Consider the following 111,871-nt stretch of genomic DNA (forward strand, 5'->3'; position numbering starts at 1 on the left):
CAGATGTATACGCCGAGCACGCCGCCTCTGGGATCGTCGGCGAAGGGGAGATGCCCGTCGCCATAGACATTGTTGGAGACCGCGAGTGCCGGTGTCTCGAGCCGGCGGATCTCGCCGTCGATGTCGATCTCCACCTCCACCATCGGTAGGCTGCGCAGTGTCGCCATGATCGCACGGGTGGAGGCGAACATCTTTCCGAGCCGCGAGCCGTAGGCGATGCTGTCTCGCATCCGAACCATCCGCGCGTGCATGCCGACGGCGAACTGGTGAACGAAGGGCTTGCCGTTGACGGTCGCGACGTCGACCTCGGTGATCGCGCCGCCGGCCAGCGCAACCACTGCCGCCTCGATCGCCAGCGGGATCTGCAGGGTCCGGGCAAACAGGTTCATCGTCCCCGCCGGCAGGATCGCGAGCGCCATGGGGTGGTTCATCAAAGCCGCTGCCGCTGCCGAGACCGTGCCATCGCCCCCTCCCACCAGCAGCACGTCGAGATCGCTGCGGTCGGCGGCGCGTTTGATCGCCTTCACGATCTCACTGCCCCGTACGCACTCGATGTCGACGTCGTGCCCGTGCAGTCGGAATTCATCGGCAATCAGTTCGGAGAAGCGATCGAGATCCGTCGTCTTCAGCGTACCGCCCTCGCGGTTCAGAATGGTATGGATCTTCATCATTTCCTCTGCCGCAAGGCTCAGCCTGCCGCAAGTTACGTCAGAATAGGGCCGGAGCCCATCGCGAGCGCTGTAGAGCAGGGGATTGTGGCCGGTCAAACATCTCTGGTGGTTCTGGAAACGACCGGATTTGACGACGGATCGTCGCACAGCAAGCAACACGGCGACACGCCCATCAACGGGCTTCAGGTCCAAGTTGCTGATTGAGAACGCGGTTTAGCAATTTTCTGATGACGCATCGCGGTATCGGCGGTCGTTCTCCGGGTTCTGCAAAGCGCTCCTGCCTCCAAACGCCGGTGAAGAAAAGCGTCGCGGCCGGGCTCAAGGGCGGAACCTTGGGGACCGCGAAGGGATTGTCTCACTGTGTAGCTGCTGACGGGATCGGCTTTGTGCCTGACACCTCCGCAGCATTTCCGACGACTCTTTCGACGAGGAAACCCGCCATGATGATCCGCAAACTTCTCACCACGACAGCTCTTGCCAGCGTTATCGCCTCCGCGGCGTTCGCCCAGGCGACGACGCCGGCTGCAGAGACCCCCGCTGCGACGACGGCGGCTCCCGCCACCGACACGATGGCTCCCGCGGCAACCGATGCGGCGCCTGCCGCTGATACTGCTGCTACGGGCGGCAGCATCGCCTACATGCAGTCCCTGAGCACCGGCGAGCATCTCGCAAGCGTGCTGACCGGCGCAGACGTATACCAGAACGACTCCGCCGACGCCGAGTCCGCCGGCAAGATCGACAACTTTCTCGTCAGCAACGATGGCAAGATTGTCGCGGCGATCATCGATACCGCTGGCCTTGACGACGACAAGTCTGTCGCGGTGCCGATCGACAAGCTGACCTGGAAGATGGCCGAGAACGGCGACGAGCCCCGCGCAATCCTTGCCGCCTCGCGCGACGAACTGGTTGCGGCACCTGTTTTCACGGCACTGACTGCCGCTGAGGCCGCGGCAACGGCGCCGGCCGCCGGTACGGGTGCTGCCACGGGCGCCCCCGCGGCGACCACGACCGCTCCTGCCATGGGAACCGACACCGCGGCGATGGCTCCCGCTGCCGGCACGGACGCAGCAACGACTGCGCCGATGGCCACCGCGGACGCGACACAGTCGTCGGCCATGGGCGACGGCACCTATGCCGCGACGGTTGGAAACGACCAGTTCCTCTCCGAAGATCTGATCGGCGAGAATGTCTATTCGGGTGCCGGCGATGACGCCGACTCGATCGGTTCGGTGAACGACCTGGTCATGGCCGACAACGGCGACATCAAGGGCGTCGTCGTGGGTGTCGGCGGCTTCCTCGGGATCGGCGAAAAGAACGTCGGCGTACCTTTCGCCAATCTGCAGCTGACCAAGGTCGATGGTGACGAGACCCGGGCGATCGTTGAATCCACCAAGGATCAGCTGACAGCAGCTCCGAGCTTCAACGCGGATGCCGCCGAAGTCGCCGGCAATGCCGGCGCCACGGCCGACACCACTACGACGGCTGCCAATACGGGTGCGGCGGGCACCGCAACCGGAATGGCTGCCGACACCGCTGCCGCCCCGGCGGCATCCGATACCGCTGCCAACACGGCAACAGGTTCGGCGATGACCCCTGCCGCTCCGGCGACCAACATGGCTGCGACCGGCACCGCGCCGGCCACCGATACCACCGCATCGACTGGTGGCGCATCGGACCGCTCGGCCATGACCCCGGTGACAGGACCAGAGCTGACCGCCGAGTCGCTTGTCGGAACGACCGTCTACGGCCCGAACGATGAGAGCATTGGTGAAGTCGGTGACATCGCCCTGAGCGCGGCCGGCACCGTTGACGCCATCATCGTCGATGTCGGCGGTTTCCTCGGCATCGGCCAGAAGCCGGTCGCCGTTGCCATGGACAACCTTCAGTTCATGAAGGACAGCGGTGGCTCGATGTATCTCTACACGCAGTTCACCCAGGACGAGCTGACGAGCGCACCGGAGTACAACAGCTCGACCTACGCTGAGAACCGTGACCAGATGCGCATCGGCGCGGGCGGCCAGATCCCGCAGGAAACCGGCGCGTCGACCGACATGCCGGCACCGGCGACGGGGACTGATGCGATGACCCCGAACGCTGCCGGAACGACCCCGGCGCCTGCGCAGTAACAAGCGCTGATCAGATGATGAGAGGGCTCGCCATACGGCGGGCCCTTTTTTATGGCCGGTACTTTCCCGACAGCTGTTCACGACGCGGTGCGCCTGCGACATGATGACCTTACGCAGATTTCATCTGGAAATTTCGCGCGGCTCGGTATGCTCTCTGGGAGCGGCCAGCCCTTCATCCGGCGTTCATGCCATTTAAGCTATGGAACCGCATGCATATCGTGAAGCAGATCCTCATCACTCTCGTCGTTCTGCTCGTAGGCGGGGCATTGTGGCTGCGCTTCGACAGCCGCGCCGGCGACTATCTGGCCAGTCTCGACCTTCCCGGCCCGGTCACCTCTGTCGTGGCGCTTCTGACACCGGAGCCGGCAGGCAAGGTCGCCGCCCCCACCGGCCTGGACAGCCGCGCGGGCAGCGGCCGGAATCCCGGCGGTCGGAGCGGCGCGGGGCGCCCGACGATCGTCGTCGCCGACCAGGTCGGGACATCGATGACGCGAAACCGCATGCGCGCCATCGGCACCGGTGAGGCGCAACGCTCGGTGACCGTCTATCCCGACGTGACGGGCATCATCCGCACGGTTCCGTTCAAATCAGGTGATGCCGTCGCGGTCGGCGACGTGCTCGCCAATCTCGAAGACGAAAACGAGCAAGTCGCGGTCGAACGCGCGAAAATCGCAATCGACGCCAGCGAAGCGAAGATCGAGCGCGTCAACCGGTTGCAGGCCTCCCGCGCCATTACGGCCGTGGAAGTCACCGACGCCATTCGCGAGCTCGACAACGCCAAGCTCGACCTGCGGGCCGCGGAGGTTGCGCTCGCCAAGCGCCGGATCGTCGCACCGATCGCGGGCCGCGTCGGCATTGTCAGTGTGGACACGGGGGACCTCGTCAACAATCAGACGATCATCACGACCATCGACGATCGCAGCGAGATCAAGGTGATCTTCTATACGCCGGAGAGCTTCGTGCAGGATCTGCAGATCGGCGCGACCATCGAGGCGGTCAGCACGGCACGGCCCGAAAAAGTCCATACCGGTGTCATCACCGCCATCGACAGCCGCCTCGACGAGGCAAGCCGCACGCTCCGCACCGAGGCGACGATTGCCAACCAGCAAGACGAGCTGCGTCCCGGCATGTCCTTTGCGATGACGCTGGAGCTCGACGGCCAGCGCCTGCTCTCCGTCGATCCCCTGTCGGTGCAATGGGAACGCAGTGGACCAATTGTCTGGACCATCACCGGCGATACCGTGGCGAAGACCCCGGTCCGCATCATCGAGCGCAATATCGACCGCGTCCTTGTCGCTTCCGAGCAGTTGAAAGAAGGCGACACGGTCGTCGTCGAGGGAATCCAGGCTTTGCGCGAGGGCGGCAAGGTCGAGATCCAGAACAATCAGGGGCCGCCGACGGAACCGTTAGCCAAAGGCCCTGCCCTCGGCCCCTCTGCCCAAGCACAGTTTCCGCGTCCTCCGGTCGCCGGAGAGGCAGGCATTTCCATCGCCTCCCCCGCCGACGCCGCCGTCCGTCGGTCTTCGACCACGACGGGATCCGTCCAATGAGCGAGGTGGCCGCCAAGCCCGACGGACTGACGGCGCTTACCAGTCTGTTCATCCGCCGGCCGGTTCTGACCATCGTCCTCAATCTGCTTATCGTCGTTGCGGGTCTCGCCTCGCTCGGTGCCGTCGAGATCCGCGAACTGCCGAATGTCGATCGGCCGGTCATCACCGTCTCCGTCGACTTCGAAGGCGCCTCGCCCGAAACCGTCGACCGGCAGATCACCAGCGCCGTCGAGAGTGCCGTCTCGCGCGTCTCCGGCATCGCCTCGGTGTCGTCGAGCTCGCGCTTCGGCTCCAGCCGCGTCACCATCGAGTTCACCGACTCGACCGATCTCAACGTCGCCGCGAGCGATGTGCGCGACGCCATGAGCCGCATTGCCGGCCAGCTTCCCGAGGAGGTCGATGAACCCCGCATCGTCAAGGCAGATGCCGATGCCGAGGCGATCATGCGCCTGGCCGTCATTGCGCCGACGATGAAGATCGAGGATCTGACGACCCTGGTCGAGGATCGGATTTCCGATCAGCTGGCCGCCGTCGAGGGTGTCGCTGACCTCCAGCTCTATGGCGAGCGCGAGCGTCTGGTCTATGTCGACATCGAGCCGGACCGGCTGGCGACCCGGGGCCTCACCATCGCCGACGTCGCCACGGCCCTGGCGAACGTCTCGCTCGACGTTCCGGCCGGCTCGCTCGCTTCGCCGACGCAGGACCTGATCGTACGGGCCGACGCCAATGTGACCACGCCCGCCGAATTCGAGAACATCGCGCTGAACGAGCGGACGCGCCTGCGCGACGTCGCCAGCGTCCGCTTCGGTCCGGACGAGGCGGCATCCCAGCAGCGCATCAATGGCGAGACCGGGATCGGCCTCGGCATCATCCGCCAGGCTGGATCGAGCACGCTCGACATCTCCGCCAATGTCCACGCCATGGTGGACCGGCTGAACGGGACGCTTCCCCAAGGCGTCTCGATCCGCGTGACCAGCGACAACGCCGTCTTCATCGCCGGCGCGATCCACGAGGTCGAAATCGCCCTGTTCTTCGCCGTCATCATCGTGGTCGCGGTGATCTTCCTGTTTCTGCTGAATGTCCGGGCGACGATCATCCCGACATTGACGATGCCGGTGGCGCTGATCGGCACCATCACCTTCATCTATCTCGTCGGCTTCTCGATCAACATCCTGACGCTCCTGGCGCTGGTTCTGGCGACGGGCATGGTGGTCGACGACGCGATCATCGTCCTCGAGAACATCGTCCGCCGCCGCGACATGGGGGCCCGGCCCGCCGCCGCGGCCGTACTCGGCACGCGCCAGGTCTTCTTTGCGGTGATCTCGACGACGGCGACGCTCGCCGCGGTGTTCATTCCGATCTCCTTCCTGCCTGGCGCCGCCGGCGGCCTGTTCCGCGAGTTCGGCTTCGTCCTCGCCGTCGCCGTCGTGATCTCCTCCTTCATCGCGCTGACGCTGTGCCCCATGCTCGCCGCCAACCTGTTGAAGGCGCACGAGGACGAGCGCGCGCCCGGCTGGTTCACGCGGTCGGTCCAGGGGCTCGGCACCGGACTCGCGAAAATCTATGCCGTCGGCCTGAGGGCCTGCCTCGCCTTCCCGCTCCTCGTCGTCACCGCCTCGGTCCTCTTCTGCTTTGCCGCCTTCCTCACCTACAAGACGCTGCCGCAGGAGCTGACGCCGAGCGAGGACCGCGGACTGGTCCTCATGCGCGTCACCGCCCCGCAAGGCGCCAGTCTCGACTACACCGCGGCCCAGATGAGGCGCATCGAGTCGATCGTCCTGCCCTATGTCGAGAGCGGCGAGGCGACGAACATCTTTGCGACGACCGGTCGCGGCGCGGCCAATTCCGCCTTCCTGGTGATGACGCTTGCCAAGTGGGAAAACCGCGAGCGGACGCAGCAGCAGATCGTTGCGGAGGTGAACGCCGCGGTGCGCAACGTGCCGGGCGTGCGCGCCTTCGCGATCCAGCCGAATTCGCTCGGCATCCGCGGCGGCGGCCAGGGACTGCGCTTCGCCGTGGCCGGGCAGAACTACGACGAGATCACCGACGCGGCGACGAAACTGCAGGAGGCCATGGCCGCCGACGGTCGCTGGGGGCGCACGCAGCTGGCGGCGGAAGCGACGCAGCCGCAGGTCTCGGTTCTCATCGACCGCGCCCGGGCCTCCGATCTCGGCATCGACATCGACGGTCTTGCCGCCGCCATGCAGTCGCTGCTCGACGGCCGCGAGATTACCAATACCTATATCGAGGACAAGCAGATCCCGGTCCGCATGGTGGCGACGAGCGACCCCATCAACGATCCGGGCGACCTGCGCAACGTCTTCCTGAAGGCGCAGGACGGCCGTCTCGTCCCGATGTCGACGGTGGCGACGACCGAGGAGCGCCCGATCGCGCCGACGCTCGACCGCGAAAACCGCTCGCGCGCCGTCTCGCTGTCCGCCGAACTCTCCGAGGACTACGCCCTGCAGCGCGCCTGGGCCGAGCTGCAGCCCCTGGCCGCTAACATCCTCCCCGAAGGCATGCGCCTCGTGCCGCTGGCCGAGGCGGCGACGCTGCAGGAAACGTCCGGCGGGCTTGCCATCGTCTTCGGCTTTGCCATCGTCGTCATCGTGCTCGTTTTGGCCGCGCAGTTCGAGAGCTTCGTCTCGGCGCTGATCATCATCGCGACGGTGCCGCTGGGCGTTGCCTGCGCTGTGTTCTCGCTCGCCTTCTTCGGGCTCAGCCTGAACCTCTACAGCCAGATCGGGCTGGTGCTCCTCGTCGGCATCATGGCCAAGAACGGCATTCTCGTCGTGGAATTCGCCAACCAGCTGCGCGAGGAAGGCCAGTCCCTGCGCGAGGCCATCGAGAACGCCGCGCTGATCCGCCTGAGGCCGGTCATGATGACGATGGTCGCGACCGTGGTCGGCGGCGTGCCGCTGGTTCTCGCCGCCGGCGCCGGGGCCGAGGCGCGCGTCGCGCTCGGCTACGTCATCGTCGGCGGCCTCGGTATTGCGACATTCGCGACGCTCTTCGTCACGCCCGTCGCCTATCTCATCCTCGGCCGCTTCGCCCCGCCCGTCGCCGACCGCACGGCGCAGCTCAACCGCGACATCGCCCATGCCGAGGAACTGGGCGCGCCGGAGCCGGCGTGAGGAAGCGGTCGCGCGCGAAAGGGCCGCCGAGAGAGCCGTTGCCCGCCGAAGCGGTTCGCCGGCAGTGATCGCAGCGGAGTGATTTCGCTGCGCAGCAAAATGCGCTAGAGCCTCACCATGGCCCTACCTCCTCTGCTCCACCTCGACGGCATCAAGCTGACCTTCGGCGGCACGCCGCTTCTCCAAGGCGTCGAACTCTCCGTCCTTCCCGGCGACCGCATCGCGCTCGTCGGGCGCAACGGCTCCGGCAAGTCGACGCTCCTGAAGATCGCCGCCGGTATCGTCGAGCCCGATTCCGGCGAGGTCTTCCGCAAGCCCGGCGCGACGATCCGCTATCTGGCGCAGGAGCCCGATTTCGGCGATGCGCCGAGCGTCGAGGCCTATGTCGCCGCGGGCCTCGGCCCGGCCGACGATCCCTACCGCGTCACCCGCTGCATCGACGCGCTCGGCCTCGACCCGAATGCGCGCCCCTCCGACCTCTCCGGCGGCGAGGCGCGCCGCGCCGCGCTCGCCCGCGTGCTGGCGCCAGAGCCCGACATCATCCTGCTCGACGAGCCGACGAACCATCTGGATCTGCCAACCATCGAATGGCTGGAAGACGAGGTTCGCTCGTTGCGCAGCGCCATCGTCGTCATCAGCCATGACCGCCGCTTCCTGGAAAAGACCACGGCGGCGACCGTCTGGATCGACCGCGGCGGCGCGCGCCGCATCAACGAGGGGTTCGGCGCCTTCGAGGCCTGGCGCGACAAGACGCTGGAAGAGGAAGAGCGCGACCTGCAGAAGCTCGACCGCAAGATCGTGCGCGAGGAGCACTGGCTGCGCTATGGCGTCACCGCCCGCCGCACGCGCAACCAGCGCCGGCTCGAAGCCCTCCACACCATGCGCTCCGACCGCAAGAACACCCGACGCGCCGTCGGCATGATCGACATGACCGCCGGCGAGACGCGCGAGAGCGGCAAGCTCGTCATCGAGGCCGAGCACATCGCCAAGGCCTATGGCGAGCGCGTCCTCGTCGAGGACTTTTCCATGCGCATCCTCAGGGGCGACCGCGTCGGCTTCGTCGGCCCGAACGGCGCGGGCAAGACGACGCTCCTGAAAATGCTGATCGGCGAGACGCAGCCCGATTCCGGCAAGGTCCGCCTCGGCACCAATCTCGACCTCGCCTTCCTCGACCAGAAGCGCGCCAGCCTGAAAGACGAGCAGTCGGTCTCCGAAGCCCTCACCGACGGGCGCGGCGACCAGGTCATCGTCAATGGCGAGGCCCGCCACGTCGCCGGCTACCTCAAGGACTTCCTGTTCCAGCCCGAGCAGATCCGCACCCCCGTCGGCAACCTCTCCGGCGGCGAGCGCGCCCGGTTGCTGCTGGCCAAAACCATGGCGACGCCGGCAAATTTCCTCGTCCTGGACGAGCCGACGAACGATCTCGACATGGAGACGCTCGACCTCCTGCAGGAGCTCATCGCCAACTATCCCGGCACCGTCCTCCTCGTCAGCCATGACCGCGACTTTCTCGACCGCACGGTGACGAGCGTCGTCACGCCCAATGCCAACGGCCAATGGACCGAATATGCCGGCGGCTACTCCGACATGCTGATCCAGCGCCGCACCGACGCCAAATCCGCCCGCGGCACGCTCGGCTCCGAACGCCAGGCCGGCAAGCCCGCCAAGGGCGGCCGCAACCACGACCTCACCGGCGCCTCGAAGATGGCGATGACGGCCAAGCCTGTGGCCACCGGCGTCGCAAAGCTCTCCTTCAAGCAGAAATTCGCGCTGGAAAGCCTGCCGAAAACAATCGCCACCTTGGAGAAGGAGATCGCCGCGCTCGAGACCGAAATGGCCGACCCGCTGCTGTTTTCGAAGAACCCCTCGCGGTTCTCCAAGCTCGCCGACAAGCTGGACGCCAAGCGCGGCGAGCTGGCGAAGGCGGAGAACGAGTGGCTGGAGCTGGAGGTGTTGAAGGCGGAGATGGAGACGTAGCTTTGACATGCACTCGTAGGCGATACCTGCACAAGTGGCTTTTCCTCAGCGAAGCCATTTTTGCCGCCAGTGCGAGTCAAAGCATGCGCGGCTAGGCCCTCTTACTACTTGAAGTTGCCGATCAATAGTGTAGAAAACATACATCCGGCTAAAGCAGCCAGTCGGCGTGATTGAATTGTAATTTCGAACGAGGCACGAGGTAAGGCAGCTTGTTCAAACCTTTGGATCACGAAAAACATGACGCTCGACGTTAGAGGAAGCATCAAGAATACCAAGCTTAGCTTGAATCAATATGTTGTTTTTGAAGAACTCATTTCCAATGCGATTGATGCTCACCTGATCCGACGAGCGCTTGATTCGTCTGCTCCGAGTATGTGCGTCACAATCGAAGTCGAGTTCCAGCCGGCTGACATACTTGGCGACCGCGAAATTATGAGCGTGTCATGCACTGATAATGGGTGCGGCCTAGGGGGCGAGCAACTCAGGTAGTGTCCGCGCTCGTGGTGGAAATTCCGACATTGAAAGGTGTGGCTGAGGCGGTCACCGGATAGGGCGGCTAAGGTGGAGTTGCGAGACTTCAACCTGACCGGAGAACCCGATGACCGAGGACAGACTACCGCTTGCCGAGCTTTTTGCGAAAGCCGGGGACGGCGATTTCCTGAGAACGATAGCCGAGAGCGTGATGCAGCTCCTTATGGAGGTCGACGTTGAAGGCATGATCGGCGCCGGGCGCCACGAACGGACGCAGGAACGGGCGACTTATCGCAATGGCTACCGCGACCGCTCGCTCGACACGCGGCTCGGCTCGTTGCAGCTTCGGATACCCAAGCTTCGGCAGGGCAGCTACTTCCCGCCGTTCCTGGAGCCGAGAAAGCTCTCGGAGAAGGCCTTGGTTGCCGTCATTCAGGAAGCTTGGATCAGCGGCGTTTCCACCCGGCGGGTCGACGATCTGGTACAGGCCATGGGGCTGTCGGGGATCGGCAAGAGCACCGTATCGAAGCTGTGCAAAGACATCGACGAACGCGTCGGCGGCTTCCTCGACCGTCCTCTCACTGGCGACTGGCCCTACCTCTGGCTGGATGCGACCTACCTGAAGCAGCGCGAGGGTGGACGCATCGTTTCGGTCGCCGCCATAATCGCCGTGGCCGTGAACACGGACGGCAAGCGCGAGATCGTCGGCCTTCACATCGGCCCCTCGTAATTACCCACCCCCGCATTCCGTAGAATGTCAGGCGCCTACCGTCTCGAGAATTGTGTTGAAGACGTTGCCCCCTTGGCGCAGCCGGGCGGTATCGACGACGGTTCGGATGTCAGCTTCGCCTTCGGCGGCCCACATGGATCGATAGCCGTTGGTGACCTTGCGCTGGATCACGGCCGGTCGCAGGGCGCGCTCGCAGCCGTTGTTGGTGGCCTCGACCATCCCGGTCCAGAGAGTGAAGGTCAGGAGCTGGTCGCGCGCTCGCCTGAACTTGTGCTGGACCACTCGAGCGAAAGGGCAGGAGGTCGGTGCGGCGAGGATCTCGGAAAGACTTCGCTCCAGTGCACGGCGCTTGGCGACGATGGTCGATGCGGCGAAGGTCGTGATGCCGCTGGCCAAAGCGAAAGCCTTGGACAGCCAGATCCGCAGCCGCGACGGCAGCAGATCCTCGCCCGCCTGTTCGGCGTAGGCGACGTCGCGGGCCAGATGAGCCAGACAGGTCTGATGGGCGTCGGCATGTCCCTGCTGGGCAGAGTAGCGATCGGAACACCAGACCTTTGGCCGGTGCCCGTCCATCAGGGTCCTGACCACGATGGCACCACGGGTCGGAGCGGCACGATGGACGACTGCGTCATCGCAGCGAAACACCCATTGGAAGGCGTTGCTGCCTTCGATGCGAACGCCGGTCTCGTCCGAGGCCACCACCTTGGAGCGGCGCAGGGCGGCAATGGCGAGATCGCGGTCGGCGACGAAGGTGCCCTGCGCCCGGCGCAGCATGTTCATCAGCCCGCCCTGGCTGATCTGCAAGCCGAAGAGATCGGCCAGAGCTTTCTGAAGCCGTTCATAGGACAGGGCCTGGAAGGTCTTAAGATAGGTCGCCACCGCATGCAGCCGCGGCCCGAACGGCGTCCCCCTTGCCGCATCGGGCAATCCCGCTGAGACAAGCGTGCCGCAGGAAGGACAACAAACCGAAAGCCGGCGATGACGCGTCACGAACGGCTTGATCTCCGGCAGATCGACCGTCTCGTACGTGCCGCCGATCTCCGCGGGAAGGCTATCGGCCAGGGCTGCCTGGCAGCAGGAGCATTGCTCGGGACGGTGATCGACGAGCCGATCGAAATCCTCACCCATCGCTCGGCTGTGGCCTTCGTGACCGGGCTTGGCGCCGCCAGGTCTTGCCTGCTCACGGCGCTCCTTGCGGTCACTAGACGGAGGCTTCGAGGATGTGCGTGACGTCTTCTCCGGACGCTGAATCTTCAGCACCAGATCGATCAACTCTTCCTTCGTCAGACGCTGCAAATCACCGCGATCCATCCGTCCATGGATTCAGGGAATTCGGCCCGTGACAAGGGGGTGGGTAATTACGGCCCCTCGGAAGCGGAGACGTTTTGGTCGAGCTTCCTCAAGAGCCTCGTGCGCCGCGGCCTGTCCGGCGTGAAGCTCGTGATCTCGGATGCTCACGAAGGGCTGAAAGCCGCCATTCGCCGGGTGTTCAGCGCCTCCTGGCAGCGCTGCCGGGTGCATTGGATGCGCAACGCCCTGTCGTATGTCCCGAAGGCGCAGCAGAGCATGGCGGCGGCCGCGCTGCGCCAAGCCTTCGCCCAGCCCGATCGTGCTAGCGCCAGCCAGGCGCTGCGCCACGTCGCCGACCAGCTTCGGGGAAAGTGTCCAAAGCTCGGGGCCTTCATCGACAACAGCGAGACCGACGTGCTGGCGCACATGGATTTTCCCAGTCAGCACCGGACCCGGATCCATTCGACGAATTCCCTGGAGCGCCTGAACAAGGAGGTGAAGCGGCGTGCCGACGTCGTCGGAATCTTCCCGAACGAGGGATCCATCATCCGGCTCATCGGCGCCGTCCTTCTCGAGGCCAACGACGAATGGCAGATCCAGAACCGCTACATGCAGACCGAACCCATGGCCGACCTCATGGCCATGGGCAACACTGCAAAACCCGAACAGATTTCCACCGAAGTCGCCTGAAACGGAGCCGCTTCAGCTACACTCAATTTCCACCACGTTGACGGACACGACCGCAACTCAAGGCATTTCTGACCAAGGATACATCCTACAAGGACGACCTTTCGATTCCGGGGATCAGCAAATGCAAGGGTGCCGGACGCATCCAGTTTTTTCATCATTTCGCATCGATGACGATTGCTAGTACGTACCAAGACGGCGGAATCCCGTTCAAACGCGAACTGCATTACTCCGAGCCGCAAAAGCAGATTGAAGAAGACGACTTCAGCATCGTTCCTGGCGACATAGCTGATATCGGCACCATCATCCAGCTTTATGGATTCAAGGAAGCTGTTCGCCTTAGAATATCGCACGGAAACTCCCTAAGTAGCTTGTTCTCCGCTTCTATACTAAAAAGGCAAATGCTTGTAGCTTTTTTACAACGGCTTGTCGGCCTCGGTGAGCAGCTAGATGACTTCGAAAGTAATTACCCACCCCCTTGTCACGGGCCGAATTCCCTGAATCCATGGACGGATGGATCGCGGTGATTTGCAGCGTCTGACGAAGGAAGAGTTGATCGATCTGGTGCTGAAGATTCAGCGTCCGGAGAAGACGTCACGCACATCCTCGAAGCCTCCGTCTAGTGACCGCAAGGAGCGCCGTGAGCAGGCAAGACCTGGCGGCGCCAAGCCCGGTCACGAAGGCCACAGCCGAGCGATGGGTGAGGATTTCGATCGGCTCGTCGATCACCGTCCCGAGCAATGCTCCTGCTGCCAGGCAGCCCTGGCCGATAGCCTTCCCGCGGAGATCGGCGGCACGTACGAGACGGTCGATCTGCCGGAGATCAAGCCGTTCGTGACGCGTCATCGCCGGCTTTCGGTTTGTTGTCCTTCCTGCGGCACGCTTGTCTCAGCGGGATTGCCCGATGCGGCAAGGGGGACGCCGTTCGGGCCGCGGCTGCATGCGGTGGCGACCTATCTTAAGACCTTCCAGGCCCTGTCCTATGAACGGCTTCAGAAAGCTCTGGCCGATCTCTTCGGCTTGCAGATCAGCCAGGGCGGGCTGATGAACATGCTGCGCCGGGCGCAGGGCACCTTCGTCGCCGACCGCGATCTCGCCATTGCCGCCCTGCGCCGCTCCAAGGTGGTGGCCTCGGACGAGACCGGCGTTCGCATCGAAGGCAGCAACGCCTTCCAATGGGTGTTTCGCTGCGATGACGCAGTCGTCCATCGTGCCGCTCCGACCCGTGGTGCCATCGTGGTCAGGACCCTGATGGACGGGCACCGGCCAAAGGTCTGGTGTTCCGATCGCTACTCTGCCCAGCAGGGACATGCCGACGCCCATCAGACCTGTCTGGCTCATCTGGCCCGCGACGTCGCCTACGCCGAACAGGCGGGCGAGGATCTGCTGCCGTCGCGGCTGCGGATCTGGCTGTCCAAGGCTTTCGCTTTGGCCAGCGGCATCACGACCTTCGCCGCATCGACCATCGTCGCCAAGCGCCGTGCACTGGAGCGAAGTCTTTCCGAGATCCTCGCCGCACCGACCTCCTGCCCTTTCGCTCGAGTGGTCCAGCACAAGTTCAGGCGAGCGCGCGACCAGCTCCTGACCTTCACTCTCTGGACCGGGATGGTCGAGGCCACCAACAACGGCTGCGAGCGCGCCCTGCGACCGGCCGTGATCCAGCGCAAGGTCACCAACGGCTATCGATCCATGTGGGCCGCCGAAGGCGAAGCTGACATCCGAACCGTCGTCGATACCGCCCGGCTGCGCCAAGGGGGCAACGTCTTCAACACAATTCTCGAGACGGTAGGCGCCTGACATTCTACGGAATGCGGGGGTGGGTAATTACCTTCGAAATCCGCTTTAGAACGAGGCACTGGAATGAAGACAAGGCTCAGAGGGTCGTGTCCGTCAACGTGGTGGAAATTGAGTGTAGCTGAAGCGGCTCCGTTTCAGGCGACTTCGGTGGAAATCTGTTCGGGTTTTGCAGTGTTGCCCATGGCCATGAGGTCGGCCATGGGTTCGGTCTGCATGTAGCGGTTCTGGATCTGCCATTCGTCGTTGGCCTCGAGAAGGACGGCGCCGATGAGCCGGATGATGGATCCCTCGTTCGGGAAGATTCCGACGACGTCGGCACGCCGCTTCACCTCCTTGTTCAGGCGCTCCAGGGAATTCGTCGAATGGATCCGGGTCCGGTGCTGACTGGGAAAATCCATGTGCGCCAGCACGTCGGTCTCGCTGTTGTCGATGAAGGCCCCGAGCTTTGGACACTTTCCCCGAAGCTGGTCGGCGACGTGGCGCAGCGCCTGGCTGGCGCTAGCACGATCGGGCTGGGCGAAGGCTTGGCGCAGCGCGGCCGCCGCCATGCTCTGCTGCGCCTTCGGGACATACGACAGGGCGTTGCGCATCCAATGCACCCGGCAGCGCTGCCAGGAGGCGCTGAACACCCGGCGAATGGCGGCTTTCAGCCCTTCGTGAGCATCCGAGATCACGAGCTTCACGCCGGACAGGCCGCGGCGCACGAGGCTCTTGAGGAAGCTCGACCAAAACGTCTCCGCTTCCGAGGGGCCGATGTGAAGGCCGACGATCTCGCGCTTGCCGTCCGTGTTCACGGCCACGGCGATTATGGCGGCGACCGAAACGATGCGTCCACCCTCGCGCTGCTTCAGGTAGGTCGCATCCAGCCAGAGGTAGGGCCAGTCGCCAGTGAGAGGACGGTCGAGGAAGCCGCCGACGCGTTCGTCGATGTCTTTGCACAGCTTCGATACGGTGCTCTTGCCGATCCCCGACAGCCCCATGGCCTGTACCAGATCGTCGACCCGCCGGGTGGAAACGCCGCTGATCCAAGCTTCCTGAATGACGGCAACCAAGGCCTTCTCCGAGAGCTTTCTCGGCTCCAGGAACGGCGGGAAGTAGCTGCCCTGCCGAAGCTTGGGTATCCGAAGCTGCAACGAGCCGAGCCGCGTGTCGAGCGAGCGGTCGCGGTAGCCATTGCGATAAGTCGCCCGTTCCTGCGTCCGTTCGTGGCGCCCGGCGCCGATCATGCCTTCAACGTCGACCTCCATAAGGAGCTGCATCACGCTCTCGGCTATCGTTCTCAGGAAATCGCCGTCCCCGGCTTTCGCAAAAAGCTCGGCAAGCGGTAGTCTGTCCTCGGTCATCGGGTTCTCCGGTCAGGTTGAAGTCTCGCAACTCCACCTTAGCCGCCCTATCCGGTGACCGCCTCAGCCACACCTTTCAATGTCGGAATTTCCACCACGAGCGCGGACACTACCGCTCAGAGCGAAGTGCTGCGACAAAGCGACTTACCGGCAGTAAGCGCTGATCTTCCTATCGACATCGAAGAACGCGACCCAAGAACGGGCGCGGGCCTCGGCACATGGCAAAGATTTACTCTGTCGCACTATAAACTTGATGCTGAACAATATGATCTTCCAAGAAACGCAATTGCCTTCTGCGCCAAGTCAACGCCCGTAAAAGACATTACAGGACACTACCTTCGAACGCGTGCGGAGCAAAACAACCCAGTTCGCGGCTTCCATCACATCGTGCTTATCGAGGCCGATTATTTGGATGCACGCGTTAACGAGCAGCGCGACGATTTCCCAACGATCCCGTATGAGATTCCGAGCGGCGACCTTTTTTCTTCCGAAACGCTTTCTTATGCAGATATTCATGAGGCGCTCGACCAGGTTATTGATAAGCTCGTCGCGCCCGCTGACTGGAAGAAAGACCAGGTGCTAGACGAGGCAACCAACCAATTCGGCATCAGTGAAGCGATGCTTCAAGACACCAAGACCCGCATTGTTTATGGCGACTCGGCGCAATCGGTTGCAGAACGTGTGTTGACAAAATACCAGCTGGCCGCCATCGACGAGACTGCAGCAATTTTCAACCTCAAGGAAGAGATTATTACAGCAGAGCCGGATTCCGACGAATTCAGGAATAAAATCAACGAACTCTCATGGAAATATACCTCGTCTTTAAAAAACATTGATATGGCAAATCTGTCACAACTTGCGGTAAGACGCGCGGCGATTGTGGATATTCTAGCTCTTGCCTGTGGAAAGAAATTGGCAATGCAGGATTCATCAAATGGCACCCGCCGCAAGGACGAGCAAATAATTCACAGTATCTTCTTCCCAATGCGAAAAGATAGCACTGAATCAAAAGATCATGACATTTGGCTCCTAAGCGAAGAGTATCAATATTACGACTATATAGCCTCGGACATGCCTCTAGCAAATATCAAATGGAATGATGATACAAATGTCTTTCAAAATGATATTGATTGCCTACTTGAAAAAGTTCTCCATAAACGAAATGCAGAAAACGGCGGGAAACGCCCCGATATAGCGATCTTTAGCAAAGAGGGCTCTGCCATCATAGTAGAGTTTAAGGCTCCAGGCATCTCAACAGATGAACACATCGGCGATCTATCGGAGATGCGCAGTTGCTCGCAGCAAAATCTGGCGGAAAACTTAATAAATTTTACGGATATCTTATCGGTGACAGTATAAATACGCTACGACTAAGCGGCACATGGACACCTTTTCCAACGGGAAAAGGTTGGTTTCAGTCAAGCGAATTAAAGGATCCAGAGACTCGGCTGTCGCTCGGCGAAACATACTTTGAGATTCTGCATTTCAGCGATGTGATCGATCGCGCAAAAAAGCGCATAGGGGTATATCAAGAGAAACTGAAGATGGACTTTCGACGCAATAACTAAATTGCGACCTTAGCTATCGGGTGCGAACAGCGCGCCTGTTCCAGGTTGAGGCCAGCAAAAATACGATCTCAGGTCGGCACCTCCCAGTCCGGCGTCTCTACCGAGAGAGCATCCCCCCTCCCCCACCCTTGACGCACCGCACAAAACCCCGCATATGAGCCCTCGCAACGCCGTGACGCGCTGCGCTCCCTTCTTCCCGTGCTTTCTCCCGAAAACCCGCTGGAATGTTAGACGAGCGCCTTCGGACTTGGATCCGATCACGGCCCGTGCCGACCTGGTCCGCAAGCGCGAAGACCGTCGGCCGTTTCGCAGGGCTCCCATGCCCGCCATCATTCAAAGGCATTCCTTGACCCATACCAGTTTCTCGACGCTCGGCCTGTCCGACGTCCTTCTCACCGCGCTTGCGCGTGCCGAAATCACCACGCCGACCCCGATCCAGGCGCAGGCCATTCCCGTCGTCCTCGAAGGCAAGGACGTCCTCGCCATCGCCCAGACCGGCACCGGCAAGACCGCCGCCTTCGCCCTCCCCGTCATCGACGCGCTTTTGAAGAGCGGCCGCCGCGCGCAGCCGAAAACGCCCGTCGCCGTCTTCCTCGCGCCGACCCGCGAGCTCGCCTCGCAGATCGCCGACAGCGTCAAGAACCTCCTCGCCGGCACGCCGCTGCGCCAGCACGTGATTTTTGGCGGCGTCTCCGCCCGGCCGCAGATCGAGGCCATGCGCCGCGGCGTCGACATCGTCATCGCCACGCCCGGCCGTCTGCTCGACCTCGTCGACCAGCAGGCGCTGTCGCTGGGCTCGGTCGAGCACATCGTCCTCGACGAGGCCGACCGCATGCTCGACATGGGCTTCGTGCGCGACGTCATGCGCATCGTGAAGTCGCTGCCGACCAAGCGCCAGTCGCTCCTGTTCTCGGCGACCATGCCGCAGAACGTCGAGGCGCTCGCCGCCAAGATCCTGAAGAACCCGGTTCGCGTCGAAGTGACGCCCGAGATCGTCACCGTCGAGAAGATCGACCAGAGCGCCTATCTCGTGCCGCAGAAGGCCAAGAAGCACTGGCTGGTGAAGCACCTCGCCAACCCGGCGCTCGACAAGGTCGTCGTCTTCACCCGCACCAAGCACGGCGCCAACCGTCTGTCGGAGGACCTGATCAAGGCCGGCATCGATTCCGCCGCGATCCACGGCAACAAGAGCCAGGCCGCCCGCCAGAAGGCGCTCGCCGCCTTCCATGCCGGCGAGACCCGGGTGCTCGTCGCCACCGACATCGTCGCCCGCGGCATCCACGTCAACGACATCAGCCATGTCGTGAACTTCGACCTGCCGGAAGAGCCGGAGAGCTACGTCCACCGCATCGGCCGCACCGCGCGCGCCGGCAAGTCGGGCTTTGCGATCGCGCTCGTCGATCCGTCCGAGCGGGCAAAGCTGCGCTCGATCGAAAAGCTTACGGGCCAGCGCTTCGACCTCAAGGAATCCGAGTTCGCCGGCGCCGAGCTCGCCGCCATGGAAGAGGAACGCGCCCGTCCGCCGCGCCAGATGCAGGGACGCCCGTCCGGCAAGCCCGGCGGCCAGAACCGCTCGGGCGGCCGTCCCGGCGGCAATGGCGGCGCGGCCAATCGCTCGGCCAAGCCCGAAGGCGCGCGCAACTCGCACCGCGGCGGCGGCCGCACCACCCCGCGCGCCGTCGCCTGATCGGCGCCGGCTGGCATCGCCGCAAGGCGGCTGCAGCCTATAGAACGAGACAACGGCCGGGGATCTCCCGGCCGTAGTCGTTTGTGCGATCGGCTTCCGGTTGAAGCGTAGCGCCCTCGCCTCCATATCCCGTTGGGGGATAAGACGTTCCCCTCGTGAACCAGGAGCCATGGCGCGATGCCCGAGACGATCAAGATCGACATCCCGCACAAGCTGACGCGCGAGGCTGCGCGTGCCCGGATCGAGACGAGTTTCTCGAAACTCCGCGATCAGGCGCTGGGCGGCATGGTGAAGTTCGAGGACGTCTGGACCGGCGACCGGCTCAATTTCCGGGCGAAGATGCTCGGGCAGACCGTCGTCGGGCGGCTCGACGTGCTGGATGACAGCGTGCATGTCGAGATGGACCTGCCGACGATTCTCGCGGCCATCGCCGGCAAGATCAAGGGCCATATCGCCAAGGGCGGCCAGGTTCTTCTGGAAAAGAAGTAGCCGCGCCTTCCAGCGAGCCGCGCCCCTGCCGGAGTTTGCGACTTATTGGGCGACGCTGCGCAGCGTCGCTTCCGAGGCGACCACCGTCCCGCCGGTCTCGGTCGTATCGATCTTGATGATGTCGCCAAGCCCCGGAACGCGGGAGCCGACCTTCACGCGCACGAGTTCCTCGGCCGTGGCCAGGATCGCCTCGTTGTCGAACACCATCACGATCTGGTAGTCGGCCGCGACCGGTGGTCTGACCCGCACGATCTTCGGCGCCGGCATCGCGTCCTTGCCGGCCTCGATGATGGTGCCGGTGGTCATCGGGTCGATGTTCGTCGGGCGCATCGTGGACAGGATGCGCTGGCTGAAATAGTCGGGGTCGCTGAGCGAGATCGAATAGGCCGAGACGAAGAAGCCGAGCGAGGCCACGCATAGGCTTGCGCTGAGAACCCGGTCGAGGGTGAACTCCCCGAAGACGCGGTGAAGGCGTCCGGACGAGACGGGAGTGGACGCAGAACGGGGTGCGGTCGGCATGACGGATCCAGCGCGTGTGAGACGCCCCCACTGTGTCGGCCGCAGCTTAAGGGTTCCTTCCGCGCCGCCGCGGCCGGCCGGTGTTTTGGTCCGCACGGTAAGCAAACGGTAAAGCCGGGCGGGCTGGGTTAACGATCTTGCCAAGATTGCCAGGCTACCGGATGCGTCCGGCACCGCTTCGGGGCATGATACGCCAGGCGAATCCGTGTTCGCCTGCCGCATCGCCGCAGCCGGGGGACGTATCCATGACAAGGGAAAACAGACGGGAAGCCAGTCGGCTCCGCAGCCGCCTTCGTCCGGGAAAGCTCCTGAGTCCCACGGGCCGCTACCTCGCGGATTGCGCCATCATCGACCGCAGCAAGGCGGGCGCCCGGGTCCGGCTCTTCGAGGCCGCAGAGTTGTCGCCGGCGATGACGCTGTTCGACGAGAGCGAGACCGTGCAGTGGGACGTGCGGATGATCTGGTCGGCCGAGGGCCAGGCGGGTTTGCGCTTCACGTCGGATGCCCAGGCGGTCGGCCCGGCCGATGCCGAGCGGATCGCGGGTCGATACTACGCCCTCAACGACTGATCGGCGCGCGCGCCATTCTCTGCGCCGGACCGATACGGCCCTCCTGCGACCCCGTCAGAAGACGCCGAGGAGACCGGCCGGTTGCGAGAAGAGACCGAGATAGGGCGAGCCTGCAGTCAGGTCGGCGTTGTTGAGGTCGTACAGGGCGGCGAAGCGCGCGATGAACTTGTCGAGCTTCTTGGGATCCTGCAGATCCTTCACGTCGAGCTTCTTCTCGATGATCGCCACCTGCTTGTCGACGTCGAGCGATGAGAGCTCGCTCGGAAGGCCGAGCGCGGTCTTCACGACTTCGAGGATGGCGGAATCGGCTAGAAGCTTCAGCGGCGTCGTCAGCGTCGGCGCCTGACGCAGGAAATACAACGCCAGCCGGGCGCCCTCGCTCGTCTCCCCCGCCTTCTGCTCCATGGTCGTGAGAAGGTACTTGTTCTCCGTCGACAGGCGAAGCGCCGGCTGCTGGATGCTGTCGCTGCCGCGCGTGACCAGACCATCGGTGTCGAAGTTGAAGGACTGGGCGAAGTCGACGTAGCGGCTGTCGTTGAACGCGTTGGCGTAGCTCTTGGGATCGCCGAGATCGCTTGTCAGGAGCTTGCGCAACTGGTCGGCGCTCAGCTTTTCCTTCTCCAGGCCGAACGCCTTCAGGGAAAAGTCGATGATGGTGTCGCTTGCCAGTACATCGTCGAGCTTGTGCGCATCGCCGATCGCCGTGATGTATTTCTTCGTTTCCTCGGTGATGAGCGACTTCCTCGCATCCGTCAGATCGGCACCGAAGCTTGCCTTGTAGGCCGTTCCCACCCTCGTGATGCGGTCATCGGACTGCACCTGCCGCTGCGTCGCGGCCTTGCCGTCCGCGCCAAAGTTGAAGGCCGCCGCCAAGGTTTCGTAACGCTTGTCGCCAAGCTTGTTGACGTAGCTCTCGGGGTCCGAGACGTCGCTTTGCAAAACCCGCCTGATCTTCGTCAGGCTGGCCGTTGCCGGATCGATGTCGAAAGCCTTGAGGACATAGTCGAGGGCGTCGCGGCCGAAGACGGCACTCTTGGCCAGGAGGTCACCGACCGACATGATGTTGACGGCAAGGAAGGTGAAGGTCTCGGTCTTGGACGCGTCCTTGGCGAGCGCGGCCGTCTGGTAGCTGTCGTGATATTTCGCGGTCACGGCTTCGCCCGAGGGCTGAGCAAGCGCATTGCCGCCCGAGGGCACGGTGCCCTGGGGAGTAAAGGTGAAGGCGGCGTTCAGCGCGACGAGCTTCTCCTTGTAGTCCACCTGGGCCGGCGTGGCCGTTGAAGCCTTGGCGAGGACGCTGTTGGGATCCGCCGGGTCGCTTGTCAGGATACTCGCGATATAGGCGGCGGAAGTCGTCGAATCCAGCCGGAAAGCGGTGACGAGATAGCTCGCTATGCGGGGATCGCCCGTCAGGTCGCCAACGGCGGTTGCCGTCGCCGCCTTGGCAAGAAAGTACTTTGTTTCCCTTGCCGCCGACTGCGAACTTGCCAGGTTGTCGCGCGCGACGTTGAAGTCGTAGACGAGGCGCTCGGCCTTTTCCGCTGTCATGGCGGGGGCGCCGGCCGTGACGGAACCGTCGCTGGCAAAGTTCATCTTGTCGGCGAGAGCGAAGAACTTGTCGTCGCTGCTGCTCGCCGCGTCGTCGCTGGTTGCGCCGGTGAGGACGCCGCGCACGTAGGATTTGGAGATCAGGGCCGGATCGGCACCGATGGAGAGCATTGCGACTTCGAACAAAGTGGAGTCGTTCAGGAACGCGTCAACCGAGCCGATGGTGGCGATCTTGCTTTCGAAATAGTCCGTCTTCAGTGCCAGCGCCGCACCTTGGCGGACACGGTGCTCCGAATAGGCCTCGACCATGGCCTCCTTTTGACCAGTGCTCTGCACGGTCGCGACGGCAGCCGTCTTGTTGAAGTTGAAGGCCTCGGCGAAAAGACGGTAGCGCGAGTCCGACAGGGCGTTGGCGAAGGACGTGGAATCGGAAAGGTCGCTCTCGACCACCTTGCGGATGAAGGCCTTCGACCCCGCCTGGTCTTCCAGTCCGTAGGCCTTGAGCGCGTAGTTGTAGAGGCGAGTGTCGCTCATGAACTCGTCGACAGTTTTTACCTGGCCGATCTTCTCGTCGTAATACTTCGTATCGTTGGCCACCTGGGTGTCGGCCTGGACGCGCTGCAGCGATTTCGTCAGGTCGCTCGCGTAGAGCCGATAATTCAGGAGCGTCGAAAGCATTGCTCGGGCCTGTCTCTGCTGGCGGGTGGGCACATCCGCGGATGTCCCCGCAATTGCTTTCGTTTTACCGAAATAGGGTTACGCAGTCCTGAACGGGGGCATGGCGGAAGCTATTTCGCCGCGGCTGGGGGCAGTTTCTTCAGGCCTTCGCCGCCGACCTCGTTCTTCGGCAGGAAGTCGAACTGCTGGATCAGCACCTCGTCGACGATCTTCTGCTTGTAGCGCGCATTGACCGCGTCCCGCACGGAGGCCGTCAAGGCAGCCAGATCGAACTGCTCGGCCTTCTCGAAGTCGAACTGCGAGGTCGAATAGACGGCGCGAAAGGCCTCGTCCATGATGAAGGGATCGGGCGGGACCGCGAGCTTGGCCGCGGCTTCCCCGTCTATCGTGTAGACGAAGGCGGCCAGGACATAGCCGCGGATCGCATTCTTGGCGATGATCGGGACGGTGATGGTCTCGGTCTTGCGATAGTCGAGCCCGGCAAAATAGGTGGGCTCGGCCTTGGGCTCCGGTCCGGCCGGCGCGCTCATCGACGCGGCCACGTAGCTCGACCCGAGCGTGGCGATGACGACCCAGACCCCGATGGCGATGATCTTGATCATCTTTCGCGCTTCACGCCGGTGACCGCCGAACCGTAGGTGCCATCGGACTCCGCGTCCGAAATGGCCCTGGCGATCAGCCGGGTGATCTCGCCAGCGGCCTCCATGTGAAGCCACAGGACGTGCCGGTTATCGTCGAGGCGCTCTCTCAGACCGTTGAGGCGAACCTTCAGATTGGGCGTGACGGCGGCCGGGTCGAGCCCGCGCGAGATGCGCGAGAGCTCCAGCAGGCACTGGTTCTTGCGGTTGCTGGTTTCGGTGACGTTGAAGGTACGACCTTCGCGCAGGGCGAGCGTTTCGCCCGCGAGGACGGATTCGAGACGATTGATGGCCTGGGTGAGAACCGCTTCCACGATGATCTTCCTATCTTGCCCGGGTCACCGGGGCTGTTGCCTGCGTCATTTCAAGCCGAGGCCCTTGAGGGCCGCGGCGCCAGTCGCCATCGTCCCGGCACGGGCCAGCTTTTCCTGTCCGTCCGTGACGTCCTTGGCCTTGGTGCCGTGCTTGTCGATCATGTCGGCGATGCCGATGCCGCCGTCCTTGGCCATTTCGTCGCCGATGCGCTCGGCCAACATGGACTTCCAGATCTTGCCGGCCGTACCGGTGCCGAAATATTCGCTTTCTTCCTGCGGCAGCATGCTTTCAACGAAGCTGCGCAGGACGAAGCTTTCGAATTGCTGCGAAGGTGGCATGACGCCGCTGCGCGACCCGCGATAGACTTTCGAGATTGACGGCTCGTGCGGGGCCGCCGCGGCGCCGGTCGTCGCGGCGGAAGCGACGGCATCGTCGAAACGCTTGGTTGCTTCAGTGGCGACGGCCCGCGCCGCGGGCTTGGGGGCCTCGGTGGGGGGTGTCGGTCTGATCGCAGACAGCGGTGTCAAGTTTGTCATTCTGCATGATGTCCCTGGCCTCCCGCGCGCCCGTTGCGGCGTCGCGGTGGTCCACACTCTGCTTCTAGCGAGCCCAACTTATTCGAAGCTTGCGTTGGCGGCGGTGAGGTAATCCTGCAGCGCCAGATCGAGGTTGGCCCGCTCGCTGACTTGGTCGGCAAGACCGCGCGCATCGTCGCAGGCACGCTGCAGCCGCTTCTCGACGCCCTGTGCCTCGCGCAGGCTCAGTTCCGCCTCCACCTGGACGCGGCGGTTGGAAGCGATCTTGACCTCGTTGCGGCGCAGGGTCGTTGCTTTCGCCTCGAGGAAAAGGCCCTGAAGCAGCGACTGGTCGCCAAGGCTCTGGAGGATTTCGACGCTGTGCGCCGCAAGCGCGATCTCCTCGCGCTTCATCTCGGCCAGTCGCCACTCCTCCACCTGCCGCTTCCGCGTCTGGACCGATCGCAGCCGTTCGAGCCTTCCGGCACGGGCTTCCTCGCCGCTCATCCGTTCAGGATCCATTGCTGGAAGCCAACGAGGAAGATGGTGAGGTAATCGCCGATCGAATAGGCGAGCAGGACGAGCCCGCCGGCGATGACGAAGGGCAGCGAGATGAAGTAGATTGGAATCTGCGGCGTCATCTTGTTGGCAAGACCGATGGCGAAGTTGACGATGACGCCGTAGATCACGAAGGGGCTGGCGATCCTCAGGCAGAGCATGAATGTCTCGTCGAGATTATCGGTCAGGGCGACGAGCCCCGCGCGCGCGGTAAAGCCGAGCGACACCGGCATGGCCGTGTAGGACGCAACCAGCGCCTTCAGGATTTCGACATGCAGGTTGAGCGAGAAGATCAGCACCGTCGCCGTCATGGTGATCAGCGAAACCAGCGCAGGCGCAGGCTCCGCTTCGTCGAGCGCCACGCCGATCGCCGCGCCCATGCCAACGGCGTTTGCGACAAAGTTGGCGGAGAACTGCAGCGCGATCATGAAGACGCGGCCGAGAAGGCCGATCAGCATGCCGTTCAGGATTTCGGTGACGATGATCTCGAGCCGGACATCGTCGCCCGCCTCCCGCATCAGCGGCAGGAGCCCGGGAAGGATTCCGGGCGAGACCGCCAGGGCAATGGAGAAGGCGACGAACAGGCGGATCTGCGCGGGGATGCGGACATTGGAATAGCCCGGCAGCAGCATCAGGCAGCTGCCGATCCGGCAGAAGATCACAAACAGCGAAAGGATCGTCGCCGTCATCTCCTCGTTCATGCGATCGATCCGAGCGCCTTGATGTCGATGCCGCGCGCGATCTCGAGATGCGACAGGACCGGAAGGTTGACGAAGATGCGCTCGATCATCATGCGCACATAGGGTCGTGCGTCCGGAGCCGCGACGAGGACGAAGTTCTCGCCCTGGTCGGTCTTTTCGCGAATGACCTTCGTCGCCTCGGCGGCGAACTGTTCGACGAGGCGCGGATCGATGTCGAACTCGATCACGTCGCCCTTGGCGTCACGCTTCAATGCCTGGTGGAAGACGAGGTCCCAGCGATTGCCGAGGCGAAGGACGGCGAGTTGGCCCTTGTGCAGGAGGTCGCCGCAGATCTGTTGCGCCATTCGTGTGCGCACATGCTCGACGATCTTCTCCGAGCGCCGGACATGCGGCGCGATCTCGGCCACCGCCTCGAGAATGAGGGTCAGGTTACGGATGGAGACGCGCTCGGCAAGGAGCAGTTTCAACACCGCCTGCAGGCCGCTGAACGACATGTGCGCCGGGACGATTTCGTCGATCAGCCGCTTGTACTCAGGCTCCAGCCGGTCGATCAGCGTGCGCGTATCCTTGTAGGAGAGGAGATGCGCCAGATTGTTGCGGATGACCTCGGACAGATGCGTGAGAACGATCGACAGCGTGTCCACCGGCTCGAATCCGGCCCGGCGGGCCGCCGAGGCGAAGGTGTCGGAAATCCAGGCGGCCTTCAGGCCGAAGGCCGGCTCGCGCGTCAGGTCGTGCGGGATGTCGGGCACCGGCGAATCGCCGAGGACGATCAGGAGGTCGCCGAGCCTCAGCGCCTGGGTGGCGACGGTCGTGCCGTGCACCTTGATCTCGTAGGACTTGGAATCGACCGACAGGTCATCGCTGAGCTTGATCTCCGGCACCACGAAGCCGAAGCGCGAGGCGAAGCGGCGGCGCATCTTCTGCACGCGGTTGGCCAGTTCGTCGCGCGAGAAGGCGAGGTGCGCGGCCATCTGCTTGCCGAGCACCAGCTCGACCTCCACGATGCGCAGCGATTCCTTCACCGACTGGCGCTCGACCTCGACCGCCTGCTCCTCGGCCTGCTGTTTCTCGACCGCGACGAGGCGCTCGGCAGCAGCGCGGTTGCGCGGGACGGTGTAGGCGACGAGACCGAGGATGACGGAGACGACGAAGAACGGAAGGAACGGCAGGCCCGGCAGAATAGCCAGAACGCCCATCATCGCCGAGGCGACCATCATGGCGCGCGGATAGTAGCCGAGCTGGGTGATGATCCCCATTTCCACGGCGCCGCGCGTGCCGCCCTTGGAGACGAGAAGACCGGCGGCCAGCGAAACGATGAGCGCGGGGATCTGCGTGACGAGACCGTCGCCGACCGACAGCTTGGTGTAGATGTCGGCCGCCTCGCCGGCATCCATGCCGTGGCGGGTGATGCCGATGATGATGCCGCCGAAGATGTTGACCGCGGTGATGATGAGGCCGGCGATCGCGTCGCCGCGCACGAATTTCGAGGCACCGTCCATCGACCCGAAGAAGGAGCTTTCTTCCTCGAGCTCGCGGCGGCGGATCTGGGCCTGGCGCTCGTCGATGAGGCCGGCGGAGAGATCGGCGTCGATCGCCATCTGCTTGCCGGGGATCGCGTCGAGGGTGAAGCGCGCGCCGACTTCGGCGATACGCGTCGCACCCTTGGTGATGACGAGAAAGTTGACCGTGAGGAGGATGGCGAAGACGACGAGGCCGATGACGAAGTCGCCGCCCATGACGAACTGCGAGAAGCCGCCGATGACGTAGCCGGCGGCGTTGTGGCCCTGGTCGCCTTCGGAGAGGATGACGCGGGTCGTGGCGACGTTCAGCGACAGGCGCAGCATCGTCACGAGCAGCAGCAGCGTCGGGAAGGAGGAGAAGTCGAGCGGCTTCTCGATCCACAGCGCGACCATCAGGATCAGGATCGACAGCGCGATCGAGATGACGAGGCCCATGTCGATCAGGAAGGCGGGGATCGGAACAAAGAGCACCGCCATGATGAAGACGATGGCCAGCGCGAAACCGATATCGCGGCGGCTCTTGGCCTTGATCGGCGGGCTGAGCCTCAGTGGTTCGGCTAGCGACATCGAGCGTTCCCCCGGGCGTCATGCCCTGTGACCTGCCGGAAGCGCGGTCGTTTGGACCGTGCCGGCACTCGCCATTCCCGGGCCGAGCGTGGCCGGGATGGCAATGGGGCGCATGGCACCACCATCACGGACCGTTCTGCGGCCTCGAGCTTGAGCCGGGCTGGAAAGGTTTCGTCAATCTTTGGAAAAAAGCCGCCGTCGGTCAGACGCCGGGCGCGGCGCCATAGGTGATGGTGACGGCAACCGTGTCGGAATAGGAGCCGGGCCTCACCGCCTGGCGCGGCACGCGACCGTACACGGGCAGCGTCTGTCTCGTTCCCGCGCCGGTTCCCGGCAGCTGCGTTTCGAGCGAGCTTCCCCAGGGCTGGCTGCGCGCGGCATCGAGATAGAGCCCGTATGTCGCCACATCGCTGCCCGATCGGAGGATCCGCTGCTCGGGATCGTTACCGCCGCCAAGGCCCGGCCCGAGCGTTACGAAATAGCCGGCATCGGGCGTGCAGGTGACGTCGATGGCGCCTTCGGCGTCGATATCGCGGTCGATGATGCCGTGCTGGCCGAAGTCGATGTCGGTGGTCTCGACCATGCAGTTGGCCGACACCGTCGCCGCCACGGCGAAAGCTGTCTGGCCGGATCCGGCGCCGCCGGGCGCGGCGCAGTCGAGAGCGCCTTCGGCAAAACCGAAGGAGGCATCTGTGCCCGCGAAGGAACTGGCATAGCTGCCGACTGCCGCCGTCGACTGGCTGCCGAACACCCGTGCGTAGACGTCGATCGACGTCGACGCCGTCTCCCCGGACACGGGCACCACGACACGGCGCGGCGGGCCGATACCGCGGGCATCGTCGCCGCCCCACGGCACGCTCCGGTTTGCGTCCTGGTAGAGCTGGAAACCGAGGGTCCGGTTGCCCGACACCATTTTTCGCTGCCCGCCCTCGGATCCGCCGCTACCCGCGCCGAAATGGATGCAGACGACGACCTCGGACGCTCCCGCGGAAACCTGGTCGCAGTCGACATGAACGCTCGCAGCAGAATCGACCGGAGCGGCGTAGAGGCTGTCGACCGAGCCGAAGTCGATGTCGCCGATACCGACCGTGCAGGATGCCGCTTGCGCCGTCGCGATTGCCGACAGGCCAAAAAGGACGAATGCCATGATTCTCAGCACAGATACCCCTCCCCCCGCGGCCTACGCCGCGGGTCATAGGCGATTGTGCTGGCGCGGCGCTGCATCAGCCGACGTTTCGGCAGACCGCGTCGGGAATGGCGACCTGCGCACCGTCTTCGCTGCGATAGGCGAAGCTGGCAACGCAGTTGCCGCCATCCGGCAGATCGATGAGGACATCGTTGGTCGCCGCGAGTCCATCGACATAGGCCTGCCCGTCATAGCCGATGGTGAAGGCCTCGCCATCGGCGCCGAGCCGCCCGGACGCGCCGAGCGGCAGTGCTTGTCCTTTCTCGTCGCGAAAGCTGACAAGCGCGGCGCTTCCCTTGCCTGCGGCATCGAAAGCGACGACCAGGCCGGATCGATCGGCCGGGACGACGATCTGGCGCGTGGTGTTCAAGGCGGTGTCCAGCGGAAGATCGGCCGGCTCGATCGAGATGCGATTCTTCTCGTAGGCGCGCAGATGCGGCAGGACCAGTTTTCCCCGTGCGTTCGTGCGGCCGACCGGGCGGTTCTCCTGCGCGACCGCGACATCGGCGACACCGACATCGACGATGGCGAAGGCATCCTCGACCGGCCGGGTGAAGAACACGTCACCGCCGGCGGCGATCAAGGCACCGTCCATCTGGGCGGTTGCCCGGAAGCGGTCGCCCGACTGCCCGACGCCGCCGGCGAAATCGGCAAAGCTGGTGTGATACCTGCCGGTCGCGGAGCGCGACGACGTCTCGCCCTCCGCGTCGCGGAGGGTCCAGCTGTAGTCGCCCGCCGCCCGCCCGCCGCGCCGCGACAGCGAGGCGCTCGCCACCGGACCGTCGCCGAAATCGTGCACCGACAGCGAACTCGAATAACTCCCTCCAAGCGGCAGGGTCAGGCCCGCACTGACGCCGAAGGCCCGGGTCTCGAGATCGGCATAGCCCGAGAGATAAAATGCCCCCGTCTTGCGGATGTTGCGGCTGTAGGACAGGCCGACGACGCTCTCGGACGGCGCGTCGACCCGTTCGACCTGCGTGAAGCTCAGACTGACTGACGAGGGATCGAAGGCCAGGGGAAGGGACACGGCGACCTGGTGGATAGCGGCAGCGGGTCCGCGCGAGACGAGATGAAGGCCGTTGTCGTCGCGCAGCGCCGCGGCGTCGATGATTGAGGCGATGTCCTGGTAGTGGTCGAAACTGCGCTGAATGCGCCCGGTGATGTTGGCCGCGCCGATCTTTGTATCGCCTGTGACAGTCAGTTGCGCGCCGGTGCCGAACGCGTCGGACCGGCTCGCAGATGCCGAGGCCGACACCGTCCCAAAGTTGCCGACGGCAAGAACCGCACCAAGGCCGCCATTGGCGATGTCGGCTCCTCCCTCCGCATGGCCCTCTACCGTCAACCAGCGGCTGAATCCATAGCGCACCGACGCCGAGCCCATCGGCCGGGGATCGTAGCTGTTCGACCTCGCGCCAAAGAACTGCCGACCGAAGCCGAGTTCGGCAGAATAATCGTAGAGTCCGGCCGCCAGCAGTTTCGGCGAGGAGAAGAAGGAGGTCTCGCTGACGCTCTCCTTGCCGGCGGCATCGCGCACGACGACCCGGGCCGTACCGGCGCCGGTCACGACCGGCAGGTTCGTCAGGGCGAAGGGTCCGGCGGCGACTTCCTTGCTGAAGCGTCGTGTGCCGTTCAGATAGACGTCGACCGTCGACGGCACGGCGGCACTGCCGGAGATCTCGGGAATCGGAAGGGTGACGAGGTCCGAGCGCAGCGAAAAGTTGCGCTGGATCTGAACGCCGGCCAGCCGTGTCGGGCGGGTCCAGTCGAGCCCGCCGGTGATGAGGTCGCCGACTCGCAGCGTCCGCATAGATTGCGGGTCGGAATAGGTCCAGTTGGTCTCGAGCCGCTTCGTCTCGTAGAGACCCTCGGCGTCCGTGCTCGCGACGAAGGTCTGCGCGACGACGCCGTAGGGGGAAAACATCCGACCCTCGAAGCTCCCCGACGCCCCGTTGAAGCTTGCGACGTCGCGCAAGCGGGCGCTGGGGGATGCGGCAAACAGGCTATAGTTGAGAAGTGCGCCATAGCTCGATTGCGGCTGAACAGCCGGGTCGTCCTTGGCGCCGAGAGCGCTGCGGGCACCCTGGAGATCGATCGGGGCAGCGACCCGCTGGTCGTCGCCAGCCGTGAAGTCGATGCTCTGAGTGGCCTCTTGATAGCCATAGCCCACGCCCGGAAGGCGATCGACCGCGATCCGACCGTCCGGCAGCCGCGCTGCCTCGGCGGGCAGAATGCCGACACTGCGCAATTCCTCAGCGTCCGCGATCAGGACGCCACCCGTCTGCTCGAAGGCGGCGACGAGCCCCGTGGGCGCGCCGTTCACCGACACGTCCAGAAACAGCGCCCGCGTATCTGGAGCCGCAGAACTTGCCGCCGTGACGTCAGCAGTCTGCGCACTCAGCGGCGTCGGCTGAGACATGCAGAAGGTGACGACGAGCGTGAGAAGCGACCGGTAAAGGCTACTGCTCACCCTCGAAACGAACCGGGATGGAGTGCCTGACCAGGACATTGATCGTTCCTGCCTTGCGGCGGTTGGGATCTGGAAGCTCGTCGACCAGCAAGCGGTAGCGTTCCTCGGTTCCGACCGGCGTCTTGGTGATCCGAACGATGCGCACGAGGTTCTCGCCACCGGGCGAAAGGGTGGTGATGGGCGGACTGGCGACGACGTCCCTCGTCGGCTCCAGCCACTCCTCGCCGGCGACGGTCTTGGAACGGAACACCCGCACCTGAACGCCGAGCGGCCGCTTGTCGTTGTTCCAGACCCGGATCGTCGACGTCGCAGTGCCGGGGTTGATGGTCAGACCGACGGGCGAGACGCGCAGCGAGGACGCCTGCGTCGAGCCGGCCGCCATGAGAAGGGACAGGAAGGCGATCGTTAAATGTCGCATGGTCCTCTTTCAGGTGAAACGTGGGGCCGCATCGCGGCGCGTTAGTAGGTCAGCGTGACCGTGACCGTGTCGGTATAGGAGCCGGCGGCCGCATTCTGCGGCGGCACCCGGCCGTAGATGGTGATGTTCTGGGCTGCGCCCGAGGCGGTCCCGGTCAGTTCTTCGCCGCCGGTGCTGCCGAAGACGTCGGCGTATCCTGAATCCTTGTAGATGCCGTAGGTCGCCGTGTCCGAGCCGCTCGTCATGACCCGCACGCCGGTGGTGGCACCCGTGCCGGCGCCGGCGTCCATCGAGATCGTATATCCGGTGCCGGCACTGCACTGGATATCGAGCGTCGTTGTCACGTCGATATTGGCCGTGATCAGACCGGTCGACCCGAAGTCCAGGGGATTTGCCGTCAGCGTGCATTCCGACGTGACCGTCATGGTTACGCCGAGATCGTCGGTGGCCGTCGCGGCAAGCGCGTTACCGGCGAAAAGCGACGAGGCGGCGGCAACCGCGAACGCGGTTCTTCTGAAGTTTTCCATTTCTACACCCAACTTAGCAACCATACCGGGCGGTCGAAGTATATTGTAGTAAGCTTCCCTTACCGGCACTATTACTTCCGCCCTATCGCCACTAAGAAGCCGCAATCAAAATAAAAACAGTTGAATTTATATGGTAAAGAATATCTTAATTGGCGTTCGGCCTGCGATGGCGTCGCGGCGATCGTTAAGGATCGGCAGGCGGGCGGGACGGGACGAATCCCCTCGAGAGGGCGGCTTGCGCCGGGGCAAGCGGGCACCCGCCATGCTTAGGCTCGCCCTTCTGGGCCGGGAGCGGATGCCCGGGGCTTTCATCCAAAGGCCCGGTCGTTCCGCAGTGGATCTTGGCGGCAACGGTGAGCCGGAGCCCGTGACGGTTCTTAACGGCGGCGGCGCCGGCACTCGAAAAGTGATACTGCGTCGGTAAGGACTCTCTTCAGCATGAACGCAAAAGCCTCGCCTCGATCCCGGCGGATCGAAGCGAGGCGGAGACGTAGCTGCGCGGTCGAGGGCGGTGGCGTCAGTATCCGTGCTCGATGCGGGCGAAGCTTTCCTGCGTGAAAGCGTAGACCTGCGCGCCGGTAAACGACGCGGTGAAGGCGATGATGACGAAGATGGCAAGGATCTTCGGCACGAAGGTGAGCGTCACCTCCTGAATCTGCGTCAGCGCCTGGAACAGGGCGATGAGGATGCCGACGACCATGGCGCCGCCAACGGCGGGGCCGGAGGCGATCACCACGGTCCAGATCGCCGATTGCACGATATCGATGGCGTCGGCTTCGTTCATCGCCGCTACTCGATCGTGATGCCGGCGCCGAGCGCCAGCTTGACGCCGCTCGCCAGTGTCGCGACGGCGCCGGTATCGGTGACGTTGACCGACTTCACGATGCCGCTGACCGTGCCGTCGGCCGAGGTGACGGTATGCCCGATCGCGGCATTGGCCTGCGTCAGGGCCGACAGGGTGATCATCGACTCAAGCTTCTGATTGGTCTTGATGCCCTGCTCCACATTGGAGAAGGACGCGAGCTGGCCCAGCTGCTCGGTCGGATCGGTGGGGTTCAGCGGGTCCTGGTTCTGCATCTGTGCGACGAGGAGCTGCAGGAAATTGTCGTAGTCGAGACTGGCCTGTTTGGCATCGGTCTTGATCGTGCTGGTGGTCGCTGTGGTGGCGGTCGTGCTGCTCAGGCTGTCGACGGTGCTCATGAGGATGCTCCTACGGCGACGGGAATACGGGCGTTCCGGAAGGTCGGCTGTGGCCGGCCGGAAATGATCGAATCCTCGATCGGGATGATTGCGCGCAGGCATTTCAGCGCGTCGAACGGACGGTCGCGCTCGACCAGTTCGACCGCGTCCATGATGCCCGTCCGGATGTCTGCATTGGAGAAGGCGGCCAGAAGCAGAGGATAGGTCCTGACAAAAGCGTCGCGGGCAGCCTCGGCATCGGCCGGTTCGATCAGCATCATCTGGACGAGAAAGTAGAGCTGACGCAGCGGCGTGGTGGCGTCGGCGGCCTGAATGACGTGGCTTTCCAGGAGAAAGGTCACATCGTTAAGAAGTTCGAGGGAGGTCTTGCGATCGACGCGCATCACCGCACCGTTGACGAAGATCCGCTCGCCGGCCCTCAGGGATAGTTTCAACGTTGCCATCGCCTATTCCAATCCGTCCCGGATCATCGTCGTGACGTCGATAATCCCCTGAAAACTCTGCGTCTTTCCGATCCGGACGGCGTCGGTCTCGCGCATGACCCAGAGACCGATGGAAATCAGACCGGCGCGCAGGTTCTCCGGCAGAGCGTTCTCGGGGCTGGCGAGATCTTCCACCAGGATCGACCAGAGCGTGCGCGTCACATAGATCGCTTCGATCGCCTGGGGCGAACGGGGTCCATGCAGCTCGGCGCGGGCAAGGATCTCGAGCGTATGTTCGAGGGCCTGCTTCTCCCGCTCGCGCGCCGAGGCACCACTGTCCTGGCTGATCTCTGCGTAGGAAAATTGGTACATTCGCCGTTCCTTTAAATCGACCGGCCCATGGGACCGTCCGCCATGCTGGCCGAGTGAGATCAGATGTAATCGAGGATGCTGAGGCCCTGGATCTTGCCGGTGACGCTGTAGGCCGCCTGCAGCTGCGTCGACAGCGCGTTGACGCGAAGGCTGACTTCCGTGATGTCGACCTCCTCCAGGCTGGAGACAGTCGCCGCCATGATGTCCTGCTGGCGCTGCAGTTCCGCATTCGCGCCGTCGATGCGCTTCAGCTTCATGCCGACATCGGCACGCAGCGTCGTAATCTGGTCGCCGCCACCCTTCAGCAGCGACGTCGCCTTGTCCGTCACCGCCTTGCGCGCATCGGTGTTGAGAGTGCCGATGTCGAGCGAGGCGAGCATGCTGTAGGCCTGGGCGATATCGCTGAAGGCACTGTTGTTGGCGCTGAGCGAAGAGGTGATCGTTTCCGTCTTGCTGATCCGTGAGGCGATCGTGCCACTCGAAGCTTGCGTCCAGTTGGTGGCCTGGAAATTGTCGCTGAATTTATGGGTGACCGAGGGGGGGCCGGCCTCGACATAGCCCGCACCGAGATACTGGGTCATGGCGTCGGCCGAGATGTCGGCGACCACATTGGTTCCGTTGGTGGCGGCAAGAACGAAATCGGCGAAATTCGTGCGGATGGCCGTGTCCCGCGCGGTGACTGCCGTCGCCGTTGTCGTGACCGGTGCGATGTCGGAGTTGTCGCCTCCGAAGAGGTACTGCCCGCTGCCGGTGGCGTTCAGCGCGCCGGTCAATGTCTGAAGACCCGATTTCGCCTGGTTGACGAGCGTGTCTAAGTTCGTCGCGACGCTGACGCCGATCAGATTGTTGCCGAGCGACTCCGCCCCTTCCGAAATCGTCGCCAGCGACGCGTCGATGTTCTGCAGGCGCGTCTCGACGAGGCCGTTCGAGATCTGCTGCTCCTTGAAGCTGTTTTCCTGCGCCCGGGCGCTGACGGCGCTGCCGGTGAGACGGCCGAGCGTCTTGCCAATGTCGAGATGCCGCCCGGAGTTCAGCTCCTGCGTCGCCTCGTTGACCTGGCTTTGCAAGCGCTGCAGCGAGACCCGTGTGCTGGTATTGAAGGATAGCGTGGAAATGCTCATGCGTCTTGTCCCGTCAGATGCTGTTGAGAAGCGTCTTCAACATTTCGTCGATGGTGGAGATCAGCTTGGACGCAGCCTGGAAGGAACGCTCGAGTTCCAGCATCCGGGTCAGTTGCTCGTCCATGTTGATGCCGGTCTCGTTCGACAAAGTCGCCTGGGTCTGGTCGAGCACGGTCTGCTTGTAGTCGGTCTCCGACAGCGCGTTCTGCCGCGTCGCCTGGAGCCAGCTGATCGACGATGCCGCGTAGTCGGCAATGCTGGCGCTCGGATCGGCGCCGCTGGTCGCCGAAAAGCTGCGGGTGCCGTCGAGGGCCTCGCTGAGCTGGTTGAGCCGCGTGGTATAGCCGCCGACATTCCCCGAATTATACTTGGCGTTGACGCCGTCGCGGATGAGGGTCGGATCGGCGGAGACGCCGGCAGCAAGCTGCAGCTGGGCGGCAAGGCCGGTGATCGGCGTGCTGCTGGCGCCTGCGGTGAGGCCGCCGGTGTAGAGAGACGGATCGGCGGGCTGCGCCGAGACGGCGGTCACGCTGATGTTGATCAGCGGGTCGACTGCCGTCAACGTCAGCGGCGGCGCGTTGGCAGCGGTGACCTTGCCGGTGCCGAGGGCTGCGCCACCTGCCGCCGGCACCGCACTGTCCATGGCGGACTGGAGGACGGCCGCGTAGGCCGCCGCGTCGGCGGGCGCCCCGGCAAAGGTATGGGTCGCCGAATAGACCGTGCCGTCATAGGTGAAGGTGAAGGACAGCTTGTCGCCGGCCGCGATCGTACCGGCGTCGAACGTGCCGACGGCGATAGAGTTGGCCGCGGGCGTCGCGGTCGCCAGTCCGCCGTCGAGCCTGCCGACAGAGCTCACGATATTCGAGAGGCTGATGCCGAGGGCGCCGCTCGTCTCGGAGGACAGGCTGAAGGCGCCATTGGCGTTGCCGACGGTCACGACCGCCCCGGTTGGCAGGGACGCATTGCCGTTGACGGTCTTGGCGCCGTTGACCGCAGCCTGCAGCTTTGCCTGGAAGTCCGCCGCACTCGTCGGCGCGGTGGCCAGGTCGACCGTCGCGCGATAGGTCTTGTCGCCATAGACGAAGTCGAAGGTCATCGTGTCGCCGCTGGCGATGGAACCCTGCACATAGGTCCCGATCTGAGCGCTCGCCGGTGCGGAAATGCCTGCCGCGCTGAAGATGCCGGTCGCGATGTCGCCGCCCGGCACTTCCTTGAAGGCGTCGATCAGGCCCCGTGCCATCTCGTCGAGCTGGGTCTGGTAGGTCACCATCAGGTCGTCGCGCAGCGACACCAGACCCGAGACGATGCCCCCCTTGATCGGCATGAAGGCGTTCGAGCCGGTGACGGCGGTCCCGTCGATGCGGAAGGCGTTGCCCTCGGCCACGGTCGCGTTCAGTCCGCCCGTCGGCGAATACTCGACCTTGCGCGCCGTCGTCTCGAACATCGTCACGCCGGAGTCGGTGAAGATGACGAGGTCGTTGTTGCCGCGCGTCAGCGTCGTCACGCCGACATAGGCGGACAGTTCGACCACGGCCTGGTCGCGGGCGTCGTTGAGATCGGTGATGTCGGAGCCGGAGCGGGTGCCGGCGACGATGCGGGTGTTGAGATCCTGGATGGTGGCGAGGATCTTCGTCATGTCGGCGGCGGCATTGACGAGCTCGGCGTCGGCGTCGCGTCGGACCGACTGCACCGTCGCGGACGACTGGTTGATGGTCGTCACGAGGTCGCTCGCGGCGGTCGCTGCGTTGCGGGCCAGTTCGTAATTGTTGGGCGAGGCGGCCAGCGTGCTCAGCGCATCGTGCATCGCCGACACCATGGCGGCGGGCGAGCGGCCAAGCGTGGTGTCGCCGAGGGCCTCGCTGATGCGGGTCAGCCCGTTGGAAATGACATTGCCCTTGCCGACGGCCGAGTTGGCCTCGAGCATGTTGCTGTAGAGCACGGCGTTGGACGACTGGGTGATCGAGGTGACCTGCACCTGCCCGAGCGTGCCGGTGACGACATGGGCGTATTTCTTCGTCGCGCCGACGGTGTTCACATTGGCGATGTTGCGCGCAATGATCGAGGTCTGTGTCTGCGTCGCGGTCAGCGAAGACTTGGCCGTATCGAGCGCGGTGGATAGCGACATGACGAAATTCTCGCGAGACTGAGGGAGAGGCGTCACGCCGGGCGGGCTTCGCCCGGCGTGACGGATCGGGTCCGAAACCCTGTCGATGCGGCGGACACCGAAAGCGATGCCGGCCGCGAGGAAGCGTCAGCGCTTCAGGTTGACGAGGACGTCCATGATTTCCGAGCCGGTCTGGAACACCTTGGAATTGGCGGTGTAGCTGCGCTGGGCTGCGATCATGGTGGTCAGCTCGTTGGCGAGATCGACGGTGGACTCCTCGAGGGCGCCCGCCGTCAGGTTGCCAAAACCGGCCGAGCCGCCGAAGCCCATCAGCACCGTGCCGGACTCGACACCGGCGCTGTAGACGTTGCCGGCCAGAGCGGTCATCGAATCCGGGCTGTTGACCAGGGCCAGCGGAATCTTGAACAGGTCGCGCGCCGTGCCGGAGGCAAAGGTCGCCGTGATCGTGCCGTCGGCGCCGATCTTGATCTTGCTGATGACCTCGGCCGGGTTGCCGTCGACGGCCGCCGCCAGCGGCTGGGTGTTGCCGGTGTATTGTGTGGTGTCGCCGAGATCGAGGGCGAAGTTGGTCGAGCCGCCGATGCTGGAGAGATCGATGTTCACCAGCCCGGTCGTGCCGCCGGTCGAGTTGGTGCCGCCGGTGATCGACGAAAGCGTGAAAGTGGTCGGGTCGAAATTCAGCGTTGCCGTGGACAGGGGGGCGGAGCCGGCGGCGCCGTAGGGAAACGGGGAATCGGCGGTGCCGGTCGTCGCCAAGCGGCTGTCGAAGACAGACATCTCCCAGGTCTCGTCGTCCTTCTTGGTGTAGTAGATGTCGAGCTTCACCGCTTCGCCGGAATTGTTGTAGACGGTCACCGAAATGGCTGTCGAATAGGCGTCGTCGGGCAGTGTGGTGTTCTGCGAGGGCAACGCGTGACCGCTGACGGCGGTGAAGTCCACGAGGCCATACCCCGCAGGTTGCGCCGTGACGGTCAGAGCAACCTGGCTTGCCGTGCCGGCATTCGTCGTGTTGGACGTCAGGACGAGCTTGCCGCCGACGAGGGACGCGACATCGGGGAGCGTGGCCGGCAGGCCTCCCGCCACCTGACCCGCGCGGACCTGGGTGTTGATGGCATCGACGACCTCCTGGTTCGTCATCCCGCCGGCGGGAGCCGTGATCGTGACTGGATAGGCGGCGGCGTCGACCGTTACGCTGAGCGTGAGGGCCTCGCCCGCTGCGAGGGCGTTGAGGTTCGTCGTCTGGCTGCTCGTCGCGACCGACTGCAACTTGCTCTTGTCGAGCGGCACCGTCAGAACGCCCTTGGTCGTCGGGTTGGCACTGAGGAGGGAAGTCTTGAGGTTGACCTCCTCGAGGCCGGCAAATCCGTTCAGGACCGCGTCCGTGCCGGTGGCCGTCACCGGATAGCCCATCAGCGTGTAACCCGCGGCGTTGACGAGACTGCCGTCGGCCTGCTGCGTGAAGGAGCCGGCGCGCGTCAGAAAGGCGCCGCCATTGCCGTCACCGACCGCCAGGAAGCCCTGGCCATCCACGGCCAGATCGATCTTCTTGGCGCTGTTGTCGTTGCCGGTGAAGCTGAGGCCGCCCTGCTGGCTGATCAGCTGGCGGACATTTGCCTCGACCGCGCCGGAATTGTAGCCCGCAGCGTTCGACGGCAGGATCAGCGAGGAGAATTCCGTCTGCGACTGCTTATAGCCGGTGGTGTCGGAGTTTGCGATATTCTCAGCCACCGCGCTCAGGCGGGTCGCCTGAGCATTCATTCCAGACACGCTCGTGCGCATTATGCCGCCGATGCTCATCAATTCACCTTCCGTCGTGGTTTTCCTGCCCTTCTGTAGCTGAGCTAGCTTGTGCGAGGCTGCCAGATCCGCCGCGGCGGCCAGTCCATGTAAGATGAATTCAAGCAGCCGAAACCAGAAATGCCCGCCCTGCAGAGCAGGCCGGGCATTTTTGGTTTACTTGCCGATATTTATACTTCGTTAACCGTCTCGGGTTCAGACCCCGATGCCGTAGCCGAGGTAGCGCATCGACGAGACCGGGTCGTAGCCGAGGCGCATCTTCAGCTTCTTGCGCAGCTTGGAGATGTGGCTTTCGATGACGTTCTCTTCGACGTTCTCGTCGAAGATGCCGTAGATCGCGCTGAACAGCTGCTGCTTGGAGACCCGGCGTCCGCGGTTGGCCGCCAGATATTCCAGGATCCGGCGCTCTCGGCGCGGCAGGATCATCGTGGCGCCGGCAACTTCCGGATCGCGGCCGTCGGAGAAGACGCAGATCTCGTCGACGACGGTGCGGGCCTTGTCGGACCCGACGTCGCGGCGGCGGATGGCGCCGACGCGGGCCAGGATTTCCTTGACGTGTACCGGCTTGGCGACGACGTCGTCGATCCCGGCTGCAAAGAGGTCCAGCGTCGAGTTCAGTGCCTTGGTCTCGGCCAGAGCGATCAGCGGTGCGTTCGAGCGGCTGCGGACGAGGCGGGTAAAGGCGCCTCTTTCCGGAAAGTCGCCGAGCAGAAAGGCCTCGACGGCGGAGATGTCGGTGTCTGGTGCGGTCTCGACCCACTCGCGAAATTCCGAGACCTGGAAGCCGGCTGCCGAGACGCCTTCCGTGCCGAAAAGCGACTGGTATCCGTTCGTGACGAGCTCACGGCTATCAACAACTACGATCATCACATCCACCTGTTTGGCCGGTTTCTCTGGATGTATTGATAGCGAGTTAAGCCTCGCACGAGCTATCCTGAAATCTCATGACAAGGTTAACAAAGCCTTGCTGACGGCGCCATAATTTACAGGGTTAACAACAGGTTGTCGCCATTTGCGATAGTTTCGGAAAAGTTTCGGCACCACGTCCGAAGCGCTACACGGGGCGTTGGAGGGCCTTGTCAACACTCCGTCCCCCTAAAACTGAACCGGCCGCCGCGTGCCTCTCCTAGAAGAAGCACCCGGCGGCCGATGGTCGAAGTCGGGGGGAACCCGGTCGCTGCTGCCGCCTCCCGACGGGCGGAAGGCAAGGCCGGAGCGATCAGAGATAGGTGGAGGCGGCCTTCAAGGAAGCGCTGGCCCGGTCCGCGGCGGACTGGCGACGCGCATTCTGGCGATCGTCGCCGTTCCCGCTGTTGTCTCGTCCGCCGCCGGAGTGGGCAGAAGCCCCGTCATCCGCCTGCGATCCCGCGTCGGAGCCTGTCCGCGAGCCGTTCTGGGCCGATGCTTCGGTCGGAGCAGTTCGCGCCTGGGTGGCACCGACATCGCGGCTGACGATGGTGATCGAGGTATCGTCGAGCGAGAAGCCCGCGTGCTGGAGGAGCTTGCGCAGCCCTTCGCGGTCCTCGGCAAGAACCTTCGCCGTGCCGGCCTCCGTTGCGGCGATCTCGAGCGTCAACTGGCCCTCGACGAGGCGCATGGTCACGTCGAGCCGTCCCAGCTCTTCCGGCTGTAGCTGGATCGTCAGCGTCTTCAGGGCGGCGCCGCCGGCAGTCAGCCTGACATAGGCGTTGCCTGGCGCAGCATCGGGCGCCCGCGCGCTGGTGAGACCCGAGCCGAGGGCATCGATGACGCGGCTGGCGACCTGTCCGGTCATGGACGGGAAGAACAGCGCCGCAGGCGCGCCCTCGTCGGCCTTTCCGGAAGGAGCCGATATCGTTCCCCGCGCGATGTTCTCATTCACACCACGGGCCTGGCCGTCCGCGCGAGCGGAGAACTGCGCGCCTCGGTCGCGTCTGGTGTCTTCGTCGACGGAAGCCGCGTCCGATCCGCGAGGATCGCCGAGCCGGGCCAGCGCTTCCTCGAAGCTCAGCCGCGGCTGGTCGGCATCGGCAGGCTCGACACCGTCGGTCCGTGCCGCGCCGGCGGCGGCGGCCAGCTGCCGTGCATCCTTGATCTGTCCATCGATGGCGGCACGCATCTGGAGCACGGCAGGCGCATCGGTACGCGGAGCGACGTTTCGTACAGGCGCGTCCGATGCGATCGGCAGCTTGGAGACAGCAGACGCAGCCGTGCCGGCATCCGGGACGGGCAAACGCCGGCTCTTGGCATCTGCATCGATCCTTGTCTCTGCGGCGACCGCCGCGGGAGTTTCTCCCTCGACGAGCACAAAAGCGTCCGAGCGCGGTTCGAAATGGGTCTCCATATGCACGACTTCGAGTGACACCTTGCCCCGGGCCTTGTCCGCGACATCCGCAACGTTGCCGGCGAGTTCAAAGCCGTCGACGCCGGGCGTGACGACGGCCGGCCGTGCCTGCGAGGCGACAGAATCCGACGAAGCGGCGCCGTCGCTGGACGCAGATGCAATGGATTCGGCGGTGGTCGGCGACGCCGCCGCGGAGAAGTCGCCGCCGAGAAGACGGCCGAGGGCGTCGATGGTCGTGAGACGATCACTCTCGGCGTCGGCACTGTCTGCGGCGACGTCTTGACGGGCGCTCTCCCCGCGGGCATCGGCGGCAGCGGCAGGCGCTGCCTTTTCCATCACCGCCTTCGTCTGATGCTGGGCCGCGGAACGGGCGATCTTACCGTTCGTATCGGCGTCTGCCGCCTTGTCGTCGGCGGACTGACCGGCGGCGCGCTCCTCGTTCAGGAAGTTCTTCCTGGTCGACGTCTCCTTCGCGACGTCGCGAACGGCTTTGTCAAACAGGCGACTGTATTCCCCGTCGGAACTGCCGACGCTGGCGGCGGGTCCGGACTCGATGAAGGACGGGGGACTGGCAGAAATTCTCACTGTTGGGCCTTTCCGAGGTCTTGGTTGACCACGTCGAGTAGTTGCTGTGCGCGGTCGAAGACCGGCGAGGTCTCGGCATATTGGCTGGCGGTTTCGCCAGGCTGATCTGCCGCGGCCATCATGGGTTGCGTATCGATTCCACCGAGGACCGAGGTCGCCGCATCGAGCAGCTTGACGTCTTCCGGATGCAGGAGCGAGCGATCGATGCCGGCAAGCCCCGCGGCGATCTCGGTGGACGAAGCCTTGCCGATCGTCGCGGCGACGGAATACAGGGTCGCCCGCTGCCTGTCGGGCTCCGGGATGTCGGATGTCGACAAAACTGCAGCGACGGCGCCGGCGGCAAATTCGAGATTTCCCTCCACCAGAGCCCGGCGGCTGACCGTGAGGAAGATCGCGCGCTTGTTCGCGTCGGGAAGACGGTTCGTCACGTCCACCATGGTGGCGAGGACGGCGGCGGCGTCGGTCTTGCCGCGATTGGCGAAGACGGCCGCAAACCGTGCCTCGAAGTTCTGCGAATAGGACGAGGAGGAAAAGCGATCGAAATACTGCCGGGCCAGGCGATCAGCCGCCGCATGGTCGCCGAGTTCATCGACGAGGAGGACTTCCATCCGCAAGGCCGCCTCCTCGATCAGGCCGCCCGGCGCAAGCAGCCGGGCACGGTCGAGATGCCCGATCGCCTCCTTGGGCTTGTCGAGCTGCTGCAACTGTCCGAGCACAAGATTGAGGTGAGCCTCGAGGCCCGGTTCCATGCCAGCGAAGTCCAGTGCCGACAGGATCGTCTCGGCGCCGGAGAGATCGTTCTCGACATAGGCCAGTGCGCCCTTGAAGAGATTCTCCTGCGCGGGATCGAGGACACCGCGCGCCATCAGCCGCCGCAGGATTTCCGGCGGTCCGCCGCTGAGGACGAACAGGACGGCGGCGCGAACATTGCGCCCGTCCTTCCAGATCTCGGCATCGGCCTCGGCCAGCGTCGGCCCGAAGCGTCTGAGCAGCATCGCCTGCACCTGGATCGCCCTGCCGTTGCCGCGGGCGATCTGATCCTGCAGGAACTGGACGGTCCGGATGATGTCGAACGGCATCGGCGAGCGGGCCGTCGGCCATGCCTTGGCCGGATTCTCTCCCTCGCCCTGCTCCGCCGACGGTGTTTCCTCGGCAGCGGCGGAGGGGGTGCCCTGCTCCGACGCCATCATGTCGGGGGGGATCAGCGAGGGCGGCAGGGCACCGTGAAGATTGATCGGTTCGCCGGGAATCGGCTGCAACAGAGGGGCCCCCTTGGCCGTCCCGTGGCCGACGCCGGGCGCGATCTGACCGGTCGTGATCGGGTCGATCGCCACACTGCCCGCATCGCTGATCCGCCCGGTTCCCAGGCGATAGGCCGGAGCGATGTCGGAGGAAAGATCGGACCCGGCCAGCACCTCCGTCAGGAAGCGCTGCTCGGCAGATTCCTGCGCGCGCACGCCAGGGCAGCCCTGGCCAAGGGCCAGCGCAGACGCGGTCAGCAATAACAATCGCCTCATGTAGTGGGCTCTTTGAGAAGGATCTCGATACGCCGGTTCTGGGCGCTTTCCGGATTGGCCGCATCCTTGGGGTCGCGGTCGGCGACGCCCTCGATGCTGGTTACCCGTGTTTCCGAAAGACCGCCGCGCACCAGCATGTAGTAGGCGAACTGCGCGCGGGCTGACGAAAGGCGCCAGTTGTCGTACTCGACACCCGCATAGGGACGGGAATCAGTATGCCCCCGAATCGAAACCACGCCCTTGCGCTCCGACAGGATCTTGGCGACCGACTCGACGAGTTTCAGAGCGTCCGGCGTCGGCTTGGCCGAGCCGACCTCAAACATGCCGGAAGTCAGGCTGTCGGCGAGCGAGATCTTGACGCCGTCCTTGCCGACCGTGACCTCGACACCCGGGCCATCCGAAGGTCCCAGCGACTCCTCGATCTCGGCCTTCAGCTTCTCGGCTTCCGAGAGAACCGCCTCGGCTGGCTTTTCCGGAGTCGCGGCAGGGCTCGCAGGCTTCTCTTCGGCGGGCTTGGTCACCTCGACCACCGTCTTGTTGGTGGTCTCGGCCACCGTTGTCGTGGGCGGGAGCGGCTCGGGCACCTTGAATTCCTGCGGCGCCATTGCGGTGTCCTTGGCGGCCTTTTCGTCGATATTGGGCGAAAGCTGCCAGGAGGAGGGATCGAAGGGATCGCGATAGGCCTCGCCGCCGTTCAGTCCGGGAAGACCCGAACCGTCCGGTACGCCCGAGACGCCATCCTGGACGCCAGGGCCGCCTTCCGCCGCGATTTCCGCCAGCACCGCGAAGGGATCGCGGAACAGGGCCTGTTCCTGCCCTCCCGTCGCGCTGCCGCTCATCGGTTTCTCATCGGGATTGCCGCCGTCCTCCACTTCCCCCTTCGAATCGACCGAGACTGGCTTGGTCGGCGTGTTCTCGCCATTGCTGAGGCCAAGGGTCTCCGGCACCGAGCTGTTCAGCTTGATCGGGTTGAAGTATTGCGCGATCTGCTTCTTGGTCGCGTCGTCCGAGGCATTGGTCAGCCAGAGCACGAGGAACAGCGCCATCAGCGCTGTCATGAAATCGGCGAAGGCGATCTTCCAGGCGCCGCCATGGTGCGCCTCCTCCTGGTTGCCGCCCCGCTTGACGACGATGATCTGGTTGACGACCGGTGCGGCCGCGCTGGTCTGGCTCACGAGAGCGCCTCTTCGAGCGCCAGCCGCCAGGACGAGAGACGGGTCTCGATCACGGTGTTGTCGGCGGCGATGCGGATGTCGGCCTGGGTATCATCGGGCTCGAAGGACAAGAGCTTGGCGTGGTCGCCGAGCCGGCCCTCCAGCATCTCGAGAAGGTCGGCGGGCCCGCTGGCGGCAATCTTGTAGGCCATGCCGTCGAGAGCGATGGTCTTGACCGCCCCGACGAGGTCGTCGAGCGTCTGCCGGCGCCGCGCGTCGAGCGCCAACGGCCGCAGCACGCTGTTGAGGCTGAGCTTGATCGTCTCCTCGAGGATCGCGACCTGCAGGATCAGGAGATCGGCCAGCCGATCGGACTGTTCCTGCGTCCACTCTGCCCGCGTGCTGACCAAAGCGACGCCATGGTCGTTGGCGATCTCCTGGCGGATCGCCTCGATGCGCTCCTCCGACTGTGCCGCCATCTCCTTGCGGGCCTCCTCGCGGCCGGCTTCGGTGCCGGCCTCGCGGGCCGCGGCGACGGCCTTCGTGAGCGCTACGGCCTGGGCCTCGCGCTCGGCCTGCCAGCGGGCCCTTTCGGCTTCGACTTCACGCAGCGAAATGCGGGGCTCGGCGGACGGCTGCAGACCCTGACCGTTTGCCGTCTGAAGGGCTGCCGCCAGCGGCCGCACCGAAGCCTTGGGCGGCAGGACGGTGAGCCCCTCGGGCTTGCGCCTGATCGGGGTGGCCGGCTTGCGCACGGCGACCTTCTGGAACGGGGTGAACTCTTCGTTGCCGGATTCGGCGAAGTATTGGGCGAGAGGAATCATGTCTTATGCCGCCTCTTTCTGGTGGATCCAGTGTTTCAGGATCGACGCTGCCTGCGCTTCGTCGAATTCGATGAGCTTCTCGAGGCGGGACTGCGGCGAGTTCGCCTGGCTGCGGGTCAGGTCTTCGAGAAGGCCAGCATCCATGCCGTCATTGCCGAAGAGGTTGCCGGCCATCTCGTTGCCCAGCATGCCGTTCATCTCGCCGCCGAACTCGCCCGCCATGCCGGCATTCTCGAGCTCGATGGCGCTGCCGTCGGCAGCATTGTTCGGGGCGGCGAGAGCCCGGATGGCCGGTTTCAGCCCGAACCAGATGAGCAGCACCGCGACCACGAGCACGGTCAGCGCGTTGATCAGCGTTCCAGACTGGCGCATGAACATCTCGCCAAGTCCGGCGGACTCGACCGGCGCCAGTTCCTCGCCGTTGGAGACGAATTCGAGGGCCGTGACTTCCAACTGGTCGCCGCGGGTCTCGCTGTAGCCGGCGGCGGATGCCACCAGCAGCTTGATCTTGGCCAGGGCCTCGTCGATCTGCACCGGCGTCGCATCGGTGCCGAGGGTTTCGAGCAGACGCTTGCGGTTGATCACGACGGCGACGCTGAGACGCTTGACGTCGTAGCCTTCGCTGACCGTCTGCGTGGTGGTCTCGTTGATCTCGTAGTTGGTCAGTTCCTCGCGGCGCTCCTTGGCCTCGGAGGACTCGTTGCCGGCCGTTTCGGCATTGGCCTCCTCGGGCAGGTTCTGCTCGACTCCGACCGCTGCGTTGGCGGCCTTGTCGGAGCTCTGGCCGGTCTCCTTGACGGTACGGACCGAGCGCTCGACCCGGCCTTCCGGATCGAAGATGCGGGCGCTGGTGTTTTTGCGATCGGTGTCGAGTCTTGCGGTGACGCTTGCCTGGAAATTGCCGATGCCGAGATAGGGAGCGAGGGTCTGCCGGATCGAAGCCTCGACGCTGCGCGAGACCGTGCCCTCGATACCGATCAGCTTGGACGGTGCCGCCGAGACCGAATCGTCGCCCGACGCAAGAAGCGATCCGTCGGTGTCGAGCACGGTGACCTCGTCGACGCTCATGCCGGGAATGGATGAGGCGACGAGATGGCGGATCGCCTGGGCGGAGCCGAAACCTTCCGGATTTTCCGTGCGAATCACGACGCTGGCCGAGGGCTTCTGCGTCTCGCGGCGGAAAGTGCCGGGCTCGGGCATGACGATATGGACACGTGCCGCGCGGACGTTCTTGAGGGTCTGGATGGTGCGGGCGAGTTCACCCTCCATGGCCCGGACCCGCGTCACCTCCTGCATGAAGGATGTCAGGCCCATCGAGCCGAGCGCATCGAACAGCTCGTAGCCGGCATTCTCGGAGCGCGGCAGGCCCTTTTCCGCCAGCAGCATCCGGGCGTTGGCGGTTTGCGAGAAGGGCGTCATGACCGTGTCGCCGGCCGAATTGATGTCGAAGGCGATGCCGGCCTCGGTCAGGGCGGAGCCGATTCGCGTCACGTCCTGCCGGTCGAGACCCGTGTACAGTGTCTCCATGTCGGGACGGCTGAGATAGAAGGCCCCAAGGCCGACGACGGCAACGACCAGAAAGCCGATAATTGCCATCATGCCGAGTTTTCGTGCGCCGAGCGCACTCAGATTGTCGAGGACCTGTTGGGCTTGGACGCCGCCGATCATAGCCATAAGCCGCCTGTCTTCCTGCACGGTTTGCACTGCGGGCAAAATGACGGTCGAAGCTTGTGCGGACGTGATGGGATTTAAGCGGCGGTTAACTCCTCAGTCGGACTGACGATTTGTCTGAAACATAGGCAGGCGGCGATCGCCGTTGCATCAACGCTTTCCGGGCCGGGCAAGGCGCAGTTTCGGCGCCCTCGTCAAGGACGGCGACCGGCCTCAGGCGGGACGGAGACGCCCGACCGCCGACCGACCCTGCCGCCATTGTTGCATCGCGGCGGGCGCATGGCCGCAAACGAAGACGCCCCCCAGGGCCCAAAAGGGTCCGGGAGGCGCAAAGGACACAGCCGTGCGGTGGGTTAGTTCAGAAAGACACCACCTGGAGTGTTGTTAGGTTCCGTACGGCCTACTGGAAAAGGCTGAGAACGCTCTGTGTCGACGAGTTCGCGATCGACAGCGCCTGGATGCCGAGCTGCTGCTTGGTCTGAAGAGCCTGGAGTCGGGTGGACTCCTCGCTCAGATCGGCGTCGATGAGGTCGCTGACGCCCTTGTCGATGGTGTCGATCAGGTTGGTGACGTACTCGGTCTGAAGGTCGATACGCGAGGAAACCGCACCGAGCGTGGCGGCGGCCGAAGTCACTTTCGTCGTCGCATCACTCACGGCATTGAGGTACCGGGCGAGTTCAACGTCCGTTGCCGAAGACACGTCGATGTCGAGGATGCTGACGCCAGCGTTCGGGGCAACCGAGCTGATGTTGATCGACGACTCGGCGCCGAGAACGGTGCTGGTGAACTCGATGGCGCCGCCATTGACAGTCGCCGTCACATCACCGAGGCCGGCATTCTCGAAGGCCTTGTTGAGGACGGTGGCATATTCGCCAACGGTGGTGATCTTGCCTTCCGAGGCCGCTCCGAGAGCCGAGAGGACCGTCGCGCGGTCGATCGTTACGGTCTTGGAAGCGGCACCGTTGAGTTCGACCTGCAGGCCGATCGAGTCGTTTTCATCGAGAACGATCGTGGTGCCGACGCCATAAACCGCCATGGTGGAGACTGCGGCAACGGCGGTGCCGAAGGTCGACGTGTCGCCGTCAGTGACGCCCGCCAGGGTAGCAGCGACAGCTCCGGTCCCGGTGAAGACCGCCGCGGTGATGTTGACCGTCGAAGCAGTTCCCGTCGTCGAGCTGACGATCTGGAGCGTACCCGTGCCGTCGTCGGAAGCAGTACCCGCGCCGCCGATCCGCTGGTTGATCTGGACGACCAATTCGTCGAGCGTGTCGAAAGTGGTCGAGTCCGTCAGCGTGAAGCCGAACGAAGCGCCGTCGATCGTAATCGCCATGGCCAAGGTTTCGGCCGACTGATCTTCACCGCCACCCGAGCCGGCGGTATAGACGAATGGTGCTGCCGCGACGGACGCACCGGACGTTGCAGTGCCAACTGCCGCAGCGGTCATGGCCTCGAGGCCACCGACCAGCGCATTGCCGGACTTGCCGGCGTCGAGGATGGCTTCGCCCGAACCGCTCGCGTCGATCAGCGCGAAGGTGCTGGTGTCGATGTCGATGGTGTTGATGCTGAAATTGCCGGCGGCATCGCGCTGGAACGAAGAGACGACGGTCTTGGCGGCGTTGTAGCTGGCCGTACCGGAATTGACCGACAGCCAGTTTTCATTCGAGAAGGTGGAAGAAGTGGCAATGGACTTCAGCTGATTCTGAAGTTCCTTGATTTCCGACTGAATGGCAGCGCGATCGACGCCGTCCTGGCTGGCGGCAGTCAGCTTCGACTTGATCTCGTCGAGAACTTCCTTGGTCTTGTTCAGGCCCTGATAGGCGACGTCGACCGTGGCGGCGCCGAGGTTCAGCGCGTCCTTGACGGTCGAGAGCGACTTGTTGTCGGACTGGAGCGTGGTCGAGATCGACCAATACGCGGCGTTGTCCTTGGCCGAGCCGATCTTCAGGCCGGTGGCGACGCGGTTCTGCGTGGTCTCGAGCGCCGCGTTCGTCTGCTGCAGGGTGCGCAGAGCGGTCGTGGCGGAAGCGTTGAAATTGATGGAGGTCATGGAATTGTGTCCCGTATAACGAAGGGGGACAGGCTGGATCTCTGCCAGCATAGCGGCTCGGCGTCATGCCTATGGTCGGTGCTCTCAGGCTGTCGACCAATCCGCTATGACCTCAAACTAGGCGCCATGGCTTAATGCGGCGTAAAATTCAAAGCCAATAAACCACCGCGTCACCGCCCCAACTCGATCAGTGAGCTATCGATGGAAACGAGGTTAAGGAAGGCTTTCATGCCCGTGGAGCGGGACTCGGCCAGCCACTGGCTGATGATGGAGGCAGGGCCGGCGGTCATGTCTCGGCGAGCGGCATGGCGGCAAAGGCGCGAGGCGTTTCCACGGCGCGGACGATACTTGTCGCCTGGGCATTTGCGGCCATTGCGGAGCACGGACCCCGGCAAGCGCGGGGTCAGAAAGCCTGACGGGGAAGAGCCTCGTCAGACGGCGCCCAGGACGCATCCGATGCGTGAGGTCCTGCGCGCGAACGCCTTATCGCCACAGGATGGGGGAGCGACGAGGACGAGCGCGCCGAAAGGGCGCGCCCGGCGGATCACGGGGTGGCGACTGCCGGCCGGGCGGTCGGGCGGTGCGACGGGGGCCCACCCTTCCGCCGACCGCTCAGAAGAAGGATCGCACCAGCGATCCCGTCAGCATGTTCCAGCCGTCGATGAGGACAAAGAACAGGATCTTGAAGGGCAGCGAGATGATCGTCGGTGGCAGCATCATCATGCCCATCGACATGGTCAACGTCGCCACGATCAGGTCGATGACGAGGAAGGGCAGGACGATCAGGAAGCCGATCTCGAAGCCGCGGCGCAGTTCGGAGATCATGAAGGCGGGGACGAGGATGCGCAGGTCGACGATCTCACCCTCCCCTGCCCCCTGGTCGCCGCCCGGCAAGGGCGCGGGTTCCACACGGTCGCGGCTGGTCGCATCGCTGATGCCACTGAACAGCTGCAGGTCCTTCGGCCGCACCTGTGTCAGCATGAAGTCGCGAAACGGGTCGGAAATCTTGGTGAAGGCCTCCTGCTCGGTGATTTCGTTGGCGAGCAGCGGCTTCAGGCCCTCGCGCCAGGCCTGGTCGAAGGTCGGCGACATGATGAAGAAGGTCATGAACAGGGAAAGCGAGATCAGGATCAGGTTCGCCGGCGTCGACTGCAGGCCGAGCCCGGTGCGCAGGATCGACAGCGCCACGACGATACGCGTGAACGACGTGACCATGACGAGAAGGCCTGGTGCGATCGACAGCACCGTGACGATGCCGAAGAGCTGCACGATGCGCCCGGAGACCGCGGAGTCACCGGCCGGGATCAGCGAGGAAAGACTGCCGGCGAGATCGCCGCCCACGTCCTGGGCGAATGCCGGCGCGGCCGCCAGGAGGATTGCCGCGGCAAGAAGCGGGACGATTGCGCTCTTCACTGTGCGACCAGCGTCTGGATGAGGTAGTCGGTGACGGCAGGCGAGCGGAGCATGGCCCGCTCGCGCAGATCCTCGCGCAGATGCAGAAGGCCGCGGGAGCCCTCGATCTGCGCCAGATCCAGCGTGCGCAGGAATGTGAGGGTGTCGCTCTGCACCTGTGCCGCGACAACGTCGGGTTCGGTCGTCTTCGATGGATCGATCAGGATGCTCGCCTCGACGCGGACGAGGACTTTGGCCGGCGACGACACATTCGTCACGACGGGCTCGAGCTTGACAATCTGCGTCAGCGGGGCCGGCGCGGTCTTGTCGGAGGCTGCCGCGTCGGCGGCAGCGGGCGCTTCGGCGGCGGCGGGCGCTTCGGCGGCGGCGGGCGCTTCGGCGGCAGCCGGCGTCTCGGCGACGGGCGGCGGTGCGCTGCTGCCGAGCATGATCCCGAGGCCGGCGCCGCCGGCGATGGCGACAAGGGTCAGAACCCCGACCACGGCGATCAGCGGCAGCAGCTTTTCCTTCTTCGGCGCCGCCTCCGCTTCGCCATCGGCGAGGATCGAGGCGACGAGCGCGTCTCCGCTGAGATCGGACATGCTTTTTCCCTCATAGGAAGACTGAGGCGGCGGGCCGCATCAGGGGGAACAAAGCCGTCATGGCCTCCCCGCAGTCCGACAAATAGCCCGCCAAGCTATCCCCGGCCTTGCGCCGGAACTGCCGCAGATGGACGCATTCACCTGATCTTAAGGAGTACTGACGGGCATTCCCCGAGGGTCGGCGAGGCCTTCACAGACAAGAAAAAAGGGGCGCGGACCTGGCCCGCACCCCTTTGCTCATCAGCACATCAGCCTTGTCGCGCTCAGTAAGGAAGAACCTGGTCGACGATCTGCTGGCCCCAGGCCGGCTGCTGCACCTCGGTCAGCCGGCCGCGACCACCGTAGGAGATCCGCGCCTCGGCGATGCGGTCATAGGGGATGGTGTTACCCGGCAGGATGTCGCCCGGCCGGATGATGCCGGCGATGGTGAGAACCCGGACCTCGAAGTTGACGCGGATCTCCTGCTGACCGGTGATGTAGAGATTGCCGTTCGGCAGCACCTGCGTCACCACGGCGGCGACCGACAGGTCGATCTTCTCCGAGCGCTTGACGTTACCCTTGCCTGTGGTGGTCGTCTTGTTGTTGATCCCGAGCGAGGCCCCGAGCGTGCCGAGCGAGGTGGCGTCGAGCGTTCCGTCGAAGTCGACGCCGGCATCGGTACTGGCATCGCGCGATCGCTTGGAATTGTTGTCGATCTCGGCCCCGTCCTTGATCTCGATCTTGACCGTGACGATGTCGCCGTTGTTCAGCGCCCGCGCGTCTCGAAAGAGATTGGAATCCTTGTCGACCCAGAGGGAGTTGCGCTGGCCGCGCAGCCGCTCGGCGGGGAACTGGGCGGGATTGATCAGCGTCGGATAGGCGTTGACGCCGGTTCCGGGCGCGGAAAGGCGCGGCTCCACCAGGAAGTCCTGGCGGGCAGTGGAACAGCCCCCGAGGATCAGGAGAGCCAGGACACTTGTCATTTTCACGAGGGTCATCCCTGGCCTGCGGCTGCGCTGGACTGGCCGCCAGCGGTGCTGGCTCCGTCGAGCGCCTTGTTGGTCTTCAGAACGATCACACTGCCGATCTCGGCGGCCACGGGTGCGGCCATTTCGGAGAGGATCGCACTCGCCGTGCGCGGCTTCATCTTGGCGATCAGCGACGCCGCGGTCCCGCGGTCGAGGCCCGCCAATTGCGCCGCCGCCGCATCCGGCTTCATGCCGGCATAGATGTCGAGCATCACCGAGGAGGTCGATTCGATGAAGTCCTGCCGTTGCTTCAGCCAGTCCTGATATTCCTTGCGCTTGGCCTCGAGCGCATCGATCTTCGCGGTGACCTGCGTTTCCAGTTCCTGCAGCCGCTGGGTCTGCAGGGCCGCGCGCGCATCCTTGGCGGGATCGCTGATATTGGTGCAGTAGCGCTCGACGTCGCTCTGCGGTTCGGCCGATTCGTTCGTGGAGACGCTGCCGTCCGCGCCGATGATCCGCACTTTCGGCGGGCCCGGCGGCACCGGATTTTCGCTGGCTTTGCCTTGGGCGCTTGCCGCGCCCGGCATAGCCGCTGTGGCGAGCAATGCGGCAAGACAGACGGTGGCCAGGGACCGGGCCGACGGCAGGAACTGGGAGATCTCTGTCATGTCACTGCACCACCAGATCGGCCTGGAGAGCCCCGGCCGTTTTGATTGCTTGGAGGATCGCGATGATGCCGGTCGGCTTCAGCCCGAGGCGATTGAGACCGCGAACGACGGTGGCAAGGTCGGTGCCGCCGACATAGGCGAAATTTCCACCTTCCTGCTCGGCGACGACCTGGGTCTGCGCTGTCACGACCGTCTGTCCGTCCGTGAACTCTGCCGGTTGCGAGACGGAGGGCAGTTCGGTGATCCGGACGGTCAGGTTGCCTTGGGTGACCGCGACGGTCGAGATCTGCACTTCGTTGCCGATGACCACGGTCCCGGTCCGCTCGTCGATGACGACCTTTGCGGTCATGTCGGGCTGGATCGGCAGATCGCTGATGTCGGCGATGAAGCGGGTCGACGACAGCCGTGCCGGCCGGGTCAAAAGAATGGTGCGCAGGTCGTTCTCGCGGGCGACCGGCTTGCCGTAGCGACGGATGGCGAAGGCGTTGATCGCGTCGACGACGCGGATCGCGGTGCGGTAGTCGGGATTGCGCAGTTCCATGGTGATCTGGTCGGTCTCCACCGTCGCCCGCGCCACCTCCCGCTCGATGATGGCGCCGCCGGCAATCCGGCCGGCCGTCGGGACGCCCTGGGTCAGGCTTTCGCTGGTGCCCTGGCTGGTGAAGCCGGAGACGGCGAGCGAGCCCTGCGCCACGGCGTAGATCTCGCCGTCGGCACCGTAGAGCGGCGTCATGATCAGCGTGCCGCCCATCAGCGACGAGGCGTCGCCGAGCGAGGAGACCGAGACGTCGATGCGCGAGCCGGTGCCGATGAAGGGCGGCAGGTCCGCGGTGACGACGACGGCCGCGACGTTCTTGGTGCGCGGGTTGCCCGTGCGCACGTTGACTCCCATCCGGTCGAGCATCGACTGCAGCGACTGTTCGGTGAAGGGCGAGTTGCGCAACGAGTCGCCCGTCGCCTGCAGGCCGATGACGAGACCGTAGCCGACGAGCTGGTTGTCGCGCACGCCCTTGATGGTCGTCACATCCTTGATGCGCACCCCGGTCGAGCTGAGCGCGTCGCGCCCGGGCCGAACGGTGTCGAAGCTCTCGCGGGCGCCGATGCCGGCCTCGCCTTGATAGGACGTCCCGACCGACGACGATCCGCCCGGGCCGCCAGCATAATCGGCGGCCATGGCGATCTCGGGCCCGAAGGCGAGGCTCGCCACGAGCAGCCAGTTCAGAATGCGTCTCATTGGGCCTGCACCTCGATCGAACCGTCGGCGGCGACGATCCCGGAAACGGTAATCCCGCTGTCGGTATTGCGGACCCGCACAGCTTCACCTTCGGCGGCCGATGCAAGCGGCGTCCCGAGAGCGGCGATGTAGACGCCCGCTTCGCGGTAGACGATCGTGGCAGGCACGCCCGCCCTGACGATGTCGGGGGTCTTCAGATCGGCGAGCATGATCGGCTTGTTCGGCAGGAGCGTGCGCCGCGCGACCTTGTCGGTCAGCATGTCTGTCTCGACGACATAGGCCGCGAGATTGGCGCCGGGGATTTTGAACCTTGCCGAGGAAACGCCGCGGTCGAGAACGACCTGGCCGGGATAGATGACGACCGAGGGCACCGGCAGATCGATGTCGGCTGCCAGCGCCCGCACGGGTATGGACAGGAGGACGAGGGCGGCGACGAGGACGCCGACGCCGTAGAGCCAGACGACCAGCCGTTCGCGCTTCGATACCCATTCCATTGGCCGGCTCCTCGTGTCGGGACATTGTGACAGTGCGGGCCGGCCCCAAGGGCCGGACAACCGCGATGCAAGCCTGCCGGCGACCGAAGCCGACGGCGGGAGCGGGGCTAGCGCAGGCCGGTCGAGATGACCTTCGACATGTCGTCGGCGGCCTGGATGACCTTCGAGTTCATCTCGTAGGCGCGCTGCGCCGAGATCAGCTCCGAGATCTCCTTGACCGGATCGACGTTCGATCCCTCGAGATAGCCTTGGTGAATCACGCCGAAGCCGGGATCGCCGGGTACGCCCGCGGTCGGTGCGCCGGAGGCCAGGGTTTCCTTGAACAGATTGCCGCCGAGGGCCTCGAGCCCTGGCTCGTTGACGAAGTTGGCCAGCGTCAGCTGCCCGAGCAGCGTCGGCTCGCCGACCGTGTTCTTGGAATAGACCTCGCCGGTGCTCGAGACCGTCAGCGTCACGTTGTCGACCGGGACGGTGATCTGCGGATCGACGAGGAAACCGTCGAGGGTGACGATCTGGCCCTGGTCGTTCGTGTTGAGCGCGCCGTCGCGGGTATAGAGGGTCTCGCCGCCCGCACCGGTGATCTGGAAATAGCCGTTACCGTTGATGGCGAGGTCGAGCGTGTTGCCGGTCTGCTCCAGCGTTCCCTGAATGTGCGTCGAACGGATCGCCGCGGTGCGCACGCCAAGGCCGATCTGCGCGCCCTCGGGAACCACGCCCTCGCCGCCGCGGGCCGGAACGCCCTGCATGCGCTCGACCTGGTAGAGCAGATCGGTGAATTCGGCGCGCGAGCGCTTGAAACCCGTGGTGTTGATGTTCGCGATGTTGTTCGCGATCACTTCCACGTTCGTCTGCTGGGCATTCATGCCGGTCGCGGCAATGGCCAAAGCTCTCATCAATTTAATCCTCTTCCGACAAAGGCGTCAGATGGCCATCCGTGACAGTTCTTGATAGGCGGAGACGACCTTGTCGCGGATCGCGACGGCGGTGGTCAGCGTCCGCTCGGCATCCATCACCGCGTTGACCACCGACTGTGTCGAGGCCTCGCCGTTGATGCCCTTGACCGAGACGGCCTCGGCATTCTTGATCGTGTCGACCGCATTGGTCGTCACCTGCGCCATGACGGAGGCGAAGTCCGGCTGGCCGGCAGCGCCTGCGCCGATGCCGGCGCTGTGCCCGGTGGTCATGCCGCTGTCGATGCGGGGGGTCTCGACGCGCGACAGCGCGGAACTAATGGCGGGGATCATGGGGGTCAGCTCCTGAGAAGGTCGATGGTGACGTTGATCAGCTCGCGCGCCTGCTTGATCACCTGAAGATTGGCCTCGTAGGACCGGTTGGCCTCGCGCATGTCGGCCATCTCGACCAGCATGTTGACGTTGGGCATCTTGACGTAGCCGTTGGCGTCGGCCGCCGGATTGCCCGGATCGTGTTCGATGGTGAAGGGGGAGCGGTCGGTGCCGTAATCGGCGACCTTGACGAGTTCGGCGCCACTCAGGCGGTCGACCTCGCTCTGGAAGGTCACCGTCTTGCGCTGATAGGGGTCGCTGCCCGGTGTGAGGCCGGTCGAGCGAGCGTTGGCGACGTTTTCGGAAACGATGCGCAGCCGGTTCGACTGGGCCTCGAGGCCGCTTGCGGCGATCCGCAGGCTGGAAATGATCGGATCCGACATCGTGATCAACCCTTGACGCTGGTTAGAAAGAAGCGGTGGAAGGCTTTGGCGATCGACGCGTTCAGCGTGTACTGCGTCGAGACCTCGCCCGACTTCAGCAGCTCCTGCTCGAGCGTGACCGAGTTGCCGGAATGGGTGACGTCCCATTCGTTTTCCGGCCGCTCCTCGACATCGACCGAACGCCCGCTGGCGGAGGCCATGTGCATCGGGCTGCTGCCGACCATGGCCAGCTGCGTCGACTGCATCGTGTCCGAAAAGCCTTGGATGTCCTTGGACTTGTAGCCCGGCGTGTTCACGTTCGCGATGTTCTCAGCGACGATCGTCTGCCGGTTCGAGAGCCATTCCGCCCGGCGCGACGAAAGTCCAAAGAGATAGATGTCGGTCAATGGAATCCCCAATCACCACCATGATGACGAGCCAACTTCTACGGCGGTGCACTTGTCCGAAGCTTGCTACCGGGAGAGGCTGGCGTGGCGGCAGCGCGAAGGCGGGCGCCGGCGGCGGAAGGCGAGCCGTGTCCGGGACCCAGCCGAGAGTCACGAATCCTTAGACATTTCAGCCTCAAGATGACCTGTCGGCTCGTTAAGCCACGCCGAGGCCCTCCAAGGACCGGACGGCGAGGCTCGGGCGACCGATGGCCCCTGCGGAGACTTGATATGGCACAGCGTCTGGACGGCCCGATCGCGGCAAAAACCCTCGGTTCCGAATTGCTCTCCGTGCGCGTGGGGGTTCAGGAATTTGCCCTCGACATCATGAGCGTGCGCGAGATCCGCGGCTGGATGTCCTCGACGCCCATGCCGCACGCGCCGCCGTCGGTGAAGGGCATGATCAATCTCAGGGGCGTGGTCCTGTCGGTCATCGACCTCGGCGAGCTGCTGGGCCTGGCGCCGGTGGAGTCCGGCCCGTCCGCCGTCATCGTCGTCGTTCAGGTCGACGACCGAATGCTGGGTCTCCTGGTGGACGCGGTCTGCGACATCATCACCATCAATGCCGCGATGATCCAGCCGACGCCCGATGTCGGGCACAGGGAGTCTCAGAACTCGGTGTCCGGGCTCGTCATGATCGACGGCCGCATCGTCAGCATCCTCTCCGTTCCCCATTGCTTTCCCGAGCGTTCAGCCGCGATCGCGGCCTAAAGCGTCTGGCGGAAAATCGGCAACCGGTTTTTCGCCTTCTCCGGTGCGGCAAGCCCTGACCTGGCGTTTGGGCGATCGCGATAGATCGCCCAAACGCTGCAAAGCGTCGCGAGGGCGCCCATCAATCGAGCGCCAGCTCCGGGCGGCAGCACAGCCGCCTGGCTTGAAACGTCAAAAGCCCGCCCGGCTCCAGGGGAGCCGGCGGGCCTTTTATTGACTGCGTGTCGGGCCGGCCAAAGTCGCCGCACCCAAAGCGCATTCCCGGCTTGGCGCGGGAGGGCCGAGCGCCCTACCCGCCAGCAAAGCCTCAGGCCACGCCGGCCCGGCCGATGCGGGCAGCCTTGACCGCGGCCCGCAGCATTTCGGTCTGATCCTCGGGACTGGCGTCGGGGTTTTCGAAGGCGATGAAGGTAATCGTCACCGAGGCGCTGGAAGCCGCCAGCCCCAGGCGAAAGTGTGCGCTGACGCCGCGATGGTGAAACTCCATGGCAAGGTCGATCGTCGGCACGCCGCCCCAGGCCAGATGCACGTCCCCCTCGCCGCCGAAGCGAAGCGTGCCCGTCTTGAGGAAGAGCTGACTGGACGAGTTGACGATGTCGGCGACGTTGCCGAGCCGCTCCATCCGAAGGAAGGCGATGTAGTCGACCACTTCCACGAGCCGAAGCTCCGCCACGACCTGCTCGATACCCTCGGCGAGAATCCTCTCACGGTCGATGGTATGCTTGTTGCGGAGATTCAACATGAAGTGAGAACCCATACCACCACCCAAAGCCAGCGATGTCGGCGCCCATGGCGCGCGAACATTCATATTTCAGGCGTCCGGCTATCGCCGCGGCACGCCTCTATTGATCCGCCAGTCTGCCGGCGGATGGATGGCGGCGCGACCGATCTGTCCGGGTCGGCCGTGCAGCAACGACGTCTGACGTTTCAAATGACGGGTCAGCCACCGCCTGCGCCGAGTTTCCCGGACGCCCGGGACTGCAGGAAGTAGATGAGTTCCGCGACGGCCTTGAAGAACTGCTGCGGGATCATCTGGTCGATTTCGACATGATCGTACATGGACCTTGCCAAGAGCTTGTCTTCGATCACCGGAACGCCGTTTGCCTCGGCAATCTCGCGGATTTTCAAGGCAATGAGATCGACGCCCTTGGCCACGACGATCGGGGCGCCGCCCTCCTCGCGCGAATAGCGCAGCGCGATGGCGTAGTGGGTCGGATTGGCGATGACGACCGTCGCCTTGGGCACTGCGGACATCATGCGCTTACGATTGCGATCGCGGGCGATCTGGCGCTGGCGCGCCTTGACCATCGGATCGCCCTCGGCCTGCTTCATCTCGTCCTTGATCTCCTGCTTCGACATCTTCAGGTCGCGGTGCCAGAGCACCCGCGAGAAGAAGAGATCGGCAGCCACCAGCAAGATCGTCGCGATCGAGACCGCCGACAACAGCTGCATGGCAAGGGTGAGGAGCGTTTCGGGGAGAAGGTTGGGGTCGGAAAACATCGTCTTCAGCGTCGCTTGCAGGTCATTGACGAGCATCGAGCCAACGATGATGGCGATGGCGCCGAATTTGAACAGCGACTTGCCGAATTCGGTGAAGCCGCGCATGCCGAACAGCTTGTTCCAGCCCGAGACGATGGAGATGTTCTGCATCTTCGGGCGGATGCGCTCGAGATTGATCTGCGGCGGGTTCTGCAGGACAGAGGCCAGAACGCCGCCGACGATGAAGAACCCGGCGGCGGGAAGGATGAAGTAGCTGGCCTGTAGCCCGATGATGTGCAGGAATTGCAGCGCATCCGTACCATTCTCGATGTTCCATTGGCTCGGATTCTCGAACGTGCTCCTCAAATTGTTGAGAAGGGCGCTGCCGGCATCACGGGCGGAGAAGGCGATGAAGGCCATCGACGCCAGAAGGGAAGCCAGGATCGGCGCTTCGCGGGAAGCTGGCAGATTGCCCTTCTCCACCGTGTCGCGAATTTTCTTCTCTGTGGCCTCTTCTGTCTTCGAGTCCTTGTCGACGTCGGCCACGAACCTGCCCTACTCATGTTAAGAGTTCGCATCATGCGAACACCGGAACGGCGTTTTCGTCCGTCCGTATGGCAAGTTTGGCCCGCCGCAGCCTCCTGGGGCGGTGCGGCAGGCAGAGATCAGGCTTCCGGCGCCGCCGTCAGGATGATCTTGCCCTCCGAGGCGAGGCGCAGGGCGGCAGCCGCGATCGACCGGCGCGCCGCCGTGATGTCCTTGGGCGCGATGTCGGCGGCTTGCGTCAGTTCTGCCTCCACCATGCGGCGGGCGCGGGCTGCGAGCGAGGACACGACGACCTCGACCAGTTCCGGCGGGGCGCCGCGCAGTGCCATGGTGACCAGTTCGGTCGGGATCTCGTCGAAGAGCACGAGCCGCGCCTTCTTGGCCACGTTCGGCAGATCCTCGAAGGCGAAGAGAAGGCTGCGGATCGCCGTCGCTTCTTCCGGCTGGGTTTCGGCGATCGAGACCAGGAAAGCGTCGGTCTGGACCTTCTCCATCCGGTTGGCGATCTCGGCCAGCGTCGTGCGGCGCGCCAGGCGCTCGGGACCGTCGTCGCCCGCGATCAATGTCGCCCGCAGCGTCGTCTCGATCATTTCCTCCGCCTCGAGTGTCAGCGGACGCGCGCTCAGCACCCGGCGCATGACCTCGTTGCGGAATCCGACCTCGAAGCCGGCGACGAGCGCAGCGGCGATTCCGGGCTCGAGACGCGCGACCACGATGGCCACGACCTGCGGGTGTTCGCCGACGAGAAGCGTGTGCAGCGTCTTGACGCCGAGGTTCTCGATCTCCTCCCACACCGACAGCGACGGTCCGGTGAACAGCGAGGAGTCGATGAAGTCCTCGGCTCCGAAGACCTGCGACATCTCGTCGGCCGACAGTGCCGATTTCAGGAGCTTGTTCATCTCCGAGTCGAGGCCGGTGAGCCCCGATCCCGTCTTGAAGGCTTCCTGGAAATCGCTGACGAGCTGATCGAGCTGGTGGGCGGACACTTCCCTCTGATCGGCGACGCTGTCCCTCAGCGCCCGGATTTCGTCATGGCTGAGGTGCTTCAGCAGGCGCGAGGCGCCGTTGGAGCCCATCGCCAGGAGAAGGATCGCCGCCCGTGCTGGCCCGGCGATCGAATCGGTATCGGCGCCTGCCTCGGAATAGCTCGAAAAGCTCATGACGGATCAGGCCGCCGAGGCCTTGGCGCGCTGGGGACGTGCTCCAGGCGAAACGATCTCGGTCAGGGTGATGCCGAAGCGCGACTCTTCGTTCTCGAGAACCACGACCTCGCCGCGGGCGACGATACGGCCGTTGACGATGAGGTCGACGGGGTCGCCGATGCTGGTGTCGAGTTTGACCACGGCGCCGCGCCCGAGCTTCACGAGGCTGGCGACCGGCATGACGGCCTTGCCGAGGACGACCTGCATGGTGACGGGAATGTCCATGATGAGGTTGAGGTCGGGCTTGCCTTCGGGCGCGACTTCCTCGTCGTCGTCCATGGAGCCGAAGCCGGAGGAAGCCTCGAAGTCACCGGCGGCGTCGAAGGCAGGCGCCTCGAAATCGGTCCCGTCGACGTCATCCGTCTCCATGATGTCAGAATCCATCACGTCCGCTTCGTCATCAATCATTGATCGGAACTCCTGTCTGGTCCGTTGCCGGTTTTTGTCGAAGCGGCCGTCCTGCGGCGGCAGCCCTGGCGCCTCGTCTGCGATTGCGCCCGCAGGCGAGCCGCGCCGAAGCGATGAATTAACGATTAGCGGGCGAGGCTGATGCGAGGCGGGACTCGATCAGCGTCAACCAGTTTTCTTGGGTCGGCGCAGCCGTCGTGGCGGCATCGTCGCGGCGCCCGTCATTGGCGACGGAGAGCCGGGTCTCGGCCACCCGGGCCGAATCGTCCAGCATCTCGGCAAGTTCGCGCGCGTCGTCGATGGCGGCCTGAAGCGCGGTGAGTGTCGCGACGCCTTCGCTGCGCAGCATCACCACGGCGTGCGCCGCCCGGTTGATCGCCGCGTCGGCATCCGTCAGGCTCCGGTGGAAGCTGGACTCTTCGGTCCGCAGCCGCCTGAGCTCGCGCACCATCTTGCCGACCCGCCAGCTGGTGAAGACGAGGGCGGCGATCAGGACGAAATCAATCAGATAGGATGTCATCGATGAACTCCTCGGTTGGATCGATCTTCTCTTCGATGCGCACCACGTAGGAATCGTGCGAGCTTCCCATACGACCGCGGAACAGCCTCTGCTCCTCGCATTCGATGATGATGAGACTGTCGGTCGTGGCGTCGAGGACGATCGTCTGGCCGAGCGTGAAGCGGGCGACGTCGCCGAGCGTGATCTGCTTTTCGTCGAGCAGCGCACGAATTTCGAGATCGGCGAGTTGCAGGCCTTCGGTGATGTCGCGGGCCCAGGCCTCGTCCGCCATCAACGGCGCGCTCTCGGGCACGATCGTCAGCTTGCGCCGATGCACCGAGAGGGCGCGTTCCGGCAGCGCGAAGCGTAACGTGCTGGAATGGTTGCCGATGGAGATCTTGAAGGTGAAGTCGACGAAGGCGAGATTGTCCTTCTGCAGCACGTCCTGCAGCTGCGGCAGGATCGCCGTGTGGAGCGCGCGGTCGTCGACCATGTCGAGCGGAGCGACCGGCGCGAAGATCGGGTTGGCGGCGTTGATCATGGTGGAGAGCGCGAGGTCGACGAAGCGGTGGTCGAGCTTGCTCATCGGCCGCGTCGGTCCGACGGCGGCATCGCCGCTGCCGCCGAAAACCGCCTCGACGATCGTGTCGGCAAGACGCGTATCGGCGACGGCGAAGCCGATCTCGCGCCATTTCGGCGAGCGGATGATCGTCACCGACGCAGCAGCCTGGAGGTCGGCGGCAGCATTGGCGAAGGCGAGGCTCGAAACGCCGAGGAACTCGATCTCGACCGGAGAGGCGTAGATCTCGTTCAGCTGTTCCATGGAAGCGTCGGCCCAGTCGGCGGCGATCAGCTTAAGGCGTGGAAGGCGGTCCGGTTCGATCTTGGCGGCGGATCGCAGTTGCGACTCGATGGTCTTTTCGGCTGTCATGGCCATGGTGTTCCGGCTCTCCCTTAGGCGGCCTGGGCCGAGCCGCCGCCGATGGTCTCGGCTTCGACCTGGTCGATCGTCGGTCTGTCATAGGCCGAGATCGTCTTGCGTCCGTATTCCAGCGCGACCTGGGGCATGGCGCCGTTGATGTAGGCGATCAGCGTCTGCTTGACGATGATGTAGCGGCGCAGCTGCTTCTCGCGCACGCCCTTGACCTTTGCGGCGATGGGGCCGAACACGCCGTAGGCGAAGAAGATGCCGAGGAAGGTACCGACGAGAGCAACGCCGATCAGATGGCCGAGGATTTCGGGAGACTGGTCGAGGGCGCCCATGGCATGCACGATGCCCAGGACGGCGGCCACGATGCCCAGCGCCGGCAGACCGTCGGCGATGTCCTGAAGCGCGGCCTTCGGCTTCATCTGATCCCGGGTGACCGTCTGGATCTCTTCGTCCATCAGCGACTCGATTTCGTGCGAGCGCACATTGCCGATGATGATCAGGCGACAGTAGTCGCAGACGAAGTTCATCATCGCCTTGTCCTTCATGATCAAGGGATAGGCCGTGAAGATCGCCGATTCCGTCGGGTTGTCGACATGCTCCTCGACCTCGCTGCGCGGCTTGGAGCGCATCTCGCGCATCAGCGAATGCAGCAGGCTGAGAAGACTCAGATAGTCCTTCTGCTTCGGCACCTGGTCCTTGAAGGCCTCGACCAGGGCCTTGCCCGTGTCCTTCACCACCTTCATCGGATTGGCGATCAGGAAGGTTCCAAGCGCGGCGCCGAGAATGATCAACAGCTCGTACGGCTGCCAGAGCACATCGAGATGGCCGCCGCCGGCGATGTAGCCGCCGAGGACGCATCCGATCGTGATTACCAAGCCTATGATGATACCCATTGGACGACCCTTTTTCCCAGTCCTTCGGTAACTATGGACAGCGACTTGCGCGAGCCTGACGGTCCCTTCGGACAGGCTGGCACAAGCCAAAATGCCGATGTTTCGGAAGTGACCGGCAGGACCGGTGCCGGGGCTTGGACATGTCCCGAACCGGCATCGGCAAGCGGCCTGTCAAAGGGAGCGCGCCGTCCCGTCGACCGATCCGTCCCGAGGAAAATCATCCCATGCAAACGTCTCTGCCGGTCGCCCTTTCCGCCCAGATCGCCATGGAAAGGCGCCTGGACACGATCGCCGACAACATCGCCAACTCTCGCACGGCAGGCTTTCGCGCCACCGAAGTGAAGTTTGAATCCTATCTGTCCAAGGCCGCCCAGGAGCCGGTGGCCTTCTCGTCGGAAGGCACGGATTTCATCTCGACCCGCACCGGCGAGATGACCCAGACCGGCAACCCCCTGGACGTCGCGGTCAACGGCAACGCCTTCATGGCCGTCCAGGGGCCGGCAGGCCCGATCTATACCCGCGACGGTCGCATGACGCTGAACGATGCCGGGGAGTTGCTGTCGCTGACCGGCAATCCGATGCTCGATGTCGGCGGCGCGCCGATCCAGCTCAATCCGGCCGGCGGCAACGTCTCGATCGGGCGCGACGGCATGATCTCGCAAGGCGGGGTGCAGATCGCCGCCATCGGCCTGTTCGAGATGCCGGCCGGCGCGAACCTCTCGCGCGCCGGCAATTCCGGCGTGGTTCCCGATCGCCCGGCGCAGCCCGTGGTCGACTTCGGCACCGTCAACATCCTGCAGGGCTTCGTCGAAGGCTCGAACGTCAATCCGGTGCTGGAGATGACGCGCATGATCGCGGTCCAGCGCCAGTTCGAGAGCGCCGCCAGATTCATTGAGACCTCCGAACAGTCCCTCGACAAGGCCGTCCAGATGCTCGGGTCACAGTCGTGATCCTGACGGCGCAGCCAAAGCCCGACACGGGCGCCCTGGACGAACCCCGCATCCGCATTTCAGGCCACATCGTCGACGTCTCGCCGCAGGCCTTTCGGGTCGCCGGCATCTCGCCCTTCGTGCGCCTCGGCGACTGCGTCGTGACCACCGGACCGGAAGGCGAGGAACTCGGCGAGGTCGTGCGGATCGAGGAAAAGGCGGCGACCGTCAAGCCCTTCGCCGTCCGCTTCCAGAGCGGCGTGCGCAACCTCGCCTGGCGGACCGGACCGGTGACGCTTGCCCCCGCCGTCAGCTGGAAAGGCCGCACGATCGACGCGTTCGGCCGCCCCTGCGACGGACTGGGGGCCCTCGAACAGGGCCCGCGCGAGCTGATCGCCGACACGCTGCCCGATGCCGCGATGAAGCGCGGCCGCATTCGCGAGCCGGTCGCGACCTCGGTGCGCGCCATCGACATCTTCACCCCCATCATCAAGGGCCAGCGCCTCGGCATCTTCGCCGGCTCGGGCGTCGGCAAGTCGACGCTGATGGGCATGCTGGCCCGTGCCAAGGGGTTCGACACCGTCGTCGTGGCGCTCGTCGGCGAACGCGGGCGAGAGGTCCGCGAATTCCTCGAAGAGACCATGCAGAACGACCTCACCCGTGTCGTCACCGTCGTCGCCACCGGCGACGAGAGCCCGATGATGCGGCGCCTCGCCCCGAAGACCGCGATGTCGATCGCCGAATATTTCCGCGATCTCGGCGAAAGCGTCCTCCTGATCGTCGACTCGGTCACGCGCCTGGCGCACGCCGCGCGCGACGTCGCGCTTGCTGCCGGCGAGCCGCCGGTCGCCCGCGGCTATCCGCCGAGCGTCTTTTCCGAGCTTCCGCGCCTGCTTGAGCGCGCCGGCCCCGGTCCCGAGGGCACCGGCACGATCACCGGCATCTTCGCTGTCCTCGTCGATGGCGACGACCACAACGAGCCGATCGCCGACGCCATCCGCGGCACGCTCGACGGCCATATCGTGCTCGACCGGGCGATCGCCGAGCAGGGCCGCTTTCCCGCCATCGACGTCCTGAAATCGATCTCGCGCCTTGCCGACCTCTCCTGGAATCCACAGGAGCGCGAACTGGTGCTGCGCCTGAGGGCGATGATCGCCCGCTACGAGGACACGCGCGACCTCCGCCTCCTCGGCGGCTACCAGCGCGGCAGCGACGCCACGCTCGACCAGGCCGTCGACCTCGTCCCGCACCTTTACGCCAGCCTCGTCCAGAACCCGACGGACGCGGTCACGGCCGAGCCCTTCGACGAACTGTCGAAACGCCTGAAACAGGCGATGACGCCCGGAGCCTAAAGCGGGACGGCTTTTCTTCGAATCGCCGGCCCGCTTTAGGTCCTTGTCCTCGCATGATCTTTTCCGAAAGCCGGAACCCACCTTCCGTGATCATGCTCTCGCGATCTGGACGCCGCCCTCCGGCGGCGACCCGATGCGTCTGCGACCTACTTGATCGCGTCGGTGACGACGCTCGACCAGGCGCCCTCTGGCTTCCTGGTGATGACGGGGTCGGAGCCGCCGCCGAGAAGCACGTCGACCGTGGTCCCGGCCGCCGCGACGTCGAGCTTCGGGCCCGGCCCCAGGAGCTTGGCGATCTCGCCCATCATGAAGGTCTGGTGCTCCAGCGTCTGCGCGCCGGTCGTGTCGTTGTCGATGACGATTTCGGCCGCCTCGTCCGGATGCTCGCCGGCATATTGCCAGCCCTTCATCGAGGCGCTGACGAAGCGGGCGAGCTTGTCGACATTGGCCGGATCCTGCAGCGTGGATTCCAGCGTGTACAAGCCGTCCTCCAGCGTGGCGACGCCCTGCTCCTCGTATTTGAAGACGACGAGATCCTCCGGCTTCAGCCCGGCATCCAGCACCTGGCCATATTCGTTGTAGGTCATGGTGGAGATGCAGTCGGCCTGCTTCTGGATCAGCGGATCGACGTTGAAGCCCTGCTTGATCACCGTGACGCCCTCCGGCCCGCCGTCGGTCTTCAGGCCGAGCTTCGACATCCAGGACAGGAACGGATACTCGTTGCCGGAAAACCAGACGCCCAGCGTCTTGCCCTTGAAATCGGCCGGCGAGGCGATCCCTGTCTCCTTGCGGCAGGTGAGCATCAGGCCGGACTTGGCGAAGGGCTGGGCGATGTTGACGAGCGGCAGGCCCTTTTCGCGCGCCGCCAGCGCCGACGGCATCCAGTCGATGATGACGTCGGCGCCGCCGCCGGCCAGGACCTGCGCCGGCGCGACGTCCGGCCCGCCCGGCTTGATCGTCACGTCGAGCCCGGCCTCGTCGTAATAGCCCTTCTCCTTGGCGACGAAGTAGCCGGCGAACTGCGCCTGCGCGACCCATTTCAGCTGCAGCGTCAGGGGATCGGCGGCCCGTGCCGCGCCCGTCGAGGCTGCGAGTGCGAGTGCCATCCCGGCCAGAACGAAATTCCTCATGCCCGTCGTCTCCTCAGTGGTTGCGGTGACCCATCATGCACGGCGATAGGACGGATGCCAGAAGGTAACGGCGCGCTCGGCGAGCGCAATGAGACCGTAGCTCAGCGATCCCGCGAGCGCAGCGACGGTGATCTCGGCCCAGACCATGTCGGTGTTCATCCGGCCGATCTCGGCCGAGATCCGAAATCCCATGCCGACGATTGGCGTGCCGAAGAATTCCGCCACGATCGCGCCGATGAGGGCGAGCGTCGAATTGATCTTCAGGGCGTTGAAGATGAAGGGCATGGCCGCCGGCAGCCGCAGCTTTGTGAGCGTCGCGCCGTGGCCGGCGGCATAGGTGCGCATCAGGTCGCGCTCCATCGGCCCGGCGGCGGCAAGGCCCGCCAGCGTGTTCACCAGCATCGGGAAAAAGGTCATCACCACGACCACCGCCGCCTTCGACGGCCAGTCGAATCCGAACCACATCACCATGATCGGCGCGACACCGACGATCGGCAGCGCCGAGGCGAGATTGGCGATCGGCAGGAGTCCACGCCGGAGAAAGGACGAGCGGTCGATGAGAAGGGCGGCGAGAAACCCCGCACCGCAGCCCATGACATAACCGGCAAGAACGGCCTTCAGGAACGTCTGGGCGAAATCGGCCCAGAGGATCGGCAGCGAATCGGCGATGCGCATGCCGATGGCCGAAGGCGGCGGCAGCAGCACCGACGGCACGTTGAGGCCGCGCACCAGGCACTCCCACAGAAAGAGCAGCGTCAGCCCGAAGACGATGGGCACGGCAAGGCTGGCGATCCACCTCGCCGCCGGCCGTATCGGCGAGAGCGCCGCCAGCCGCGCCGTCAGCTGCCAGGCGACCAGCCAGAAGGCGACGACGAGGAGCCAGAAGCCGGCATCGACGCCGCCCGTCCGCAGCGAGGCGAGGAGCACTGCGGCGCCGATCGCCGCGAGAAGGGCGGGAAGAGCGATCCCCTGGCGCAGGATTTCGCGGGCCGTCGTCATGGCCGCGCCTCCATCCGGCGGAGGAGGAACCGCTCGGCGATCGAGACCAGCCCGACCAGCGCCGCGGCCATGGCGGCCGCCACGACCAGCGCCGACCAGATCTGGATGGTCTGGCCGTAATAGGAGCCGGCGAGCAGCCGGGCACCCAGACCCGCGACCGCGCCGGTCGGCAGTTCCCCGACGATCGCCCCGACGAGGGCTGCGGCCACCGCGATTTTCATGGAAGCGAAGAGGAAGGGCAGCGATGCCGGGGTCCGCAGCTTTGCCAGCACCTGGCGGCCGCTGGCGCTATAGGTGCGCATCAGGTCGAGCTGCAGGACATCGGGCGAGCGCAGCCCCTTCACCATGCCGACGGCGACGGGGAAGAAGGACAGGTAGGTCGAGATCACCGCCTTCGGAAACAGTCCCTGGATCCCGACGGCATTGAGGACGACGATCACCATCGGCGCCACCGCCAGGATCGGGATCGTCTGCGAGGTGATGATCCACGGCATCAGACTCTTGTCGAGCGTGCGCGAGTGGACGATGCCGACAGCGAGCGCAACGCCGAGGGCGGTGCCGATGAGAAAGCCGACCACGGTCGACGACAGTGTCACCCAGCCGTGGAAGATCAGCGACCGCGGCGAGGTCGGCTTGACCATCGCCGTCGTTTTCCAGATCTCCGCCGCGATCTGGTGCGGCACCGGCAACACCGGTCGCTCCGCCGCAAAGGTCGCGGCGATGGTCTGCAGCGTGGTCGTCACCGTGCCGGCGCGTTCCAGCCGGTCGACGGTGGTCTGCCAGTTCATCGGCACCGCGGCGATGTACCAGAGAACGAGAATGGCGGCGGCGACGATGAGGATCGGCAGGATCTTGCCGTCATTACGGGGACGCGTGGGGGCGGCCAGCATGCTCACGACGGGCCCCTCACCGCGCCACCGGCCACATCATCAGCACCAGCCCAACCGTGCCGAGCGCCATGCCCACCATCTGCATCGGCGGCAGGCGTTCGCCGAAGGCGAGGAAGGCGACGAGGTTGATCAGCACGAGCTGCGCGACGCTCGAGGCGGAGATGGCGAGGCCAAGGCCGCTCTCGCGCATCAGCCGCACCATCATCAGATTGCCGAGCCCGTAAAGCAACAGCATCACCCCGAGCGTCCAGACGGCGCCATTGGCGACGTAGAGCCGCGACATCGAAGCAGCCGTCAGGAAGACCGGAATCGTCGCCAGAAGCCAGAAAATGCCGGCACTGCTCATGCTTCTGTCCTTGCGGGGGTCTGGGCCCGGCCATCGCTAGACGCCCTCATAGCTGTGCCCGGCTCTCAGCCCCTCGCGCACGCGGTGCGCGATCTCCAGAAATTTCGGCGTTTCGCGGATCTCCAGCGGTCGGTCTGGGCCGAGGTCGCAGTCGATGACGTCGTGGATGCGGCCCGGGCGCGGACTCATGACGACGATGCGGGTCGACAGGAACACCGCCTCGGGGATGGAATGGGTGACGAAGACGACGGTCTTCTCAGTCTTCGCCCAGAGCTTCAGGAGTTCCTCGTTCAGATGATCGCGAACGATCTCGTCGAGCGCGCCGAAAGGCTCGTCCATCAGGAGGAGATCGGGATCGAAAGACAAAGCGCGGGCGATCGAGGCGCGCTGCTGCATGCCGCCGGACAGCTGCCAGGGAAACTTCTTGCCGAATCCCGTGAGACCGACGAGGTCGAGCCCGGCTTCCACCCGGCGCTGCCGCTCGGCCCTGTCGAAACCCATGACCTCCAGCGGCAAAGCGACATTGGCGGCGATCGTCCGCCAGGGATAGAGCGCCGCCGCCTGGAAGACGTAGCCATAGGCTCGCGCCCGCCGCGCCGCATCCGGAGACAGGCCGTTGACGGTGATCGTGCCCGAGGTCGGCTGCTCCAGATCGGCGATGACGCGCAAGAGCGTGGTCTTGCCGCAGCCGGACGGGCCGATCAGCGACACGAACTCGCCGCGCCGGACGGTGAGATCGATCGACGAAAGAGCATGGACTGGCGAGTCTACCGTTTGGAACACCAAATTCAACGAACGAGCCGATATGACACACATCACATTCCAAGCTCCCGCTTGACACCGATTTTAAGGATCTTAAGCTAAACAAATAATGTCGCTGGTGGAGGTCGTTAATGCGCTCAAATTTTGCATTAACATGGATCTCTGGATTGGTATACTTTTTATCTGGGAATATTTTCCTTGCGGTGATTGCGATAATAGCCAACTTTGAATCCGGCGTTCGCTATTTTGCTGTAGCTTACTCATGGACGAAGCAAAAAATCGACTGGATTACAAGCGAGAATGACTATGACTTAAACTTCGCTTGGTCCTGTGATTATACCACTGCCGGAAATATTTTTACCAAGAAAGGCCAGACGAATTTCTACAGCCCTCTCGATCTAAGAGAGGCTGAAATAATTTCGGTTAAAAATCATAATTCGCAAAAATTTATTGCGGAAAAAACTGCATATAATTCAATAAGAGGGAATTATGGAATGTTGCACGTAAACAAAAACGGATACTATACATATATATACGAACAAAATCAGCCTAATGAAGATCACACCGAAAATTTTGAGTTTGAATACTATGACGCCGAAGGCTTATCAAAAATACTCCCGCTAAAAATAAAAGTATTTGTGGCAGAAAAATCTGCCAACAAACTGATTGACTACGGTAATCAGATAACTGGACCTAATCATTTATTTAATGGAACAAATTTTTACAAAACATCTGTTAAAACTGGTGCAATTATATTCGGTCATACAGCAAATGATCGATTAATGGGATTGCTTATCCCCTTTGCTTAGAGCCCGATTCAGAAGTTTCTCAAGCGTAGCAATATCTTGCGGTTCGCCGGGTAAGCATGCGGATGGAGGCGATCAGCGCCCATGCGGTTGAAGAGGAGACGGAAGTTTCCCAGTCTTTTGCGAGGCGGCGGCATCGTCCGAGCCACGCGAAAGTGCGCTCGACGACCCACCGTCGAGGCAGGATCTCGAAGCCTTTGGCGACATCTGATCGCTTGATGATCTCGATGGTCCAGTCGCCATGGCGGGCGATCGCGTCGCGCAGTTTCTGCCCGGCGTAACCGCCATCGGCGAAGACATGGCGCAGCCACGGGAAACGCCGGCGTATCGCCTTGAGCACATCGACGGCGCCGTCCCGGTCTTGAATATCGGCGGCATGCACGAGAATCATGACCAGGAAGCCGCAGGTGTCGGTGAGGATATGGCGCTTGCGGCCCTTGATCTTCTTGCCGGCGTCATAGCCGCAAATCCCGCCGCTTTCCGTGGTTTTGACCGACTGGCTATCGATGACACCGGCACTGGGCGAGGCTTCGCGTCCTTCGATTTCGCGCAGGCTCATGACCAGCGCCATGTTGATCGCATCGAACAGACCGGCATCGCGCCACGCGTAAAAATAGCGCCGCACCGTCGAAACCGGCGGAAAGCATTTGGGCAACAGCCGCCATGCACATCCGCTCGATGCGATGTAGAGCAAGGCGTTCACAACTTCGCGCATGTCCGCCGAGCGGCGCCGCCCTCCGCGTTTCGCGGCTGGGATAAACGGAGCCGTCACCATCCACTCCCGATCCGTCATATCGCTTGGATACCGCAACCCCTCCCGGCTATGCTCGCGCCGGGCAATACCAGACCATGCCATCGTTCACTCCATCTCCTCGCAAAGACGGCCTGAATCACAACATACTGGTATTGCTCAACAACTTTCGGATCGGGCTCTCAGGTGACCACCAGATATAGCTGAAGCCTAGGCTAGCCGATGGCGGGGCCGGAGGCCTCCGCGGAAGGGAATCGATCGAGCTGCTGGAGTAGGAGAGACCATCGGCGACGGCGCGTCGCGCACAGATCCGCTTCCCGGCCTGCGGTCCACAGAAACTGCTCGGATTCATGTCGCTGGATGTCGGAACCCGAGCCCGTGCCTCGGTCAGTGGGCCGCGACTTTCGGCTCAGGCACCACTTTTGGATAGCGCGCCTCGATCGCGGCCACTGTTGGCCGGGCGACATATCGATAACGGCCGGACAGGCGCGCATCACCCTCCCGGCGCAGGGCAAGGGCTGGCCGTTTCGGTTGGCGACGCTCGTATCGCTTATCGGTCTCGGTGCGGATCTGCGCGAGTGCCTCGATGATGGGGATGCGCATTTCGCGTGCCAGTTCCCTCGCCATCTTCATCCGAAGGGGAGAGGTCATCTTGAAGATCTGGGCTTGATGCTGCCTTCGCCATTCCGAGGTATCGCCCACGATGTCCCGGTAGGTGGTGCGTGGCAGCGCCTGGCCGATACCGAGGATGCGCTCCATCGTGGTCTGGAACGAGCGACGTCGGTTCCAGCGGAATACGAACTCGTTGAGGTAAGCGTCGACGTGCTTCTCCCGGAAGCCGTGGAACGTGCCCAGCGACCAGCGTTTCAAATTGGAGAAGGCGCGGTGGATGCGCTCCATGGCGATATGGCCAGGCGGTGCATTGTCCTTGCTCAGGTTTTTCAAGATATGCCCGCGATCCGGAATGCCGACGTAGGAACTGCTTCCGTCGGTGACCATCGTGCATCCCTTCGCCGTGTTCGCCAGCACGAAGGGAACCATGAACTCGCGCCGGTCCTCGGCGATCTTGGCGAGCCGCAGCCGTCCGGACTTCCTGCCATCGCGATGCTCGACCGCACCGATGACGAAGACCTTGCCGACCGTGCTTTTTCCCTGCCCGCCGTCCGGGCTCTCCGTCCTCTTGCGATGGGGAAAGCTCGTTTCGTCGATCTCGACCTTGCCCTCGAGCGGCGACCGACCGGGGTCGACCATTGCGCGTCGGAGCTTATGGAGCAGTAGCCAGGCGGTCTTGTACGACCCGACCCCGATCTTGGGCTGGAGCTGGAGGGCGGAGATCGAGTTGGAGTGGGTTGCCACGAGGTAGGCCGCGATGAACCATGTGCGCAGCGGCAGGTGCGTGCCGTGCATCACCGTCTTGGCGATTACCGAAGTCTGCTTGCGACAGCCGGGGTTCTCGCCCTTTCCTGAGCATTGGAAGACCCAGGGGCGGGATTCCAACTTCCATCCCTTCTGCGAGGCACAATGCGGGCACCGGAACCCGTTCGGCCAACGCTTTCGGGCAAGGTGGTCGGCGCAAGCGTAGTCGTCTGGGAACGTGGCCATAAACCGCTCGAGCGACGGCGGCTTGTCTTTCTTCCAGCGCGTGGGGAACAGGGCCTCGGACATCCAGACGAGATAGGGGACAGGGCCCCCGCCGTCACGCGGCTTCGCTAGGTATGGTTACCGCCTGAGCGAAGGGGATAAGCAATTTAATGGGATCGGCTTCGGATGACACGATACTCGGCTGGACGGGAGATGACCAGATCGTTGGTCTTGATGGAGATGACATGATTTTTGGCGAACAGGGAAGCAATACATACATCGGAGGCCGCGGCTCGGATCTTTTTGTTGTTGCTGGGGATAAAGCAAATACAAGCGAATTTGACGTAATAAAAGACTTTTCTATAGATGACGGAGATGCCATTGATCTATCGAGCGCAATCAATCGCGAAAAAGTAAATGATGAAGATTTTGTTTTATCAAATTTTGTAAGAACTCTGGATGTAGGCTATTCGATTGAAATTCAGGTAAGTCGAGACGGACTTAAAGATGGTTTTTATACAATTATAATATTGAATTTTAATAATCGGCTCACTCCAAGTATTGGCGATATCGGAAACATGTTAATTGAAAGGCATATATTGATATCATAATTTACTTTTTTAGAAGCCTTCACACTCCCGCCGGAATGCCCGACCGCTCGACCTTGCGCGGCGCCGTCAACTCCTTCCAGGTCGACAGCGCCTTCGCCACCGGCGGGCTCGCCGGCCGCTCGACGAAGCGTCCCGTTCCCGTCTCCGACCGGATCTCGCCGTCCCGATAGGCGATGCGCCCGCGCGACAGCGTGACGACGGGCAGGCCCGTCACTTCCATGCCTTCGAAGACGTTGTAGTCGATCGCCGATTTCTGCGTCGAAGCCGAGATCGTCCTCGTGGCCGCGGGATCGAAGATCACGAGATCGGCATCGGCACCCGCCATGATCGCGCCCTTGCGCGGATAGATGTTGAGGATCTTGGCGATGTTCGTCGAGGTCGCCGCGACGAACTCGTTCATCGTCAGGCGCCCGGTGCGAACGCCCTTCGTCCAGAGCATGGCGAGCCGGTCCTCGAGACCGCCGGTGCCGTTCGGGATCTTGGTGAAATCGCCGAGGCCGAACCGTTTCTGCTCCGTGGTGAAGGCGCAGTGATCGGTCGCCACCACCTGCAGCGAGCCCGAGGCGAGGCCCGCCCAGAGCGAATCCTGGTTCGCCTTGTCGCGGAAGGGCGGGCTCATCACCCGGCGGGCGGCGTAGTCCCAGTCCTGGTTGAAATATTCGCGCTCGTCGAGCGTCAGGTGCTGGATCAGCGGCTCGCCGTAGACGCGCATGCCCTTCTGCCGAGCCCGCCGGATCGCCTCGTGGCTCTGCTCGCAGGAGACGTGGACGACGTAGAGCGGCACGCCGGCCTGGTCGGCGATCATGATGGCGCGGTTCGTCGCCTCGCCCTCGACCTCGGGCGGCCGGGAATAGGCATGCGCCTCCGGGCCATTGTTGCCTTCCGCCAGGAACTTCTGCTGCAGGAAGGCGACGACGTCGCCGTTCTCGGCATGGACGAGCGGCATGGCGCCGATCTCGGCGCAGCGCGAGAACGAGGCGAACATCTCGTCGTCGTTCACCATCAACGCGCCCTTGTAGGCCATGAAATGCTTGAAGGTGTTGATGCCGCGTTCGACGACGAGCGGCATCTCGTCGAACACCTTCTCGCCCCACCAGGTGATCGCCATGTGGAAGGAATAGTCGCAGCGTGCCTTGCCGGCCTTCTGGTGCCAGGCCTGCAGCGCGTCGATCAGGCTTTCGTTCGGCGCCGGCAGACAGAAGTCGACGACCATGGTCGTGCCGCCGGCGAGCGCTGCCGCCGTGCCGGTGTCGAAGTCGTCCGACGAGAAGGTGCCCATGAAGGGCATTTCGAGATGCGTGTGCGGATCGATCCCGCCCGGCATGACATAGGCACCGGAGGCGTCGATCACCTCGTCGCCGGCAAGGTCCGGCCCGACAGCGACGATCTTGTCGCCGTCGACGAGGACGTCGGCGCGGGTGGTGAGGTCTGCGGTGACGACGGTGCCGCCCTTGATCACGATGGTCATGGCTATATCGACTCCAGATCAGGTCGAGCCCGGGACAGGGGCATCGGTGTGGCTCTGCGGTGGCGTGGCGGGACAGGATCCCGAAGCGACAGGAGATCGGTGGACGAGGCCCGCGTCAACGGTCGAACATCGCTTCGGCGTCCCGGTAGCAGGCGAGTGTTCCGGCGACGTTGGCGTCCCAGCAAAAGCGCCGCGAGCGTTCGCGGCTGGCGGCCGTGAATTTCCCGTCCTCGGCGCCGCTGTCATGCACTGCGGCGAGGAGGCTGGCCGCCCACGCCTCCGCATCGAGCGCGGCGACATAGTCGGCACTGTCGCCGGCGACCTCGCGCATCACGGCGATGTCGGACAGGATCGGACGCTTGCCGCTCGCCAGGGCTTCGATCGTCGGGAGACCGAAGCCTTCGTAGATCGCGCCGAAGAGAAGCGTCCGCGAATTACGGTAGAGAGCGGCCAGATGACGTTCCGACTGGTAGCCGATGACCTTGAGGCTGCCCTCCTCCAGCAGCTTCCCTGCTTCGCTCATCCCATCCCTGCCCCAGCCGGCGGGGCCGCTGATCACGAGCGGATGGCCGATACGTACGTCGCGGGGCAGGCGACGAAAGCCGTCGAGGATCGTGCGCAGGTTCTTGCGAGGCTCCAGCGTGCCGACCACGATGAAGAAGCGGTTTTGCGACAGTCCGAGCCGAGCCAGCAGCGCGCTGTCGCCGGCATCGCCATCGGGCGTGAAAAGCGGGCTGACGCCGGGATAGGTGACCCGGATCCGGGCGCGCTCGATGCCGTAAAACTCCGAAATCTCTCCGGCACTGAATTCCGACACGGTGTTCAGGATGGGAAAGTTGCCGATCGAGCGCATGCCCTGCCGCAGCCAGGCCACACGCTCGGCCGGGTGCGTCTCGGGATGGCGCTCATGCGATATGTCGTGGATCAGGGAACGACGCGCGGGAAACTTGCCGGCGGCAAGTAGTTCACCGCGTGGAAGGTAGTGTCCGCGCTCGTGGTGGAAATTCCGACATTGAAAGGTGTGGCTGAGGCGGTCACCGGATAGGGCGGCTAAGGTGGAGTTGCGAGACTTCAACCTGACCGGAGAACCCGATGACCGAGGACAGACTACCGCTTGCCGAGCTTTTTGCGAAAGCCGGGGACGGCGATTTCCTGAGAACGATAGCCGAGAGCGTGATGCAGCTCCTTATGGAGGTCGACGTTGAAGGCATGATCGGCGCCGGGCGCCACGAACGGACGCAGGAACGGGCGACTTATCGCAATGGCTACCGCGACCGCTCGCTCGACACGCGGCTCGGCTCGTTGCAGCTTCGGATACCCAAGCTTCGGCAGGGCAGCTACTTCCCGCCGTTCCTGGAGCCGAGAAAGCTCTCGGAGAAGGCCTTGGTTGCCGTCATTCAGGAAGCTTGGATCAGCGGCGTTTCCACCCGGCGGGTCGACGATCTGGTACAGGCCATGGGGCTGTCGGGGATCGGCAAGAGCACCGTATCGAAGCTGTGCAAAGACATCGACGAACGCGTCGGCGGCTTCCTCGACCGTCCTCTCACTGGCGACTGGCCCTACCTCTGGCTGGATGCGACCTACCTGAAGCAGCGCGAGGGTGGACGCATCGTTTCGGTCGCCGCCATAATCGCCGTGGCCGTGAACACGGACGGCAAGCGCGAGATCGTCGGCCTTCACATCGGCCCCTCGGAAGCGGAGACGTTTTGGTCGAGCTTCCTCAAGAGCCTCGTGCGCCGCGGCCTGTCCGGCGTGAAGCTCGTGATCTCGGATGCTCACGAAGGGCTGAAAGCCGCCATTCGCCGGGTGTTCAGCGCCTCCTGGCAGCGCTGCCGGGTGCATTGGATGCGCAACGCCCTGTCGTATGTCCCGAAGGCGCAGCAGAGCATGGCGGCGGCCGCGCTGCGCCAAGCCTTCGCCCAGCCCGATCGTGCTAGCGCCAGCCAGGCGCTGCGCCACGTCGCCGACCAGCTTCGGGGAAAGTGTCCAAAGCTCGGGGCCTTCATCGACAACAGCGAGACCGACGTGCTGGCGCACATGGATTTTCCCAGTCAGCACCGGACCCGGATCCATTCGACGAATTCCCTGGAGCGCCTGAACAAGGAGGTGAAGCGGCGTGCCGACGTCGTCGGAATCTTCCCGAACGAGGGATCCATCATCCGGCTCATCGGCGCCGTCCTTCTCGAGGCCAACGACGAATGGCAGATCCAGAACCGCTACATGCAGACCGAACCCATGGCCGACCTCATGGCCATGGGCAACACTGCAAAACCCGAACAGATTTCCACCGAAGTCGCCTGAAACGGAGCCGCTTCAGCTACACTCAATTTCCACCACGTTGACGGACACGACCGCGTGGAAGAGGTCGATGCGCTGGGTGCGTCGCCGAAACCGATGCTGCTTGAAACGTCGGTAGAGGGTCCGCGCGAAGGGGATCCGGCGGACGATGCCGAAGGCGCGCCGACGGCCCATCAAAGCCCTTTCCCCCGGCTCGGCATCGTTGCGGGCCCTCACGGCAGCCAGATAGGCGAGATCGATGTCGTGGAAGCGCACGCCGTCGAAACCGATGATCTCGATATCGCCGGAAAGCCGCGCGAGCCGGTCGGCCAGAAACCAGGCGTAATGGCCAATTCCGGTGAAGCGGGAGTGAAAGGCGGATGTTTCCAGGCAGAGCATCATGGGCAAGAACTCATGCCGGTGATCCAGGGTCGGAGGGAAAGAAGCGAAGTTACTCCACGATCTCCGCCGTCTCCACCACGGCATGGAACAGCACGTCCGCCCCCGCTTTCGCCCATTCCTTCGAGATCTCCTCGGCCTCGTTGTGGCTGAGGCCGTCGACGCAGGGGCACATGATCATCGCCGTCGGGGCGATGCGGTTGATCCAGCAGGCATCGTGGCCGGCCCCCGAGACAATGTCGCGGTGCGAATAGCCGAGCCGTTCGGCGGCGTTTCGAACGGCCGAGACGCAGGATGGGTCGAAGGTCACGGGGTCGAAATGCCCGACGTCGTCGACGGTGACGTCGATGTCGAGCGCCTCGGCGATCGTGTCGATGCCGTCCTCGATGCGCTCGCGCATCTCGTCAAGCGTCTCCTTCGAGGGCGAGCGGATGTCGATGGTGAAGGTGGTGCGGCCGGCGATGATGTTGCGCGAGTTCGGATGGACGTCCATGTGGCCGACCGTGCCGACGGCATTCGGCTGGTAGTCCATCGCCACCTCGTTGACGAGTTCGATCACCCTCGCCATGCCGAGTCCGGCGTCGCGGCGCTTGAACATCGGCGTCGAGCCGGTGTGGCTCTCCTTACCGGTCAGCGTCACTTCCAGCCAGTAGAGTCCCTGGCCGTGGGTGACGACGCCGATCTCGAGCCCCTCGTCCTCGAGGATCGGACCTTGCTCGATATGGTATTCGAAGAAGGCGTGCATCTGGCGCTGACCGACCGGCTCCGCGCCCTCCCAGCCGATCCGCGCGAGCTCGTCGCCAAAACGCTTGCCGGCCGCGTCCTTGCGGTCCTTCGCCCAGCCCTCGTCGTGCATGCCGGCGAAGACGCCGGAAGCGAGCATGGCGGGGGCGAAGCGGGTGCCCTCCTCATTCGTCCAGTTCACCACGACGATCGGGTGCTTCGTCCTGATGCCGAGGTCGTTCAGCGTGCGGATGATCTCGAGCCCGGCAAGAACGCCGAGCACGCCGTCATACTTGCCGCCGGTCGGCTGGGTATCGAGATGGCTGCCGACATAGACCGGCAAAGCGTCGGGATCGGTGCCTTCGCGCCTTGCGAACATGGTGCCCATGGTGTCGAGGCCCATGACAAGGCCCGCATCCTCGCACCAGGACTGGAACAGCGCCCGCCCCTTCGCGTCGTCGTCGGTCAGCGTCTGGCGGTTGCTGCCGCCGGCAATCCCGGGGCCGATCTTCGCCATCTCCATGAGCGAGTCCCACAGGCGGTCGCCGTTGATCTGGAGATTGGAGGTGAGCGTCATGGCAATTTTCTTCTGCTGAAGGTCAAAGGCGTCGCGCCGGAACTTCGCGACGGCGGGCGCCGTATCGTCAGTCCAGCGCTTCGAGGATCGGCCGGAGCGTGTCGACGATCTCGCCGATCTGGTCCTCGGAGATGATCAGCGGCGGCGACAGGGCGATGATGTCGCCCGTCGTGCGGATCAGGAGACCCTTCTCGTAGGCCTTGAGGAAGGCCGCAAAGGCGCGTTTGGTCGGCTGACCCGCGATCGGCTCGAGCTCGATCGCGCCGATGAGGCCCGTGGTCCGCACGTCGATGACGTGGCGCGTGCCCTGGAGCGACTGGATCGCCTGCGACCAGACCGGCGTCAGTGCCTTGGCGCGCTCGAACAGGCCCTCCTCGCGATAGGTGTCGAGCGTCGCCAGCGCTGCGGCGGAGGCGATCGGGTTGCCGGAATAGGTATAGCCGTGGGCGAACTCGATCATGTGCTCGGGCCCTTGCATGAAGGCCTCGTAGATCGTGTCGCGCACGAAGACGGCGCCCATCGGGATGACGCCGTTCGACAGGCCCTTGGCCGAGACGATGATGTCCGGCGTTACGCCGAAATGGTCGGCCGCAAACGGCGCGCCCATGCGGCCATAGCCGGTGATCACCTCATCGAAGATGAGGAGGATGCCGTGCTGGTCGCAGATTTCGCGCAGGCGCTTCAGGTACCCCTTCGGCGGCGGAAGCACGCCGGTCGATCCCGCGACCGGCTCGACGATCACCGCGGCGATGGTCGAGGGATCGTGCAGCGTCGCGATGCGCAGGAGGTCCTCGGCCAGTTCCACGCCGTGCTCGCCCTCGCCGTCGATGTTCGGGTTGCGGACGGGATCGTGGGTATGGCGCATGTGGTCGACGCCGGTCAGGAGCGTCCCGAACATCTTGCGGTTGCCGACGATGCCGCCGACCGAGATGCCGCCGAAATTCACGCCGTGATAGCCGCGCTCGCGGCCGATCAGCCGGAAGCGCGAACCCTCGCCCTTCACCCGTTGATAGGCGAGCGCGATCTTCAGCGCCGTCTCGACCGATTCCGAACCGGAATTGGTGAAGAACACATGGTCGAGCCCGGTCGGCGCCAGGGCCGCAAGCCGCGAGGCGAGTTCGAAGGCTTTTGGATGGCCCATCTGGAACGCCGGGGCGTAGTCGAGCTCGGCGGCCTGCTTGGCGATCGCCTCGGTGATCTTCGGCCGGCAGTGGCCGGCATTGACGCACCAGAGACCCGCCGTTCCGTCGAGCACCTGCCGGCCGTCGGCGGTCGTGTAGTGCATGTCCTTGGCGCCGACGAACATGCGCGGCGCTTCCTTGAACTGCCGGTTTGCGCTGAACGGCATCCAGAAGGCTTCGAGATTGTTGGTGGGGACGGCAGTGCCCCCCCTGATCGGCGCGGTCTCGTTCATGGCGGCAGGCTCCCGGTTCGGCGATGATCGTTCAGAGACGGCACGGCCGAATTCTTGACTGTCTGGTCAAAATGAAGGCTAGAAGGGCGCCAGGGGCCGGTCAAGCGGCTTCGCGACAGTCCGGCACGGTCGCGCGGCCAATGCCGGACCAGCCGGGCGCAGCGAACGATGGGCGACAGCAGACCATGGACGCCAAGACCGAAACGGTAATGCCCCTCGGCGGTGCGGAGAGCGACGAACGCCAGCCGACTCGGATCCAGGCGATCAACCGCGGCGTCATTCTCGATGCCGCGCTCGACGTGTTCTCGGTGCACGGTTTCAAAGGCTCGACGGTCGATCAGATCGCCGAGCGGGCCGGCATGTCCAAGCCCAACCTTCTCTACTATTTCCGACGCAAGCGTGACATCTACGCCGCCGTCCTGGAACTGACGCTCGACGCATGGCTGGAGCCGCTCGAAATGCTCGATCCGAGGGGCGAGCCGATCGAGGAGCTGCGGCGCTACATCTCCAAGAAGCTCGAACTCTCGGCCCTGCGTCCGGAGGCCTCCCGGCTCTTCGCCAACGAGATCCTCGCCGGTGCCCCCGCCATCGGCGGCTTCCTGTCGACCCGGCTGAAAGGCCTCGTCAATGAAAAGGCCGGCGTGATCCGGCAGTGGGTGGGCGAGGGGCGACTGGCACCGGTCGATCCGCACCATCTCATCTTCATGATCTGGGCAACGACCCAGCACTATGCCGATTTCGACATACAGGTCCGGGCGATCCTCGGCGAGCAGGTCGGCAAGCCGGGCTTTCGCGAGCAGACGGCCCAGGCCGTCCTCTCCATCATCCTCAACGGCGCGCGGCCACGGGTCTGAACCCGCCGGGCGGGCGTCCTGATCCCGTCAGAACGCTGCACCGCGCATCAGGCGGTGACGAGCTTGCGCGGCCTGGCGAGGACAGCGCTCTGCGTCAGGCTGTTCCAGTCGAGCTCGATCGACATCAGGAGTTGCGGCAGGGCGGAGTAGGGCTGCGGCCTGCTGAAGAGATAGCCCTGCATCTCGCGGCAGCCTTCGCGGTAGAGGAGCTGGTATTGCTCGGGCGTCTCGATGCCCTCCGCGATCACCGACATCTTCATCGACTGGCTCAATCCGATGACGGCACGGATGACGGCGAGGCTTTCCGGCTTGCCGATGTCGCGCACGAAGGACTGGTCGATCTTGATTTTGTCGAAGGGGAAGCGGGTGAGATAGCCGAGCGAGGAATAGCCCGTGCCGAAATCGTCCATCGAGATCCGGGTGCCCAGCCGCCTTAGGGCGGTCAGTATTGCCAAGACGTCGTCGGCCTGGTCGATGAACAAGGATTCCGTCACCTCGAGCTGCAGCCGCCGCGGCGAAAGCCCGGCATCGCGAAGGGCTGCGGTCACGTCCTCCACGAGCGTCTTGCTCTTGAACTGGACAGGCGAGAGATTGACGGAAATGGCCAGATCTCCCGGCCAGGCGGCCGCCTCGGCGCAGGCCGTGCGCAACGCCCACAGCCCGATCTCGGTGATGATGCCGATATTCTCGGCGATCGGAATGAACTGGCTCGGCGGTATCATGCCCTTGACCGGGTGCCGCCACCGCAGGAGCGCCTCGAAGCCCGAAACCGCCGCCTTGTCGGCATCGACGAACGGCTGATAGGCCAGTTCGAGATCGCCGCGTTCGAGAGCGAGGCGGAGGTCGGCCTCCATCTCCCGCCGCTGCTGCAGAAGTTCGCGCAGTTGCGGCACGTAATAGCGGTAGGTGCTGCTGTCATTGCCCTTGGCCTTGGCGTCGTGCAGGGCCAGATCACAATTCTGCATAATGGTATCGGCCGTCGATGCGACATCGTCGTCCCGGTGTCGTACGACCGAAATGCCCATGCTGACGCCGATCGCCACCGCGCGCCCGTCGACCTGGAAGGGCTCTTGGAAGACCTTCAGGATCCGCTCGGCCAAGGCATCTGAGGCCCCCGTCTCCTCGCTGCGGTGGATCATCGCGAATTCGTCGCCGCCGAGACGCGCGACGGTCTCGCCGGGACGGATGCACCTGACCAGGCGCTTGCTGACCGCCTGGAGGAGCGCGTCGCCGATGAGGTGGCCCAATATGTCGTTGATCGACTTGAAGCCCTTGAGGTCGAGATAGACGACCGCGACCTCTGCGGGGGATGGGCTCTCGGCCAGCACGGCCATCAGATCATCGCGAAAACGGCGACGGTTGACGAGGCCCGTCAGGGAATCGTGTCCGGCCAGGTGTTCCAGGCGCTTCGATGTCCTGTGCTGCTCGGTCACGTCGTCGAAGGTGATCACCAGACCGCCGCCGCGCACGCCGCGCCGCTTGACCTGAAGCAGCTGACCGCTGGGCATTTCGTGCACGAACATACCGGTCTCGTGCGGGGCGAGAAAATGATGGAACCTTGGATCGGCCAGAACCTCGTGGGCGGGGGCGCCGAGCTGGAAGTTGGAGAACAGCCTCGAAAACGGCTCGTTGAAGACGATCAGGTTCAGGTTTGCGTCCAGCATGCACAGACCCTGGGTCATGTTGTTGAGCGCGGCGCCGAATTGATTCTGGTGGGTCTCGAGGGTCGAATCAAAGGAGGTCGCCTGGCTCAGCAGCATCCGCTCCTGGCTCTGGCTCTGCTGCACGATGCCGCTGCGAAGCGCCTCCAGCGCATCGTAGAAGGCCGTGAATTCCACGGTCGAATCCGTCTTGCGCAGATTGGAGAGATTGCCGCTTGCCATGGCGGCGACCATGGCCGTGGCGCGGCGCACCCGATGAACCAGCGAGCGCGAGAGGAAGAGCGACAGGGTCAGCATTGCCGCGAGCGTGACGCCGAAGAAGAGGACGTTGTTTCGACCGGCGGCACCGAGCTGGGCGATGAACCGATCCTGCTGTTCCTCGATGTCCTGGCTGTAGGCGGCGGTGGCGGCATCGAACGCTTCGCTGAGCTTGCTCGTTTCCCGCAGAGCCAGCCGACGCGTCATCTCGCCCCCCGTTGCCTGAAGTCGCAGCAGGGCGTTGACGATCGCGTTCGTGTGTCTGCCTTGTCCGCCGTCGGAGTTACTCGTTGCCGCCCGGACGCTGGCCAACATGCTCTCGACGGCGTCTTTGAGAACCAGCCGGCCGGCAGCATCCAGCACGGCATCGCTCTCGACTGCCGAGTTGCCACCGGCGAAGTGAGCCTCGAGGAGCGCCGCACGCCTGCGACCATCTTGCAGACCCACGACTTCCGCCTGGGTCGGACCAAGACTCTGCTCGAGGAACCGGCGCATGTCGACATGCTCGCGCTGGCTCGCCAGCGCGAAGAGGACGGTTAGAAGGGCAAAAGCCATGCAGCCGAAAATGAGCTTCAAATTGATGGACATTGAGGCCCTTGGAGATGGAAGCTGGCATGCGCGCCACAACGGCGGCAGGCTCACCTGGTCTCATCCCCACCCTAGGCGGCAAGCTTTTCCATAAGGTTAAGCGGCAGGCTTGCCGCGTCAGCCGGATCTCCGGTCACTCCGCGGCGAGCTTGGCCATCGGATTGTTCGGATGCATGGTCCAGTTGGCATAGCTCTCCGGAATCGCCTGCTGCGTCCGTGGATCGACGCCGGCGATCGCCTCCATCGTGATGCAGTCCTGCACCGGGCAGACGCTGACGCAGAGATTGCAGCCGACGCATTCCGCGTCGATCACCTCGAAGCGCCTCACACCGTCGACGCTGCTGGTAATGGCCTGGTGCGAGGTGTCCTCGCAGACGATGTGGCAGCGGCCGCAGCCGATGCACTTGTCCTGGTCGATCCTCGCCTTGGTGACGTAGTTGAGGTTGAGATACTGCCAGTCGGTGACATTCGGGACCGCGCGGCCGCGAAAATCCTCGATCGTGGCATAGCCCTTTTCGTCCATCCAGTCGGAGAGGCCCGACGCCATCTCCTGGACGATCTTGAAGCCGTAGGTCATCGCCGCCGTGCAGACCTGCACGGTGCCGCAGCCGAGCGCGATGTATTCGGCGGCGTCCCGCCAGGTGGTGATGCCGCCGATGCCCGAGATCGGCATGCCGCGCGTCGCCGCGTCACGCGCGATCTCCGCCACCATGTTCAGCGCGATCGGCTTCACCGCAGGCCCGCAATAGCCGCCATGGCTGCCCTTGCCGTCGATCGTCGGCGTCGGCGCGAAATTGTCGAGGTCGATCGAGACGATCGAGGAGATGGTGTTGATCAGGGACACCGCGTCGGCGCCGCCTGCCCTCGCCGCGCGGGCGGGATAGCGGATGTCGGTGATGTTCGGCGTCAGTTTCACGATCACCGGCAGGCGCGAATACTGCTTGCACCAGCGCGCGACCATCTCGATGTATTCCGGCACCTGGCCGACGGCCGAGCCCATGCCCCGCTCGCTCATGCCGTGCGGGCAGCCAAAGTTCAGCTCGACGCCGTCCGCACCGGTCTGGTCGACGGCGGCCAGGATCGACTGCCAGCTCTTCTCCTCGCAGGGCACCATCAGCGAGACGATCATCGCCCGGTCCGGCCAGTTGCGCTTGACCCGCGCAATCTCCTCGAGATTGAGGTCGAGCGCCCGGTCGGTGATCAGCTCGATATTGTTGAAGCCGAGAAGCCGCCGGTCCGGCCCGTGGATCGCGCCGTAGCGGGGACCGTTGACGTTGACGACCGGGTCGCCCTCCCCGAGCGTCTTCCAGACGACGCCGCCCCAGCCTGCCTCGAAGGCACGGTTGACGTTGTATTCCTTGTCGGTCGGCGGTGCGGAAGCAAGCCAGAACGGGTTGGGCGAGGAGATGCCGAGAAAACGCGTCGAAAGATCGGCCATGGCCTTGCTCCTCAGGAAGGTTCGGCGGGGGTGAGCCGCGACACGGCAGCCGATACCGCGCGGCCGAAACGGGCGGCGAGCCCCGCCGGCCGGCGCAGGACGGCATCGATGTCGAGCGCGGCGCGCTTGCCGTGGGCGACAGCCACGACCGTCAGGTCCTCGCCGCCGAGGACGCAGTCGCCCCCCGCCCAGACGCCGGCAAGGCTCGTCCGTCCCTCGGCATCGACCTTGATGCGGCCGCGTTCCAGCGCGACGGCGTCCCGCGCGCCGTCGACCCCGTCCGCGACGAACACCTGACCGACCGCCTTGAACACCTGGTCGGCCTCGACGACGACGGCCTCGCCCGTGCCGACGAGCGCCCCGCCGAGCATGCTCGTCCGCTCCAGTTCGACACCGGTGACGACACCATTCTGGGTGAGGATGCGCACCGGCCGAAGGTTGCAGCGGATCTGGATGCCGCGGGTCTGCGCCAGTTCCTGCTCGTAGGCGGAAGCGTTCATCGCGGTCTGGTCGCGGCGGTAGGCGATCGTCACGGTCTCGGCGCCGAGACCTTTTGCCTGCACCGCCGCGTCGACTGCCGTCATGCCGCCGCCGATGACGACGACGCGCCGGCCGATCGACAGGGCCGCAAGATCCTCCGCCTGCCGCAATCGGGCGATCCAGTCGACAGCATCATGTGCGCCCGGCGCATCCTCGGCCTCGATCCCGAGCGCGTTGACCCCGGCAAGGCCGAGACCCAGAAACACCGCGTCGAAATCGTCCCGAAGATCGGCAAGATGGATATCGCGTCCGAGCGCCATGCCGTTCTGGATGGTGATGCCGCCGATCTCGAGAAGAAACGCGACTTCCGCCTGCGCGAAATCACCGACGGCCTTGTAGCTGGCGATACCGTATTCGTTGAGCCCGCCTGCCTTGGGGCGCGCGTCGAAGATCGTCACGTCATGGCCGAGCATGGCCAGGCGATGGGCGCAGGAAAGCCCCGCGGGCCCCGCGCCGACGACCGCGACGCGCTTGTCCGTCGGCTCGGCGCGCGTGAAGGGATGCCCGCCCCGCGCCATCAGGTGATCGGTCGCGTAGCGCTGCAGCATGCCGATCTTCACCGGCTTGCCCTCCGCCACCTCGCGAACGCAGACCTCCTCGCACAAGGTCTCGGTCGGGCAGACGCGGGCGCACATGCCGCCGAGGATGTTGGCGTCGAGAATGGTCTTCGCCGCGCCGACGGGATTGCCGGTCTGGATCTCGCGGATGAACAGCGGGATGTCGATCGAGGTCGGGCAGGCCGTCATGCAGGGCGCGTCGTAGCAGAAGTAGCACCGGTCCGCCTCGACCAGCGCCTCGTGCCGGTCGAGCGGCGGATGCAGGTCGGAAAAGTTGCGCGCGAGCGCGTCGCGATCGAGCCTGTGGGCGGCGATATCGGGTTGCGGCATCGATGCTTCGTTCATCCGAAAACGCCTCTTCTGCTGCGGCACCGAACCAGCCTGTTTCAGCTCTCAGATTAGAATGATCGCAAACTCCGGCCTCGTCAAATTTTTGATCATCTGGTCAAGAATTTTTCAGATGAACCTGTCCAACCGTCCTGAAGTGCGGGCGAACGCGCCCCGGCGGGGAGAACGGTATTATGCGGGAAATGACGTTCCATGGAGCGTGTTTTCAGGCCAAGGGAACCGGCCGAGATTTCTGCGGTTGGCGAACAACCAGAGAATTCGAACGCGCAGGCCAGTGGCAGAACCGCGCGACCGCTGGCGGATGATGCCCCTGGCATGCTAACGCCAGCCAACGAATGACGGAGAACGGCATTGAGCCATCGGGGACGCACGGCGGCGACATGGGCGACGCGCCTGGCCGCCTGCCTGTTTCTCGTCCAGACCCTCCTCCTTGCCGTCAACCTCGGCGCGCATGCCGCACCAAGGCTTGTCGACCAGTTCGGCAACGTCATCTGCACGGACGGCCATCCCGGCCAGATGCCGATGGGTCAAAAAGGCAGCCATGACGGGCAGGACGCCTGCTGCCTGGCGGCCTGCAGCGCCGCCAGTAACGCGCATCTTCTGACGCCGCCGACGGTCATGGGCCTTGCCATCGTCCGCTCCGCCCCCCTGCGCAGGCTGCAGTCGGCCTTGGAGGATCGCCGCGCGGGCATCGCCGACACGCCCCGCAGCAGCCGGGGCCCGCCTGTCGCCGTCTGACGCCACCAAACCTCGCCCGAGGGCGATCCGTCAGAAATGAACGCTGTCCGCTGCCCAACGGCCGGCTGCGTTTTCCGAAAGGCTCCTCCGTTGACAATCCATCCGATCGCCACGCGTCCGCACTCCGTCCTGCGCGCTCTCCTCCTTGCCGGCGCCGTCCTCGGCGCCATCCCGCTCGCCGGACCGGTTCCGGCAGCCATCGCGCACGAATACACGCTGGGCACGCTCACCATCGACCACCCCTGGAGCCGCGCGACGCCGCCGTCGGCCAAGACCGGTGCCGGCTACATGGTCCTGACGAATGCCGGCAGCGAGGACGACCGGCTGATCGGCCTGTCGACCCCCGCGGCGGCCAGGACCGAGGTGCACGAAATGTCGGTCACCGACGGCATCATGAAGATGAACGCCGTCGAGGGCGGGCTCGTGGTTCCGGCCGGTGGCAGCGTGGCGCTGGAGCCCGGCGGCTATCACGTGATGCTGATGGGGCTGGCCAAGCCTCTCGCCGAGGGCGACAAGGTGCCGCTGACGCTGACCTTCGAGCGTGGTGGTCAGGTCAACGTCGTCCTGAATGTCGGAAAGATCGCCGAGCCTGCGCCGGCACACAAGCACGATGCCATGGCGCCGGACATGGCCCCGATGGACGGCGTGGCCCACGCGCACTAGCCGGACCCGACGCAGGCGGCCGATGGGACGCCGACGATGTCCGGGAAGGGCCGGGCATCGTCCTGGCCCGTCTCGCCAGCGTGTCTCGCCAGCGTGTCTCGCCAACGCCTCTCGTCAGCGCGTCAGGGAGCGCGGAATACCGGGCATGCCCGGCAGGCATTCGAGCGCCGCACAGTCCCAGTTGCCGGCATCCGTGGCGGCGCGGTAGGTGCTGCCGAGGAAGGCCATCAGCATGGCATCCGGATCCTCCGCCCGCCGCACGGCCTCGTAGGGCAGGAGAAACTCGCCGAGGGTCTCGTGGAAGAAGGCCTCGGCCGGCGCGACGATCGCCTGCGAAAACCTTGCGGGCGGCGGATAGGCGTAGGAATAGAAGGCGGGGTAGTCGACCCCGCCGCCGCCCGGCCAGAAACCGGCCGACGAGACCTCGTGACTGTAGGCTTCCCGCGTCACGGCATCCGGCAGAGCCGGGATCCCGCCGGGATGCAGCGGTGCCTTGCGCCCGGAGAAGCGCGTGACCGCGAGGTCGAAACTGCCCCAGAAGAGATGGACCGGACTGACCTTGCCGAGAAAGCCGGTGCGAAAGCGCTTGAACACCCGGTCGACCGAAACGCAGGCGCCGAAGAACCGCGCGACCGCCTGCGCGTCATAGGGACGCTCGGCCCGGTCTTCGGCGAAGGCTGTGGGCGCCACCACCTCGTTCGGCCGGCCGTGGAAGTCCGGATTGCCGCCGAGCATGGCCAGGAGATCGCGGAACTGGGCGTGAAACGAGGCGACGGACATGGGGCCGAGCGGGAACTCGGCGCTGCGCCCGTCCGTGGCGACGCCGATCAGCGCATGTCGCTGGAAGTCGAAGGCGACCTCGATCCCCGGTCCGTCCGGGACGAGCCCTGTCGTCAGTCCCCGCGCGTCGACGGTAAGGGTCGCGTGCCAGGAGTGGTTCAGCCAGGGCGTGTTCGCCAGCCGATATTTCCCGACGATCTGCGCCCACAGGTGCAGGGCCGAACAGGTATCGCGCCAGGGCAGATAGGGAATGTCGGGCCAGGCCTCTGCCATGTCAGGATCTCCGGAGACTGGAAGACAGCGTCCGACATCGCCGGCAGCATGGCAAGCGCTTCCGGCTCGGCGCGCCAGGCGAACGCGGAAACCTGGTCTTATGCGCTGCCTGCCGCGGCGTCGGGCGGAGGGGTGGGCCGCTGTCCGTCATGCCGGCGCGGCGGATCGGTTTGGAGCGCATGGGCGGTGGTGCGGCCCGGGACGCCGCGCGCTTCCCAGGCAGAAGGGGGCCGGAGCAACCGCAAAGGGTTGATCGCCCGTACGCGGCAGCGGATGGCCGCGGCGATGGGAACAGGAAGGGCAGCTGCGTATTGTGACTTCAGTAAACCGGGAGAAGCGCATGGTCCGCTTTGCACTGATGCTCCTCGGAGGTTTGGCGATGGCTCAACCGGTATCGGCCGGCTTCCTGGACAGTCTGCTTTGGAAAAAGCGCGTGTTTCTCGTCTTCTCCGACGATGCCGCAGCGGTCGCGCGCCAGCTGGCTTCTCTCCCGTTGCGGGAGCTTGGCGAACGCGATCTGATGGTGCTGGTGGTTCCGTCTCGCGGAGACGTGCGGGGAGTGGCGGGGAGCCTCGATCCCCTTCCCTCCCCCGCATCCCTGCGGAATGACTTCGGTGTCGCACACGATGTGCCGTTCCTCGCCGTCCTCGTCGGCAAGGATGGCGGAGTGAAGGCGCGTGAGACGGCGCCGATGGCGGCCGCGACACTCTTCGGCTTGATCGATCAGATGCCCATGCGGCGCCAGGAAATGCAGGCGAGATAGCCTTGCCGGGCACAGGACGGATAGGACAGACGATGACAGAGCAATGGTCTTCGGAAGCGAAGCGCAAGATCGCCGACATTGCGGCCAAGAACGGTTTCAGCGAGGAGGCGGGCCTTGCCATGGCCGAGGCGATCTCCCGCGGCGTCGGCTCCATGGCGCAGTTCAACCATCGCGATCTCGGCGGCCAGGGACAATGGGTGCGCGGCGGCATGCTGATGATTGCCGACATGTTCAACGATGGGCTGAAATCCCGCGTGCGCAATCTCGCCGAAACACTGGCAGAAGCAGCACAGCGCGGTGCCATCCAGCCGAAACCGGGCGGCGACGGCGCCGACAACCAGGGCAGTGAGAGTGCTGGCGACGCGCGCGGCGGCTTGGGAAGCGGAGCGAGGGGAAGCTGGTGGCCGGCCGATCTGGGCGAGCCGGCATCGAGCGGCGCCCAGGACGGCATGCGCTATGCCGTCTTTCCCGAGGCGAGACGCGTCGTCGTCGAGCGGGATGGAAAGGTCACCGTCCATGACAGCGGCGACCACCGGATCGGTGGGGCGTCGCAGCATCAGGGCTCGTCCTCGTCCTTGCGGTTTTCCAGCCAGCACGGCGCCGTCGGGCTCGAAACTCTCCCGGAGGTCCGCCACGGATCGGCGAAGCCCGAAAAGGCCGACGACGACCTTCACGGCGCCGCATCCCATCGGTCCGCCGATGCGAGCGCCGGGAGAATAGAGAAGGGCGTCGATGCTCCTCACCGATCGCTGCCAGAGACCTTCCCCCCGAACGCCACGGGATCACGGCTGGACGGCAAGGATCCGCTGGAGCTGATCCGCAAGCTGGCCGAGTTGCGCGACGCCGGAATCATCACCGAGGACGAGTTCACGGCAAAGAAGACGGAGCTGCTCGCGCGGCTGTGAGCGAAAACCGGTCCTATCGGGTTTCTCCCCGGCGTCTTTGCAGCGGCGGCGAATCCCGGCGGGGCATCAGGACCCTGACAAAAGCGTGAAAACGGAACCCCGACTTGCCGGTCTGCCTTCCCTCCCCGATAATCTCCCGTCAATCATCCAGAAAGCCGAGCTCACGATGCGACCTATCCTTGCAGCGTTCCTCATTCTCTCCACCGCTTCGACGGCGCTCGCCGACGAGCCGATTCTCGGCAAGTGGCGTGCTCCCGGCGGGGGTATCGTCGAAGTCACTTCCTGCAGCGCCGGTTTCTGCGCCACCGTCATCAGCGGTCAGCACAAGGGAAAGGATGCCGGCGCGATGAACGGAAGCGACGGTGTCTATGCGGGTTCGGTCACCGATCCGCGCGACGACAAGACCTACCAGGGCGAGGCCGTCATCGAGGGCGATGTCCTGAAGATGACGGGCTGCGTTCTCAAGGTGTTGTGCAAGACCCAGCGCTGGACCCGCGTCTGACGCGATCAGGCTCTTGTCAGCGCCGCGATATGGGCGCGAAGGTCGAAGTCGCCGTGCTCGATCTCGGCCCGCGATAGCCGAAGCTCGCTCGACAGCAGGCGGCGACCGGCCATGTGGTCGCCGGGCCTGTTGACGGTCTCGATGCCCAGAAGCCGCTCGGCGGCGAAGCAGTAGGCGATGAGCCGGTCCTCGCCGGGGACATGGACCACATGGACGTGGTCGGCACCGCTGGTGATCCCGACAATCTGCAGCTTGTACGGCCCCTGGTCGCTCCAGAACCACGGCAGGCTGTCATAGGGGATCGTTCCGCCGAGAATGCGGGCGGCGACGCATTTCGCCTGGTCGACGGCGTTCTGCACCGATTCCAGTCTTACTCTGCCCGCCGCATGCCGGCTCTCGAAGACGGCACAGTCGCCGATGGCGAAAATGCGGGGATCCTCGGTCGTCATGGTGGCGTCGACGATGACACCGGAAGCCGTCGGCAGGCCGGCGGAAGCCGCCAGTTCGTCATTGGGGATGACACCTGCCGCCATCAGCACGAGATCGGCTTCATGCGTTCCCGTCTCGGTCGCGACGGCGGCCACCCGGCCATCGCCGCGAATGCCGACGACCTTGGCGCCGAAATGGACGTCTGTTCCCATGTCGCGATGGGCCGCCAGGAAAAAGGCCGAGATCGCCGGCGAGACGACGCGACCCATCAGCCGGTCGGCCGCCTCCAGTACGGTGACCGCGACACCCTTCGCACGGGCCGACGCGGCGACCTCGAGGCCGATGAAGCCACCGCCGACGATGACCATCCGCCGCGCCGTCCGAAGCGCGCCCCGCAGCCCTTCGGCGTCCTCCGCGCTGCGCAGGAGATGGACGCCCGCAAGATCGGCACCGGGGATCGGCAACACGCGGTTACGCGCTCCCGTCGCCAGGACCAGGTGATCGAAAGCCAGGCTTTCGCCCGACCCCAGGACGACCGTGCCGGCGCCCCGGTCGATCCGCGCAACGGTCTCGCCGAGGCGCAGCTCGATCGACTGGGCGGCGTAGAAGCTCTCGGGACGCAGTTCGAGCCTGTCGAACCCCATGTCCTCCTTCAGATAGGCCTTGGAGAGCGGCGGCCGCTGATAGGGGACCCGGTTCTCCTCGGCGACGAGAACGATGCCGCCGCGATAACCGCCTTGCCTCAGGCTGGAGGCAACCTGGAAGCCTGCCTGTCCCCCGCCGGCGATGATGACATTCATGGTTCGGCCCTTTCGCATCCACCGCCACGCCACGCTCTCGCGGCGCTTCGCAAGGGCGGCACGGAGAGGCAATGATCCGCCACCCGATTATCCGCATTGGGCTCGCCTTGCCAGCCGGCCGACGGACCGGTGTCGCCGCAACTGGCACGCGCCTGCGCGCCATGGCCCCTCGTCCGATTGCTGCTTCAAGCCTGGGCCGAGCCCTGCTAGGCAGAACCCATCGCAACCGTCGAAAGGGAATCCCATGACCATCCGCCGCATCGAGCCGGGAACGCGCATGTCCGGCGCCGTCGTCCACGGCGACACCGTCTATCTCGCCGGCCAGGTCGGCAAGGCCGGCGACGACGTCACGGCCCAGACCAAGACCGCTCTCGCCGAAGTCGATCGGCTGCTGGCGCTGGCCGGGACCGACAAGTCGAAAATCCTCAACGCCACCATCTGGCTGGCCGACATCGCCGACTTCGGCACGATGAACGCTGTCTGGGACGCCTGGGTCGACCCGGCCAATCCACCGGCGCGCGCCACGGGCGAATCGAAGCTCGCGACGCGGGACTACCTCGTCGAAGTCATCGTCATCGCAGCGGCCTGACGGCTTTGGCCGGTTCGGTTCCCAGCGGTGCCGACACATCCCCGGCTGCCTGCGGCGTCCCCGCTTTCAGCCCATGAACTGGCCGCCATTCACCTCAATCACCTGGCCGGTGATGTAGCCCGACAGGGCGTTGGCGGCGAGGAAGAGATAGGCCGGGGCGCAGTCCTCGGCCGAACCGAGCCGCTTCAGCGGGATCGCTTCCGCGGTGACCCTCAGTTTTTCCGCTGACGAATAGCGTTCGTGAAAGTCGGTATCGATCGTGCCGGGCGACACCGCATTGACGCGGATTCCGTCCGGCGCGAGTTCCCGCGCAAGGGCCCGGCTCCAGGTCGAGACGAAGGCTTTGGCACCGGAATAGAGCGAGGAGCCGGCGCTGCCGCCCGTGCGCGCCGAGATCGAGACGGTGTTGACGATCGAGGCCCCGTTCGCCGCCCTCAGGCTCGGCAGCAGCGCCGCCGTCAGGGCGACGGTCGAGCGGATGTTGAGATCGAGGACCGCGTCATAGGCCGATGCCATGACCGCCGCCGCCGGAACCCGCCCGCCCATCGTCCCGGCATTGTTGACGAGAACATCGACCCTCGCGCCACTCGCCAGAATGGCACTGGCGAGGGACTCGGCGCTGCCGGGCTTGGATAGATCGGCCGTCAGGATCGTCAGGCGCGCCAGCGCGTCCGGCGCGAGACCCGGTGTCAGGTCGCGGGCGACATAGGCGTCGCTGCGGCCGGCATGCGCCACGACCGAGGCGCCCGACGCGAGAAAAGCACGGGCCACCGCCGCGCCGATCCCGCGCCCGGCACCGGTGACGACGACGCGCCGACCGGCGAACAGGTTTTCGTCAAATCCCATGGATTCCCTCCCTTGCGTGCAGCCGCTCGTGATGCCGTCGGCGCAAGGCGGCCATGCCCGCGCCGATCGTGACAAGCAGCCAGCCGACGATGAGGAAGAAGCCCCCTGTCGGCGCCGCGTTGACGAAGAGCCGCTCGCCGCCAAGGCTGCGGATCGCCAGATCGCCGGAGAAAAGGATCGTGCCGACGATCAGAAACAGTCCGGCCGCCGCGCGCAGCCGCAAATGCTCGTCCGGCACGGCGGCCAGCGTCAGCAAGGCCGGCGCATGCACGAGAGCGATCGCCGCGGCGATGGCGATCAGCCGGTTGTCGCCGCCATGCGCGGCGAGCGCCGCACCGCCGACGCCGAGGGCGCCGAAGAGCCCCGCCGCCATTGGCGCCAAGACCTGAAACCCGACTGCCATCCCCGCCCCCTTTCCCGGTCTCCCGGTCATCGCCCTGGTTCGGGGCTGCTGCACTGCCGGCGGTGACGCAACACCAGGGAAACCCGCCGCGCAAGCCCTTTACCTCAGGACGTCGATTTGTCACGACTGGCGAAAAGGAGCCGTTCATGAACCATGCATCGACAATCGATACTGACAAGCTTCTGACGCGTCTGATCGACATTGGTAAGGAGGCAGGCGATCTTTTGCTGGCCGGCTTCGGCGGTGAATGCGCCCATGAGCACAAGGCGGATGCCTCGCCGGTCACGGAATATGATCAGGCCGCCGAAGCCCTGATCGGTCGGCACCTCGCGGCCGATTTCTCAGGGATTGCGATCGTCGGCGAGGAGGAGATTTCAACCGGGCACGTTCCGCCCGATCTCGGCGGGTGCTTTTTCCTCGTCGATCCGCTCGACGGCACCAAGGAATTCATCGCCGGCGTTCCCGATTTCACCGTCAACATTGCCCTGGTCGACGGCGGCGTGCCGGTCTGCGGCGTTGTCGTCGCACCGGCCCATGGCGAACTCTTCGTCGGTTCCACACAGGGCGCCTTCAAGAGTTGGCGCCAGCGCGACGGCGTCTGGACGGCGCTCCGGCGCATCGCGGCGCGAGAGCGACCGGCCGAGATCATCGCGCTCGCGAGCCGCTCCCACCGCACCCTTGCGACGGACGTTTACCTCCGGGACTTCACGCTCGACTCCGTCATCCCGATGGGCTCGTCGCTGAAATACTGTCGGATCGCGGAAGGAGTCGCCGATCTCTATCCCTGTCTTGGCCGCACCATGGAGTGGGACATCGCCGCGGCCCACGCCGTGCTGAGAGCTGCCGGGGGCACCATTCGGGACCTCGGCGGCACGGCCCTGCGCTATGGCAAGCGTGGCCGCAGCGACTCGGCCGACTTCGCCAATCCCGCTTTCGTTGCGACGGGCCGTTGGGATGTGCCCCGGGCATCGGCGTCCTGATCGACGGCATTGCGAAGCCGCGCCTCGGGCGGCATTTCGTCGAGCACCGAGCCTTTCCATAGCGGATATCCCGCGGCATAGGCGGCCTTGGCGAGGAGATGCGCGGAGATCGGCGTCGTCAGGATGAAGAAGAGGATGGCGGCGACGGCGCGCAGCGCCTCTGCCGTTTGGTCCGCGACGAGCGCCAGCGCCAGCAGCATCAGCCCGACCCCGACCGACCCGGCCTTGGACGCGGCATGCATGCGGGTGAAGAGATCGGGCAGGCGCAGGATGCCGATGGCGGCGATGGCGGTGAAGCCGGCACCGACGATGACCAGCACGCCGGCAAGGATCGTGACGATGTCGCCGATCATAGCGTCTCTCCTGCCGCCGAATCGCTCGGGTTTTCGACAGACGCCTGACCGGTATCCGTTCCGGACGAGCGCGCATGCGCCCGGATGAAGCGCGCGAAGGCAATCGTGGCGAGGAAGCCGACGAGACCGAGCGCAATGGCGATGTCGACATAGAGGGTAAAGCCGCTGTCGATACCGACCACGACGATCACGCCGGCACCGATGCTGGTCATGAGGTCGAGACCCAGCACGCGGTCCGGAAGGCTCGGGCCCCGGATGATTCGGATCGCCGTCAGCACGAGCGCAAAGGCCAGAAGCGCGAGCGCGATATCGGTGGCAACAGGCAGGAAGCCCTCAGCAAAGCCGTGCAGCGTCATCGGAACGCCCCCCGGATCCGTCGCTCGAAGCCCTCGGCGATATCGCGGCGGAGACCCTCGGCATTGGAGCATTCGAGCGCGTGGACGTAGAGCGTCGACCGGTCCTCGGAAACGTCGATCGAGAGCGTTCCCGGCGTCAGCGTGATCATGTTGGCCAGGAGCGTGATCTCGATATCGCTCCTGGCCGTCAGCGGAAAGGCGAAGATACCGGGCTTGAGGTCGAGCTTGGGCGCGAGCACGAGCGTGGCGACGCGCCAGGCCGAGAGCATCATTTCGCGAAGGAAAAAGAACGTCAGCGCCCCGAGATGGCGGCTGCCACGGACGTAGCCGGCCGTTCCGATCTGGTCGCGCGTGAGATAGAGCGCGAAGGCGCCGAGAACGAATCCGAAGACGAGGTTGACCAAGGTGAAGGAGCCGGTGACGACGGCCCAGATCACCGCGAGGACGACATTGATCAGATAGAGCGTCATGGGGCTTCTCCGAAAACCGACCGGACGAAGGCCGTGGAATCCAGCACCGATGCCGCCGCCGAGCGGGTCGAGGCCGCGAGGGGCTCGGGGTAGACGCCGGCAGCGACGACCGCGATCGTAAGGAAGACCAGCGGCACCGCGGCATAGAAGCGTCCCGGCCGCCACCGGTCGGCGGCCCCGGCGACGGCGTCGCCCCCCGGCGAGGGTCGCCAGAAGGCCAGAGCGAAGACGCGGGCACAGGCGATGGTCAGCATCAGGCCGGAAACGAGGATCGCGGCCGCCAGCCATCCCATCCCGCCTGCCAGCGTCGCCCTGACGAGGCCAAGCTTCGGCCAGAAGCCCGAAAACGGCGGCAGGCCGGACGCGGCGAGCAGCAGAACGAGGACGAGAACGGACAGACCGGGAAAGCGCCGCCATAGCCCGCCCATCTCGTGCAGCGACGCCGACCCCGCGCGCCGGACCATGATGCCCGCCGCCAGATACAGTGCCGTCATCACCACGATCGAGTGCAAGGCATAGAAGATCGCGCTGGAGAGGCCGGTCTCCTGCGCCAATGCGGCGGCCGTCGGCACCGTCGGCGCGATCGCGGCGATGGCCGCGGCAGCATCGCCGGCAGCCAGCACGAGCGGCTCGTTGACAAGCGCTGGCAACGACAGCCCGGCGAGGATGGTGCCGATGCCGGCGATGACGACATAGTTGAGGAGTCGCCTGATATCGCTCTGCGCCAGTGCCCCGAAGGCCCCGACCAGCATGGTCGCCGCGGCGATCCAGGCGATGACGGGCGAGAGGCTCGCCTGCTCCGGCGGAAACAGCATGAACAGAATGCGGATCAGCGCAAAGATGCCGACCTTGGTGAGGAGACCCGCAAACAGCGCCGACACGACGAAGCGCGGCGTGTGGTAGGACGAGGGCAGCCAGGCGTTCAGCGGGAAGGCCGCGGCCTTCATGCAGAGGGACGCGAGAAAGAGAGCGGCGATCGAGACGACCACGCCGTCGGCCGGGCGCGCCGCCGCCTTGACCGCGATGTCGGCCATGTTGAGCGTGCCGAAGACGCCGTAGAGAAATCCGGTGGCGACGAGGAAGAGCGTGGTCCCGACGAGATTCAGGAAGCAGTATTTCGTCGCCCCGTCGAGCTGGCCGTGTTCCGAGCCGAGGATCATCAGGCCGAAAGAGCCGATCAGCAGGACCTCGAACCAGACGTAGAGGTTGAAGACGTCGCCCGTGATAAAGGCGCCGGAGACGCCCGCCATCATCAGGAACAGGAAGGGAAAAAAGCCGAAGCGCCGTTGTGTGGCGGGGACCGAGACGACGGCGTAGATGCCGCAGGCGAGCGCGACGAAGCCGGCTGTCGCCAGGAACAGCGCGCCCATCAGATCTACGGTGAAGGCAATGCCGAAAGGCGGTTTCCAGCCACCCATCATCATCGTCCGCGGCCCCTCGGCGGCGACCTGCCAGAGCACGGCCGCGTCGATGGCGAAGATCAGGGCAAGACCCGTCAGCGCGACAGGCGGATGCAGCCTGGTGCGCTTGCGGATGCACAGGAGCGCGGCTCCAAACAGCATCGACAGGGCCACCGGCAGGACGATGAGATAGTCCGCCGGCATTGCCGGCGGGACCATGGCGAGCGCCTTGAGGGCGGCGAGTTCGGGGGAGACAGCCATCAGTAACCGAGGGGCGGGAGCCCCTCCCCCTCGGGTTCGGCGACGCGCATGCGGTCGGTGTCGTCGGTGCCGAGATCCTGGTAGGCGCGGAAGGCGAGGACCAGAAGAAAGGCGAAAAACGAAAAGGAAATGACGATCGCCGTCAGGATCAGCGCCTGTGGCAGCGGATTGGCCGTGACGACAGCCGGCACCGTCAGCCCGCCGGGGATGATCGGCGGGACCATTGTCGAGACGCGGCCGGCGGTGAACATCGACAGGTTCACCGCATTGCCGAGAAGGACGATGCCCAGAAGCATGCGGATGATGTGCGTCGACAACAGAAGATAGACCGCGACCGAAAACAGCACGGCGACGAGCAGGGCGAGGACGGTTTCCATCAGGCGTCCTCGCTTTCGGCCAGCGTCAGCGCGATCGAGGAGACCGAGCCGACGACGACGAGATAGACGCCGATGTCGAAGAACAGCGGCGTCGAGATGGCGACGCCGTCGAGGACGGCGGGAAACCACCAGAGGCCGGAGAGAAATGGCACTCCCGCCACGAACGAAGCGCCACCGGCGAGCACCGCCATGATCAACCCGGCGGCGGCCAGCGTCATCGGGTCGAAGTAGAGTGCCCGGCGAACCGAGCTGACGCCGCCGGCAAGGCCGTAGATCGCCACGGCCGAGGCCGCGACGAGCCCACCGATGAACCCCCCACCGGGCTCGTTGTGTCCGCGCAGGAGAACGAAGACCGAGAAGAGCAGCATCAGGCTGGTGAGATAGGGTGCCGTAAAGCGGAAAATGACCGAGTTCATGGCGTCGCCTCCGTCGGATCGGCGGTTCGCAGCCGTGGCTTGCCGACGCGGATGCGGATCAGCGCCAGGATCGCGAGGCCCGTCACCATCACGACGGCGATCTCGCCGAGAGTGTCCATGCCGCGGAAGTCGACGATGATGACGTTGACGATGTTGCGGCCATGGGCGATCGCGTAGCTGTAGCGCGTGAAGAAATCCGACATCACGGGATCGAAGGGCACCTGCGTGACCCTGAGCAGCAGAAGGCCGATGCCGATGCCCGCCGCCGCCGCGACCGCCGCATCAATCAGCGTCTCGCGCAGCGGCCGGCGATCCTCGACCTCGAGCTTCAGCCGCGTCATGACCAGCGCCAGGATCACGACGGACAGCGTCTCGATCATGAACTGGGTGAAGGAGAGGTCCGGCGCGCCGAGAAGAATGAACAGGAGCGCCACGGCAATACCCTGGATGCCGAGCGAGACGATCGCCGTCAGCCGGCTGCGGGCGATCACGACCGAGAGCACGCCGATGACCAGCAGAGCCGAGACCGCCCATTCCGACAACGACAACTGCGGCATCGCCGGAATCGCCGGCAGGGCACCGGCAAGCACCATCGGCACCAGAAGGGCCGCGGCGATGACGATGAAGGCCTGGGTCATGTAGCGGTCGAGCCGTCCCGACTGGAGTTTTCTCGTCACGGCGAAGGACAGCGCGAGAAGCCCCCGCATCGCCTGGTCGAAGCCGATGTCGGGACCCCAGCCGATGTGGTTCAGCGCGGCGTCCACACCGGACCGGACCCTGCCCGCGACAAGATAGAGCCCTGCGCCGATGGCAAGCGTCAGCATCGACAGCGCGAAGGCGAGGCCGAGATGCGGCAGGGCCGAGATCGTGATCTCCACCGGCGTCCCGATGACGGCCGATGCCATCGGGCTCGTCAGCCATGCATGCGTCGAGCCCGAAAACAGCGCGGTGAACAGTCCGGCGAGACCGAGGACGAGCGGTCCGAGCCAGATCAGCGCCGGCCCCTCGTGCGGATGGTCGAGTGCGGCGGGCTTCTGCCCGAGGAAAGGCTTCAGCGCCACCAGAAAGGCCGCGGCAAACATCAGCGCGTTCCCGGCAATCGCGGTCAGCGTCAGGGCGATGCCGCGCGGGGTCGGCGCGGCCGTCGCCTCGTAGATCACTTCCTTGGCGAGAAACCCGAAGAAGGGCAGGACGCCGCCCATCGAGAGCGCGGCGAGCAGTGCGGCGACGAAGGTGATCGGCATCGCCCGGCGCAGGCCGCCGAGCCGCAGGAGATCGCGGCTGCCGGCGCCATGGTCGACGCTGCCGGCGACCATGAAGAGCGCACCCTTGAACAGTGCGTGGGCGACGAGATAGAGCACCGCCGCCTCCATCGCCGCCTCGCTGCCGACGCCGATCAGCATCACCAGGAGCCCGAGCGAGGCGACGGTCGTATAGGCGAGGATGAGCTTCATGTCGGTCTGGCGCAGCGCCAGCAGCGCGCCGCCGACAAGGGTGACACCGCCGAACAGAGGCAGGATCGTCTCCCACAGCAACGTCTCTCCCAGCGCCGGGTTGAGACGCATCAGGAGATAGACGCCGGCCTTCACCATGGTGGCCGAATGCAGATAGGCCGAGACCGGCGTCGGCGCCTCCATCGCGTTCGGCAGCCAGACGTGGAACGGCATCTGCGCCGACTTGGTGAACGCGCCGCCAAGGACGAGGAGAAGGATCGGCAGATACCAGGCGCTGTCGCGCAGCGCGTCGCCGGCTGCAAGCACCTCCGTCATCGAGGTCAGGCCGAGAACCTCCCGAATCAGGACGAGGCCGGCCATCAACGCAAGGCCGCCGCCGCCCGTGATCACCAGTGCCTGGATCGCCCCACGCCGCGCCCGCTCCCGTTCGTGGTCGAAGCCGATCAGCAGGAAGGAGGTGATCGAGGTGAGCTCCCAATAGACGATCAGCGTCATCAGATCGTCGGCCAGAACGAGGCCGAGCATCGCCGCCATGAACATCAGGATGAAGGTGAAGAAGCGTCCGAGATCGCGGTGCCCCGCGAGGTAGCCGCCGCTGTAGAGGACGATCAGCGTGCCGATGCCCGTGATGAGCAGGCCGAAGACCAGCGACAGGCCGTCCAGACGGAAGGAGAAACGCATGCCGTAGGAGGGGATCCAGTCGAAGCCGGAAAGAAGCACCGCGCCCTGCCGCACCGCGTCGGCCTGGCCGCACAGAATGACGAAGGCAGCGGCGGGAAAGGCGGCCAGCAGCCAGGCGGCGCGGGAGCCGAGCCCGCGCGCCAGGGGCGCCGCCAGGAGCGCTGCCGCCAGCGGCAGGCCCAGAAGCACAAGGGTCAGAAGGTCGGGCATCGAGCCCTCTTGCGGCGGCAGGCTGCCCATCATTCGATCCGGATGCCCTTTTGGAGTTGGCCTAGACTTTTGGTGGGGACACGCCGTCACGGCGCCGCATCCGGTGTGACGTCTCCGTCTTAGTCAAGCATCCCGCCGCCCGCAACCCGAACCCACCCTAACGGGTGCCGCAACAGTTGCTCGGAGAAGCCATCTCCGCGGCGCGGCGATGCTTGTTCTGGCCGGGTTGCTTCGCCGTGAACAAAGCCTGTACAGTCAGGCAGGGACGAGATCAGAGGCCCGGCGCCTCACCATTGGAATTAACACTTTTGACCGACACGACTGCCGATATGCCGACGCACACCAGGGCGGATGGCGCCGCGAATCCGCCCAAGGCCGAGAAGCGCCCGGAACGCTTTGATCTCCATGGACGCGAGCGCCGTGATGACTATGGCTGGCTGCGCGCGCCCAACTGGCAGGATGTCTTCCAGGACCCGGCGGTTCTGGACCCGGCGATCCGTGCCCATCTCGACGCCGAGAACGTCTATCACGATGCGATGATGGCGCCGCTGGCGCCGCTGCGGGAGAAGCTGATCGCGGAGATGCGCGGCCGCATCAAGGAGGACGATTCCTCGGTGCCCGCGCCCGACGGCCCCTTCGCCTATGGCATGTCCTACGAGGCCGGTGCGGAGTATCCCCGTTTCATCCGCCGCCCCCTCGGCGGCGACGCGGCCAGCGAGACGGTGATCCTCGACGGGCAGAAGGAAGCGGCGCAGCGCAAGTATTTCTCGCTCGGCGGCGTCGCCCATTCCACCGATCACAACTGGCTGGCCTGGTCGCACGACGACAAGGGTTCGGAGTTCTACGCGATCTCGGTGCGCGACCTGGCGACCGGCGAGGACCTCGGCGAGAGAATCGAGAACACCAGTGGCAGCGCCGTCTGGTCGGCCCGCTCGAAGGGTTTCTTCTACACCCGGCTCGACGGCAACCATCGTCCGAGCCGGGTCTATTTCCATCGCCTCGGAACCGATCCCGCCGATGATGCGCTGATCTACGAGGAGACCGATACCGGCTTCTTCATGGGGGTCGGCAAGACCCAGTCGGGCGAGTTTATCGTCATTCATATTCACGACCACGAGACCTCGGAGGCCTGGCTGATCCCTGCCTCCAACTCGGCGGCCGAACCGCGCCTTCTTGCCGAGCGCGAGACCGGCGTCGAGTACGACGTCGACGAGGCCGATGGCACGCTGTACATCCTGACGAATGCCGCCGGCGCCCGTGATTTCAAGATCGTCACCGCCCCGACCGACTCGTCGAACGCAAGCGAGTGGACCGACTACGTTCCGCACGAAGACGGTCGCCTGATCCTCGCCCACATGGTCCTGAAGCGGCACCTCGTCTGGCTGGAGCGGCGCGAGGGCCTGCCGCGCATCGTCGTCAAGCGCCTGTCCGATGGTGCGGAACATATCGTCGCATTCGGCGAGGAAGCCTATTCGCTGGGTCTCTCCGGCACCTACGAGTTCGACACGACGCTCATCCGCTTCACCTATTCCTCGCTGACGACGCCGACGCAGACCTTCGACTACGACGTCGAGACCCGACAGCGGACGCTCCTGAAAACGCAGGAGGTTCCCTCCGGCCATGTTCCGGATGAGTATGTCACCCGCCGCATCTTGGCGCGGGCGGCCGATGGAGAAATGGTGCCGGTTTCGCTGCTCTACCGCAGGGACACCCCGCTGGACGGCACGGCGCCCCTGATGCTCTACGGCTACGGCGCCTACGGCATCGCCATCCCGGCCGCCTTCAACACCAATTGCCTCAGCCTCGTCGACCGCGGCTTCGTCTGGGCGATCGCGCATGTGCGCGGCGGCAAGGACAAGGGCTTTGCCTGGTACGAGGGCGGACGACGCGAGAACAAGGGGAACACCTTCTCCGACTTCATCGCCGTCGCCGACCATCTCGTTGCCGAGAACTACACGCGCCACGATCGGATCGTCGCGCAGGGCGGCTCGGCCGGCGGCATGCTGATGGGCGCCATCGCCAACATGGCGCCGGACAAGTTCGGCGCCATCATCGCCGTGGTGCCCTTCGTCGACGTTCTCGCCACCATGCTCGACGACACGCTGCCGCTGACCCCGCCGGAATGGCCGGAATGGGGCAACCCGCTGGCCTCGGCCACCGACTACGACCGCATCGCCGGCTACAGCCCCTACGACAATGTCGCGGCGAAAGCCTATCCGCCGATGCTGGTTCTCGCCGGCCTCACCGATCCGCGCGTCACCTATTGGGAGCCGGCAAAATGGGTGGCGAAGCTGCGCGCCCTGAAGACCGACGCCAATCCCGTCCTCCTCCACACCAACATGGACGCCGGCCACGGCGGCGCCTCCGGCCGTTTCAATCGTCTGGACGAGGTCGCCTCGATCTACGCCTTCTCGCTGATGGTGACGGGCAAGGCATAGGGGAAGGCGCGACAAGCAGACCGCCCTTTTGATGCAAAGGGGCGCTATGGCAGCTTGTTGGAGCGATGGCACCGTTGGACGCGGAGACGGCTTGGCAACCGGTCGCCTCCCCTTCCCCGGTTATTCCGGCCTTGAGCCGGGGTGACGACGCCGGAGCGGCGATCATGCCCCCCGCACGGCATCCCGCGTGGTTGATCCGCTACGGCGCCGGCACGGCCTTCAGATACGCCGCGATGGCCTCGCGATCGCCCGCCGGCAGCTTGGCGAGGTTCTTCTGCACCTCGACCATCGCGCCGCCGACGGAGTCGAAGTCGGGCGTGAAGCCGGTCTCTAAGTAGTAGGCGATGTCCGCTTCGGACCACGCGCCGATCCCCGTCTCGGACGAGGTGATGTCGGGCACCTTGCCCTCGCCCTCGGGATTGGGCGCGCCGGCAAGCCAGCGCGTCCTGTCGAGACCGCCGGCACCGCCATAGAGCCGGGGCGTGTGGCACTCGCCGCAATGGCCGGGGCCTTCCGCCAGGTACTGGCCGCGCTTCACCTGCTCCGATGCGTCGGCCGGAAGCGCGACGACGGGATCGGGGTCGAGAAAAGCCAGCTGCCACAACCCGACGCCGCGGCGGATGTTGAAGGGGAAGGACAGGACGTTGTCCGCTGCCCTGCCCTCCACCGGCGGCAACGTCTTCATGTAGGCGAAGAGGTCGGCGACATCGCCCTTCGTCATGCGCGCATAGGACGTATAGGGAAAGGCCGGATAGAGATGGGTGCCGTCGGGACCGACGCCGCGTTGCATCGCATTGGCGAAATCGGCAAGGCTCCAGTCGCCGATGCCGTCCGCGGGGTCGGTCGAGATGTTGGGCGCGTGAAAAGTGCCGAAGGACGTGACCAGCGGCGCGCCGCCGCCGAGACGCAACTGCGCCTCGCCCTCGCTTTTCGCCGGCGCGTGGCAGGAGACGCAGCCGCCGGCCCAGAAGACGGTAGCGCCGCGCGCGGCGTCGCCGCTGCCGTCGGCAGCGATCTCGCTCGCCTCCAGCCGGCGCGGCATGGTGAGGACGTAGAACACTCCCGCTGCGATGACGACGACAGCCATCAGGCCGAGGAGCAACCGCTTCTGCATGAATTCTGCCTCACCGATCGCTGTGCTGACAAACCGGCGCTGCTCATGGGCGTCGGTCGGATGGCCCCGATGGCCCCGCTCCCGTCTTTTCGGCGAGAGAAGGAGACCGCCGGCGCCAGGTCGACCTAGTTATCGACGCGAAACTCTTCATGGCAGCCCTTGCAGTTCTGCGCGACGCTGGCAAACGCCGGCTTGAAGGCGTCGAGGCTCTCGGGCTTGGTCGCCGCAGCGGCGGCGATGTCGCCCTCGAACTTGGCGAGCTCGGCCTTGAACTCCTCGGGCTTCGTCCAGATCGCCGGAGCGGCCTCGGTCTTGCCACCGGTCTTGCTGTCCTCTGGAAAGTGGGTGCCGAACTCCTTGGCATTGCTCGCCATGACAGTGAAGACCGCCGCCGCCTTGGCCGCATCGAAGGCGACCTCGCCCTTCAGCATCTGGCCGGCAGCCTTGGCAGCGCCGCCGATGTTCTTCATCGCCTCCTGGCGCTGCTTGATCACGTCGAGATTCTGCGCGCCGGCCGGAAGAACGGCCAGAGCGCCAGCAGAAGCTGCGACAAGGGCGGCGGCGAAAGCGAGAGATTGAACGTTCATGAGGGGGCTCCAAAGGACCATCCGCGGCGCGGAGGAGAGGCTGCACTACAGCATGGATGCCCTGTTTGACCGGCCATGCAAGTCGCGGGAACTGTCACTTCGCGGTGAGGCGAATGTGGTCGGCGCGACGTCCGCGGCGTGCGCGCGCTCGCAACCGTCTACTCGCCGACCCTTCGGCACCAAAAGGCCCCGGCGTTACCGCCGGGGCCTCGCGTCAAAACTCGAGAGCGTCGTGGTTCAGGCGCCGGTGCCTTCGTACATCTCCAGCACGTGATCCCAGTCGATCAGACTGTCGACGAAAGCCTCCAGGTACTTCGGCCGGGCATTGCGGTAGTCGATGTAGTAGGAATGCTCCCACACGTCGACGCCGAGGATCGGCTTGGCGCCATGCACCAGCGGGTTTTCGCCGTTCGGGGTCTTCATGATCGACAGCTTGCCGTCCTTGACCGCGACCCAGGCCCAGCCCGAGCCGAACTGGCCCTTGCCGGCGTCCATGAAGTCGGTACGGAACTTGTCATAGCCGCCGAGATCGCTGTCGAAGGCGGTCTGCAACTTGCCTGGCAGGCTCTTGCCGCCGCCGCCCTTCTTCATCCACTTCCAGAAGTGGATGTGGTTGTAGTGCTGGGCGGCATTGTTGAAGAGCGGCTGATTCTTGCCATAGGACTGCATGACCACCTCCTCGACCGAGGCGTCGCCCATGCCGGCTTCGGCGGCGAGCTTGTTGCCCATCTCGACATAGGCGTTGTGGTGCTTGTCATGATGGTATTCGAGGGTCTCCTTCGACATGAAGGGAGCGAGCGCCTCGTAATCGTAGGGCAGTTCGGGAAGCGTGAAAGCCATGCGGTGTCTCCTTCTCAGATCATTCAGGTCTCATGGGCAGCGCGCCCGCCGACCGGCGTTGCAGAGCCCATGGGAAGCATGTGGGTAAGCTAGGGTCCGGGCCGGCGAAGGCCATGCGGCCCGTCCCTCCCGGCGAAAGATTTCCGCGGTCCGCTAGGCCGCCTTGGCCAGCGAGCCGCGCGCAAACGCCCAGTAGAGCTCGCGCGAGCGTTCGCAGACGGGCCCCGGCTGCAGCGAGCGTCCCTCGAAGCCCGTCACCGCCACGACCTTGGAATGGTTGCCGGTCGAGAAGATCTCGTCGGCGCCGAGGAAATCCTCGACCGTCAGCGTGCACTCCACGACCTCGGCGCCATCGGCGCGCAGCAAGGCGATGATCCGCTGGCGAGTGATGCCATTGAGAAACGTCCCGTTCGGCACCGGCGTCTTCACCACACCGTCGCGGACGATGAAGACGTTCGACGTCGCGGTCTCCGCGACATTGCCGGCCATGTCGCACATGAGCGCATTGTCGTAGCCGCGTGCCTTCGCCTCGAGGATCGCCCGGCCACTGTTGGGATAGAGGCAGCCGGCCTTGGCCGCGGTCGGCGCCGTCTCGGGCGTCGGGCGGCGGAAGGGCGAAACGCCGAGGGTGAAGCCCGAGGACGGGATCATCGGCGATTCGTAGAGGCTGAGGGCGAAGCGCGTCGAGATCGGATCGGCTGGAACACCCATGTAGCCGCCCGCCTCCGCCCAATACATCGGGCGGATATAGACCGCCGTCTCGCCGCCGAACTTCGCCAGCCCCTCATGCGTCAGCCGCACGATCTCGTCCGCGGCGACGCTTGCCTCGAGCCCGAGCGCCAGCGCGGATCGGTTGACGCGCGCGGCGTGGCGATCGAGGTCGGGCGACATTCCCTCGAACCAGCGGGCGCCGTCGAAGACGGTGCTGCCGAGCCACATCGCATGGCTGCGCGGGCCGATGAGGCCGGGATTGCCCTCCAGCCACTCGCCGTCGACGAAGGTGAAGGTCGGGCTGAGTTCCTGTGCCATGCTGGATCCTTTCCGGGGCCGCACCTGGCGTGCCGGAGCGCCCGCCGCCGGCGTCGGGCCATGCCACCGGAGCTGCCGATGGGTGCCGTCATGCCACGCGGGACCTGCGGGGAAAAGCCCTTCCTCTCGCCAATGTTTGGACTATGACAGAACGGTAAGTGGGCGCCTGGGGAGAATTCGCTGTGCATTCGGTCTATGTTTTCGACGCCTACGGCACCCTGTTCGATACCGGCGCCGCGGTCGCCCGCCATGCCGCCGATCTCGGCGAGGAAGGGCGGCGGCTTGCCGACATCTGGCGCCGCAAGCAGCTCGAATATTCCTGGATCCGAACGCTGATGGGCGACGCCTCCCGCGATTTCTGGACCCTGACCGAAGATGCTCTCGACTTCGCGCTCGCAAAAATGCCGGCGGTCGACGGCGCCATGCGCGGCCGGCTGCTCGAGGCCTACCGCGATCTCGATTGCTTCGAGGAGGTGCCGCAGACACTGCGCGTCCTGAAGGACGGCGGCGCACGCCTGGCGATCCTGTCCAACGGCTCGCGGCAGATGCTGGACCGCGCCATTCGTTCGGCCAAGATCGACCATCTGCTCGACGCCGTGCTGTCGGCCGAGGACGTCGGTCGCTACAAGACGGCGCCGGAGATCTACGATCTCGTCACCACGACCTTCCGCCTCTATCCGGACGCGGTGTCGTTCCAGTCGTCGAACCGCTGGGACATCGCCGGGGCGACGCGCTTCGGCTTCAACACGGTCTGGATCAACCGCGGCAACGAGCCGGACGAATATCCCGACCTGCAGCCGAACGCGATCCTGCCCGATCTCCGGGGCCTTGCCGGCATGCTCTGACAGGATTTCGGCGATTGACGGGGCGGATCTTGAAGGACCGCCGGGCAATCAAACGCAGACTGACCGGACTGCCGTCACTGGCGTCACTGCTTGGTACCCGCGCCGGCAGGCCGGTGACACCGCCGCCCGAATAGCGTTGCCGCAATGCAACAGCCTGGCCAGAACGGGTCCCCGCAGCGCAACCAACCGGCCTGCCGCCATGTTCGAGGCCCAAGCCGGCATAACGATCACCCGATCGTCGCGCTGCCATGCATCAAAAATCTCCGGAACAGGCATTTCATGAACGATCAGATTCGAGGTCGCGGTTTGACGCGGCGCCATCTTCTCATGGGGATGGGCCTTTCGGCGGCCGCCGCCGTTGCCGGCTGCACGAGCTCAGGTTCGCGCGCCCGCATTCTCGAAGGGCGCGCCGGCCCGGGCGGCAGCATGAGAGATCCTGCCTTTCTGAGCATGTACGGCCCGATCGAGGACGGCGGCTATCTCATTCCGCCGATCGATCCAAAACTCGTCGACCCGATGTTCTTTCGCCAGGAGGTCGCCAACATGACCGGCGAGGCGCCGGGGACGATGGTGATCGATACCGCCAACCGCTTCGCCTATTTCACGCAACCCGGCGGTCGGGCGATGCGCTACGGCGTCGGCATCGGCCGCGAGGGATTCTCGTGGAGCGGCCGTGCCATTGTCCGCTTCAAGAGGAAATGGCCGACATGGACGCCACCGTCGGAAATGGTCGACCGCCAGCCCGAGCTGGAAGTCTATCGCAACGGCATGGAGCCCGGGCTGAAGAACCCGCTGGGCGCCCGCGCGCTCTACCTGTTCCAGAACGGCGTGGACACGCTGTACCGTCTGCATGGAACGCCGGAATACTGGACCATCGGCAAGGCGGTGTCGTCGGGCTGCGTGCGGTTCATGAACCACGACATCATAGACCTCTATGACCGCGTTCCCGACGGCACGCCCGTCGTCGTCATCCAGAGCGGCATGGCCTGAGAGACGGGCCGGCGCTGATCCGCGCCGGCCACCTCACACCTTAGCCGCGTGACAGAGCGCGCTCGCGCTCCATTCTGTCGATCCGGCTCTCCAGTGCGCCCTCGCGCAGCATCGAGGGGATCAGGAACAGGTCGATCAACTGACCGATGCCGAGAAGGCCGAAGGTCAGGAGCCAGAGAAGGCCTGTCCAGGGTCGGCCGAGATAGAAGCGGTGGAGACCGCAAAGGCCGGCAAAGCACAGAAGCCAGAGGATGAAAGCGGCAGGAGCGGAGCGCATGGGGCGTGGGTCCAGGGTGTTGGTCATGATCCTGATATAGGATGGCGCCTCCAGGATTTTGAGACCTCCGCCGCCAGGCGGGCGCCTATCGCCCTCTTTTCAGGCTGCCGAGCACGCCGCGCAGGATCGCGCTGGTGACGGTCGACGCCACGGTCCGCCCGACCTGCTTCATCACCGTCTCGGTCAGCGTCTGGCGCTGATAGCCGGACGATTGTCGGCGCGGCGCCGCGGGCCGGCGCCGGGTCTGCGGCTCCTCCTCCACTTCCTCCACGTCGTCGCGCCCTCCCCCGCCAAGGCCGAAATCGGGCAGTTGGAAACCGGTGCGGGTGCGCCGGACAGGCGCCTCCCGGTCCTCCTCTTCGGCGCGCTGGCGTGCGCCTTCCGCGCGGCGCTGCGATTCGGCTGACCGAGCCGTCGCCTTCGCCTCCGCCTCCGCCCGCCGCTGCTCCGCTTCCTGGCGCAATTCCGCCTCGGCCCGCCCGACGAGCAGCTCATAGGCCGATTCAGGATCGATGGTTTCGTCGTAGAGGCCTGCGACCGGACTTCTCGCCATGATCTCCGACCGCTCCTCGTCGGAGATCGGCCCGAGGCGCCCGGCCGGCGGGCGGATCTTGGTGCGCTCGACGATCGACGGCACGCCGCCCTTCTGCAGCGTCGAAACGAGCGCCTCGCCGACGCCGAGCTGGGTGATCGCCTCGTAGACGTCGAAGTCGGGATTGGCGCGGAACGTCTCGGCCGCGGTCTTCACCGCCTTCTGCTCACGCGGCGTATAGGCGCGGAGCGCATGCTGCACCCGGTTGCCGAGCTGGGCAAGAACCGCGTCCGGCACGTCGAGCGGGTTCTGCGTGACGAAATAGATGCCGACGCCCTTCGAACGGATCAGCTTCACGACCTGCTCGATCCGGTCGGTCAAAACCTTCGGCGCGCCATCGAACAGGAGATGCGCCTCGTCGAAGAAGAAGACGAGCTTCGGCTTGTCGGAGTCGCCGATCTCCGGCAATTCCTCGAACAGTTCCGACAAGAGCCAGAGCAGGAAGGTCGCGTAGAGCCGCGGGTTCATCATCAGCTTGTCGGCGGCGAGCACGTTGACATAGCCGCGGCCGTCGCGGTCGGTGCGCATCAGGTCGGCGATCTTCACCGCGGGCTCGCCGAAGAAGTCGGCCGCGCCCTGCTGCTCGAGGACCAGCAGCGAACGCTGGATCGCACCGACCGACTGTTTGGCGACATTGCCGTAGAGCCGCGAAATCTCCTCGGCATTCTCGGCGACATGCCCGAGCATGGCCTGGAGGTCCTTCAGATCGAGAAGGAGCAGCCCTTCCTCGTCGGCGATCTTGAAGGCGATGTTGAGAACGCCCTCCTGCGCCTCCGAGAGGTTCATCAGCCGTGCCAGGAGGAGCGGACCCATCTCGGCCACCGTCGACCGGATGCGGTGCCCCTTCTCGCAGAAAATGTCCCAGAACATCACGGGATAGGAGTCGAGATAGTAGGGATCGAGGCCGATCTCCGCGGCGCGGGCGGTCAGAAAGTCCTTGGGCTCGCCGCGCATGGCGATGCCCGAGAGATCGCCCTTGATATCGGCACAGAAGACCGGCACGCCCGCTTCCGAAAATCCTTCGGCGAGAATCTGGAGCGTGACCGTCTTGCCGGTACCGGTTGCGCCCGTCACGAGGCCGTGCCGGTTGGCCAGCGGCAGATGCAGATACTCGCCCTGCGCGACCGCGCCATCGCCCGTATGGCTGGCGCCGAGAAATATCTTGCCTTGCTCGAGCATCCGTTCTCTCCCGTCCCCTGCAACGCTAATAAGCAGAGCCGGCCAAGCGAAACAATCCGGCTGCTCGACGCCATCAATTGCCGCATCGTCGTTTGCGATTGCCTCCGCGCGGCGGCTTTGACATGGTCGCCGAGATTCGGCGCCTTGCGCCGTCAACGGACGAAGGAAGTTTACCGGATGCAGGAAGTTCTGAACCGTATCGCGGCCGAGACCGGCCTGACGCCGGAAAAGGCGATGGAGGCCGTCGGCCACATCCTGAACTACATGAAAAACGAGGCGACCGATCCGGCCGTCGAGACGATGATCGCCGAGACTCCTGGCGCGGATACGGCCATGGCGGCCGCCGGCGGCAACGGCGTGATGGGCAGCGTCATGGGCGCCTTCGGCGGTGGCATCATGGCGCTCGGCGCCAAGCTGATGGGCATGGGCCTCGACATGGGCCAGATCCGCATGATCGCGACCGAACTCGTCGCCTATGCCAAGGCCAATGCCGGCGCCGAGACCGTGGACCGCGTCATCGCCACGACCCCCGGCCTCGCTCAGTTCGCCTGACCCGGCCGGCGTCACC

105 protein-coding genes and 4 pseudogenes (1 of these 109 cut by a window edge) are annotated in these 111,871 nt (G+C 64.8%); 31 read left to right on the top strand and 78 right to left on the bottom strand.

Annotated elements, in window-relative coordinates; all coding sequences use genetic code 11:
• Positions 1 to 863, bottom strand: the 5' portion of a protein-coding gene (locus tag Sa4125_RS17120) for a diacylglycerol kinase family protein (protein WP_223999805.1). 289 nt of this gene lie to the left of the window's left edge; 863 of the gene's 1,152 nt are visible here — the first part of the coding sequence; the start codon lies at positions 861 to 863; its stop codon lies beyond the left edge, outside the window.
• A gap of 248 nt (positions 864 to 1,111) precedes the next feature.
• Between Sa4125_RS17120 and Sa4125_RS17125 the strand changes: the two genes are divergently transcribed.
• From Sa4125_RS17125 to Sa4125_RS17150, 6 genes and pseudogenes are all read left to right on the top strand, one after another.
• Positions 1,112 to 2,797: a PRC-barrel domain-containing protein gene (locus Sa4125_RS17125; RefSeq protein WP_223999806.1), complete on the top strand. Its 1,686-nt coding sequence runs from the start codon at positions 1,112 to 1,114 to the stop codon at positions 2,795 to 2,797.
• 209 nt (positions 2,798 to 3,006) lie between these two features.
• Positions 3,007 to 4,347, top strand: coding sequence for an efflux RND transporter periplasmic adaptor subunit (locus tag Sa4125_RS17130; protein WP_223999808.1), 1,341 nt, complete (start codon positions 3,007 to 3,009; stop codon positions 4,345 to 4,347).
• Entirely contained in the window at positions 4,344 to 7,481 is a 3,138-nt protein-coding gene (locus Sa4125_RS17135) for an efflux RND transporter permease subunit (RefSeq protein WP_223999810.1), read from the top strand. Before Sa4125_RS17130 ends, Sa4125_RS17135 begins: the two co-directional genes overlap by 4 nt.
• 117 nt (positions 7,482 to 7,598) lie before the next feature.
• Positions 7,599 to 9,458, top strand: a complete 1,860-nt coding sequence (locus Sa4125_RS17140; RefSeq protein ID WP_223999812.1) for an ATP-binding cassette domain-containing protein — start codon at positions 7,599 to 7,601, stop codon at positions 9,456 to 9,458.
• A 237-nt stretch (positions 9,459 to 9,695) separates the two neighbouring features.
• A complete protein-coding gene (locus tag Sa4125_RS17145; protein ID WP_223999814.1) occupies positions 9,696 to 9,947 on the top strand; it encodes a hypothetical protein in 252 nt (83 codons plus the stop codon).
• Positions 9,948 to 10,056: 109 nt separating this feature from the next.
• Positions 10,057 to 10,656, top strand: a pseudogene (locus Sa4125_RS17150) (transposase); the annotation flags it as partial.
• A 30-nt stretch (positions 10,657 to 10,686) separates the two neighbouring features.
• On the opposite strand, the gene Sa4125_RS17155 reads toward Sa4125_RS17150, so the two are convergent.
• Entirely contained in the window at positions 10,687 to 11,970 is a 1,284-nt protein-coding gene (locus Sa4125_RS17155; protein ID WP_223998294.1) for an IS66 family transposase, read from the bottom strand.
• A 27-nt stretch (positions 11,971 to 11,997) separates the two neighbouring features.
• Between Sa4125_RS17155 and Sa4125_RS17160 the strand changes: the two are divergent.
• From Sa4125_RS17160 to Sa4125_RS17170, 3 genes and pseudogenes are all read left to right on the top strand, one after another.
• Positions 11,998 to 12,639 (top strand): annotated as a pseudogene (locus Sa4125_RS17160) (IS256 family transposase); the annotation flags it as partial.
• Between the two features lie 167 nt (positions 12,640 to 12,806).
• Positions 12,807 to 13,163 carry a hypothetical protein gene (locus Sa4125_RS17165; protein ID WP_223999822.1) on the top strand — a complete coding sequence of 119 codons (357 nt, stop codon included), beginning with the start codon at positions 12,807 to 12,809 and terminating at the stop codon, positions 13,161 to 13,163.
• On the top strand, positions 13,150 to 14,433 hold the full coding sequence (locus Sa4125_RS17170) for an IS66 family transposase (RefSeq protein WP_223998294.1): 1,284 nt from the start codon (positions 13,150 to 13,152) through the stop codon (positions 14,431 to 14,433). The genes Sa4125_RS17165 and Sa4125_RS17170 overlap by 14 nt, the downstream gene beginning before the upstream one ends.
• Before the next feature lie 134 nt (positions 14,434 to 14,567).
• On the opposite strand, the gene Sa4125_RS17175 is transcribed toward Sa4125_RS17170, so the two are convergent.
• Positions 14,568 to 15,776 carry an IS256 family transposase gene (locus tag Sa4125_RS17175; RefSeq protein ID WP_223998301.1) on the bottom strand — a complete coding sequence of 403 codons (1,209 nt, stop codon included), beginning with the start codon at positions 15,774 to 15,776 and terminating at the stop codon, positions 14,568 to 14,570.
• Between the two features lie 54 nt (positions 15,777 to 15,830).
• On the opposite strand from Sa4125_RS17175, the gene Sa4125_RS17180 reads away from it, so the two are divergent.
• The 3 genes from Sa4125_RS17180 (at position 15,831) to Sa4125_RS17190 (ending at position 19,520) form a co-directional block, all read left to right on the top strand.
• Positions 15,831 to 17,135 carry a type I restriction enzyme HsdR N-terminal domain-containing protein gene (locus Sa4125_RS17180; protein ID WP_223999824.1) on the top strand — a complete coding sequence of 435 codons (1,305 nt, stop codon included), beginning with the start codon at positions 15,831 to 15,833 and terminating at the stop codon, positions 17,133 to 17,135.
• A 555-nt stretch (positions 17,136 to 17,690) separates the two neighbouring features.
• Positions 17,691 to 19,031 carry a DEAD/DEAH box helicase gene (locus Sa4125_RS17185; protein WP_223999826.1) on the top strand — a complete coding sequence of 447 codons (1,341 nt, stop codon included), beginning with the start codon at positions 17,691 to 17,693 and terminating at the stop codon, positions 19,029 to 19,031.
• Positions 19,032 to 19,208: 177 nt separating this feature from the next.
• Entirely contained in the window at positions 19,209 to 19,520 is a 312-nt protein-coding gene (locus Sa4125_RS17190; RefSeq protein ID WP_223999828.1) for a polyhydroxyalkanoic acid system family protein, read from the top strand.
• A 42-nt stretch (positions 19,521 to 19,562) separates the two neighbouring features.
• Here the strand turns inward: Sa4125_RS17190 and Sa4125_RS17195 are convergent, their stop codons facing one another.
• A complete protein-coding gene (locus Sa4125_RS17195; RefSeq protein ID WP_223999830.1) occupies positions 19,563 to 20,039 on the bottom strand; it encodes a hypothetical protein in 477 nt (158 codons plus the stop codon).
• A gap of 245 nt (positions 20,040 to 20,284) precedes the next feature.
• Between Sa4125_RS17195 and Sa4125_RS17200 the strand changes: the two genes are divergently transcribed.
• Positions 20,285 to 20,608, top strand: coding sequence for a hypothetical protein (locus Sa4125_RS17200; protein ID WP_223999831.1), 324 nt, complete (start codon positions 20,285 to 20,287; stop codon positions 20,606 to 20,608).
• Positions 20,609 to 20,662: 54 nt separating this feature from the next.
• On the opposite strand, the gene Sa4125_RS17205 is transcribed toward Sa4125_RS17200, so the two are convergent.
• The 35 genes from Sa4125_RS17205 to flgB all read right to left on the bottom strand — a co-directional run bounded on the left by Sa4125_RS17205 (position 20,663) and on the right by flgB (position 56,796).
• On the bottom strand, positions 20,663 to 22,834 hold the full coding sequence (locus Sa4125_RS17205; RefSeq protein WP_223999832.1) for a DUF1217 domain-containing protein: 2,172 nt from the start codon (positions 22,832 to 22,834) through the stop codon (positions 20,663 to 20,665).
• Positions 22,835 to 22,944: 110 nt separating this feature from the next.
• A complete protein-coding gene (locus tag Sa4125_RS17210; RefSeq protein ID WP_223999833.1) occupies positions 22,945 to 23,436 on the bottom strand; it encodes a hypothetical protein in 492 nt (163 codons plus the stop codon).
• The gene (locus Sa4125_RS17215; protein WP_223999834.1) at positions 23,433 to 23,786 is read right to left on the bottom strand and encodes a hypothetical protein; all 354 of its coding nucleotides are present in this window, start codon (positions 23,784 to 23,786) and stop codon (positions 23,433 to 23,435) included. Before Sa4125_RS17215 ends, Sa4125_RS17210 begins: the two co-directional genes overlap by 4 nt.
• 45 nt (positions 23,787 to 23,831) lie before the next feature.
• On the bottom strand, positions 23,832 to 24,314 hold the full coding sequence (locus Sa4125_RS17220; protein WP_223999840.1) for a rod-binding protein: 483 nt from the start codon (positions 24,312 to 24,314) through the stop codon (positions 23,832 to 23,834).
• An 87-nt stretch (positions 24,315 to 24,401) separates the two neighbouring features.
• Entirely contained in the window at positions 24,402 to 24,809 is a 408-nt protein-coding gene (locus Sa4125_RS17225) for a hypothetical protein (protein WP_223999842.1), read from the bottom strand.
• On the bottom strand, positions 24,806 to 25,561 hold the full coding sequence (locus Sa4125_RS17230) for a flagellar biosynthetic protein FliR (RefSeq protein ID WP_223999844.1): 756 nt from the start codon (positions 25,559 to 25,561) through the stop codon (positions 24,806 to 24,808). Before Sa4125_RS17230 ends, Sa4125_RS17225 begins: the two co-directional genes overlap by 4 nt.
• Entirely contained in the window at positions 25,558 to 27,651 is a 2,094-nt protein-coding gene (gene flhA, locus Sa4125_RS17235; RefSeq protein WP_223999846.1) for a flagellar biosynthesis protein FlhA, read from the bottom strand. Before flhA ends, Sa4125_RS17230 begins: the two co-directional genes overlap by 4 nt.
• Positions 27,652 to 27,853: 202 nt before the next feature.
• Positions 27,854 to 28,798: a spore coat protein U domain-containing protein gene (locus Sa4125_RS17240; RefSeq protein WP_223999848.1), complete on the bottom strand. Its 945-nt coding sequence runs from the start codon at positions 28,796 to 28,798 to the stop codon at positions 27,854 to 27,856.
• 76 nt (positions 28,799 to 28,874) lie between these two features.
• The gene (locus tag Sa4125_RS17245) at positions 28,875 to 31,304 is read right to left on the bottom strand and encodes a fimbria/pilus outer membrane usher protein (RefSeq protein ID WP_223999850.1); all 2,430 of its coding nucleotides are present in this window, start codon (positions 31,302 to 31,304) and stop codon (positions 28,875 to 28,877) included.
• Positions 31,294 to 31,722, bottom strand: coding sequence for a fimbria/pilus periplasmic chaperone (locus tag Sa4125_RS17250; protein WP_223999852.1), 429 nt, complete (start codon positions 31,720 to 31,722; stop codon positions 31,294 to 31,296). The genes Sa4125_RS17245 and Sa4125_RS17250 overlap by 11 nt, the downstream gene beginning before the upstream one ends.
• 41 nt (positions 31,723 to 31,763) lie before the next feature.
• Positions 31,764 to 32,249 carry a spore coat U domain-containing protein gene (locus Sa4125_RS17255; protein ID WP_223999854.1) on the bottom strand — a complete coding sequence of 162 codons (486 nt, stop codon included), beginning with the start codon at positions 32,247 to 32,249 and terminating at the stop codon, positions 31,764 to 31,766.
• Between the two features lie 517 nt (positions 32,250 to 32,766).
• Positions 32,767 to 33,033 carry a flagellar biosynthesis protein FliQ gene (gene fliQ, locus Sa4125_RS17260; RefSeq protein WP_223999856.1) on the bottom strand — a complete coding sequence of 89 codons (267 nt, stop codon included), beginning with the start codon at positions 33,031 to 33,033 and terminating at the stop codon, positions 32,767 to 32,769.
• Between the two features lie 5 nt (positions 33,034 to 33,038).
• A complete protein-coding gene (gene flgD / locus Sa4125_RS17265; RefSeq protein WP_223999858.1) occupies positions 33,039 to 33,449 on the bottom strand; it encodes a flagellar hook assembly protein FlgD in 411 nt (136 codons plus the stop codon).
• Positions 33,446 to 33,892, bottom strand: coding sequence for a flagellar biosynthesis repressor FlbT (gene flbT, locus Sa4125_RS17270; RefSeq protein ID WP_223999860.1), 447 nt, complete (start codon positions 33,890 to 33,892; stop codon positions 33,446 to 33,448). The genes flgD and flbT overlap by 4 nt, the downstream gene beginning before the upstream one ends.
• 3 nt (positions 33,893 to 33,895) lie before the next feature.
• A complete protein-coding gene (flaF, locus tag Sa4125_RS17275; RefSeq protein ID WP_223999862.1) occupies positions 33,896 to 34,243 on the bottom strand; it encodes a flagellar biosynthesis regulator FlaF in 348 nt (115 codons plus the stop codon).
• A 59-nt stretch (positions 34,244 to 34,302) separates the two neighbouring features.
• Entirely contained in the window at positions 34,303 to 35,364 is a 1,062-nt protein-coding gene (locus Sa4125_RS17280; RefSeq protein ID WP_223999864.1) for a flagellar hook-associated family protein, read from the bottom strand.
• Positions 35,365 to 35,377: 13 nt separating this feature from the next.
• Positions 35,378 to 37,489: a flagellar hook-associated protein FlgK gene (gene flgK, locus Sa4125_RS17285; RefSeq protein WP_223999869.1), complete on the bottom strand. Its 2,112-nt coding sequence runs from the start codon at positions 37,487 to 37,489 to the stop codon at positions 35,378 to 35,380.
• A gap of 126 nt (positions 37,490 to 37,615) precedes the next feature.
• Entirely contained in the window at positions 37,616 to 39,286 is a 1,671-nt protein-coding gene (locus Sa4125_RS17290) for a flagellar hook protein FlgE (RefSeq protein WP_223999877.1), read from the bottom strand.
• 195 nt (positions 39,287 to 39,481) lie between these two features.
• Positions 39,482 to 40,153 carry a response regulator transcription factor gene (locus Sa4125_RS17295; protein WP_223999879.1) on the bottom strand — a complete coding sequence of 224 codons (672 nt, stop codon included), beginning with the start codon at positions 40,151 to 40,153 and terminating at the stop codon, positions 39,482 to 39,484.
• A 352-nt stretch (positions 40,154 to 40,505) separates the two neighbouring features.
• Positions 40,506 to 42,194, bottom strand: coding sequence for a flagellar hook-length control protein FliK (locus Sa4125_RS17300; protein WP_223999880.1), 1,689 nt, complete (start codon positions 42,192 to 42,194; stop codon positions 40,506 to 40,508).
• Complete coding sequence (locus Sa4125_RS17305; protein WP_223999882.1) at positions 42,191 to 43,696, bottom strand: hypothetical protein; 1,506 nt, start codon at positions 43,694 to 43,696, stop codon at positions 42,191 to 42,193. The genes Sa4125_RS17300 and Sa4125_RS17305 overlap by 4 nt, the downstream gene beginning before the upstream one ends.
• An 11-nt stretch (positions 43,697 to 43,707) precedes the next feature.
• Positions 43,708 to 44,886 (bottom strand): MotB family protein, encoded by a 1,179-nt coding sequence (locus Sa4125_RS17310; RefSeq protein WP_223999884.1) that lies wholly within the window; start codon positions 44,884 to 44,886, stop codon positions 43,708 to 43,710.
• Positions 44,883 to 45,689 (bottom strand): hypothetical protein, encoded by an 807-nt coding sequence (locus Sa4125_RS17315; protein WP_223999886.1) that lies wholly within the window; start codon positions 45,687 to 45,689, stop codon positions 44,883 to 44,885. Before Sa4125_RS17315 ends, Sa4125_RS17310 begins: the two co-directional genes overlap by 4 nt.
• A 3-nt stretch (positions 45,690 to 45,692) precedes the next feature.
• Positions 45,693 to 47,363, bottom strand: a complete 1,671-nt coding sequence (fliF, locus tag Sa4125_RS17320) for a flagellar basal-body MS-ring/collar protein FliF (protein WP_223999888.1) — start codon at positions 47,361 to 47,363, stop codon at positions 45,693 to 45,695.
• Between the two features lie 397 nt (positions 47,364 to 47,760).
• Positions 47,761 to 49,407 carry a flagellin gene (locus Sa4125_RS24285; protein WP_275967455.1) on the bottom strand — a complete coding sequence of 549 codons (1,647 nt, stop codon included), beginning with the start codon at positions 49,405 to 49,407 and terminating at the stop codon, positions 47,761 to 47,763.
• A gap of 612 nt (positions 49,408 to 50,019) precedes the next feature.
• Complete coding sequence (fliP, locus tag Sa4125_RS17335; RefSeq protein ID WP_224007910.1) at positions 50,020 to 50,784, bottom strand: flagellar type III secretion system pore protein FliP; 765 nt, start codon at positions 50,782 to 50,784, stop codon at positions 50,020 to 50,022.
• Positions 50,785 to 50,816: 32 nt separating this feature from the next.
• Complete coding sequence (locus tag Sa4125_RS17340; protein ID WP_223999890.1) at positions 50,817 to 51,401, bottom strand: flagellar basal body-associated FliL family protein; 585 nt, start codon at positions 51,399 to 51,401, stop codon at positions 50,817 to 50,819.
• A gap of 263 nt (positions 51,402 to 51,664) precedes the next feature.
• Complete coding sequence (gene flgH / locus Sa4125_RS17345; protein WP_223999892.1) at positions 51,665 to 52,378, bottom strand: flagellar basal body L-ring protein FlgH; 714 nt, start codon at positions 52,376 to 52,378, stop codon at positions 51,665 to 51,667.
• Complete coding sequence (locus Sa4125_RS17350) at positions 52,375 to 53,016, bottom strand: MotE family protein (RefSeq protein ID WP_223999894.1); 642 nt, start codon at positions 53,014 to 53,016, stop codon at positions 52,375 to 52,377. The genes flgH and Sa4125_RS17350 overlap by 4 nt, the downstream gene beginning before the upstream one ends.
• A 1-nt stretch (position 53,017) precedes the next feature.
• Positions 53,018 to 54,250 (bottom strand): flagellar basal body P-ring protein FlgI, encoded by a 1,233-nt coding sequence (flgI, locus tag Sa4125_RS17355; protein ID WP_223999897.1) that lies wholly within the window; start codon positions 54,248 to 54,250, stop codon positions 53,018 to 53,020.
• A complete protein-coding gene (gene flgA / locus Sa4125_RS17360; protein ID WP_223999898.1) occupies positions 54,247 to 54,744 on the bottom strand; it encodes a flagellar basal body P-ring formation chaperone FlgA in 498 nt (165 codons plus the stop codon). Before flgA ends, flgI begins: the two co-directional genes overlap by 4 nt.
• Positions 54,745 to 54,851: 107 nt before the next feature.
• Positions 54,852 to 55,637 (bottom strand): flagellar basal-body rod protein FlgG, encoded by a 786-nt coding sequence (flgG, locus tag Sa4125_RS17365; RefSeq protein WP_223999899.1) that lies wholly within the window; start codon positions 55,635 to 55,637, stop codon positions 54,852 to 54,854.
• Between the two features lie 27 nt (positions 55,638 to 55,664).
• Positions 55,665 to 55,988 carry a flagellar hook-basal body complex protein FliE gene (locus Sa4125_RS17370; protein ID WP_223999900.1) on the bottom strand — a complete coding sequence of 108 codons (324 nt, stop codon included), beginning with the start codon at positions 55,986 to 55,988 and terminating at the stop codon, positions 55,665 to 55,667.
• A 5-nt stretch (positions 55,989 to 55,993) separates the two neighbouring features.
• Entirely contained in the window at positions 55,994 to 56,410 is a 417-nt protein-coding gene (gene flgC / locus Sa4125_RS17375) for a flagellar basal body rod protein FlgC (RefSeq protein ID WP_223999901.1), read from the bottom strand.
• Positions 56,411 to 56,415: 5 nt separating this feature from the next.
• Complete coding sequence (flgB, locus tag Sa4125_RS17380; protein ID WP_223999902.1) at positions 56,416 to 56,796, bottom strand: flagellar basal body rod protein FlgB; 381 nt, start codon at positions 56,794 to 56,796, stop codon at positions 56,416 to 56,418.
• Between the two features lie 270 nt (positions 56,797 to 57,066).
• Here flgB and Sa4125_RS17385 point away from each other — a divergent pair, with 270 nt between their 5' ends.
• A complete protein-coding gene (locus tag Sa4125_RS17385; RefSeq protein WP_223999903.1) occupies positions 57,067 to 57,546 on the top strand; it encodes a chemotaxis protein CheW in 480 nt (159 codons plus the stop codon).
• A 307-nt stretch (positions 57,547 to 57,853) separates the two neighbouring features.
• Here the strand turns inward: Sa4125_RS17385 and Sa4125_RS17390 are convergent, their stop codons facing one another.
• From Sa4125_RS17390 to motA, 7 genes are all read right to left on the bottom strand, one after another.
• Complete coding sequence (locus Sa4125_RS17390; protein ID WP_223999904.1) at positions 57,854 to 58,288, bottom strand: hypothetical protein; 435 nt, start codon at positions 58,286 to 58,288, stop codon at positions 57,854 to 57,856.
• Positions 58,289 to 58,485: 197 nt separating this feature from the next.
• Positions 58,486 to 59,571, bottom strand: coding sequence for a flagellar biosynthesis protein FlhB (gene flhB / locus Sa4125_RS17395; protein ID WP_223999905.1), 1,086 nt, complete (start codon positions 59,569 to 59,571; stop codon positions 58,486 to 58,488).
• 119 nt (positions 59,572 to 59,690) lie between these two features.
• Positions 59,691 to 60,731: a FliG C-terminal domain-containing protein gene (locus Sa4125_RS17400; RefSeq protein ID WP_223999907.1), complete on the bottom strand. Its 1,041-nt coding sequence runs from the start codon at positions 60,729 to 60,731 to the stop codon at positions 59,691 to 59,693.
• 6 nt (positions 60,732 to 60,737) lie between these two features.
• Positions 60,738 to 61,052, bottom strand: a complete 315-nt coding sequence (gene fliN, locus Sa4125_RS17405) for a flagellar motor switch protein FliN (RefSeq protein ID WP_224007913.1) — start codon at positions 61,050 to 61,052, stop codon at positions 60,738 to 60,740.
• A gap of 247 nt (positions 61,053 to 61,299) precedes the next feature.
• Positions 61,300 to 61,701, bottom strand: a complete 402-nt coding sequence (locus Sa4125_RS17410) for a hypothetical protein (RefSeq protein ID WP_223999916.1) — start codon at positions 61,699 to 61,701, stop codon at positions 61,300 to 61,302.
• Positions 61,682 to 62,617: a FliM/FliN family flagellar motor switch protein gene (locus tag Sa4125_RS17415; protein WP_223999918.1), complete on the bottom strand. Its 936-nt coding sequence runs from the start codon at positions 62,615 to 62,617 to the stop codon at positions 61,682 to 61,684. Before Sa4125_RS17415 ends, Sa4125_RS17410 begins: the two co-directional genes overlap by 20 nt.
• A gap of 17 nt (positions 62,618 to 62,634) precedes the next feature.
• Positions 62,635 to 63,504 carry a flagellar motor stator protein MotA gene (gene motA / locus Sa4125_RS17420; RefSeq protein ID WP_223999920.1) on the bottom strand — a complete coding sequence of 290 codons (870 nt, stop codon included), beginning with the start codon at positions 63,502 to 63,504 and terminating at the stop codon, positions 62,635 to 62,637.
• Positions 63,505 to 63,728: 224 nt separating this feature from the next.
• On the opposite strand from motA, the gene flgF reads away from it, so the two are divergent.
• Together flgF and fliI are read left to right on the top strand one after the other, a co-directional pair.
• On the top strand, positions 63,729 to 64,454 hold the full coding sequence (flgF, locus tag Sa4125_RS17425) for a flagellar basal-body rod protein FlgF (RefSeq protein WP_223999922.1): 726 nt from the start codon (positions 63,729 to 63,731) through the stop codon (positions 64,452 to 64,454).
• Entirely contained in the window at positions 64,451 to 65,785 is a 1,335-nt protein-coding gene (fliI, locus tag Sa4125_RS17430; protein WP_223999924.1) for a flagellar protein export ATPase FliI, read from the top strand. Before flgF ends, fliI begins: the two co-directional genes overlap by 4 nt.
• Positions 65,786 to 65,931: 146 nt before the next feature.
• On the opposite strand, the gene Sa4125_RS17435 is transcribed toward fliI, so the two are convergent.
• The 5 genes from Sa4125_RS17435 to Sa4125_RS17455 are packed head-to-tail and all read right to left on the bottom strand — an operon-like array spanning position 65,932 to position 69,966.
• Positions 65,932 to 66,915, bottom strand: coding sequence for an ABC transporter substrate-binding protein (locus Sa4125_RS17435; protein WP_223999926.1), 984 nt, complete (start codon positions 66,913 to 66,915; stop codon positions 65,932 to 65,934).
• 33 nt (positions 66,916 to 66,948) lie between these two features.
• On the bottom strand, positions 66,949 to 67,914 hold the full coding sequence (locus Sa4125_RS17440) for an ABC transporter permease (RefSeq protein WP_223999928.1): 966 nt from the start codon (positions 67,912 to 67,914) through the stop codon (positions 66,949 to 66,951).
• Positions 67,911 to 68,804 (bottom strand): ABC transporter permease, encoded by an 894-nt coding sequence (locus Sa4125_RS17445; RefSeq protein ID WP_224007916.1) that lies wholly within the window; start codon positions 68,802 to 68,804, stop codon positions 67,911 to 67,913. The genes Sa4125_RS17440 and Sa4125_RS17445 overlap by 4 nt, the downstream gene beginning before the upstream one ends.
• 16 nt (positions 68,805 to 68,820) lie before the next feature.
• On the bottom strand, positions 68,821 to 69,150 hold the full coding sequence (locus tag Sa4125_RS17450) for a hypothetical protein (RefSeq protein WP_223999930.1): 330 nt from the start codon (positions 69,148 to 69,150) through the stop codon (positions 68,821 to 68,823).
• Between the two features lie 36 nt (positions 69,151 to 69,186).
• Complete coding sequence (locus tag Sa4125_RS17455) at positions 69,187 to 69,966, bottom strand: ABC transporter ATP-binding protein (protein WP_223999932.1); 780 nt, start codon at positions 69,964 to 69,966, stop codon at positions 69,187 to 69,189.
• Between the two features lie 77 nt (positions 69,967 to 70,043).
• On the opposite strand from Sa4125_RS17455, the gene Sa4125_RS17460 reads away from it, so the two are divergent.
• Entirely contained in the window at positions 70,044 to 70,721 is a 678-nt protein-coding gene (locus Sa4125_RS17460; protein ID WP_223999934.1) for a hypothetical protein, read from the top strand.
• A 19-nt stretch (positions 70,722 to 70,740) separates the two neighbouring features.
• On the opposite strand, the gene Sa4125_RS17465 is transcribed toward Sa4125_RS17460, so the two are convergent.
• Complete coding sequence (locus Sa4125_RS17465; protein ID WP_223999936.1) at positions 70,741 to 71,574, bottom strand: IS5 family transposase; 834 nt, start codon at positions 71,572 to 71,574, stop codon at positions 70,741 to 70,743.
• A 594-nt stretch (positions 71,575 to 72,168) separates the two neighbouring features.
• Positions 72,169 to 73,071, bottom strand: a pseudogene (locus Sa4125_RS17470) (IS1595 family transposase); the annotation flags it as partial.
• Between the two features lie 149 nt (positions 73,072 to 73,220).
• Between Sa4125_RS17470 and Sa4125_RS17475 the strand changes: the two are divergent.
• Complete coding sequence (locus tag Sa4125_RS17475; protein ID WP_223999938.1) at positions 73,221 to 73,661, top strand: type I secretion C-terminal target domain-containing protein; 441 nt, start codon at positions 73,221 to 73,223, stop codon at positions 73,659 to 73,661.
• Positions 73,662 to 73,680: 19 nt separating this feature from the next.
• On the opposite strand, the gene hydA is transcribed toward Sa4125_RS17475, so the two are convergent.
• Both hydA and Sa4125_RS17485 read right to left on the bottom strand, forming a co-directional pair.
• Positions 73,681 to 75,129, bottom strand: a complete 1,449-nt coding sequence (gene hydA, locus Sa4125_RS17480; RefSeq protein ID WP_223999940.1) for a dihydropyrimidinase — start codon at positions 75,127 to 75,129, stop codon at positions 73,681 to 73,683.
• 115 nt (positions 75,130 to 75,244) lie between these two features.
• A complete protein-coding gene (locus Sa4125_RS17485) occupies positions 75,245 to 75,982 on the bottom strand; it encodes a glycosyltransferase family 1 protein (protein ID WP_223999942.1) in 738 nt (245 codons plus the stop codon).
• Between the two features lie 239 nt (positions 75,983 to 76,221).
• On the opposite strand from Sa4125_RS17485, the gene Sa4125_RS17490 reads away from it, so the two are divergent.
• Positions 76,222 to 77,430, top strand: coding sequence for an IS256 family transposase (locus Sa4125_RS17490; protein ID WP_223998301.1), 1,209 nt, complete (start codon positions 76,222 to 76,224; stop codon positions 77,428 to 77,430).
• A gap of 12 nt (positions 77,431 to 77,442) precedes the next feature.
• On the opposite strand, the gene Sa4125_RS17495 is transcribed toward Sa4125_RS17490, so the two are convergent.
• From Sa4125_RS17495 to Sa4125_RS17505, 3 genes are all read right to left on the bottom strand, one after another.
• Positions 77,443 to 77,808, bottom strand: coding sequence for a hypothetical protein (locus Sa4125_RS17495; protein WP_223999947.1), 366 nt, complete (start codon positions 77,806 to 77,808; stop codon positions 77,443 to 77,445).
• A gap of 49 nt (positions 77,809 to 77,857) precedes the next feature.
• Complete coding sequence (locus tag Sa4125_RS17500; protein ID WP_223999949.1) at positions 77,858 to 79,105, bottom strand: Zn-dependent hydrolase; 1,248 nt, start codon at positions 79,103 to 79,105, stop codon at positions 77,858 to 77,860.
• A 67-nt stretch (positions 79,106 to 79,172) separates the two neighbouring features.
• Positions 79,173 to 80,519: an aspartate aminotransferase family protein gene (locus Sa4125_RS17505; RefSeq protein ID WP_223999951.1), complete on the bottom strand. Its 1,347-nt coding sequence runs from the start codon at positions 80,517 to 80,519 to the stop codon at positions 79,173 to 79,175.
• A 209-nt stretch (positions 80,520 to 80,728) separates the two neighbouring features.
• Between Sa4125_RS17505 and Sa4125_RS17510 the strand changes: the two genes are divergently transcribed.
• Positions 80,729 to 81,373 (top strand): TetR family transcriptional regulator C-terminal domain-containing protein, encoded by a 645-nt coding sequence (locus Sa4125_RS17510; protein WP_224007919.1) that lies wholly within the window; start codon positions 80,729 to 80,731, stop codon positions 81,371 to 81,373.
• 47 nt (positions 81,374 to 81,420) lie between these two features.
• On the opposite strand, the gene Sa4125_RS17515 is transcribed toward Sa4125_RS17510, so the two are convergent.
• From Sa4125_RS17515 to Sa4125_RS17525, 3 genes are all read right to left on the bottom strand, one after another.
• Positions 81,421 to 83,880: an EAL domain-containing protein gene (locus Sa4125_RS17515; protein ID WP_223999953.1), complete on the bottom strand. Its 2,460-nt coding sequence runs from the start codon at positions 83,878 to 83,880 to the stop codon at positions 81,421 to 81,423.
• A 133-nt stretch (positions 83,881 to 84,013) separates the two neighbouring features.
• A complete protein-coding gene (preA, locus tag Sa4125_RS17520) occupies positions 84,014 to 85,318 on the bottom strand; it encodes an NAD-dependent dihydropyrimidine dehydrogenase subunit PreA (RefSeq protein ID WP_223999955.1) in 1,305 nt (434 codons plus the stop codon).
• Between the two features lie 11 nt (positions 85,319 to 85,329).
• Entirely contained in the window at positions 85,330 to 86,745 is a 1,416-nt protein-coding gene (locus tag Sa4125_RS17525; RefSeq protein ID WP_224007922.1) for an NAD(P)-dependent oxidoreductase, read from the bottom strand.
• A 369-nt stretch (positions 86,746 to 87,114) separates the two neighbouring features.
• Here Sa4125_RS17525 and Sa4125_RS17530 point away from each other — a divergent pair, with 369 nt between their 5' ends.
• Complete coding sequence (locus tag Sa4125_RS17530) at positions 87,115 to 87,501, top strand: hypothetical protein (RefSeq protein WP_223999957.1); 387 nt, start codon at positions 87,115 to 87,117, stop codon at positions 87,499 to 87,501.
• A 90-nt stretch (positions 87,502 to 87,591) separates the two neighbouring features.
• Positions 87,592 to 88,164: a copper chaperone PCu(A)C gene (locus tag Sa4125_RS17535; protein WP_223999959.1), complete on the top strand. Its 573-nt coding sequence runs from the start codon at positions 87,592 to 87,594 to the stop codon at positions 88,162 to 88,164.
• Between the two features lie 114 nt (positions 88,165 to 88,278).
• Here Sa4125_RS17535 and Sa4125_RS17540 read toward each other — a convergent pair whose 3' ends face one another.
• Positions 88,279 to 89,217, bottom strand: coding sequence for a DUF5996 family protein (locus tag Sa4125_RS17540; protein WP_223999966.1), 939 nt, complete (start codon positions 89,215 to 89,217; stop codon positions 88,279 to 88,281).
• A gap of 340 nt (positions 89,218 to 89,557) precedes the next feature.
• On the opposite strand from Sa4125_RS17540, the gene Sa4125_RS17545 reads away from it, so the two are divergent.
• The 3 genes from Sa4125_RS17545 to Sa4125_RS17555 all read left to right on the top strand — a co-directional run bounded on the left by Sa4125_RS17545 (position 89,558) and on the right by Sa4125_RS17555 (position 91,387).
• Entirely contained in the window at positions 89,558 to 89,980 is a 423-nt protein-coding gene (locus Sa4125_RS17545) for a DUF4174 domain-containing protein (RefSeq protein WP_223999968.1), read from the top strand.
• A gap of 32 nt (positions 89,981 to 90,012) precedes the next feature.
• The gene (locus tag Sa4125_RS17550) at positions 90,013 to 90,885 is read left to right on the top strand and encodes an SHOCT domain-containing protein (RefSeq protein ID WP_223999969.1); all 873 of its coding nucleotides are present in this window, start codon (positions 90,013 to 90,015) and stop codon (positions 90,883 to 90,885) included.
• Between the two features lie 166 nt (positions 90,886 to 91,051).
• The gene (locus Sa4125_RS17555; RefSeq protein ID WP_223999971.1) at positions 91,052 to 91,387 is read left to right on the top strand and encodes a DUF2147 domain-containing protein; all 336 of its coding nucleotides are present in this window, start codon (positions 91,052 to 91,054) and stop codon (positions 91,385 to 91,387) included.
• Positions 91,388 to 91,392: 5 nt separating this feature from the next.
• Here Sa4125_RS17555 and Sa4125_RS17560 read toward each other — a convergent pair whose 3' ends face one another.
• Positions 91,393 to 92,616: an FAD-dependent oxidoreductase gene (locus Sa4125_RS17560; RefSeq protein WP_223999973.1), complete on the bottom strand. Its 1,224-nt coding sequence runs from the start codon at positions 92,614 to 92,616 to the stop codon at positions 91,393 to 91,395.
• A 244-nt stretch (positions 92,617 to 92,860) separates the two neighbouring features.
• Between Sa4125_RS17560 and Sa4125_RS17565 the strand changes: the two genes are divergently transcribed.
• Positions 92,861 to 93,205, top strand: coding sequence for a RidA family protein (locus Sa4125_RS17565; protein WP_223999975.1), 345 nt, complete (start codon positions 92,861 to 92,863; stop codon positions 93,203 to 93,205).
• Between the two features lie 66 nt (positions 93,206 to 93,271).
• Here the strand turns inward: Sa4125_RS17565 and Sa4125_RS17570 are convergent, their stop codons facing one another.
• Both Sa4125_RS17570 and Sa4125_RS17575 read right to left on the bottom strand, forming a co-directional pair.
• Positions 93,272 to 94,051 (bottom strand): SDR family oxidoreductase, encoded by a 780-nt coding sequence (locus tag Sa4125_RS17570; RefSeq protein ID WP_223999977.1) that lies wholly within the window; start codon positions 94,049 to 94,051, stop codon positions 93,272 to 93,274.
• Complete coding sequence (locus Sa4125_RS17575) at positions 94,041 to 94,454, bottom strand: DUF423 domain-containing protein (RefSeq protein ID WP_223999979.1); 414 nt, start codon at positions 94,452 to 94,454, stop codon at positions 94,041 to 94,043. The genes Sa4125_RS17570 and Sa4125_RS17575 overlap by 11 nt, the downstream gene beginning before the upstream one ends.
• A 146-nt stretch (positions 94,455 to 94,600) precedes the next feature.
• Here Sa4125_RS17575 and cysQ point away from each other — a divergent pair, with 146 nt between their 5' ends.
• The gene (gene cysQ, locus Sa4125_RS17580) at positions 94,601 to 95,434 is read left to right on the top strand and encodes a 3'(2'),5'-bisphosphate nucleotidase CysQ (RefSeq protein WP_223999981.1); all 834 of its coding nucleotides are present in this window, start codon (positions 94,601 to 94,603) and stop codon (positions 95,432 to 95,434) included.
• On the opposite strand, the gene mnhG is transcribed toward cysQ, so the two are convergent.
• The 7 genes and pseudogenes from mnhG to Sa4125_RS17615 all read right to left on the bottom strand — a co-directional run bounded on the left by mnhG (position 95,338) and on the right by Sa4125_RS17615 (position 101,412).
• Positions 95,338 to 95,787 (bottom strand): monovalent cation/H(+) antiporter subunit G, encoded by a 450-nt coding sequence (gene mnhG / locus Sa4125_RS17585; RefSeq protein WP_345944291.1) that lies wholly within the window; start codon positions 95,785 to 95,787, stop codon positions 95,338 to 95,340. The two genes, cysQ and mnhG, sit on opposite strands and share 97 nt — an antisense overlap.
• 77 nt (positions 95,788 to 95,864) lie before the next feature.
• Positions 95,865 to 96,143: pseudogene (locus Sa4125_RS17590) on the bottom strand (cation:proton antiporter); the annotation flags it as partial.
• Positions 96,140 to 96,613, bottom strand: coding sequence for a Na+/H+ antiporter subunit E (locus tag Sa4125_RS17595; RefSeq protein ID WP_223999984.1), 474 nt, complete (start codon positions 96,611 to 96,613; stop codon positions 96,140 to 96,142). The pseudogene Sa4125_RS17590 and the gene Sa4125_RS17595, both read right to left, overlap by 4 nt.
• Positions 96,610 to 98,232, bottom strand: a complete 1,623-nt coding sequence (locus Sa4125_RS17600; RefSeq protein WP_224007924.1) for a proton-conducting transporter membrane subunit — start codon at positions 98,230 to 98,232, stop codon at positions 96,610 to 96,612. The genes Sa4125_RS17595 and Sa4125_RS17600 overlap by 4 nt, the downstream gene beginning before the upstream one ends.
• Positions 98,233 to 98,273: 41 nt before the next feature.
• Positions 98,274 to 98,651, bottom strand: a complete 378-nt coding sequence (locus tag Sa4125_RS17605; protein WP_223999986.1) for a Na+/H+ antiporter subunit C — start codon at positions 98,649 to 98,651, stop codon at positions 98,274 to 98,276.
• Positions 98,651 to 99,067, bottom strand: coding sequence for a Na+/H+ antiporter subunit B (locus Sa4125_RS17610; RefSeq protein ID WP_223999988.1), 417 nt, complete (start codon positions 99,065 to 99,067; stop codon positions 98,651 to 98,653). Before Sa4125_RS17610 ends, Sa4125_RS17605 begins: the two co-directional genes overlap by 1 nt.
• Positions 99,064 to 101,412 carry a putative monovalent cation/H+ antiporter subunit A gene (locus Sa4125_RS17615; protein ID WP_223999990.1) on the bottom strand — a complete coding sequence of 783 codons (2,349 nt, stop codon included), beginning with the start codon at positions 101,410 to 101,412 and terminating at the stop codon, positions 99,064 to 99,066. The genes Sa4125_RS17610 and Sa4125_RS17615 overlap by 4 nt, the downstream gene beginning before the upstream one ends.
• A gap of 329 nt (positions 101,413 to 101,741) precedes the next feature.
• Between Sa4125_RS17615 and Sa4125_RS17620 the strand changes: the two genes are divergently transcribed.
• Positions 101,742 to 103,850 carry a S9 family peptidase gene (locus Sa4125_RS17620; protein WP_223999992.1) on the top strand — a complete coding sequence of 703 codons (2,109 nt, stop codon included), beginning with the start codon at positions 101,742 to 101,744 and terminating at the stop codon, positions 103,848 to 103,850.
• A gap of 199 nt (positions 103,851 to 104,049) precedes the next feature.
• Here the strand turns inward: Sa4125_RS17620 and Sa4125_RS17625 are convergent, their stop codons facing one another.
• The 4 genes from Sa4125_RS17625 to Sa4125_RS17640 form a co-directional block, all read right to left on the bottom strand.
• Entirely contained in the window at positions 104,050 to 104,964 is a 915-nt protein-coding gene (locus tag Sa4125_RS17625) for a cytochrome c (protein WP_223999994.1), read from the bottom strand.
• Between the two features lie 125 nt (positions 104,965 to 105,089).
• Complete coding sequence (locus Sa4125_RS17630) at positions 105,090 to 105,551, bottom strand: cytochrome c (RefSeq protein WP_223999996.1); 462 nt, start codon at positions 105,549 to 105,551, stop codon at positions 105,090 to 105,092.
• A 237-nt stretch (positions 105,552 to 105,788) separates the two neighbouring features.
• The gene (locus Sa4125_RS17635; RefSeq protein ID WP_223999998.1) at positions 105,789 to 106,391 is read right to left on the bottom strand and encodes a superoxide dismutase; all 603 of its coding nucleotides are present in this window, start codon (positions 106,389 to 106,391) and stop codon (positions 105,789 to 105,791) included.
• Positions 106,392 to 106,544: 153 nt separating this feature from the next.
• Positions 106,545 to 107,420, bottom strand: coding sequence for a branched-chain amino acid aminotransferase (locus Sa4125_RS17640; RefSeq protein WP_223999999.1), 876 nt, complete (start codon positions 107,418 to 107,420; stop codon positions 106,545 to 106,547).
• Positions 107,421 to 107,602: 182 nt separating this feature from the next.
• On the opposite strand from Sa4125_RS17640, the gene Sa4125_RS17645 reads away from it, so the two are divergent.
• Together Sa4125_RS17645 and Sa4125_RS17650 are read left to right on the top strand one after the other, a co-directional pair.
• Entirely contained in the window at positions 107,603 to 108,265 is a 663-nt protein-coding gene (locus Sa4125_RS17645) for a haloacid dehalogenase type II (RefSeq protein WP_224000000.1), read from the top strand.
• Positions 108,266 to 108,544: 279 nt separating this feature from the next.
• Positions 108,545 to 109,255, top strand: coding sequence for a L,D-transpeptidase (locus tag Sa4125_RS17650; RefSeq protein WP_224000001.1), 711 nt, complete (start codon positions 108,545 to 108,547; stop codon positions 109,253 to 109,255).
• Between the two features lie 40 nt (positions 109,256 to 109,295).
• Here the strand turns inward: Sa4125_RS17650 and Sa4125_RS17655 are convergent, their stop codons facing one another.
• Together Sa4125_RS17655 and Sa4125_RS17660 are read right to left on the bottom strand one after the other, a co-directional pair.
• Positions 109,296 to 109,559 (bottom strand): TM2 domain-containing protein, encoded by a 264-nt coding sequence (locus Sa4125_RS17655; RefSeq protein ID WP_224000002.1) that lies wholly within the window; start codon positions 109,557 to 109,559, stop codon positions 109,296 to 109,298.
• A gap of 58 nt (positions 109,560 to 109,617) precedes the next feature.
• Positions 109,618 to 111,303, bottom strand: coding sequence for a helicase HerA-like domain-containing protein (locus Sa4125_RS17660; protein ID WP_224000003.1), 1,686 nt, complete (start codon positions 111,301 to 111,303; stop codon positions 109,618 to 109,620).
• On the opposite strand from Sa4125_RS17660, the gene Sa4125_RS17665 reads away from it, so the two are divergent.
• On the top strand, positions 111,292 to 111,855 hold the full coding sequence (locus Sa4125_RS17665) for a hypothetical protein (RefSeq protein ID WP_224000010.1): 564 nt from the start codon (positions 111,292 to 111,294) through the stop codon (positions 111,853 to 111,855). The genes Sa4125_RS17660 and Sa4125_RS17665 overlap by 12 nt on opposite strands.
• Positions 111,856 to 111,871 lie beyond the last annotated feature (16 nt).

The organism is Aureimonas sp. SA4125 (assembly GCF_019973775.1).
Classification (GTDB): Bacteria; Pseudomonadota; Alphaproteobacteria; order Rhizobiales; family Rhizobiaceae; genus Plantimonas.

What these genes read in the sequence shown, in the direction of transcription:
- Sa4125_RS17350 (WP_223999894.1), bottom strand. Translation starts at nt 53,016, where the DNA reads ATGACAGAGATCTCCCAGTTCCTGCCGTCGGCCCGGTCCCTGGCCACC.
- Sa4125_RS17370 (WP_223999900.1), bottom strand. Translation starts at nt 55,988, where the DNA reads ATGATCCCCGCCATTAGTTCCGCGCTGTCGCGCGTCGAGACCCCCCGC.
- Sa4125_RS17140 (WP_223999812.1), top strand. Translation starts at nt 7,599, where the DNA reads ATGGCCCTACCTCCTCTGCTCCACCTCGACGGCATCAAGCTGACCTTC.
- flgA (WP_223999898.1), bottom strand. Translation starts at nt 54,744, where the DNA reads ATGGAATGGGTATCGAAGCGCGAACGGCTGGTCGTCTGGCTCTACGGC.
- Sa4125_RS17630 (WP_223999996.1), bottom strand. Translation starts at nt 105,551, where the DNA reads ATGAACGTTCAATCTCTCGCTTTCGCCGCCGCCCTTGTCGCAGCTTCT.
- flbT (WP_223999860.1), bottom strand. Translation starts at nt 33,892, where the DNA reads ATGGCAACGTTGAAACTATCCCTGAGGGCCGGCGAGCGGATCTTCGTC.
- Sa4125_RS17125 (WP_223999806.1), top strand. Translation starts at nt 1,112, where the DNA reads ATGATGATCCGCAAACTTCTCACCACGACAGCTCTTGCCAGCGTTATC.
- Sa4125_RS17170 (WP_223998294.1), top strand. Translation starts at nt 13,150, where the DNA reads ATGGATCGCGGTGATTTGCAGCGTCTGACGAAGGAAGAGTTGATCGAT.
- fliQ (WP_223999856.1), bottom strand. Translation starts at nt 33,033, where the DNA reads ATGAACGAAGCCGACGCCATCGATATCGTGCAATCGGCGATCTGGACC.
- fliN (WP_224007913.1), bottom strand. Translation starts at nt 61,052, where the DNA reads ATGGACGACGACGAGGAAGTCGCGCCCGAAGGCAAGCCCGACCTCAAC.
- Sa4125_RS17525 (WP_224007922.1), bottom strand. Translation starts at nt 86,745, where the DNA reads ATGCCGCAACCCGATATCGCCGCCCACAGGCTCGATCGCGACGCGCTC.
- flgI (WP_223999897.1), bottom strand. Translation starts at nt 54,250, where the DNA reads ATGAGACGCATTCTGAACTGGCTGCTCGTGGCGAGCCTCGCCTTCGGG.
- Sa4125_RS17595 (WP_223999984.1), bottom strand. Translation starts at nt 96,613, where the DNA reads ATGACGCTCTATCTGATCAATGTCGTCCTCGCGGTGATCTGGGCCGTC.
- Sa4125_RS17475 (WP_223999938.1), top strand. Translation starts at nt 73,221, where the DNA reads ATGGGATCGGCTTCGGATGACACGATACTCGGCTGGACGGGAGATGAC.
- Sa4125_RS17135 (WP_223999810.1), top strand. Translation starts at nt 4,344, where the DNA reads ATGAGCGAGGTGGCCGCCAAGCCCGACGGACTGACGGCGCTTACCAGT.
- Sa4125_RS17195 (WP_223999830.1), bottom strand. Translation starts at nt 20,039, where the DNA reads ATGCCGACCGCACCCCGTTCTGCGTCCACTCCCGTCTCGTCCGGACGC.
- Sa4125_RS17455 (WP_223999932.1), bottom strand. Translation starts at nt 69,966, where the DNA reads ATGTGTGTCATATCGGCTCGTTCGTTGAATTTGGTGTTCCAAACGGTA.
- Sa4125_RS17450 (WP_223999930.1), bottom strand. Translation starts at nt 69,150, where the DNA reads ATGAGCAGTGCCGGCATTTTCTGGCTTCTGGCGACGATTCCGGTCTTC.
- flaF (WP_223999862.1), bottom strand. Translation starts at nt 34,243, where the DNA reads ATGTACCAATTTTCCTACGCAGAGATCAGCCAGGACAGTGGTGCCTCG.
- Sa4125_RS17200 (WP_223999831.1), top strand. Translation starts at nt 20,285, where the DNA reads ATGACAAGGGAAAACAGACGGGAAGCCAGTCGGCTCCGCAGCCGCCTT.
- Sa4125_RS17440 (WP_223999928.1), bottom strand. Translation starts at nt 67,914, where the DNA reads ATGACGACGGCCCGCGAAATCCTGCGCCAGGGGATCGCTCTTCCCGCC.
- Sa4125_RS17175 (WP_223998301.1), bottom strand. Translation starts at nt 15,776, where the DNA reads ATGACCGAGGACAGACTACCGCTTGCCGAGCTTTTTGCGAAAGCCGGG.
- Sa4125_RS17650 (WP_224000001.1), top strand. Translation starts at nt 108,545, where the DNA reads ATGAACGATCAGATTCGAGGTCGCGGTTTGACGCGGCGCCATCTTCTC.
- Sa4125_RS17570 (WP_223999977.1), bottom strand. Translation starts at nt 94,051, where the DNA reads ATGGGATTTGACGAAAACCTGTTCGCCGGTCGGCGCGTCGTCGTCACC.
- Sa4125_RS17410 (WP_223999916.1), bottom strand. Translation starts at nt 61,701, where the DNA reads ATGACATCCTATCTGATTGATTTCGTCCTGATCGCCGCCCTCGTCTTC.
- Sa4125_RS17600 (WP_224007924.1), bottom strand. Translation starts at nt 98,232, where the DNA reads ATGGTCCCGCCGGCAATGCCGGCGGACTATCTCATCGTCCTGCCGGTG.
- Sa4125_RS17545 (WP_223999968.1), top strand. Translation starts at nt 89,558, where the DNA reads ATGGTCCGCTTTGCACTGATGCTCCTCGGAGGTTTGGCGATGGCTCAA.
- Sa4125_RS17315 (WP_223999886.1), bottom strand. Translation starts at nt 45,689, where the DNA reads ATGATTCCTCTCGCCCAATACTTCGCCGAATCCGGCAACGAAGAGTTC.
- Sa4125_RS17165 (WP_223999822.1), top strand. Translation starts at nt 12,807, where the DNA reads ATGACGATTGCTAGTACGTACCAAGACGGCGGAATCCCGTTCAAACGC.
- flgH (WP_223999892.1), bottom strand. Translation starts at nt 52,378, where the DNA reads ATGACCCTCGTGAAAATGACAAGTGTCCTGGCTCTCCTGATCCTCGGG.
- Sa4125_RS17240 (WP_223999848.1), bottom strand. Translation starts at nt 28,798, where the DNA reads ATGGCATTCGTCCTTTTTGGCCTGTCGGCAATCGCGACGGCGCAAGCG.
- flgK (WP_223999869.1), bottom strand. Translation starts at nt 37,489, where the DNA reads ATGTCGCTATCCACCGCGCTCGATACGGCCAAGTCTTCGCTGACCGCG.
- Sa4125_RS17655 (WP_224000002.1), bottom strand. Translation starts at nt 109,559, where the DNA reads ATGACCAACACCCTGGACCCACGCCCCATGCGCTCCGCTCCTGCCGCT.
- Sa4125_RS17465 (WP_223999936.1), bottom strand. Translation starts at nt 71,574, where the DNA reads ATGGCATGGTCTGGTATTGCCCGGCGCGAGCATAGCCGGGAGGGGTTG.
- Sa4125_RS17565 (WP_223999975.1), top strand. Translation starts at nt 92,861, where the DNA reads ATGACCATCCGCCGCATCGAGCCGGGAACGCGCATGTCCGGCGCCGTC.
- Sa4125_RS17295 (WP_223999879.1), bottom strand. Translation starts at nt 40,153, where the DNA reads ATGATCGTAGTTGTTGATAGCCGTGAGCTCGTCACGAACGGATACCAG.
- Sa4125_RS17400 (WP_223999907.1), bottom strand. Translation starts at nt 60,731, where the DNA reads ATGAGCTTTTCGAGCTATTCCGAGGCAGGCGCCGATACCGATTCGATC.
- Sa4125_RS24285 (WP_275967455.1), bottom strand. Translation starts at nt 49,407, where the DNA reads ATGACCTCCATCAATTTCAACGCTTCCGCCACGACCGCTCTGCGCACC.
- Sa4125_RS17250 (WP_223999852.1), bottom strand. Translation starts at nt 31,722, where the DNA reads ATGCGACATTTAACGATCGCCTTCCTGTCCCTTCTCATGGCGGCCGGC.
- Sa4125_RS17640 (WP_223999999.1), bottom strand. Translation starts at nt 107,420, where the DNA reads ATGGCACAGGAACTCAGCCCGACCTTCACCTTCGTCGACGGCGAGTGG.
- Sa4125_RS17620 (WP_223999992.1), top strand. Translation starts at nt 101,742, where the DNA reads ATGCCGACGCACACCAGGGCGGATGGCGCCGCGAATCCGCCCAAGGCC.
- Sa4125_RS17500 (WP_223999949.1), bottom strand. Translation starts at nt 79,105, where the DNA reads ATGACGCTCACCTCCAATCTCCAGATCAACGGCGACCGCCTGTGGGAC.
- flgC (WP_223999901.1), bottom strand. Translation starts at nt 56,410, where the DNA reads ATGTCGGATCCGATCATTTCCAGCCTGCGGATCGCCGCAAGCGGCCTC.
- Sa4125_RS17505 (WP_223999951.1), bottom strand. Translation starts at nt 80,519, where the DNA reads ATGAACGAGACCGCGCCGATCAGGGGGGGCACTGCCGTCCCCACCAAC.
- Sa4125_RS17560 (WP_223999973.1), bottom strand. Translation starts at nt 92,616, where the DNA reads ATGAATGTCATCATCGCCGGCGGGGGACAGGCAGGCTTCCAGGTTGCC.
- flhA (WP_223999846.1), bottom strand. Translation starts at nt 27,651, where the DNA reads ATGTCGCTAGCCGAACCACTGAGGCTCAGCCCGCCGATCAAGGCCAAG.
- flgF (WP_223999922.1), top strand. Translation starts at nt 63,729, where the DNA reads ATGCAAACGTCTCTGCCGGTCGCCCTTTCCGCCCAGATCGCCATGGAA.
- Sa4125_RS17615 (WP_223999990.1), bottom strand. Translation starts at nt 101,412, where the DNA reads ATGCCCGACCTTCTGACCCTTGTGCTTCTGGGCCTGCCGCTGGCGGCA.
- Sa4125_RS17625 (WP_223999994.1), bottom strand. Translation starts at nt 104,964, where the DNA reads ATGCAGAAGCGGTTGCTCCTCGGCCTGATGGCTGTCGTCGTCATCGCA.
- preA (WP_223999955.1), bottom strand. Translation starts at nt 85,318, where the DNA reads ATGGCCGATCTTTCGACGCGTTTTCTCGGCATCTCCTCGCCCAACCCG.
- Sa4125_RS17385 (WP_223999903.1), top strand. Translation starts at nt 57,067, where the DNA reads ATGGCACAGCGTCTGGACGGCCCGATCGCGGCAAAAACCCTCGGTTCC.
- Sa4125_RS17540 (WP_223999966.1), bottom strand. Translation starts at nt 89,217, where the DNA reads ATGGCAGAGGCCTGGCCCGACATTCCCTATCTGCCCTGGCGCGATACC.
- Sa4125_RS17230 (WP_223999844.1), bottom strand. Translation starts at nt 25,561, where the DNA reads ATGAACGAGGAGATGACGGCGACGATCCTTTCGCTGTTTGTGATCTTC.
- Sa4125_RS17635 (WP_223999998.1), bottom strand. Translation starts at nt 106,391, where the DNA reads ATGGCTTTCACGCTTCCCGAACTGCCCTACGATTACGAGGCGCTCGCT.
- Sa4125_RS17145 (WP_223999814.1), top strand. Translation starts at nt 9,696, where the DNA reads ATGACGCTCGACGTTAGAGGAAGCATCAAGAATACCAAGCTTAGCTTG.
- motA (WP_223999920.1), bottom strand. Translation starts at nt 63,504, where the DNA reads ATGGGTATCATCATAGGCTTGGTAATCACGATCGGATGCGTCCTCGGC.
- Sa4125_RS17435 (WP_223999926.1), bottom strand. Translation starts at nt 66,915, where the DNA reads ATGAGGAATTTCGTTCTGGCCGGGATGGCACTCGCACTCGCAGCCTCG.
- Sa4125_RS17130 (WP_223999808.1), top strand. Translation starts at nt 3,007, where the DNA reads ATGCATATCGTGAAGCAGATCCTCATCACTCTCGTCGTTCTGCTCGTA.
- Sa4125_RS17515 (WP_223999953.1), bottom strand. Translation starts at nt 83,880, where the DNA reads ATGTCCATCAATTTGAAGCTCATTTTCGGCTGCATGGCTTTTGCCCTT.
- Sa4125_RS17205 (WP_223999832.1), bottom strand. Translation starts at nt 22,834, where the DNA reads ATGCTTTCGACGCTCCTGAATTATCGGCTCTACGCGAGCGACCTGACG.
- Sa4125_RS17610 (WP_223999988.1), bottom strand. Translation starts at nt 99,067, where the DNA reads ATGAACTCGGTCATTTTCCGCTTTACGGCACCCTATCTCACCAGCCTG.
- Sa4125_RS17510 (WP_224007919.1), top strand. Translation starts at nt 80,729, where the DNA reads ATGCCCCTCGGCGGTGCGGAGAGCGACGAACGCCAGCCGACTCGGATC.
- Sa4125_RS17460 (WP_223999934.1), top strand. Translation starts at nt 70,044, where the DNA reads ATGCGCTCAAATTTTGCATTAACATGGATCTCTGGATTGGTATACTTT.
- mnhG (WP_345944291.1), bottom strand. Translation starts at nt 95,787, where the DNA reads ATGATCGGCGACATCGTCACGATCCTTGCCGGCGTGCTGGTCATCGTC.
- Sa4125_RS17445 (WP_224007916.1), bottom strand. Translation starts at nt 68,804, where the DNA reads ATGCTGGCCGCCCCCACGCGTCCCCGTAATGACGGCAAGATCCTGCCG.
- Sa4125_RS17550 (WP_223999969.1), top strand. Translation starts at nt 90,013, where the DNA reads ATGACAGAGCAATGGTCTTCGGAAGCGAAGCGCAAGATCGCCGACATT.
- Sa4125_RS17210 (WP_223999833.1), bottom strand. Translation starts at nt 23,436, where the DNA reads ATGATCAAGATCATCGCCATCGGGGTCTGGGTCGTCATCGCCACGCTC.
- Sa4125_RS17280 (WP_223999864.1), bottom strand. Translation starts at nt 35,364, where the DNA reads ATGAGCATTTCCACGCTATCCTTCAATACCAGCACACGGGTCTCGCTG.
- fliF (WP_223999888.1), bottom strand. Translation starts at nt 47,363, where the DNA reads ATGGCTATGATCGGCGGCGTCCAAGCCCAACAGGTCCTCGACAATCTG.
- Sa4125_RS17225 (WP_223999842.1), bottom strand. Translation starts at nt 24,809, where the DNA reads ATGAGCGGCGAGGAAGCCCGTGCCGGAAGGCTCGAACGGCTGCGATCG.
- Sa4125_RS17495 (WP_223999947.1), bottom strand. Translation starts at nt 77,808, where the DNA reads ATGATGCTCTGCCTGGAAACATCCGCCTTTCACTCCCGCTTCACCGGA.
- Sa4125_RS17340 (WP_223999890.1), bottom strand. Translation starts at nt 51,401, where the DNA reads ATGTCCGATCTCAGCGGAGACGCGCTCGTCGCCTCGATCCTCGCCGAT.
- hydA (WP_223999940.1), bottom strand. Translation starts at nt 75,129, where the DNA reads ATGACCATCGTGATCAAGGGCGGCACCGTCGTCACCGCAGACCTCACC.
- Sa4125_RS17575 (WP_223999979.1), bottom strand. Translation starts at nt 94,454, where the DNA reads ATGGCAGTCGGGTTTCAGGTCTTGGCGCCAATGGCGGCGGGGCTCTTC.
- Sa4125_RS17390 (WP_223999904.1), bottom strand. Translation starts at nt 58,288, where the DNA reads ATGTTGAATCTCCGCAACAAGCATACCATCGACCGTGAGAGGATTCTC.
- Sa4125_RS17290 (WP_223999877.1), bottom strand. Translation starts at nt 39,286, where the DNA reads ATGAGCATCGGCGGCATAATGCGCACGAGCGTGTCTGGAATGAATGCT.
- cysQ (WP_223999981.1), top strand. Translation starts at nt 94,601, where the DNA reads ATGAACCATGCATCGACAATCGATACTGACAAGCTTCTGACGCGTCTG.
- Sa4125_RS17490 (WP_223998301.1), top strand. Translation starts at nt 76,222, where the DNA reads ATGACCGAGGACAGACTACCGCTTGCCGAGCTTTTTGCGAAAGCCGGG.
- Sa4125_RS17555 (WP_223999971.1), top strand. Translation starts at nt 91,052, where the DNA reads ATGCGACCTATCCTTGCAGCGTTCCTCATTCTCTCCACCGCTTCGACG.
- Sa4125_RS17155 (WP_223998294.1), bottom strand. Translation starts at nt 11,970, where the DNA reads ATGGATCGCGGTGATTTGCAGCGTCTGACGAAGGAAGAGTTGATCGAT.
- Sa4125_RS17255 (WP_223999854.1), bottom strand. Translation starts at nt 32,249, where the DNA reads ATGGAAAACTTCAGAAGAACCGCGTTCGCGGTTGCCGCCGCCTCGTCG.
- flgD (WP_223999858.1), bottom strand. Translation starts at nt 33,449, where the DNA reads ATGAGCACCGTCGACAGCCTGAGCAGCACGACCGCCACCACAGCGACC.
- Sa4125_RS17415 (WP_223999918.1), bottom strand. Translation starts at nt 62,617, where the DNA reads ATGGCCATGACAGCCGAAAAGACCATCGAGTCGCAACTGCGATCCGCC.
- Sa4125_RS17485 (WP_223999942.1), bottom strand. Translation starts at nt 75,982, where the DNA reads ATGCGCTCGATCGGCAACTTTCCCATCCTGAACACCGTGTCGGAATTC.
- flgG (WP_223999899.1), bottom strand. Translation starts at nt 55,637, where the DNA reads ATGAGAGCTTTGGCCATTGCCGCGACCGGCATGAATGCCCAGCAGACG.
- Sa4125_RS17660 (WP_224000003.1), bottom strand. Translation starts at nt 111,303, where the DNA reads ATGCTCGAGCAAGGCAAGATATTTCTCGGCGCCAGCCATACGGGCGAT.
- Sa4125_RS17190 (WP_223999828.1), top strand. Translation starts at nt 19,209, where the DNA reads ATGCCCGAGACGATCAAGATCGACATCCCGCACAAGCTGACGCGCGAG.
- Sa4125_RS17605 (WP_223999986.1), bottom strand. Translation starts at nt 98,651, where the DNA reads ATGGAAACCGTCCTCGCCCTGCTCGTCGCCGTGCTGTTTTCGGTCGCG.